This window comes from Desulfovibrio mangrovi (genome assembly GCF_026230175.1).
Taxonomy (GTDB): Bacteria; Desulfobacterota; Desulfovibrionia; order Desulfovibrionales; family Desulfovibrionaceae; genus Halodesulfovibrio; species Halodesulfovibrio mangrovi.
In genome coordinates, this window is sequence record NZ_CP104208.1 from 2,124,126 (window position 1) to 2,239,468 (window position 115,343).

Here is a 115,343-nt window from a genome sequence, read left to right on the forward strand (position 1 = left end):
TCCATGACCCTGTATCCCCTCATTGAAGGCAAGCGTCTCTCCGAAGAGGAATTTGAGCGTCTGGACGCAGAGCTGCGCCAGAGCCTGAAGACCAAGGGCGACAAACTGCTACAGGTGATGACCTCGCTGATGCGCAAGATGTCCACGGCGGAACAGGCCCTGCGCACGGACGAACGCTCCCTTGATCAGGACCTTGCCCGTGAAACGCTGCAGGAAATGCTCACCCCCGTAACGGACAAATTCCTCAAAGCGTGTGAAAGCGAGGAGCTGGAAGCATTCTTCACGGCCATACAGAACGACATTCTGGAAAGCGTCGACCAGTTCGTACAGCGCGACCCCGCCCCCTCGGGGGCTCCTGCCGGAACGCCGGAGAGCATTCTTGCAGCTTTGCCGCAGGAAGACATCACGGCCCGGTACGAGATCAACCTCTTCGTGGACCATTCGGAAACCAAGGGTGCCCCCATTGTGGTGGACGACCACCCCACTGTTTCCAACCTGCTGGGCTGCATTGAGCGCATTGCGGAAATGGGGGCTCTGATCACGGACTACACCCTCATCAAATCCGGCTCCATCCATCAGGCCAACGGCGGTTTTCTGGTCATGCACATTGAGGACCTGCTCTCGCAGTCCGGTGCATGGGAAGGCCTGATGCGCGCCCTGCGTTCCGGCATTGCCCGCATTGAAGACGCAGGCGACACGCAGGAGTCCACCAAGACCAAGGGCATAGAACCCGAACCGATGATGCTGGACATCAAGGTCATCCTCATCGGACCGGAAGATATTTACGAGCACCTGCTGCAAAGCGACGACCGCTTCCCCAAGCTGTTCAAGATCAAGGCGCACATGAGCGAAGCCATGCCCCGCAATGCGGACGGCGTGCGCGTCTATCTGCACCGTCTGGCGGGCATCATTGACGACTGCGACCTGCTGCCCTTCAGCAAGGATGCACTTGCCAGCATCATAGACTACAGCTCGCGCCTCATTGAGGACCAGAAAAAGCTCTCCCTGCGCTTCCCGCATATCCGCGAGCTCATGGTGGAGTCGGACGCCTTCGCGCGCATGAAGAAACGTACTGCCGTCGATGCGGAAACCGTGCACGACGCCCTTGTGGCCCGTTACTACCGCAACAACCTGTACGAAGAGCTGTACATGGAGGACTATGACCGCGAGCTGATCAAGGTTCAAACCTCCGGCATGGCCGTGGGCCGTGTGAACGGTCTGGCGGTGAGCTTCTACGGCGATTTCGAGTTCGGTCTGCCGCACCAGATTTCCTGCACCGTGGGCGTGGGACACGGCGGCATCATCGACCTTGAGCGCGAGGCGGAGCTTGGCGGCCCCATCCACACCAAGGCCATGATGATCCTGAAGAGCTATCTGCTCGGCATGTTCGCGCAGAACAAGCCCATCGTCATGACCGGCTCGCTCTACTTCGAGCAGAGCTATGCGGGTATTGAGGGCGACTCCGCCTCCGGGGCCGAACTTGCGACCCTGCTCTCCGCGCTGTCAGGCGTACCGCTTTCGCAATCGCTCGCCTTCACCGGCGCGGTATCGCAAACCGGCCAGATCATGGCCGTGGGCGGCGTGACCCGCAAGATCGAAGGCTTTTTCGATGTCTGTCAGCGCCGCGGTCTCACCGGCGAACAGGGCGTACTGCTGCCCTACGACAACGTGGACCAGCTGATGCTCAAGAAGGAAGTCATAGAGGCCGTGGACGAAGGCAAGTTCGCCATCTACCCCATCCGCCACATCACCGAGGCCATGGAACTGCTGACCGGCATGTCGGCAGGCAACCGCCGCAAGGATGGCACCTTCACCAAGGGCTCCATCTTCGACAAGGTGGACCGTCGCCTCATCGAACTGGGCAAGCTGGCGGAACGCGCCTACAAGTCAAAGCGCTAGGAACGACGAAGCAATTCAGGAGAAACGATGTTCGATTCAGGCACGCTCGTGGCCATAGGTGTGGCGGTTCTGGCCGTTGTCGCAGCGCGGTATCCGCTACGCTCGCTGCCCCCTGCGGTCACCTGTCCGCTGTGCACCCGCCCCATGGGTCCGGTGCGCCATCTGCAGGGAGGTCTTTTCATCATCGTGCTCACCACATACCTGTTCGTGCTTTCCGTACTGGATCTGCCCGAACTGGATTACGCTACGGCCGACGCGTGGCGGCACGTTTTCTCAAGACCGGATATCCTGACCTGCATCGTTCTCTTTTTCATAGGCTCACGCGAAGTGGTAACCCCGCATCACGACTTTGCCTGCAAGAAATGCCGCGCCACATGGCGCATGAAGGACGGCGAACTGCTGGGAACACAGAACAGCTTCACCACCTTCTACCACTTCTTCCCGTTCTAGAAGCACCAGTCACAGAATACAAAAGCCCCGCCACTCCTCAGAGTGGCGGGGCTTTTTGTCATCTTGGTCAGGGCGATTACTTCACCCCCAGCTCCACACGGTGCCTGGGCACGCCGGTCTTCTGCATGGGCTTCTTGCCCGCACCGGTCAGGAACACTCGCGGGGCAAGGGCGGGGTCGATATGCAGCACGGCATCCTGCACGGCCTTGGCGCGGGCAGCGGCGAGTTCCGTCAGGTCCTGCGGCGTCACGGTGGTCAATGACTTGAGAAAACTTTCCATCTCGTTCACCGGCACCTCCTTGAAGCCGAACACGCCGCTCGGACGGGGGTCGTTCTCCATCTTGGGCACGTCCTTGTAGGCGTCCGTCAGATACTCCGTATATTCTTCGGGAGTGATCTGCACATCCTCCACCGCAACGTCAGCCCGTTCACGGCGGGACATGTCCGCATGCTTGGCTGCCTGCACCCGGCGATGCATGCCAAGATCAATCATGCCCTTCGTATCCGTCTCCTGATCCACAAATCCGGCAATCTCCAGCTTGAGCGTGGGCTTCTTGTTCAAGAACTCCACCACGCTCTCAAGGCTCTTCATCTGTCCCTCGGTCAGCTGCGCCGAACCGGCCTCAAACACGGAGAACTGGGCGTCGTCGCCACCACCGCCCACGATGTTGCCGATAAGAGCAAAGGGGGACGTCACCACCTTGAAGATCAGGTTCACAAAGGCCTTCAGAACAATGCCGCCGGTCAGGAAATGCGGATCATCCAGCCTGCCCTTGATAGGCAGATCGACCTCAACGTTGCCGCTGGAATCCGAAAGCAGGGCCAGCCCCAGCTTGACGGGAATGTTTGGCGCATCCGGCCGCTTATCCTTCTCGCCCATGACAAGCTGTTCCAGGAAAAACTTGTTCTTGGCATCCAGCACCCAGTCTTCCGTTTTGAAGTGCACGTCCGCATACAGACGCCCCTTCTCTATGGGATAGGCCACGCTCCGCAACGAATAGGGCGAAAGAGGCACAAGGTCCACGCCGTTCAGGGTGAATGTCAGGTCGGAATACATGGGGTTGATGATGGGGTTGGCCACGCCCTTCAATGCCAGCGCCTGATTATCCAGCTTGGCGGTGATATCCAGCTCCGGACGCGCATCCGCTGCCAAAGAAACACCGTCCAGTCTGGCGTTCAGTTCCGTAAGCGCCGTGGAAAACGCCGGAGCCACGCTACGATCCGTAAACCGGAACGCGGCGTTATTCACCCGCACACGGTCTATACGCACATCATTGAAGGGCAGAATGGATGTATAGCTGTCCGCTCCAACCGTACCGTTGCCGCCAACCGCAGCAGCCTGCTGCTCACCGGCGGGCACGGCAGAAGCCTCCCCAGAAGTGGCCGCATCGGGGCCTGCCTTAGGCTCAGCGGAGGAAGCCGGTGCAGGTGTTACGTCGGCGGCTGCCGTCTGTTCCGTTCCGCCGGTCACCTCTTCCCCGGCGGACTTGGCCGCTGCTTCGCCATCAGCAGCATCTTTGCCGCCCCTGGCCGCTTGCGTACTTCCGCCGTGCATCAGACGGGACAGGTTGAGAACGCCTTCCTTGTCTACCAGAGCATCACCCTGCATGTTGTTCAGCGAAATCTCTTCCACATACAGACTGGATTCACTGCTGGAGACGTCAAAATTGAGTACCTCGAACCTATCAAAGCTGGCCACATGCGAGGAATCGGCAGCGTCCTTCAGGGAGAAACCGTCAATACGCACCGTCCCCTTGGAGGCAAACTGCAAGGGCTCTGCCGCAAGCCCCACAGCCCCTTCCGGAGCCTCGGCCTGCAGACGGGCCTGCTTGTGCATATCGGAGTTCAACACGCCGCCTGCCAGCAGCAGGCCGGTGTATTCGCCCACATAGGGGTCAAGCACGGCAAGCGGCACGTTGTTGTGCCGGACATGCACCTTCATATCAAAGGGCTGGGGCCGGATGGTACCATCAACACGCACCCGCCCGGGCTTGATGTTCGAATTACGCCCTCCTCCGCCCACATAGGCGGAATAGCTCACGGGCACAGGCTTGCCGAGGTCCGTGGAGGCGTCCTTTACAGTCAGCTCCATACCTGAAACGCGCAGGCCTCCCCTATTGGAGAGTGTGCGGTCAATAAAAAGCACCTTGCCCTCTTCCAGTCGGAATTCACCAACACCAGCGCTCCATGCCTTCTCCTCAACCGACTCCCCTTCTTCGGCAGGAGCAACTTCTTCAGGGGAACCGCCCTTGGTGCCTCCGGCAAACAGATTGACGAGATCAAGCCCATCCGCATAGCGGATAAGACGCACTTCAGGTGCTGTCAGCGCCACCTGCTCCACAAAGGCGGAACGCTGTGCCAGATCGACCGAGCCGCCCTGCACCTGCAGTTTCGCAAGCTCTATGGAAGGCCTCTTGTTCCCGTCCTTACGAAGCGCCAAACCGGACAACGATGCACCGAATTGCTCAACACGCACATCCGGTTCCGCGCCTTCAAGCGATACAAGCGCATGCAGCCCTGCCTCCAGAGAACCGGCATCCACCTTCAATGGCAATACGGATTCCAGATAAGCCGCATATGCGGGCAGTTCCACACCGGCCACAGAAACGTCCAGCGCAGCCTGCACCGGCACGATGGAAAGCTTGCCCTTTACGGCGACATGCTCCTTGTCGCCCATTCTGAATGCCAATGCCGCCTTGGCACCCTTGCGGGTGGACAGGTCGGTAACCGTCAGCGTCATGGGCGCAAACTGCCTTGCATACCCGCCCGAAACGCTTGCATCCTTCCAATCAATGCGACCGCCCGCTATGGCAATGCGTTTGGCTTCCACATCAAAAGGCAGCATTTTTTCAGACTTCTGCGCCGTCTCCGGCTTGGCGGCACCCTCTGCGCCATTGTTCTTGGCGGAGGCATGGTTCGCGGGGAAGTAGGAAGCCCAATTGAGAACGCCTTCGCTGTTACGCGACGCCTTCACATAAGGCCCGGTCAGAGTAATATCACGCAGAATTACTTCATTCTGGAACAGGGCGAAGCGCTCCACATCCACGGCAAGGGAGGCAAAACCGGCGACCTTGGGCGTATCAGGCGCGCTGACAGCAACATCTGTCACGGTGACAAGACCAGAAACATCCATTTTCATGGACGCCTCTTCGGGCCTGCTGAAGGCCAGCATGATCTTGGAGGAAAGCGTGCCTGATGTCAGGCGCAAGGGGGTTTTGGCCGGGACGTATTCCCAGTATCGGGCAAGGTCTATCTGCTCCGTCTCAAAGGTGAACTCCGTCACCAGGGTTTTATCAAAGGGCTTGGTCTTGCCGGACAGCGTTATGGGACGTCCGTTCACCTTGGCCTTGAGCGAAGGCTCCACATATTCCGTAGTATCCGACCCTAATGTGGAGGTCAGAGGGACGGAAAAGTCCAGCTCGCTGACCACGTGGGTGGCCTTATGCGGCATGTCCTGAAATGTCACGGTCCCGTTGCTGATCAGCAGGTTATTCACACGGAAGGGAATGATGGGCACATCCTCCCCGGCGGCCTCGCCTTCGGCGTCAGAAGCTGGAATGAGGTCGGAAATGGAGAACTTGCCGCCTCCGAAGAAGGTGATATCCACCGAGGGCTGAACAAGCCTGAGATGCGCCAGAACCGGGGCGAATCTGAAGACGGACAGGGGATGCACACGGACGTCCAGCCCCTTGAAGGAAGCGAGATTCCCTTCCCCTTCCTTCTTGGCAACGGCAAGGTCTTCCACGACCACCCTGAAGGTCACAGGGTTTACGCTCACCTTGCCCACGGTCGTGGGACGTTGCAGCACGGCAGTCAGGTTCTCCGCAATGACGGAACGCAGCACAGGCCCCGCCACGAAAAAACCCACCACCAGATACACAACCAAAAGCACGCCGCTTATCAATACTGCCAGCCGGGCACGCCTGCCAAGTTTTGCCCAATAGCTTTCCAGCCCTTTCATGCAAGCCCCCTTGAACTCCATGGTACCGTCACATTGTCGTCATCAGTCACTGGCCGCAGAAGTCGACCATATACGACACTCTTACCCTACCCCATCGGAATTTTCCACAAACCTTTCCCATTCCTCACACCTGCAGCACAACTAAATAATGGCGTGAAACCTGCATGAATACTCGAGAGAGATACTATTTTGCCGGGAGGCGAGCATGAAGAATGCCATACGCAAGACTGCAGCGCCGCTGCATATCGTTGTTGTCCATGACCGGGAACGGGAAGACGTGCGGACGACGCTGGCCTGCATCCGCGACAGGGCGGGCTACCCGCATACCGTTTCGGTGGTAGACCTTTCGGGAGATGTATCCTCGCGCGCCTACTTGAACACGCTGCATCAGACCGGCCTCATCCACAACCTCGTCACCGTGCTCACGCCGCAGGCTCCGGCTGTGCCTGTCATGCAAACACTGGCCATGGTAGAGGCTCCCTACGTGCTTGTGCTTCACTCCGGCACGAACTTTACCGACGCGGGCTGGCTGGCAGACATGCTTGGCAACATGGTGGCTGCCAAGGCGCCTGCCTTTGCATGCGCCAATGAGGAACAGCAAGAGGCGGGCACCCTGCGCCACTGCGTGCGACGAGAACGCATCGTGAATCCCAACACGCTCTCGGCCCTGCTCTGCGACTCCGGCCATACCGTACTTGCCACCCGGGCCGCGCTTGAGAGAATGGACATTTTCACCCATCGCGGACTTACCTTCCCTCCTGCGGATGCCCCACACAGCGCCGATATAGCGGCGCGGGAAACACGGCGGCACGCCGTGCAGAACCTGCAATGACAAAAAGCCCGAACCTTGCGGTTCGGGCTTTCATTATCTTTATCAGAAGACAGACGGCGCTATTTGTTGCCGTTGCCCACCATCTTTTCGCTGCTCTCCGCCACGGAGGAACGCGAAAGCACCAGTTTGGAACCGGGGGGAACATCGTGAGTAACCCACACGTTGCCACCGATGATGGAACCTGCGCCGATGGTGATACGGCCAAGCACGGTGGCACCCGCGTAGACACGCACGCTGTCCTCCAGAATGGGATGACGGGCAACGCCTTTGACCAGCTTGCCTTCGCTGTCCTTGGGGAAGGAAAGCGCGCCCAGCGTCACGCCCTGATACAGGCGGCAGGAGCGGCCGATGATGCAGGTCTCGCCCACAACCACACCGGTACCGTGATCAATGAAGAAGTCTTCGCCGATAGTCGCGCCGGGGTGGATGTCGATACCCGTCGTGGAATGCGCCATTTCGCTGATGATACGCGGAATGATAGGCACATCCAGCTTGTAGAGTTCGTGGGCGATACGATGATGGATCATGGCCGTGATGGAAGGATAGCAGAAGATGGTCTCGCCCGGGCTCTTGGCGGCAGGGTCGCCCTCAAAGGCGGCCTGCACGTCCGTGCTGAGCATCCGGCGAATCTCCGGCAGAGTCTTCAGAAAACGCATGGCGATGTCATGGGAATGCGTTTCGCACTGGGTACAATCGCTGGCAAACTCCGCGCAGATGAAGCATCCGCCACGACGAATCTGTTCCGCAAGCATGCGGTAGATGGAATCGAGGTTGGCGGAAAGGTGGTAGCGCATGGACTTGAGAACCACGCGTGCGGGGCCGTAGTACCCGGGGAAGAGCGCGGCCTTCAACCGTTCCATGATCTCGGCCAGCGCCTCTGCAGAGGGCATGGGCGCGCCATGCAGCGAGTGATGGTACACGGCTTCGTATGACGCCGGTGCGCAGAGCTTATCCACCACTTCTTCAAGTTCGGGCATGCCCTGCAGTTCTTCCGGTGCGAAACTGATCTTCTTCATTACTCTATCCTTGGTATGCATCTCCCTGTGGCGTTACGCCTCAGGTTCGGTGAACAACGCTGTGGAGAGGTAGCGCTCTCCCGTATCGCAAACAATGAAAACTATGCGCTTGCCCTTGTTCTCCGGCCTCTTGGCCAGCTCAACCGCGGCATGGGCAATGGCTCCGGAAGAAATGCCGCACAGAATGCCTTCTTCCTTCATCAGACGGCGGGCCATGACAAGTGCCTGATCGTTGGTCACGCGGAAAACCTCGTCAAAGGAATCCAGCTTGAGCACTTCTGGCACGAAACCGGCGCCGATCCCCTGAATGGCATGGGGACCGGGGGTACCACCGGAAAGGACCGGAGAGGCATCCGGTTCAACCGCCACGCGGTAGACGTTCGGATTCAGCTCCTTGAGCCTGCCGCCCACGCCGGTAATAGTGCCGCCGGAACCGACGCCTGCCACAAAAACGTCCACCTCGCCGTCCGTATCCTGCCAGATCTCCTCGGCAGTGGTCAGGCGGTGAATCTCGGGGTTGGCGGGATTCTTGAATTGCTGGGGCATATAGGCATTGGGCGTTTCCGCCACGATCCGCTCGGCTTCACGCACGGCACCGGACATGCCCTGCGCCGCAGGAGTGAGCACCAGCGTGGCGCCAAAGCCGCGCAAAAGAGCCTTGCGCTCATTGCTCATGGATTCCGGCATGGTCAGCACCAGCTTATAGCCCTTTACCGCGCAGGCAAAAGCGAGCCCGAGGCCCGTATTCCCACTGGTGGGCTCGACGATGAGCGTATCCCTGTTGATGCGTCCCGCCTTTTCACCGGCCACGATCATGCTCAGGCCGATGCGGTCCTTCACCGAGCTGCAGGGATTGAAATATTCCAGTTTGGCAACCACCTCTGCGGGGCAGCCTTCCGTAATACGGTTCAGCCGCACCAGCGGCGTACGTCCAATCAGGTCCAGCATTGAATGCGCAATGTTCATGGCAAACTCCTTGTCAAACGGACGTTGTCCGAAAAACCGTTACCAGGCGGATTATCCGCTCCGCACCGTATGCTCTTTCAGGCATAAAGAAAAGGGCCGGACATCCTTGCCCGGCCCCAACGCTTTCAATAATCGTGGCGGCCCTTACTTGCAGCCACACGCAAGCTTTTCGCCCTTGGGTTCCAGTCCTTCACGGAAAGGAGAGATTTCACGCAGGCGGTTGATGATGGGCGGCACTTCCTTGAGCACCAGATCCACATCCGCATCGGTGTTGAAGCGGCTCAGGCTGAAGCGGATGGAACCATGCGCATAGGTAAACGGCACGCCCATGGCGCGCAACACATGCGAAGGCTCAAGGCTACCGGAGGTGCAGGCGGACCCTGAACTTGCGCAAATGCCGTGGCCGTCCATGAGCAGCAGAATGGCTTCGCCCTCCACGTACTTGAACGCAATGGACGACGTGTTGGGCAGACGGTTCTCGACATCGCCGTTCACGATGGAATCCGGCACAGCGGCAAGCAGCCCCGCCTCAAGGCGGTCGCGCAGCGCCTTCACGCGGGTGCGCTCCTCTGCCATATTCACGGTGGCCAGTTCACAGGCCTTGCCCAGCGCCACGATGGACGCGGCGTTTTCCGTACCGGCACGACGTCCCCGTTCCTGATGTCCGCCTCGCATGAAGGGACGGAACGGAGTGCCCTTACGCACGTAGAGTGCGCCAATGCCCTTGGGGGCATGCAGCTTGTGGCCGGAAAGAGCCAGAAAATCCACAGGCAGACGGGATACGTCAATGGGCAGCTTGCCCACAACCTGCACGGCATCCGTATGAAGCTGTACGCCGCGTTCCTTCACGATGGCGGCGATCTCCTCCATGGGGAAGACAACGCCGGTCTCGTTATTGGCGTACATGATGGACACCAGTGCGGTATCCTTGCGGATGGCTTCGCGCAGTTCGTCAAGGTCAAGCTGGCCCTTGGAGTCCACGCCAAGATAGGTGGCCTCGTAGCCGCGCTTTTCCAGATGCTGCACCAGATTGAGCACGGCGGGGTGCTCAACACGGGTGGTAATGATATGCCGCTTGTCCTGCTGGGAGTTGAGCGCGGACCAGATGGCCGTGTTGTCGCTCTCGGTACCGCAGGCGGTGAAGAGAATCTCCTCCGGTCGCGCGCCGATGGAAGCGGCCACGCGTTCGCGAGCTTCCACCAGATACTTGCCCACCTGCCCACCGAAACGGTGCATACTGGAAGGGTTGCCGTAGAATTCCGTCAGGAACGGCATCATGGCTTCCAGAACAGCGGGATCTATCTGGGTGGTCGCGTTGTTGTCGAGGTAGACGGTTCTCATGAGTTTACCTCCACCACAGAAATTTCAGGCTCGACATATTCACGCAGCGTGGTCTCCACAAAGCCCTTCAAGGTCAGCTGACTGGAAGGGCAGCTGGTGCACATGCCGCGCAGCGCCACTTTGACGGTGTGGCCGTCAATGTCCACGAGTTCGATGTCGCCGCCGTCCTTCTGCAGACTGGGGCGTATCTCTTCCTCAAGGGTCTTCACCACAAGCTGCATACGCTGCACGTTGGTAAGCGCCTTGGGCTTGGCTTCGGGCACCTCGCAGGCGGCCACCTTGCCCAGCGCCTGATCAAGCAGCACCTGAATGGCGGGAATGCAGTCGCCGCAACCGCCACCGGCCTTGGTGAAGTTGGTCACTTCTTCCACGGTGGTGAGGTTGTTCTCGCGGATGGTGTGCAAAATAAGCTCGTCGGTCACGCCGAAGCACTTGCAGACCAGTTCGCCTTCGTGCTCGTGCTGATCAACCGCTTCACCACGCCAGTTCTTGATGGCCACCTCAAGAGCCTCCTGCCCCATGACGGAGCAGTGCATCTTCTGCTGGGGCAGGCCGCCCAGAAACTCGGCAATATCCTTATTGGTAATTTTTTCAGCCTCGGCGATGGTCTTGCCCTTGAGCATTTCCGTCAGTGCGGAAGAAGAAGCGATGGCGCTGGCACACCCGAAGGTCTGGAATTTGGCGTCAACGATGCGATCATCCGCGTCGATCTTGAGATAAAGCTTGAGGGCGTCGCCACAAGCAAGGCTGCCCACTTCACCGATGGCATCCGCGTTTTCGATTTCGCCCACGTTGCGGGGATTGAGAAAATGCTCGCGAACTTTGTCAGTATATTCCCACATGAGTATAAACCTCCGGCATATGCAATGCGCTCGACGGCCTCGCCGGCTTCTGCATGATATATTGCTTTGTTATGGTACAGATGGCTGACAATCCTGGTCGCCTAAACATCCGTACCGTACGCATATAACACCGCAACTCGGCATGGGGAAGGGGCAAGGCGTTTTTTTGGACCATTTTACTCCGAATTGCATGGTTCAAACACCCAAAAAACAGGCATTGGGCATAAAAAAAGGCCTGTTACGGCCCAACATTGCGTTTGTAAGGAAAAATTCGCAGCCTAAACGATGCCCGCGCCACTCAGAATGCGGACAAAACGTGCAAACACTTCCATATCCAGCCCGTGTCCCATTTCATCCTTCATGACGCGCAGCACCTGGAATGCATTCTTGGCCTTTGCGTAAGGACGGTTGGAACAGATGGCATCGTAGATATCCGCTATGGTCACGGCACGAACGGGCAAAGGAATTTCCTCGCCGCGCAGACCGCAGGGATAGCCGGAACCGTCAACCTTCTCATGGTGGAAGAGAATGCAGTTGAGGGCATCCTGCGAAAGCGGCATCAGCGTACACGCACCCGCCCCGAGAACGGGATGCTCATTGATGACCTCACGCTCTTCCCACGTAAGCGGACCGGGCTTGTTCAGTATGGCGTCATCAATGAAGGTCTTGCCGATATCGTGCAGCATGGCACCAAGCCCGAACTGCACAAGGCTCTTGTCGTCGAACCCGTAGGTCTGAAGAATGACCTGCGAGTATATGAAAACATGAATGGAGTGCGAAAAGGTGTGGTAGTCGTGCGCAATGAGCGAGGCCATGGTCTTGATGGAGTTTTCAAGCGTGAGAAAGCTCACACCCTTGGCCACGAACTCGAAAACGCGGTCGAACTGATTTCTGCGAATGGTGGGGGGAAGCTTGTTGGAAAAGATGTCTTCCACCACGTCCGACGAGGCATCATAGAACATCTGTGCACGGGTGGGCAGCGGAATATTCTCGTCACTGAGCACCGAGCCCAGATTCTTGACCACATGCTCCCGGTATTCCGGCCGTTCCTCTTCCTGCACGAACAGGCTCTTCACACCTGTGGCGTCCAGTACCTGCCTGTGCCGTTCCCGGAAGGTCTCCCCGGCTCTGGTATACAGGACGAACTCATCCCCCTGCTTGAGATACAGGCTGAACTCACCGCGCATGTCATTGATGATCATGGCGGGAGGAATGGCAAAGAACTCTGTAGTTCCCTGCTTTTCCTGCTTGCATGCGGCCTGTGTCATTCCCGGGTCCGAAGGTAAGAGGTTAACGTATCAGCGACCGATAATCGATGCGCCGGAAAGCACCATGATGAAACGCTTGAAGACATCCATATCCAGATCCTGTGCCATGGTGGCACGCATCAGTTCGAGCACCTCGAAGGGACGCCGAGCTTTGGCATAGGGACGGTCAGTAGTCAACGCATCATATATGTCCGCTATGGTCACGACCCGCACCGGCAAAGGAATCTCTTCCGCCCTGAGCCCGGCGGGATACCCGCTGCCATTCATCTTTTCATGATGGAACAGGATAATATTCATGGCCTCTTGCGAAAGAGGCATGAGCGTGCAGGAAGCCAGCCCGAATGTGGGGTGTCTGTTGATGATGCGCCGCTCGTCGGGGTCAAGCTTGCCCGACTTGTCCAGAATAAGACGGGGGATGCGGGTCTTGCCCACATCATGCAACATGGCCCCTATACCACAACGAAGCAGCGTTTCGTCATCCAGCCCATAGGTATGCAGGACCGAAGTGGTATATACGAAGACATTCACGCAATGCGTATACGTCTTGTAGTCATGGGCGATGAACTCGGCCACGGCCTTGAGAGAGTTCTCAAGACAGAGAAACTTCAGAGTCTGCTGTACAAATTCCAGAACACGCTTGTAATGCTCGCTATCCAGCCCCGTCGGCAGTTTGGCTTCAAACATCTCCTCCATGACTTCCGAGGAGACCGAATAGAAAAGCCCCGCACGTTCGCGCAGGGGCAGGGTATCGTCAAGCAATATTTTTCCGAGGTGTTCCTCTATGTAGCGAGAGTAGTGAGGACGGTGCATGGCCTTGACATACACTTCCCGTACCCCGTTGTCGTAGAGCACCCGTTTGTGCCGCTCGGTAAATACCTCGTCGGCACTGGTATACAGTACGTACTCTCCGTTTTGCCGTAGATATACGCTGAACTTTCCCATGATGGTGGGAAAGATCATCAACGGAGATACGCTGAAAAACTCACCTGAATTCTCGACAGGTGACATTTCCGCTGTATTGGACATGAAGCTCCCTGAAAACGTGTACGCGACCAGATAGCAATCAAGACCTGAAACATCCCCGACGGTCATGTTTCCTTTCTACCTGCGCTCTTGCGCTGTCCCCCCTCCCACAGAATACAGACTCTACAACGCACAAGACCTTAATATATCGTTCAGATTTAGCTCTAATCTTCAACAATGTCTAGACACTTTCTAATACGTCACGAATTCTTCACATATTTTCAGAGCATTACCCCTGCCAGTACACACATCACTCACCTCTTGCCAATTGTGCCACCGGGGCATAATTGGTACGTCCAATTTTCAGGACAACACATACAATCATTCCGAAAAAACAGACAACCAACAACCCTGCGAACAACAGCGCGCACTCAAGCATCCCGGAGAAAGTGAAGCACTAGCAGACGTTGCAGTAAAAAAAGCCGGTTTCCGGCGAGCACACAGGAAGTGGTGCGATACTTGCTTTTGTGAAACAGCGCCCTCTTCCCCCATGAGAACCATATGATTGTCTGAAATTTCTAACTGCACTTTCGACATTCCCCCCCTATTATTCGTGTGGAATGGTCGATAGATATATCGTATATGCAGAAACATGGACCCATTCCATGCCTGCCCACCAGCACAAGGAGAATCGCATGCTTAAAGGGCTTACCGTCAAAACCCTTATTTGGATCACATTGGGATTGCTGCTTGCAACCGGAGCCGGCGTTACCGGCCTGTTGCTGACCAGCGCAGAAAAGGGGGTAGTGCCCGAAGGCACGGTCACCACGGGCTGCGTGATCATGCTGGCAGTCAGTCTCCTGCTCATTCTCCCGCTTGCCCTGATCATCATGAATCGAATCACCGCCCCCATTGATGAGATCAAACGGGGGGTCGAGCGCATTCTGGACGGCGACTACACCGTCTGTTTCGCCTGCGGAGGCAGCGACGAACTGGCGGAGATGCGCCTTGCACTCGAATCCCTGGTTTCGCGCCTCAAGCACAATCTCGGCTTTGCGCAGGGCGTGCTGAAAGGGATTGATACGCCGTTCGTGGTGGTCGATACCAAGGAAATGCTCACCTATACCAACGCCGGTCTGCTCAAGATTCTGCAGCACGAAGGACGCCCCGAAGACTATTACGGGCAAAACGTCGCCCACTTTTTCTACGGTGACGCCTCCCGCCGCACTGTTCTGCGCGACAGCCTTGAAAAACACACGGTCACCAACCGCGAAGTTGAATTCACAGGACGCAAGGGCGGAAAGCGCAACCTGAACATCCACGCATCTCCCCTATTTGACCTGAACGGCGAACTGATGGGCGCCCTGTGCATCTATCAGGATCTCACCGAACTCCGCACCCGTGAGGCTGAAATTCTTGCCAAGAACGAAGCCGTCTCCAGAGCGGCGCAGGAATCCGAAGACATCTCTTCCGACGTGGCACGCCTTGCAAAGGATGTTGCCTCGCAGGTGGAACACACCAGCCGCGAAGTGGACCGCCAGACGGAGCGCGCCATAGACACGGCCACCGCCATGGAACAGATGAACGCCGCGGTCTATGAAGTGGCGCGCAACGCATCCTCCGCTGCCGAGCAGGCGTCAGAAGCACGCACCAAGGCACAGGAAGGCTCGAAAGTCGTTGAAGAAGCCATGGCCGCCATTGCCGAAGTAACCCGCCAATCCGAAGCGCTGCGCACCAGCATGGCGGAACTGGGCGAACGCGCCGAAGGCATCGGCCAGGTCATGAACGTGATTACGGACATTGCCGACCAGACAAACCTGCTGGCCCTGAACGCCGCCATTGAGGCCGCACGCGCCGGTGACGCAGGACGCGGGTTTGCCGTTGTTGCCGACGAGGTACGCAAACTGGCCGAAAAGACCATGCAAGCCACCAAGGAAGTGGGCAGCGCCATCAATGCCATTCAGGAAGGTGCGCGCCACAACTCGCAGAGCGTGGACAACGCCGTGAAGGCTGTTGACCGTTCCCGCACCCTGTCCGCAGCCTCCGGCGAGGCGCTCAAGGCCATCGTCTCGCTGGTGAACGACACCACGGATCAGGTACAGGCCATTGCCACGGCAGCGGAAGAACAGTCCGCCACCAGCGAGCACATCAATCAGGCAGTTGAAGAGGTGAAGGATATCTCCCAGCAGGCATCCGCCGAACTCGACAAGGCCACCCACGGCATACATGAACTGGCGGAGCTTTCAGCAAAGCTGAGAGCCATCATTGAAAGTATCGATTCTTAACGCATCGCATTCTCTGCCGCCTCCACAAGGCCGGTCTACCGGGGCGTATCCGAAAGGATGCGCCCCTTTTGCATACGTCCTCTTTTCCGGACAGGCATCCTGTGTTAAAACAGCCTGACAATCCGAACAGACACAAGGAGTCCGCATGCGATCCTACAGAAAGGAACTCTTCTACGAGATTCCCACCCGACGGGCCTTCATCAATATCACCCCCGACGTGGAGCACTGCCTTGCCGAAAGCGGTATACGTGAAGGCATGTGCCTCGTGAACGCCATGCACATAACGGCCTCGGTATTCATCAACGACGACGAATCCGGCCTGCACCATGACTACGAGATATGGCTTGAAAAGCTCGCCCCGCACGCCCCCGTTTCGCAGTATCGCCACAATGGCTATGAGGACAACGCCGATGCGCACATGAAGCGGCAGATCATGGGCCGCGAGGTGGTTGTCGCCATTACCGAAGGGCGCCTCGACTTCGGCACGTGGGAGCAGATTTTCTACGGTGAATTCGACGGACGCCGGAAAAAACGCGTGCTCGTCAAGATCATAGGAGAATAGCCTTGCCCGTTGATTTGCAGACCGAGTTCAAGGACATTTCCGCACTGGCACAGACCGAGGCCACGGTCATAAACCATGTGCAGCTCATCCTTGCAGAGAAGCGTACCTCACTCTCCCTGATGCGCACGGGAATTGCCGTGCTGGCCCTGCCCCTCACGGTAATGGGCCTGCTCATATCCACCTCCCGTTTCTACAGCGCCGCAGACATGTGGTTGCTGCTCACCGTGGTGCTGCTCATCTGCGCGGGACTCACCTGCCTGGGCGGTTTTCTCATCACTCGCGCCGTATACCGCATTCGCGCCTACGATCACATGGTTCGCGAGATCAAACGCCATTCCCCCACCGTGGCCCCGTATCTTGATTAACAAACGTAATGGCACCCCAACCGCATTATAATGATTATGCTGATGACGTGACAAAATCCTGAAAAGGCTTGGCGCGCGCTTCTGATCTATGTAATTTCACAGGATGAATACGAGACTTCGCAAGACACTCTATGCCATCAGGACGGAAAACCGCTCTCCCGCATGGGACATCGGCCAGTATCTTCTGGTCATGGCCGCCCTGCTGTGGTGCATGCTGCAGAGCACGGAAGGACTCGGCTACGACTGGCAGTGGTACCGCGTTCCCCGCTACCTGTTCACCCTGAACGAAGGCATCTTCAAGGCCGGCCCGCTGCTCATGGGCCTTCGGGTCACAGCGCAGATCACCCTGTGCGCCATGGCGCTTTCACTGGTCATAGGCCTTGTGGCCATGCTCATGCGGCAATCCTGCTCCTTCGTCGCACGCCACCTTGGCACCTTGTACATCGAAAGCATCCGCAACACGCCGCTGCTCATCCAGCTATACATTCTCTACTTCGTCTTCGCTCCGGTCCTCGGCATGGGGGCTTTCTGGTCTGCAGTGCTTGCACTCAGCCTGTTTGAAGGGGCCTACATGTCGGAGATATTCCGCGCAGGCATCCAGAGCGTTCCCAAAGGACAATGGGAGGCTGCCTACAGTCTGGGCATGACCACTCCCGCCACATACAGAAAGGTCATTCTGCCGCAGGCCATTCGCAACGTGCTGCCGCCGCTGACCAATCAGGCCATTTCGCTGGTGAAGGATTCCGCCCTTGTGGCGACCATTTCCGTCTTCGACATGACCATGCAGGGGCAGGCCATCATTGCCGAAACCTTCATGACCTTTGAGATCTGGTTCACCATCGCGGCCATTTATCTGGCAATCAACCTGAGCCTGTCCTTTGCCGTGCGCGGCATGGAGCGCAGGCTCAGGCATTACGCCTGAGTATATCGAACGGCACAACAAAAGGAGTAGCCGATGCATTCACGTTTCCGTTTTCTCTTCGTCATCCTGATCATGGGCCTTCTGCTCATGGCAGGAACGGCGCAGGCCAAGGACGCCACTCACGAGCTGCGCGATGCCAGTGTCATCTCCAAAGCCATTGAGCGCGGCACATTGCGTGTGGGTTTTTCCACCTTTGTTCCGTGGGCCATGAACGACAAAACCGGCAAGTTCATCGGCTTTGAGGTTGATGTGATGACGAAGCTGGCGGAAGACTTGGGGGTAAAGATCGAATTCGTGCCCACCAGTTGGTCCGGCATCATTCCCGCCCTGCTCTCCGACAAGTTCGACGTGATCATCGGCGGCATGAGCGTCACTACCGAGCGCAACCTCAAGGTGAACTTCACCATCCCTTACGACACTACAGGCATGGCCCTGGTGGCGAGCAAGTCCATGGCCAAGGGATTTGACTCGCTGGCAGACTTCAACAAGGAAGATGTCATCATCGTCGCACGCATCGGTTCCACGCCGGCCACCGCTGCCAAGGCCTTCTTCCCCAAGGCCACGTTGCGCCTTTTCGACAAGGAAACACAGTGCATGCAGGAACTGCTCTCCGGCCGCGTGCATGCCTTTGTGGCAAGCGCCCCCCTGCCCGCACACAGCGCTGTGGAACATGCTGACAAGCTGTTTCTGCCCGTTGAAGGCACCTTCACCAAGGAACCGGTCGCCTTTGCCGTACGCAAGGGAGACCCTGACACCCTGAACGTGCTGAACAACTGGATCCGACAGAAGGAAGCCCAAGGCTGGCTTGCCGAGCGCAAGCACTACTGGTTTGAAACACTGGATTGGGCCTCGCAACTCAAATAGCATACACTGCCCGCGGCTCTTTGCGCCGCGGGCTTTTCCTCTCATTTCGCATGAATAATCATCCCCGCGCACGCACATCCCACACGCTGGATGTACTGCTTCTCTTTTTGCTGGCTATGGCCGCCGGTCTCTTTTTCTGGCGGCTGCAGACCCGTTTTGACTACGACTGGAACTGGACGGCCGTGCCCCAGTTTCTCTTTCGTCTCGACCCCGAACATGGTTGGACGGCCAATGTGCTTGTACACGGCCTGCTCACCACGCTCAGGCTCAGCATTTGGACCACGGTACTGGCCCTTGGTATAGGCGTTGCCGCAGGGCTTGCCGCATCAAGCCGGAGCCTGTTCCGCAGACTGATCGCCCGCACCTATGTGGAAGCCGTGCGCAACCTGCCGCCGCTGGTGCTGGTGTTCATCTTCTATTTTTTCATTTACTCCGTACTTGCCCCTCTCATCGGACTGGATGACGCCATACGTGCCATGCCCGCATGGCTCGGCAACATCCTCGCCGTAGTCTGCGACGAGCCCAACCGGCTGCCCGGCTTCATCTCCGGCGTAATCACCCTCTCCATCTACGAAGGGGCCTATATTGCGGAAATCGTTCGCGGCGGCGTGGAGAGCGTGGACAAAGGCCAGTGGGAGGCTGCCGCCTCGCTGGGGCTGCCGCGTTCCGACCAGCTCAGGCTGGTCGTGCTGCCGCAGGCGCTGAAGGTGATCATTCCGCCTCTGACGGGCCAGTTCATCTCAACCATCAAGGACTCGGCCATCGTCTCGGTCATCTCCATTCCGGAACTGACCTTTCAGGGGCTGGAGCTCATGTCCGCCACCTATCTTACCTTCGAGGTCTGGATCACCATCACGCTCATGTATCTGGTATTGACGATGGGGTGCGCCATGCTGGCGCGCAAGCTGGAACGGTCATTGCGCTGGCGGTTCTGACCCGCCCTGCCGCACAAGAAAAAGGCCGGAAGATCCGGCCTAAAGATATCGTTCAAGAGCGGCTAGCTCCCGCTGGACATCAGGTCTTGTATTGTTGCTCCGATAGGAGTTGAGCAAGAGCAGCACGCTGTCAAAGGCTTCCAGCAAGGCGGTGATGCACTCGCTGTCCGGAACGAGCACGCCCGTGCGGATACGCTGCAGGATGTTCTCCGCCCTGTGTGCCACCTCGGCAATCTCGGAATACTTGAGCAGCCCGGCTCCGGCCTTGATGGAATGCGCCGCCCTGAAAATGGCGTGCACCTTGTCGCCATCAACGGCAAGCCGATTCTGTTCAAGGTCCAGCAGCCCCCTCTCAATCTCCGCCAGACGCTCGTAGGTTTCTTCTATAAAAGTCTCAATGACCTCGCTGTCCCGCTCAAACATCATGCCTCATCTCCGGTGCGTCTATGGTTCGGGCAGCAATCAGGCCCTGTTCTCGAGCAACTCCAGCGCCCGCTGCGCCATCATATCAAGATCCGGCTTGGAAATTTGATCATCCGCCCCGACAGACTCCCCCTTGTGCCGCAGTTCGGTCGTAATGAGCGAAGAATAGAGAATGACAGGCAACCCGCCCAGCACGTCATCCTCCTTGACGTTCTTTGTCAGCGTGAAGCCGTCCATGAGGGGCATTTCAATATCCGAAATCACGATATCCACAAAATCCGAGAGCGGCCTGCCCTCGTTCTCCGCCTGCATGCGGAATTCCCGCAACTGATTGAGTGCCTCCTGGCCGTTGTTTACCAGAATGGGCTCGAAATTCGCCGATTCAAGATTCTTGCGCAGCATCAGCCGGATGGTTGCGGAATCATCCGCCACCAATGCCCGATAGGTGCGCAAGGCCTTCGGCCCGCGGTGCACGGCTTTTTCAAAGGATAGCGGATCAAGATCGGCCAGCACGTTCTCAAGGTCGACCAATTGCACGAAATGGTCCCCCAGATCGACCATGCCGACAATGCAGTTGGTGCCTACTCTGGAGATATATCCGCTGGGCGGCTGCACTTCCTTCCAGCCCACGCGGTGGATCTCCGTCACGCCGGAAACAAGGAAGCCTGTCACGGAATGGCTGAACTCCGTCACCATGATCACGTCGTGCTCGGCATGCACCATGTCCATCTTGAGCCAGCGGCTGAGATCAAGCACGGGCACCATCATGTTACGGATGTCGATCATGCCCATGAAGCATGGATTGGATGCGGATTCGGGAGCGCAGAATTTGGGAGATTCTATCACCTGCATCACTTTGGCCACGTTCACGCCGAAATAGCACGGCGCCACTGAGCCGTCCGGCAATCGCTCGGAAATGAAGAGTTCCAGAACTTCAAGCTCGTTCGTGCCGGTTTCCAGAAGGATGTTATGGTCTAAGCTCATGGCCGCTCCTTTGGTATGCTGCGGTACGCACTATTCCCACCATTGCGGCATTCTAGGATAAATGTCTGCAAAAGCAATGATAGTTTTGCCCATATAGGCACCAGCCACTACTCAGCGCAAGGCATCTGCCACGGCCAGAATGGTATTGGCGTAGGTGGCGCTGTTATTGTAGTGCCGCAGCACCTTGGTCTGCTTGGCTCTGCTGAGCCCCGGTTTCCATCCATGATATTTCAGATAATTGGCCAGACTATGCATGGCGTCCTGCGCGTGAAACAGATTGACCTTGCCGTCACCGTCTCCATCCACGCCGAAGCGGATGATGTTGGAAGGCATGAACTGACAGATACCCACGGCACCATAGATGGACCCCGGCATGGACACGGGGTCCAGACCGCTCCGCTGTGAATAGGTGATAAGCGCCTTCAGCTCGGTATACGCCCACGATGACTTGTCTTCGATGCGCTTGGAAAGCCAGCTTGCACGCTCTCTGGTTATCTTGAGGCCATCAAGCTGCGGCCGGATACGGTCGAGCGAATCGGAAGCGGCAAGACAGGCCAGATTGCGAAAGGCCTGTTCCTTGCCCAGAAAATTGCCGAGCCTCGTCTCCACAAGCATGAGTCCCACAGCCACTTCCTTGGGCACCCCGAAGCGCTTTTCCATCAGCCGCAGACTTGTCCGGTGATCCTGCAGGAAGGTACGCGCCTTGCGCATGTTCTCCGGCACAATCACACCGGGATACACAGAGGGCGCTTGGGCCGTCACGGACTTCTTGGTGGCAGGCTTGCGCGGAGCGTACTTGGTTTTGAAAAGAGCCCGCATCTTATGCCCCATGGGACCCGCGGAATAGGGATTCTCCACACGTTGGAACAGGCTCTCAACGTAGGGCCTGTCAAAACCGTCCGCCTCCAGCCTGTCCACAAGAGCCTGCCAGCCTTCATCAACCCCTTTGTCCAGTACCTGCGTGGTTCCGGAGTAGTTCATGATGGGCTGTTCCAAGCCGGACTGCACGGAAACAGCCTGCACAGGCGATTGTTGCACGGCATCCGGTGGCACTACAGCGGCAGAGGCCTCTTGCGCTCGGGAAGAAGAAGCCGCAGCGCACCCGCATATGGTTAACAAGACTAACGAAAACACCAAAGCACGCAGCAGCACAACGCTACGACCAGCACCGGACACACAGTCGGTGCAGATCAATCGGCAAGGGTTGTCGTATGTCGGGGAGATCTGGTACTGGTTCATAATGTATTCTATCGCTTTTTACCTGACGGCGGCAAGCCCCCAACCTTCAACCGGTTCAGGAAAATCATGACGCAACCGACAAAACCTCAGGCCTCACTGAAAGAGCAGACAGGCAGAATTGTCCGCTTTGTCACCCGCGATATCTGGCTTGAAGACATTGATCCGCAGGACAGAAAGCAGCAAGGTCTGGCAGGCCTGCTCAAGTGGCTCTATCTGGTGGTGCACGGATTCATGAAAGATCAGTGCCTGCTCAGGGCTTCCGCCCTCACATACACCACGGTCCTTTCCATAGTTCCCTTTCTCGCGGTGGCCTTTTCCATCTCCAAGGGCATGGGGTTACAGAACTCGGAAGGCCTGCGAGCCATCCTGCTCAATTTCTCCGCAGGTAATGAACAGACCGTGGACCACATTCTGGGCTACGTGAACAACACCAATGTGGGCACACTCGGCACCATAGGCATGGCAACCCTGCTGCTGACCGTCGGCTCGGTCATGGGCACCATTGAAAAAGCCTTCAATTCCATATGGGGCGTAACGCAGGGGCGCACCATGTGGCGAAAATTCACGGACTTCTTTTCCGTGTCGCTCATCTGCCCCATCGTCTTCGGCGTCGCGTTCAGCGTCAGCGCCTCGCTGAAGAATGATACCGTGATGCAGACGCTGCTCTCATACAGCGCCTTCAGTTACGCCTACATCACCCTTCTCAAGTTCATCCCGCTGCTGATGGTTACCCTGATGCTGCTCTTTCTTTATGTGTTCATCCCCAACACCAAGGTACGCATTCCCTCCGGATTTGTCGGCGCCCTCATTGCCGCAACGCTGTGGAAGTCCGTGGAAAACCTCTACGTCACCTATCAGGTAGGCGCGGCCAAATACAACGCCATTTACGGCGGTTTCGCCCAGGTGCCCCTCTTCCTCGTATGGGTCTACATCAGCTGGGTTATCGTCCTGCTCGGCGTGGAGTTCAGCTTTGCCATGCAGAACGTACGCACCTTCGAAAACGAGATACGTTCGGACACCGCCACCCGCGAAGAGCGCGACAAACTGGCAGCCCTTTCCATGCTGCTGCTCACCCGCCGCTTTTATGAACACGGCGGCCCCGTATCCCTGGCCGACCTTTCGGAAACACTGCGCGCGCCAGTGCGCCTCATCCAGAATGTGATGAGCATCATGCAGAAGGCAGGCATGGTGGTGCAGACCTGCGGAGATGATCCCTCCTACGCGCTGTGCGCCCCGCCGGACAGCATCCGCTTCACGGACATCATCTTCGCGCTGGCATCGCACCGGCCCACCAGCAGCAAGCGTCCCATGACAGCACGCTTCGGCTTCATCAACCACACCTTCCGCACCATGTATGAAGACACCTTGCACAGTGAAGCGAACATGACACTCAAGGACTACTGCGAGCGCATGCTGCCCGAAGGATTCGGGGGAGCATCCGCCTGTCTGAACCAGCCATCGCAGCCCCCCCCCACTGCAGACGATGCAGCCGCCAGCTAAACACGATTGCCTGAAAACGAAGAAGGCCGTCCCCGGAGGACGGCCTTTTACGTTACATCAAAGCATCACACCGCCTACAAAGGCTTGAGAAATGCCTGCACTTCCGCAAGGCGACGGGCATAATGCGCCATATGCCCCCGCATGTGCTCATAATAATCAGCCACAAGAAATTCCAGTGTCAACGGACCGGATTCCCGCCGCCATTCACGGGGGCTGGCCTCCTCCGGCGTATTGGCGGCCAGATGCAGCAACAAGGCGTTGTAGCTGGCCCACAGGGTCTTGAGCATACCGAAGTCACAGCCGTCATATTGCTGCACCTGCACCCACGGCTCGGCATCGTAACCGGGAAATCCTTCAAGATCGCTGAAGCGCAGCCGCACGAAACGCTGATGGTTGTTGGCGGCGGAATCAATGAGATGCCCCACGATCTCGGCCAGAGTCCATGCATCCGGCCCCACGCGCACATGCGCTGTTTCCAGCGGAGTGCCGTCCAGCAACGCCTGAAACTCGGCAACGGCAGAGCGGGCCTTATCCATATCGATCATGCGGACCTCCTGACTGTTTCACGGGATGCTAACGGATGGCTTCCTGACCGGCAGCAGCGAGTGCTGCCCCCCCCGTCCCGAATACACACCAAGCGCCCGAAGATTACAACAGGCTCATCTCCCTCAGCACTGCCTCGTTGACCTTGTGCACATCAAAACGCTCTTCGGCATAGCGACGCGACTCCGCCCCCATGGAAACGATGCGTTCAGGCTGCCGGATGAAGCGCATCATGGCCTCTGCCAGCGCCTTGGCGTCGCCCACCGGAACCATGTAGCCGTTGCGCCCTTCCCGCACGGTCTCGCGGCATCCCACCGCGTCCGTAGTAACGATGGCGCGCTGCATGCTCATGGCCTCCAGCGTGGTGCGAGGCACACCTTCATGGTAGGAAGGCAGCACATAGACGGCACAGCCGGCAATATCCGGCCGCACGTCAGCCGATGGCCCGGGAATATCCATCCACTCCCGCCACGGGGCCACCTCTTCCTCGCTCACGCAATCCACGCCCCTGTCAAAGGGCCCCACCAGCCGGAACACGGCCTGTGGAAATTCCTGCTTTACCAGACGCGCCGCTTCCGCGAACTCGCGCACGCCTTTCTCGCGCAGCAGGCGGGCAATGCACAGAAAGACGGGAGCTTCGGCATACTTCTCCGGCAAGGGTGCCGGGCCGTAGTGGTCAAGATCAATGCCTGTGCCGTTTACCAGACAGGTGCGCCGCGATGCGGAGATGATGCGGCATTTGCGGAAGAAGCCCCTGTTGTCCTCATTCAGGAAGAAAATGGACCGGCACACGCTCATGCCTGCCGCATACAGCATGCCCGCGATAACCGCGAGCACCGTGCGTTTTAAGCCCTTGCCGTTGAAGGCATACCCCAGCCCTTCCACCATGGCGTAGATATTCGGCACACCCGCCAGACGTGCGGCAATGGAACCGTAGACCACGGGCTTGATGGTGTAGGAAAGCATCACGTCCGGCGCGATGCCCTTGATGGTCTTCACCAGCGACATCAATGCCGCAATATCGCGCAGGGGATTCAACCCTTTGCGGCTGAGCGGCACCTGTGCCGCCTCCACACCCATGGCGTGCAGGGTACGCACGGTGTCGGCGTCCAGATCGGGCGCAGCGGCAATGACGGTATGCCCCGCAGCCAGCATGGCACGCAGGAGCGGTCCACGAAAATTTATCAGGGAAGGGGCATAACTGCCGAACACGAGAATGCGCACATGTCCTCCGAGCGACCGGCTCAGAAATGCTATAAAAAAAACTCCGGCCAGTATGACGCTACACTCGGCCGAAGTCCATGGTAATCGGGGCATGCCGCTTCCGGCATGCCCCGCATCCTGTTCTATTTCAGGCGGCGTATGCGTACGGCTTTGAGCAGCGCGTACCGCAGGGCCGCAAACAACCTGCGGTTGAAAAGCACCCGGTGCGGCTGGGTCAGCAACGTGCGGCAAAGGCCGACAAGGGCTTCGCGCCGTTCTCCCAGCAGGAAGTGCATGTAGTGATGCCGCAGCATGGCAAGGGCCCGCGTATCCGCATCCGCCGTGCGCAGGTCGTAGATGCGCAGGGACAGCTGCAGGTTGTCCCGCAGCCTGCGGGTGCTGAGCGAGACATTGCGGGTTTCCTGTCCGGGATGCACGCGCAGCTTCAGCAGCACGTCCGGCAAGTTGGCAAGCCGGTATTTCTCCGCCAGCGCAATCCAGAGAGCAAGGTCCTGCGCGTAGGAGATTGTGCCGTCGTACCCACCCACGTCGCGCACCGCCGCAAGACGGAACATGACGGAAGGATGCACGATGGGGTTGGTGATGGGCATATAGCCCACAATATCCCCGTGCCCTTCGGGAAACTCGGTCACATGCCCCAGCAGGGCACTGTTGCGGTCAATGAACTGAGCCTGCGCGCCCACAAGTGCGATCTGCGGGTTTGCGTCCAGAAAGGCCACCTGACGTGCCAGCCGCTCGGGCATGCACACGTCGTCGGCATCCAGACGGGCCACATACTCGGATTCCGCACGGGCAAGCCCCAGATTCAGAGCACCCGTCTGGCCCATATCCTCGGGTAATGCCACGAGTTCGATACGCGGATCGCCAAATCCCTCAATTATGGCACGCGTATTGTCCTTCGAGGCGTTGTCGATGATCAGGAACCGGAAGTCCGCATAGGTCTGGGCCAATACGGACTGCACCGTCTCGCGAACGAACGGTTCCCCGTTCTTCACCGACATCAGCACGGTTAGTTTAGGTTGATTCATGTCCCTCTTCACTAGTTTTGTCGCTTCATAGAAAAAGGCCGCTGTAACGCGGCCTTGTATACAGAATTTCGGTGCTTATTGCACCAGAAGTTTCAGGAACCTCTTCTTGCCCAGCTTGATGATGTATTCACCCTTGGCAAGCGGGGTTTCCGCGTCTTCGCTCTTTTCGCCGTCCACGCTGAAAGCGCCCTGCTTGATCAGGCGGCGTGCTTCGCCGCGGGACTTGCTCAGACCGGCATCGGCAAGGAACGCTGCGGGAGCGGACGCTTCGCCTTCCTGACAGGTGTAGGTTTCGATATCATCCGGAATGCCGCCCTTGGCGAACACGGCGTTGAAGCCCTGACGCGCTTCTTCACCCTTCTCGTCACCATGGTACTGGCCCACGATATCCATGGCCAGCTGTTCCTTGGCAACCTTGGGATGCAGGGCACCGCTTTCCACGCCCTTCCTGAGCTCGGCGATTTCATCGAGGCTCTTGCGGGAAACCAGCTCATAGTAACGCCACATCAGTTCGTCGGAAATGGACATGACCTTGCCGAACATGTCGGCAGGCTCGTCATTCACGCCGATGTAGTTGCCGTAGGACTTGGACATCTTCTTCACGCCGTCCAGACCTTCCAGAATGGGCATGGTCATGATGCACTGGGGCTCCTGACCTTCCTGCGCCTGCAGATGGCGACCCATGAGCAGGTTGAACTTCTGGTCGGTGCCGCCGAGTTCGATGTCCGCCTTCAGCGCAACGGAGTCGTAGCCCTGTACCAGCGGATACAGGAACTCGTGCACGGAAATGGGGGTATTGCTCTTGTAGCGCTTTTCAAAGTCGTCACGCTCAAGCATGCGTGCCACGGTATAGCGGGATGCCAGACGAATGAAGTCGGCTGCGTCGAACTTGTCCATCCACTCGGAGTTGAAGCGCACCTCGGTCTTTTCAGGATCGAGGATCTTGAACACCTGCTCCTTGTAGGTATCTGCATTACGCAGCACATCTTCGCGGGTCAGGGGGGGACGAGTCTCGGAACGACCGGAGGGGTCGCCGATCATGCCGGTGAAGTCGCCGATCAGAAAGATGACGGTATGGCCAAGCTCCTGAAAATGACGGAGCTTGTGAATGGCGACACAGTGCCCGAGATGCAGGTCGGGCGCAGTGGGGTCGAAGCCCATCTTCACACGCAGCGGCTTACCGCGCTGCAGCTTCTTGCGAAGCTCCTCAACGTTGATCAGCTCAGCACAGCCGCGCTGGATGATCTCTAGCTGCTTATCAATATCCATGACACTCTCTTTCGCTGTATGAAATGTGTATGAGGGTCTTGCAGAGAATGGGGGTTATGTCAATGGCGCAGGGGGCCTGCCTACTCGCGCACCAGCTCGATATGCGTGGCCTTTCCCGTTTCGGGATCAACCTCGACAAGCACGCCGTTCACGGAGACCTCGCCCTTGGCAAGCACGAAGCGCTGGGGCAGCTTGGTCAGAAAACGCCTGACGATCACTTCCTTGTCCATACCAAGGCAGGAAGCCTCCACCCCGCACATGCCCGCATCGGTCAGATAGGCGGTGCCCTCCGGCAGAATCGTGGGATCGGCGGTCTGCACGTGGGTATGCGTGCCGATCATGGCGCTGATGCGCCCGTCCAGATACCAGCCCAGCGCCTTTTTCTCGCTGGTGGCTTCCGCATGAAAATCGATAAAGCGGATACGCACGTCATCGGGGAGGGTGTTCAGCAACGCAGAGGCCGTATGGAAGGGGCAATCCACATCATCCATGAACGTACGCCCCTGCAGGTTGAGCACGGCGACGCGGTGTCCCGAAGGAAGATCGCAGATGGTCATGCCCCTGCCGGGAGCGCCTGCGGGATAGTTGGCCGGACGCACCACCCGGGCTTCCTTGTCCAGCCCGCCATACATCTCGCGATGTTTCCAGATATGGTTGCCGGTGGTCACCACATCCACGCCGAAGCCGAGCATCTCGCGCAGCACATCGGTTGTCAGCCCCACGCCGCCGGAAGCATTCTCGCCGTTAGCAATGACCATGTCAGCGCCCAACCGTGCGCGCAGCTCAGGCAGTTTACGTTTCAGAACCACCCTGCCGGGCTTGCCCATGACGTCGCCAAAAAAAAGAATCCGCATGCGTTCTCCAGAATTCCAGTCTCAGAGCGGCTTCTCAGAAAAGAAGCACATCAACCTCGGCCCCTTCATACACCCCTTCGCTGTCGGAGGGAATGCGAATAACGCCCTGAGATAAAATCAAGGTCTTGAGCAAGCCGGATTTGCCCGTCACGGGGGTGGCGCGGACCTCGCCTTCCGCCACGTCGATCCGCACGCGTACATAATCCTCGCGCCCAGGCTTGGAAGCGACATTGCGGGTCAGCACAGCACGGCGTGCAGGCCACAAGGACTGATCGAAGGGATTACGCCAGCCTGCGAGGTGACGCAGGAACGGAACGCCCAATATGAACATGACCACCTGAGCAGAAGCCACCTGACCGGGCAGCCCCCACACCGCCTTGTTGCCGCAGCGGGCCAGAATGAGCGGTTTGCCGGGGCTGATGGCAACCCCGTGGTTCACAAGCTGCATGCCCTCTATGCGTTCAATGGCGGCCACGGTGAGATCGCGGGTACCCACGGAACTGCCGCCGGAAAGGAAGACCACGTCATTGGCTTCCAGCGCGGCACGAAGCGCCGCCTCAAGGCTTGCAATGTCATCCTTCACAAGACCATACTGCGTGGGCACGCCCCCCGCCCTTGCCACGCAGCAGGCAAGAGTGGAACTGTTCACATCGCGTACCTGCCCCACTTCCGGCTTCTGCGTCACAGGAACAAGCTCATCGCCCGTAGAGAGAATCCCCACGCGGGGCCGCGCATACACCTGCACATCCGTCACGCCAAGGGCGGCCATCAGGCCCACTTCCTGCGGGCGCAACAGGGTTCCGGCGGCAAGCGCCACCTTGCCCGCTTCGGCGTCCTCTCCCTTCAGCATCACGTTGTCGGCCGGTGCCAGCGACTTGCGCATCTCCACGGTGCCCGCGCCAAGCTCTTCCGTATGCTCGATCATGATCACGGCATCGGCCCCTTCCGGCAGAATGCCGCCCGTCACGATAGAAGCGCACTCGCCCGCACACAGGCCGAAAGAAGCAGGTTTCTCTATGTTCACCACGCCCGCGCTTTCCAGATAGGCCGGATTCATCTCGGACGCGCCAAACACGTCCTGCGCGCGCAGGGCATAGCCGTCCATGCAGGAACGCGCCGCCAGCGGCAGGTCTTCAGGCGACACCATATCCTGCGCCAGCACACGACCATCCGCCGTCATGCCGGAAACGCTTTCCTCCGGCAGCGGAGCAAAGGTCCGCAGCACATCCACAAACTCGGTCACGCTCAATACATTGAAAAAACCGTTCTTCATGCAACCCACTCTTCATGATGCCAGCCGCCCCGAAGATCAGGACGCGCCATTGCGATATAAAACACCGGACCGCTCCGGCCCGAAACCATACTTTTTCCGTAGCGCCCCATACTTGCGTCATCAAAGGCCATTAATCAAGCTGTGCTTTCAGCCTTGCGGTTTCGCATCAACGGGCAGCCAATTCACTCTCCGATTTTTTTCTCTGTTTTTTCATTCCCGCCGTTGACCTGTCTACAGCTTCACCCTTTAGGAACCAACTCGGAGGTACCCATGAACAACCATCTCAGAAAAGATCTTGTGGCAAGCATGCACGTATCGGCAACGCCGGAAACCGTGTTTCCCCTGCTGTGCCCCGTGCGTGAATATGACTGGATTGAACAATGGCAATGCACAATGATACATACCCGATCAGGCGTTGCGGAACTGGGCTGCGTGTTTCAGACCACCTTCAAGGACAATGTCCGCGTTGAAGGTGAGTTGATAGACACGTGGGTGGTATGCCGGTACGAACCGGCGCACGAAATCGCCTTTGTCCGCAACAACGGGCACAGAACCATACTCTACACCATCACGCTGACTCCCGAGGCCGAAGGCACCAGACTGGACTGGACCCAGCAGTTAACCGGCCTGACGACTGAAGGAAACAGCATGGTGGAGAACGCCACGCAGGCGGACTTCAGTGCGCTCATCCTGTCGCTGGAGCACCTGCTCAACCACTATTGCAGCACAGGAACGCGCCTGTCCGCAAGCGAGCTGCAAGCCCGCCTTGCCGACACCGGCGCAGAGTAGAAACCGGCAGCCCCAAAGGCTCCACAGGATCAGCCATGTACACCGTAGGCAGACTTGCCAGACGCTTCGGGCTTTCACGCAGCACCCTGCTCTATTACGACAAGATTGGGCTGCTGCGCCCTTCATCCCATGCGCACGGGGAATACCGCCATTATTCGGAGGCGGATGCCGAGCGCCTGCAGCGCATCTGCATGTTCCGCGATGCAGGACTCTCCCTTGCGGACATCGCCCGTGCGCTGGATGCGCCTAGGGACGGGGGCGGGAAGGGGAAGCCCGGAGACGGCGCTTCGCTCAGCGCCATCCTTGAAGAACGTCTGGAGGAGCTGCAACGCGAGATGGTGGCCCTGCGCAATCAGCGCACCATCATCACCGGCCTGCTGGGACTGGACATCCTGCCGGAGGCAACGCCCATCAACAAGGAATTGTGGACATCCCTGCTTTCCGATGCCGGATTCTCGGAAGCCGACATGCGCCGCTGGCATGTGGACTTCGAGCGCACGGCGCCGGAGCAGCACGCACGCTTCCTGAAGGTGCTGGGCATTCCGCCCACGGAAATAGGCCTCATCCGCGCATGGGCTGCCGCGCCGCAACGTCTGATGCAACTGCAAAAAATGACGGATAACTATATGAAAGCTTTGTACGATGCTTTTACCGGCCTGCCCCGCCTTGCGCCGGGCGGCGACGAATACACCCTGAAAGCGCTGGACATGGTCCCGGACCTGCCGGAATGCCCGCGCATCATCGACATAGGCTGCGGACAGGGCGCACAGACGCTGGCCATCGCCAAAGCCCGCGACTGCCGCATAACCGCCGTGGACAACCACCAGCCCTTTCTGGACATGCTGACCGACGCCGCCCGAACTCAGGGCGTTGCAGAACGCATAGACACGGTCTGCTCAGACATGGCAGACCTGCCGGAAGCACTGCGCAAGGGCGGATATGATCTGGTCTGGTCGGAAGGCGCGGCCTACATCATGGGCTTTGACGCCGCACTGGAATACTGGAAGCAATGCCTTGCGCCCAACGGACACATGGTGCTTTCGGAAATCTGCTGGTACAAGCGCGGCACCCCACCGCAGGAACTGGCCGATTTCTGGGCCACAGGCTATCCGGCCATGATGCACGCGGACGACTTTACCGGAGTCTGCGAAAAGGCCGGATATAGTGTGCTGGGCAGCTTTACCCTGCCCCCGTCCAGCTGGTGGGATGAACTCTACGGCCCGCTGGAAAAGCGCTTCCCGCTGCTGAAGGCCCAATATGCCGACGACGAGGAAGGACTGGCCTGCATCCTTTCCACCATTGAAGAAGTGGAACTGCACCGCAAGTATCCGGACTGGTACGGCTACAAATTCGTGGTGCTGCGCCGGAACAGCTAGTAACGCATGCAAGGCACGCGGCACATGCCTGCCGCGTGCCTTGTTCAGACAGAATAAATGCCTCTCCCCCGCACTCTCCCCCCCCTCTCCTACAGACGCACCGTACCCATAAACGCCTGCCGCTCTTCTCGACATTGACAGCAACCCGTGCATCCTCGTAGGCTTATGGGATGAACTTCCTCAAAGGACCCTGCCATGCGCGGTGACGTACTCGTCGTCGACAAGGATAACGACTCACTTTCCGGACTGCCCGCCGTGCTGCGGGAGGCTGGCCTGCAGGTCACGCACGTGAAGAATCACGACGAGACCCGTGCCACCCTCGCGCAGATGGACTTTTCCGTCGTGGTCGCCGCCCTTGAGGAACATCACGCCCACAAGCAGACCCTGCTCAAGGTGATCAAGGGCAACACGCCGGAAACGGAAGTCGTGCTGGTATCCCGCACGGCCACGGTCGATGCGGCCGTGCGCGCCATGCAGATGGGTGCCTACAACTACCTGTCCCTGCCCGAGAATCCCGCCGATCTCGTCATCGTCATCCAGAAGGCCTTTGAAAAGAGCCAGTTGCAGCAGGAGCTGCTGGAACTGCGGCACATGATCCGCGGCCAGCAAGCCATGCCCATGCTCATCGGCAAGAGCGCCAAGATGCAGGCGCTCAAACGAGAGATAGCCCGCGTGGCACCGCTGGACTGCACCGTGCTTATCCAGGGTGAAACCGGCACCGGCAAGGAAATGGTGGCCAAGATGGTGCACCGCCTGAGCTCGCGCTCGAACAAGCGCTTTCTTGCCGTGAACACGGGCGCGTTCAACGCGGAACTGCTGGCCAACGAACTCTTCGGCCATGAGCAGGGAGCCTACACCGGTGCCCAGCGCACCAAGGCCGGCGTGTTCGAAGCAACGCATCAGGGCACACTGCTGCTGGACGAAATCGGCGAAATGCCGCTGGGCATGCAGGTGCAGCTGTTGCGTGTTCTGCAGGAACGCACGGTTGTCCGCGTGGGCGGCACAGAGGAAATTCCCGTGGATGTGCGCCTCATGGCCGCCACCCACCGCGACATCGAAAAGGAAGTGGAACGCGGGCGCTTCCGGCAGGACCTTTTCTACCGCCTGAACGTGTTCACGCTGAAACTCCCGGCCCTGCGCGAACGCGTGGACGACATCCCCCTCTTCTGCCACTACTTCATCGAAAAGTTCGCCACGACCTTCAAGAAGGACGTGACCGGCATGGACGATGAAGTGCTCGGCATTCTCATGGCCCACTCCTTCCCCGGCAACGTACGCGAGCTGGAAAACCTCATCGAACGCGCCGTGGTACTCTGCGACGGCTCGACCATCGAACTGCGCCATCTGCCGCAGGAGTTCCACAAGGCAGCCGCCATGACCCAGCATGACGTGCAGACCGACGAAGGCCTGCTTCCCCTTGCCGAAATGGAACGCCGCCACATCCTCAAGGTGCTGGAACACGTGCACCACAGCAAAGGGCAGGCCGCCAAGATTCTCGGCATTGACCGGGCCACCCTTTGGCGCAAACTGCAACGCTACGGCATAGAAGCAGACTGACCCTTTCGGCCCGCTCCGGCCATTTTGCCAGATCATGGCGCATAGCCACCAATGCTCCCCCCGCAAAACAGTACTATTTTGCGGATAGATCTCGCTGGCATACACTCCGTCCCACAGAAGCATCACACAGGAACGCTTCACCTTGTTGCATCCTGCAACATGTTGCAACATGCAACGAAAATAAAAAATCCAATAAATTCAACTCGTGCAAATGAAAGTCGTTATCATAGCGTTGCACATTGCAACACAACTATTCCCCACCAAATTCATATAAAATTTTATATACTGCAATATCAGCACGTTAGATCAATACACAAATCTTGGCACGACTCTTGGATATACCCAAACGCAACCAGACAGGACAAAGGTCGCATGCCTGACGGAATGTCCATTAACCTCCTTGGGATATTCCGTTGGTCACAGCAAGTCGGCAACCTTACTGTGACCGGTACCGCAAGGTACCAGAACTCCTCCATACTCCTTCGTCGTGTCTACCGGGAACCTCAGCCAGTCTCCATACACGCTTGGCTATGAAAAACCCCACACAGCACCACCCCCGTTCCCGGTGGCACACGCAAAAAGGCCGTATCTGATTAAGATACGGCCTTTTTTACTGCCTCAGGCACGTTCCGGTAACCTACAGGCCCATCGCCGGACAAGGTCACACGCTACGGCATACGCTTCCTCCCTAGTCGGGCCTCTGGCATGCCTCCAGAAACGCCTCGCATGAACTTATCTGCGCATACCGCATTTGCAGGGCCGCCATGAACGCGGCATGCACCTGCGATGCAGACACCTCAACACCGTCAAACACAAGGGAGCGAGCTGCGCAGGCATCGTGCAGCACCGTGCAACAGTAGCCCAGATCAAATGCCGCACGCACCGTGGCGTCCACACACATGAGCGACATCATGCCCGCCACCACCAGATGTTGCACTCCCAGCTCCTGCAACAGGTCATGTAACCCCGTTTCGCGAAAGCTGTTGGGATAGTGTTTGGTCAGCACAGCCTCGCCCTGCACGGGCCTGACTGAGGAATGGATTTCCACCCCTTCTGTCTCCGGCAAAAAGAAGAAGCTGCCCGGAGCGACGGCCTCATGTTGAATGTGAATGACCGGCCTGCCCTGCTCCCTGAAGGCGGCAAGCACCTGTCCGGCCTTCTCTCCGGCCGCAGCTGCGCCGTCCAGCTCGAAAGCGCCGTTCGGAAAATAATCATTCTGAATGTCGATCAACAGCAACGCCGTAGTATTCTTCCCCTGCATACCCCACCTCCTGCGTATTTCTGTGTTGCATGATTTGGTGCAAACTCACTGCCGACCCCCTGCCGGACCTGCCGACTCAGGGCACGGGCCATTCCTCTTGTTTGAAAGAGTATAGGGCCGTGTCCGTTCCTTTCGAAGTGTCGCGTTTGACAAATCACGGGCGAGAAACGACAATCCGTACACCGGAGGATAATCATGCACATAGCCCTGCTTGCGGTAGAAAAGTGCCTTTATTCCTGCATAACAGGCATGCGGGACATGTTTGTGGTCGCGGGAGCCAGAGGAAGCGACGACCATGGAGCGCCCTCCTTCGCGGTGACCGTACGGACAATGGACGGAAAGCCCGTACAGGCCTTCGGCGGTTTTCCCCTCACACCGGACGGAAGCCTGAACGACAAAAACCTCCCCATACCGGACGTGCTCATTCTGCCCGCAGTTCTGGATGATCTGAACGCATTCTGTACCGATGCAGCCCTGCTGAACGCCATCCGCCACCTGCACCAAAGCGGCACGCTCATGGCTTCGGTCTGTGCCGGTTCCTTTCTGCTGGCTGCCGCAGGCATTCTGGACAGGCGGGAGGCCACCACCCACTGGAATCTTGCCGAAGACTTCCGCAACCGCTTCCCGAAAGTAATGCTTCGCGCCGAGCGCATGCTTGTGGACGGCGGCGACTACATCTGTGCGGGTGGCGTCACGGCGTATCTGGACCTCGCCCTCTATCTGGTCAGCCGCTTCCGCTCAACGGAAGAAGCGGCGAGCCTTGCACGACTCATGCTCATAGACCCACACCGGGAAACCCAGACCCCGTATTGCATGGCAGGCTTCCGCAAGAACCACGGCGACCGGGCCATACTGCCTGTACAGGAATGGCTTGAGGAGCATTATGCCGAACCGCTGACCGTTGCCGCACTCGCCAGCCGCGCCAGTCTGGGTGAGCGCACCTTTCTGCGGCGTTTTCGTGCCGCCACCGGAGAAACGCCCGTAGGCTACCTGCAACGTCTGCGCATGGACGCCGCACGCAGGCTTCTGGAATCGACTACCATGAACGTGGAAGAGATAACCGTTGCCGTGGGCTATGCAGACTCCGCCTCCTTCCGCAAATTGTTCCGCTCCGTAACAGGCATGCCGCCCGCCGCCTACCGGGAGCGATTCGCGATCAAGGCTCTCCCTGTCCGGCATGACAAAACTGTTCCGGCACACAGTCCTTCCCGTTAATTCAGCCATTTGCCTGACGCTTTGACGCGTCAACGCATTGCAACGAACGTCTGTTCGTGCGATACTGTAGGGCATTGCAGTCCATGAGTTCCGCACAGGTACCACCGTCTGCAACACAACAAAGAAGCTCCGATACCTTGCCGTTCCCGCCGCCCGGGGGACAGGCTACCCATCGCCAAGGAGAGAAAGCATGTTTTCCGCCGCAACCTATGCCGAACGTCGAACCACCCTGCTTGCCCGTCTCAAGGAAAGCGGAGCCACCGGCATCGCCTTTCTTCCCGGAAACGTGGAAGTCCCGCTCAACTACGAGGACAACACCTATCATTTCCGTCAGGACTCCACCTTTCTCTACTATTTCGGCCATGACCATTCCGGACTGAACGGCACCATCGATATTGATTCCGGCACTATGGCCCTGTGGGGCGACGATCTTTCCATGGACGACATCATCTGGTCCGGCCCCAAGCCGGACATCGCCGAACGGGCCGAACGTTGCGCCTGTTCCGCAGGTGGCAGCAACAACGCCCTCGTCTCCATGCTTCACGCGGCCAAGAAAAGTGGCAGAACCATCCACTTTCTGCCTCCCTATCGCATGGACAGCGCCCACTGGCTGGCCTACTGCATTGACGAACAGCTCAGCACCAAATCCGGCACGGACATCAGCGCCTTAAAGCAGGCGGCATCCCTGCCGCTTACCCGGGCCGTGGTAGCGCAGCGTTCCGTAAAGACCATTGATGAAGTGACCGAGATGGAAAAGGCGCTGGGCATCTCATACGCCATGTACTCCAAGGCCATGGAAATCGCCCGCGCGGGGCTGGGCGAACGCTGCATCGCCGCAGCCATCGACTCCACGGTTGCCCTTGGCGGATCGCGCAACAGCTTCACTACCATCTGCACCATACGCGGCGAGGTGCTGCACAACCACGACTACAGCAACATCATGCATCAGGGCGACCTGCTGCTCATCGACTCCGGTGCGGAATCCGACCTGCACTATGCCTCGGACATCACCCGCACCCTGCCTGTGGGCGGGCTGTTCTCCAGCCGTCAGAAAGATGTGTATGCACTGGTGCTCAAGGCCCAGCAGACAGCCATCGACATGGCGGCTCCCGGCGTGGCCTACCGCGACTGCCACCTTGCGGCCGTGACCTGCATCGCCTCCGGCCTCAAGGATATGGGCCTGTTGCGCGGCAACGTGGACGACATTGTCCGTGAAGGCGCGCATGCCTTGTTCATGCCGCACGGTCTCGGCCACATGATCGGACTGGACGTGCACGACATGGAACACCTTGGTGAGAACCACGTGGGGTACGACGAAAACCACACCCGTTCATCCCAGTTCGGACTGCGTTCCCTGCGTTTTGCCCGTGAGCTGAAGACAGGGTTCACCATCACCGTGGAACCGGGCTGCTACTTCATCCCCGCACTCATGGACAAATGGAAGGCAGAGGGGATCTGCAAAGACTTCATCAACCACGATGCACTGGTGCACTACCGTGACTTCGGGGGCATCCGCATTGAGGACGATATTCTCATCACGGACAACGGCTGCCGCATTCTGGGTCGCCCCATCCCCAAAACCCCGGAAGGAATCGAAGCGCGCATGCACGCCCGCAGCTGATTCAAACGCACACGACAATAACAAGCGGCGCAGGGAAGTTTCCTTGCGCCGCCTTCTCTACAGCAGCGTACCGGAACACACTCGCCCCATGGGGAGGCTCAGTGGATTACACAGCACGCCTTCGCGGTATCATACGGGATTTCGCCCTTACCAAGGGCGGCACCTTTGTTGTCCTGTCCGAGGACACCATCTTCGTAAAAATGCTGCAGTCCGCCCTGATAAAACAGCTGGCCATTCCCCAGTTCCACGTCAACTTCGTCAAGGGCATCGAGGCCCTAATGGGGCAACTCCCCATCTGCGATGTAAAAGGAGCTACGCCGTTCGTTATCATTGAGCAGATCCTGCACGGCAGGCGGCACGACCAGTACGTCAAAAAAATCAAGGAGCAGGCCCCGAACTGCAAGATCATCGTTCTGGCCAACGAGATCACCCGGGACAGTCTGGCACTGCTCTATGAACTGGGGGCCGACAATACCATTGTCAAACCTCTGTCCATAAACACGCTGGTTGAAAAAATCGCCAACGCCATTGAGCCGCCCGCCAGACTGGGCAAGCTCATGGATCAGGCCCGACAACTGTTGACAGACGGCAATGCGCACGCCGCGCTCAGTGTGACGGACAGCATTCTTGCCATCAAGCCCGACAGCGCCACGGGCCTCATGCTGCGTGGCGATGCCCTGCGAGATCTTGGTCAGCACAATGAAGCGATCCTGCAATATCAGCAGGCCATGGATACAGCCCAACTGTTCGTGGCTCCCGTGCAAAGGCTTGCCGAACATTACGCCACGCTCGGTGACACCAAGAGGGAATTGCACTACCTGCAAAAACTCGATGCCCTCAGCCCCCTGAATTACGAACGCAAGATCGACCTCGGCAAGGCAAGCCTTGTCATGGGACTACAGGATTCTGCGCACAAGTATCTGGACGACGCCGTACGTATTGCCGGACAAGGCGACTCCCGCCTGCTGTCTGACGCAGCCTCCAAACTGGCCCGCGCCTGCATGGAGCAGTACCCCGAAGCTTGCGAACGCCACCTGCGCACAATCGTGGATATGGGCGGAAACGCCCCTGTGGCGGCCATTGCCGACATATGGAACAGGCTGGGCATTTCCCTGCGCAGACAGGGAAGATGGGCAGACGCCGTTGCCGAATACGGCAAGGCCATCCAACGCGTACCCAACGACGAAAACTTGCATTTCAACAAGGCACTGGCGGAAGCCGACGGTCAACAGTATATCGCAGCCGCAGACTCGCTGGTGAATGCTATCCGTATCAATCCCGCATTCGGCAAACAGGATGCCGCCGTAGCCGCAAGAATCGGGCGCATATTCCAACTGGCGGGCGACAAAGACAAGGCCAAGGAATACACGGCATTATCTCACGAACTGGATATTCAGAGAATACAAGGCCCCAAGTAGAGTCCAAACGTCTCTCCCCCGCTTGCGCGCCAATCTCGCACCGCCTGCCCGACGCCACGGCAAACTCCCACCTCCCACGCCCCGTCGAAACGGGTAATGATTTCCTTGCTGCACTTTCCTGCTAGCCCGATGCTTTCTTCCTTCTTTTGTGCTATGGCGTAACGAATCCAAACCGTGCACTCCGGAGTACGGCGTATGCCTGCTTTCTTAAACGCACAGCGACAAAATGAAAGGAGCTCTCCCATGGCAGACCGGGAACAACGCAGGAAGAATGTCATCGAAGTGCTGAACAAGGCCCGCAGCATGGAACTGCAGGCCATTTCTCAGTACATGAACCAGCACTACAACCTGGACGACAAGGACTACGGCGAACTGGCCGCAAAGATGAAGCTGGTGGCCATTGACGAAATGCGGCACGCCGAAGCCTTTGCGGAGCGCATCAAGGAACTGGGCGGAGAACCCACGACCGAAGGCGCGGCACGCCCCGAAAAGGGCCAGAAAGTGGAGACGATGTTCCCCTTTGACGCCGAGCTTGAGGACGACACCATAGACCAGTACAACCAGTTCCTGCTGGTATGCCGCGATAACGGCGACAGCGTGAGCATGAAGATTTTCGAACAGATCATCGAAGACGAACAGGCGCACTTCAACTATTTTGATGCCGTTGCCAACCACATTAACGACCTTGGCGACACATTCCTTGCACGCATTGCGGGCACCTCATCCGCTACCGGCCTGCAACCGCAGGGGTTTGTCATCACCGGAAAAGGCGGTGCCGGAGCCTGATCTCCACTTCCTGCCCTATTGCAAAAGGCTGCTCCTGCATAAGGGGCAGCCTTTATCCGTCACGTCACGTACAGTGCTGAAAAGCAGCAAAGGACTCATCCAAAATCAACAGGACATGTACACCCCCCGCTGAACATGGTACCATTAAGCCGAACTGGCAATCGTTTATGAAAGGAAGGGGAAGCGTTCCATGCAGGAAAACTTCTATAAAGAGGTTCTCGATTCAATGGCTGACGGTGTCTACTTCGTAGATAAGGACCGCCGTATCACCTATTGGAACAAGGGAGCCGAACGCATAAGCGGTTACAGATCGGATGAGGTGGTCGGAAAAAGCTGTGCCGAAAACCTGCTGCTGCACATTGATGACATGGGAATCCAGCTTTGCCGCACGGGCTGCCCCTTGAACGGGGCCACCAGAAGAGGACAGAGCTGTGAGATGTCTGTATACATGCATCATAAACACGGGCACCGGATCCTCGTTTCCGTCCGTGCCTATCCCATGTGCGACAGGAACGGTTCCATCATCGGCGCGGTAGAGGTATTCTCGCCGCAAACCAGAGGCGATGACGTGCTCAAGGAACTGGAAGAACTGCGCAAGGAAGTTCTGAGAGACCCCCTTACCGGCATAGGCAACCGCCGCTATGCAGACATCACGCTCAAAACCTTTGAGGCCATTCAACGAGCCGACAAGGTGCGCTATTGCGTACTCATGGTGGACATTGATCACTTCAAAGAGGTGAATGACACCTGGGGCCATCATATCGGGGATGAAATTCTGAAGATGGTGGCTCAATCGCTGGCGGGGGGATTACGAATATTTGACGTAGCCTGCCGCTGGGGCGGTGAAGAGTTCATTGTCTTACTGCCGAACGAGACGAACGCAACCTTGTTCAGCGTAGCCGAACGGCTCAGAAAACTCATTGAAACAAGCTGGCTGGATCACGAAGGAAGTCATCTTCGGGTTACCGCGTCTTTTGGCGGAGCCATGGCAAAAGAGGACGAGCCGGCCGAATCCGTTGTCGCCAGAGCGGACTGCCTACTGTACCGCAGCAAGCAGTCTGGCAGAAACTGTGTGCACATCGAAACTGAGGACTACGGCGACTCGGCAGAGGACTGAGCCGCAATCACGATAACCACCCTTCGGTTGAGCTCCCTGTTCCCGGGAATGGGGGCGCCGTGTGCGTCCAGATTGGGCACGAGCGGTCGAACATGGGCATAGCCCCGCACTTCCACGCGGGAAGCGTCCACGCCGCCCTCAATGAGATACCGCGCCACTGAAGCCGCACGTCCTGCGGAAAGCTCCCAGTTGGAAGGAAACCGCTCGGAAAGAATGGGCAGATCGTCGGTATGCCCCTCCACGGTTACGCGAAAACGCGTCTGGCTCACTTCTTCTGCCACCCGCGTCAGGAACGGAAATGAAGCCTCGGTCAGGTCCGCACTGGCAAGGGCAAAGAAAACAGGGCCATGCAGCCGCACGGCCACAGAGTCTGCCCTGCGCTCCACCTGCACGGCCGAACCGGCATCACGCAGCCGTTCCTCCAGTCCCCCCATGAGCATATCAAGCGAGGGCCCGCCCGAAGAAGCATCCTGCACCGCGCCTCCGGCCTTGGCAGCGGATGATTCCGTTGCATTTGGCGCCACATCATCCTGCACCTTGGATGCAACGTCCGCCGCCGGAACACCTTCCGGAGCGGTTTGAGGTTGCTCAACCACGACAGGCGTCTCCGGCGGTCGGGGCACGGCCTGCCGCATTTCCTGCTGCATTTCAGGCTTATCCAGCGTTTCCGGTTCAACACGCCGCTCTGTCAGGGCCGCCTTTTCCGGCCGCGTCCTGTCCAGCGGGGTTTTCTTCATGGCAAGGCCAAGCGATTCCGCAACCTGCTCATAGCGGTCGATATCCACGGCGGAAATGGACACCATGAGAATGAAGAAGCACATAAGCAGGGTCATCATGTCCGCAAAGGACACGGCCCATTCTTCCCCTTCCTCATGGCGCTTGCGCAGCCGTTTCAGATGACTTGCCATACGCCCTCCGCTAATTGGCCCGCGCCTTGATGGAAGCCCAGCGACGCGGCGGCAGGTAGGCGCGCAGCTTGTCCAGCACGATGCCGGCCGGTGCACGGTCGTTGATGTAGAGGATGCCGTCGCGGATGACGGTCATAAGCAGAATGCGCTCCTCAATACGCTTTTCGACCTTGATGGCGATAGGCAGGAACAGCATGTTGGCAAAGAGCACGCCATAGAGCGTCGTGGTCAGGGCGGTGGCCATGGCGGGCCCGAGTTCCCGGATATCGCCCCCCATGGACTGCATCATGCCGATAAGGCCGATGAGCGTGCCGATGATGCCGAAGGCAGGAGCCAGCCGGGCCATGGTACGAAATATGCCCGCAGAAGACATCTCCTGCTCGTAATGCTGCTCAATCCGGGTATCCAGAATCTGGTTGATCTCTTCACGGCTGTAACCGTCCACCAGCATCTGCACCGCATGTTTCAGAAAAAAATTATCCATGCCCGGAAGCGAGGCTTCCAGCGACACGGCACCACGGGCCGAAGCCTGCTTGGCAAGGCGCACCAGCTCGTCGATGTACATGCCGATGGGCAGTTCCTCGCGGCTGAGCGCGAGCAGAAAGGCACTGAAGGTGCGCCCCACTTCCTTGACGGGATAGCAGATGAAGGTCGCTGCCGCAGTCCCACCGAAAACGATGGCAAGGCCCGCAGGGTTGAGGAACACCCATACATTGGAAGTGGAAAAGAAGGTTGCCACGGCAAGAATGATCAAACCGACCACAAAACCGAGCACGGTGGCTATGTTCATTTGGCGGCTCCCTTTATCTCACGGATAAGCGTAATAGCCTCGGCCTCCACGTCTGCCAGTTCCATATCGTCCACCACGCGGTCGGCAGACTCTTCCTTGACCATGGCGGCGATCTTTCCTGACATGCCGCCCAGCAACTTGGTGCGGGTCTCTTCCTGTGCTCCGGCATACAGGATAAGCACCTTGTGGAAGCCTATCTTCTGGAACACGTCACGCAGGGTGTTGTTGTCCACGAACACCAGATCATCCACGCTCTCAAGCTCGTCAATGTTCAGCCGCTTGCGCTTGACGCGCTGGAAGAAGTCTTCCCCTTTCACCTGCGCCCATTCACGCATGGCATCCTTGGGGAAGAAGAACATGTTCTCAGGAATCTCGTGCTGGGCCAGCTTCTTGTACAACAGCTCGGGGGTGCTCTTCACCATCTCGGCGAAGCCCTGCATGTCCACAAATTCCAGTTCACGGGTGTACGGAGGAAACTTTTCAGGCAGTTCCTGACTCAGGTTGCGGGCCACGGTCATGAAAGCGCCGGGATCCTTCAGGCTGAGCTGCTTGTCCTGCACATATTCGGAAGAGACATTCATGTTACCGAGCAGGTCCTTGCGGTATGTCGCGCCCTTGATTTCGGAAATGACAATCACGCCCAGGCGCTGCAACCGCTCCAGCACCTCGTCAATCTCCAGCTGTGTCACCAGCAGCACGTTGCGTACGTTGCGGCAGAAGTCCACATAACTGAAAGGCACCGGCGCGTTGGAGGATTCCGCCCCCTTGGCCGGAGCCGAAACCGGACGCGAGGCCTTATGGGTCAGTTCCAGAATCTGGCAGATGGAAAGAAAGGTATTGGGCGCGGGCTGCTCATGAACAGCTTTTTCCAGAACGGAAATACGGTCCATGAGGTAGCGTACGATGCGCTGCATGGGACCAGGACATTTGAGAAGCAGCGTTTTGAGCGTGGTCTGGTCTATGATCAGCAGTTCCACAAAGTCATCTGCCACGGCGTTGGCATGAAATGGCTCACCGGTAATGACGGCAGATTCACCGAAAATCTGCCCCGGCAGCATCTTTCCCACGACAACCTTGCGGTTGTTCACGACGCGGTAGATGGTGACCGTTCCCTTCTTGACCATATATGCCACGGGATTGAGCTGGCCCTCCCGGAATATCATCTGGCCCTTGTTGAAAGACTTGGTCTTCTCTTGCGTACTATCCCCCATAGGGTCTCCCTGACGTTGGTGTAGCATGTAACAGACAAAAACGAGCGGTTCGGCTGCTGGGTTACGGCGGATTCGGGCGTACTATACGCCTCGCGCACTACAGCGAGCATCACGCTTGAGACTACAGCAAATCAATACCCCGCGCAACGCCGCAAAGACATGTAGTTGCTGGAAAACATACTTTCTTCGTGACACACATTTATCTTTCGTGTAACTGAGTGCTACATTTTATTAATTCGTATCTGTTTTTAGCTGATTATTTTTAAAGGAGTTACCATGAAACGAGTCTTCCCGCGTTCCGTCCTGTCCTGTCTTGCCGCTGTCGTCATGCTGTGGGCGACTGCCGCCAACGCTCATTTCGGCATGATCATTCCCGGCAACAACGCCATCACTCCCGAGGCCAAATCCACCGAACTGCAGGTTTCCTTCTCGCATCCCTTTGAAATCATCGGCATGGACATGGAAAAGCCCAAGGCATTCTTTGTCTCCGCCGCCGGCAAGAAAACCGACCTGCTGCCCACGCTGACCGAAAACAAGGTCATGGACCACAAAGCATGGAAGACCTCATACTCCTTTGCCCGCCCCGGCGTATATCTCTTCGGGCTTGAGCCGGCACCCTACTGGGAACCGGAAGAAGATTGCTTCATCATCCATTACACCAAGACCATCATAGCCGCCTTCGGCGATGAAACCGGCTGGGACGAACCGCTGGGTCTGAAGACGGAAATCGTGCCCTTTACCCGCCCCTTCGGCAACTACGCGGGCAACAGCTTCACCGGCCAGGTGCTCAGAGACGGCAAGCCCCTGCCCTTTGCCGACGTGGAAGTGGAATACTACAACAAGGACAAGAAATTTGCGGCCCCCAGCGAGTATCACGTAACGCAGGTCGTCAAGGCCGACGCCAACGGCGTGTTCACCTTTGCCTGCCCGCTCGCCGGCTGGTGGGGATTTGCCGCTCTCAGCACCGCAGACTTCCAGATCAAGGCACCCGACGGAGCCATGAAGGATGTGGAAATCGGCGCAGTTCTCTGGATCAAGCTGGACGGCTGGACCAAGAAGTAACCGAACTCACCCCTGCCCGCCCCTGCAAGTCCCCCGCCCAAAGCGGGGGACTTTTTTGTCGCCCCGCAGCAAAACACTTACAAAATCCTCAGCCTCTCAAATATGCATTCATTATACTTTGACTAATCCCTGAAATCCTCTTGAAATGGATTGCCCTTATGCTAGACTTCAGCATCAGAACTCTAACCGGGAGCCTGCCATGCGCTTTCTCATAGTCGAAGATGATTTCACCAGCCGCAAGTTCATGCAGTCCATCCTTTCCCCATACGGGGAATGCGACATAGCCGTTAACGGCAGGGAAGCTGTCGAAGCTTTCATGGCCTCTCTGGAAGGGCCGGAATACGATCTTATCTGTCTGGACATCATGATGCCCGAAATGGACGGACAAGAGGCTTTGCGCCACATACGGGAAATCGAAAAGAGCAAGGGCATCCGCTCCGCGGACGAAGTGAAGGTGGTCATGACCACGGCGCTTGATGACCCCAAGAATGTCGTGGAAGCCTACTACAAGGGAGGAGCAACCTCATACGTGCCCAAACCCATAGACAGGCATCTGTTCATCCAACTCCTGAAGAACCTTGGCATCCTTTCCTGAGGAGCCAGACAATCCACGGAGGCTGCTACTGACTCAGCCAGATCCGCCCGCCGGTGTCTGATGCCCGGAACACTCCGGCAAGCTTGACTCGCCGGGCAATATGCGTACACAGTTTTCTCATGCAGCATCACACTACACTAGAATCCCGTCGCGTCCCGGGCATGCAGCTTCTGCGAATTCTCCTGCAGGCTGCTCTTCTGCTCATTCTTGCCACCACCTTGGCATGCGCCCAGATTCCTGCATCCGAGCAGTACGCGGGGGACCAGGTAACGCATGCCGAGTCGTTTGCCAGACTCGATCTGCCTCCGGCTGAACGGGGATTATTCTACGGCCTGCTGTCAGGTTCGCTTATAGGCTCCCTGCTGTACGACGAACCGTTCTCAGGTGTCGGTGTGGCAGACATGCTGGTCCTCATGGTGGTGGTGCTGGCCATTCTTCGTTTCGCCAGAAACAGGATCACCCTGCAGCCGCCGAATCAGGGGGACACGCGCGCCCCCGCAGACCTTGATGCCTTCCGGCGGCAACGCAATGCCGACAATACCTTTGCGCAGCAGGACGAGGAAGACTCTCCCCCCCGCCGCAAAGCCCCTCCCGTAGATATCCCTGATGATGAACCCAACCCGCATCTCTATGACCGGGCTGCGCAAATGTGGGGACACCTGCAGGGAGAAGAATCTCAGAAGCCCCAGCGCAAGCGTTCAGAAGGCTTCACCGACAACCAGCCCGCGAAACGCGGAGACGACCTGCTGACCGCCCGAGACGCATATCAAACCGGGGATCAGCCTGATATTCCGGCCTCCTTTGACAAGGAAGATTTTCTTAAGGGCGCTAAAATGGTCTTTGCACGCCTGCAGCACAGCTGGGATGCGCGAGACATGAACGACATAGCCCAGTTCACGACGCCGGAGGTACACGACGAGATCAAGCGGCAGGCGGCCCAGAGCCCCGAACCTTCCCGCTCGGAACTCCTGCTCGTGAATGCCCGCATTCTTGAAGTAAAGGAAGACGAGCACGGCCTGCTTGCCACCGTCTTCTTCGACGTGCTCATGCGAGAGGACAAGGATGGCGCTCAGACCGAGCAGGTGCGCGAAATCTGGCATTTCCTCAAGAGCGCCGAGTACGGGGGCATGTGGCGTCTGGACGGCATTGAACAGGTATCTGCATAACCTGTCGCCCTCTTTTTTCCACTTTGGGCTTTGCATTTCAAAAACAGTCATTACTATAGGGTGATGGAAGAAGGACGCATCCGGCGACACGGCCGGCAACGTCATGGCGCTTACCGGTAAGCCTGCGACAGACAGGCCGAAGACAGACGGAGGTATCCATGTCCGCCCCCAAGGCGACCAGTCTCTCCCACTCCCGCCCCACTTCCGGAACGCCGCCCCAGACGGCCGGAGCTGACAATGCGCCACGCGCAACACAGCAGCCCACCGCAGCCACGGATGAATGCCTGCCTGCACTTACCGCTGAAAGTGCCGACTTTCTGGAACGCATAGGCAGCACGTTCAAAACCGGTGCACTGTTCCGCCTGGTGATCTCGGAAAAGGGCGAAAGAACCTTCACCTTCCTCACTGACGGCTTCGAATCCCTGTTCGGGGTTCCTGCCGCTTCGGTTCTTGCCGATCCCAGCGCCGCTTATCGCCTTTTTCATCCTGAAGACGTGGCAGGACATATGTGGCGCGAGCTGCAAAGCGTGGAACATGATGAGCCTCTTGCTTCAGAGGTGCGTATGCAGTCCCTTGTCAGCGGCCTGCGCTGGGTACAGTTCCGCGCCCAACCCGGGCATGACACAGCCGGCAACAGATGCCTTGACGGCATTCTCTTTGACGTCACCCTGCACAAGCAGGTGGAAGACCAGTTGCGTGAAATGGCAACAACCGACAGCCTTACCGGGCTGGCCAACCGGCGTCATTTCATGCAGTCGGCAGAACACGAACTGCACAGGGCCAACCGTTACCATCGCCCCATAAGCATGCTGATGGTAGATGCGGACCATTTCAAAAAGGTGAATGACACCTACGGACACGACGTGGGGGACATTGTCCTTACGGCACTGGCAAGAGACCTGCGCCAGAGTGCCCGCAGGCAGGATATCGTTGCCAGACTCGGGGGCGAGGAATTTGCCTTGCTCCTGCCCGAAACCCCGCATGACAAGGCCATGGAAATGGCCGAAAGACTGCGCGAGAGAATAGCGGACAATCAGATCAGCACCGGTACGGAAAACCTGAGCATTACCGTCAGCATCGGGGTTGCCACCTACACGGGCGACGGAGACAGCATATCCCGCCTGATCAAACGGGCCGACGACGGCCTCTATGAAGCCAAGCAGTCAGGCCGCAACAAGGTCTGCTCCGTTTCCTGAATCATTTTTGCCAAACAACAAGGCCGCCCATGGGCGGCCTTGTCAATTGCTATACCTCGGAACACCTCTGCAAAGACTATCCTACTTCCTTGCGGCGCAGCACTATGCCGCGCTCCAGGGCAAGAGCCCGCAACTCTGCGGCGGAGTGCAGGTCAAGTTTCTGCATGAGATTTGAGCGATGCTTTTCCACCGTTTTCACGCTCACCACAAGCATTTCAGCAATCTCCCTGTTCTTGTAGCCCTCTGATATCAACTGGAAGATTTCCTGTTCGCGCGATGTCAGCTGCATCCAGTCAGAATTCCCCTGCGCCCCGCCACCGCTGAGATAGCCCCTGACGACATCTCCGGCGATTCCGGGAGAAAGATAGGATTTGCCTTCCAGCACGCTGTGTATGGCCAGCGAAAATTCCTCGTTCGAAGCGTCCTTGAGCATATAGCCGTCAGCTCCGGCCGCCAGCGCCGAATACACGTATTCGTTCGCCCCATGCACTGTCAGCACAAGCACCTTTACTTCAGGATGGTGCTTCTTGATCAGCTTGGTCGCCTTCAGCCCATCCAGTCTGGGCATGGACAGGTCCATCAAAACCATATCCGGGCGATACCGGTCACACATCTCCACAGCGACCTGACCATCGCTGGCTTCGCCCACTACAGCCACATTAGGCAGCGAGTGCAGCAAAGATTTAAGCCCCTCCCGGAGCAGCGCATGGTCTTCAGCGATAACTATTGAATATTGTTTACTCATAAGTAGCCATCACTCCAATGGTTCACCCCATCAATATCTCACCCCCCCAACAATCCCGCCTCCGGAGAATAGGGTACAGGCACAAACCCTACCATAAAAATACAGCGAGTCTCAATCCAAAAATACAGTCTTCACCCAATTTACGATTGTAAGCACATTATGTTTTATTCTCATCTAAGCTGGGGAGCCTCCCCCGCTGGTCAGGGTGCAACTAGAAACATATGGAGGAGGGAAACAACATGAGAGAAACCGTAACACGTATCACGCAAAACATGGTTCTCGGTGCCCGTCAATCCAAGTGGGTTGCAGAGCAAATCGGCAAACCCTATCCGACCATGATGCGCGAACTGAATCCTTACGATCAGTCGGCAAAACTGGGCGCTGATACTCTTCTGGAAATCATGCGCGTAACCAGGGACATCAGCGCTCTCGAATTCATGGCCAAAGAACTCGGCTATCAACTCGCCCCCGTGGAAAGCCGCAAAGCTTCGGGGCTAGGTGAAGAGTAGTCCTTCTTCCCCGCTCTTCACAGTGCTGCGCATAAGCCGCCCCGGGCCGTTACCCGAGGGCGGCTTGGAGCCCCCGCGTCCTTCAGCGGCTATCAACACTTCAACGGGAGCTGCGCATGAAGACGATCCTCATCACCGAAGACAAGCTGGAAGTCAGGGAACTGATCAAGGTCACCCTGCGTATCGGCGACTACAAGCTTCTGGAAGCCTCAAACGGCATGCAGGCCGTTGAGATGGCGCGAGAGCACACCCCCGACCTTATCCTCATGGATATCATGATGCCGGGCACCATTGATGGTCTTGAGGCTACCCGGCTCATCAAATCCGACCCTCAAACCCGGCGCTGCAAAATCATCATGCTGACTGCCAAAGGGCAACAGCAGGATGTAATTGCCGGAAAAGAGGCAGGAGCAGATGCTTACTTCATCAAGCCCTTCAGTCCTCTTGAACTCATCCAGCAGGTTGAGCTCCAGCTCCAGCAGGAGGCATCATGGGATACGGAGACATTGACAGCGCCGTAAGCCGCTCCCAGTTCCTCAAGTACGCTGAAGATCTTGCGGCTATCTACGGACTGGAACGGCAGCGTAGAGCAGAGTTGAAGAAGGCCTATCAGGGGCTCTCAGACCTTGTCCACGCAATGGGGGACGGCGCGTTCATAGCCAATACCGAACGGAAGATCATGGAGATCAACCAGTCGGCCTGCTCCCTGCTGGGTAAGACTCGCGCAGAAACCATCAGCCAGCATGTCAGCGAGCTGTTACGGCAGCCCACCACGGAGCGGGACTACAGCGTTCCTCCCGTTCCGCAACCGGTACTGCGGGGAGAAGTGCAGACCATCACCGGAGCCTCGGGCAAGATAATCCGCCTCATTCCCACCATGATGGAGAACGGCTGGCTGCTCTGCCTGCTGCGCGACGTGACGGAAGAGACGCGCATCATGAACCTCAAACAGGACTTTCTGGGACTGCTTTCACATGAACTGCGCACTCCGCTTACCGGCATTCTGGGATTCACCGAACTGCTCATGACCCGGAAGGAAACCATAACCGGTGATGATGCAGAGGCCATCCTGAACATTCATGAGTCCGGCATGCGCATGTTCAAGATCGTGGATGAACTGCTCCGGTTCGCCATGCTGCAAAACGAACGGCATGAAATGCAGCAGGAACCCATGCAGCTTTCGCTGCTCATTCACAGCATCTTCGAACAAATGGCAAGACAGGCGCAGGAAAAGGGAGTTTCACTGTATCTTGATCACGACCTCTACTCCCCCATAATTCTCCGGGGCAATTCCGCCATGCTTCGGGAACTGTTCAAGAATGTCATTCACAATGCCATCATCTTCGGCAAGCAGGACGGCAACGTTGTTGTCCGTATACTTTCGACCTCACCGACGGAGGTCGTCATAGAGGTTGAAGACGACGGCATAGGCATTCCGCAAAACATGCTTCACAAAGTTTTCGACAGTTTCTTCCAGGTGGAAGACACCATGAGCCGCAAGCATCAGGGGCTTGGCCTGGGACTCTCCATTGCCCAACTCATTGCCCGCATACATGGAGGCACCATATCTCTTAATAGCGAGCTGGATCACGGAACAACATGCACCATTACTCTCTCGCTCTCACATTGCACCCCGCAGTCTTCCTCCAAGGAGGTGAACGCATGACTCCTGCAACCATGATAACCAGAAAGGGAACGCACCTGACAGGCGACTGCCTCCCGCCGCAACACCTGACAACAAGGGTAGACAGCCTCGTGAAACTGCACAGGCTGGAACGCCAACATGCAAACGACCTGCACTCGGGGGCCCTGATGCAGCAGCGTTTTCTCACGCCGCCGTCAGAAGTCTGCCGGACGCTGCAATCGTATGGCTATAACATGGCAGTACACAACCAAAGCCCGCACAAGGTGGCCGGCAACTTCATCTGCGCCCGCCCGCTGAATGATGGTAACGCAGCCCTGCTTCTGGGAGCGACTGCGGGAAACGGCCTGTCTGCCGCCATGCTTTCCATCCGGGTGGCAACATTAGTACAGAGCCTTGCAATAACCCAACCCGGCAGTTTTCTGGAATTCCTGCACAGGGATTTGAGCGAGCTGTTGCACTCAGGTACCTTTGTCACGGCAAGCTTTGCCATTCTCTCAGGCAACCAGGTGAGAATCGCCAACGCAGGGCAACCTCTGCCTCTTCTGCTGCGCAACGGCGCAACCACAGAGATAATGGTCTCCGGCATCCCGCTGGGGCTGCCGCTGGGGGCAGGACAATACCGGGATGTTACTCTTGAGCTGCAGGCCGGAGACAGAATCATTTTCTATACCGACGGAATAACCACCTCCCGCGACGCTTTTGACGGACGCCTGACCCAGCGCACCTTGCGCAACTGGCTGGAGCAGTATCCGACCATCTGCACGGCAGACCTGCTTGCAGAAACCGTAGGGGAAATCAGCCGGTTCACGGCCGGAGCACAGCAGCACAACGACATGTCCCTCATCATCATGGAATATCTCGGGTAAAGCGCAAAGGCCATCGGGCGCCTTGCTGTCCGGCATGGCTACTTGATAATTCCGGGGAAATGGCTCAGTGTCGCCGCACAAAATACGGAACCGCGCCATGCCCCAGAACAGATACACTCCCCCTGCCGCGAACGGCCACACCCTTGACCTTCAGGACACTCAGGACACGTCCATGCAGCAACCGGTCCTGCCGGACGGCATACGCAGCGCCGTTGTTCCTGATGCCTTGCACGGCCAAAGGCTGGACGCGGCTCTGGCTCTCTTCCTGCCCGATTCAGGCATACGCCAGCGCAGAAGACTGTTCGACACCCACACGATTCTGGTCAACGGGGCCCCGAAATCCAAGGGCTACTGCGTCAGCAGAGGCGACAGCATCCTGCTGGTTCCTCTGACGGAGAGCACTGCCGACCGCGCCACGTCCGACGGAAATGCCGTGCCCCCCACCGGCTCTGATGAAGACTACAGGCGACATGCACTGCAAGTCCGCATCGTGCAGCGGCAGGACAGTTTTGCGGCCATCTTCAAACCCGGCGGCATGCACACCGCACATATTGCGGGCGGACCGGAAAATTCGCTGGAAACCATGCTTCCCGAACTTTTTCCGGGCAACGAAAGCACCGCAACGCCTATACTGGTCAACCGGCTGGACCGCCTGACCTCCGGCATGGTCATAGTGGCATTCGGACAGGACAATGCGAACACTTTCAAACAGCTGGAAGACGGCGGGGAAGTGGAAAAACTCTACCTTGCTGTTGTTCACGGCGAACTCACGACCCCGCTGAACGTCCAAGCCGCATTGGATATGGCAAAACGCAAAACGACACGCGTGCTGGCAACGCCTGCAGAGGATCCTTTACGCCACACCGCCGTGCTCCCACTCGGGCGTGTCAGCGTGGACAATGTGGATACCACATGCACACTGGTCCTCGCCTCCATCCGCAAAGGCGCGCGTCACCAGATCCGTGCCCACCTCGCCCATGCGGGGTACCCCATCGTAGGGGACCCTCTCTACGGCCACGCGGAGCAGTCATACGGAACAGCACATCCGCTGTATCTGCACCATTACCACATTGAATTTGGTGCGTTCAGCGCCACATGTCCTCCTCCTTCCGAATGGAGACAATGGGAGTCATGGCGCAATCAAGGCCTGCTTCTCCCGCAAAACACCAGTTCTTAGCCCGCACTCCGAATACGGAAAACATAATTGCCGCATACATCTTTCGAACTGTGCGACTTCGCACAGCTTAATGGATAGCCTTTTCTTCGTAATACCGCATGATTCCACATCTGCGCCCTCTGCGAAAGCATTGCAACTTGACCAGCAGCCCCCCGTCCAAAATAAAGCTTCAGATAATTTTATATTGATATTTTGTAGTGATTGTAAGAAAAGACCTTCTTTCATTGTATGAAATAATGTTCGTATACTGTTTACATTCTTACTAAGGGGGCGAAATGCACTCACTTCTCAAATACGCAGCAGCACTGCTGTCCATTATGGCACTGTGCTCTTGCGCAACGGTAAAAAAACCTGAAAAGATTGAAACCACTGCTCCCAAGCAGGTTGTCAGCCCCGCCGTAGCGGCTGAACAAAAGGAACAGTACAAGGGACTTAAAAGAAAAGTGGCCATTGCCCGCTTCTCCAACGAGACCAAGTACGGCCAGAGCTTTTTCCTGGATGACAACAATGATCGCATCGGCAAGCAGGCCGTGGACATTCTGTCCAACAAGCTGATGGAAACGGAAAAGTTCGTTCTGCTGGAGCGTGCCGACCTCGACAAGATTCAGAAGGAACTCGGCATCGGCGATGCAGCTCCCCTGAAGAATATGGCCGACTACCTCATTGTGGGTTCCATCACCGAATTCGGCCGCAAGGAAACCGGCGACGTGGGCCTCTTCAGCCGCACCAAGAAGCAGGTAGCCTACGCCAAAGTGCATATCCGCCTCATTGACGTTTATACCGGCGAGGTCATCTACTCCGAAGCGGGCGAAGGCGAGGCCTTCTCCGAAGCCGGCAGCATCATGGGGTTCGGTGCCCGCACCGGCTATGATTCCGCCATCAACGACAAAGCCATTGATGCCGCCATCACCGACCTTGCCTCGAATCTCATTGAAAACCTCATGAACAAGCCGTGGCGCAGTTACATCCTCAGTCACGAAGAAGGCATGTACATCATGGGCGGCGGCGCTTCGCAGGGCATCAAGGTTGGTGACCAGTTTGACGTGATTGCCGAAGGCAAGAAGGTCAAGAACCCGCAGACCAACACCATGATCACCCTGCCCGGCAAGAAGGTGGCCGCCATCAAGGTGCTGCAGACCTCCGGCTCCACCCCGGCAGATGAAATTTCGTTCTGCCAGCTTACCTCCGGCGACCTGAGCGCGTGGAACGCCAGCAAGGACTATTCCCCTCTCTTCATTCAGGCCACTGCGAGGTAAGCCATGAAACGTATTCTTTCCCTGCTCCTTGTCAGCCTCTTTCTTCTCGTTGCCGGTTGTGGCGCTCATGAAGGTGTTGTGCGCTCCCCTGAGGAGGCATGGATCAGCTTCGCCGGCGACACCCGCGGCGCCATACTCTCGCTTGACGGCGCAGAAGGCATCGAACTTCGTCCCGCAACCTATGCCAAGGATTCGTCCAGCAAGCGAAAGTGGTATCAGGTTGCCCCCGGCAAGCATTCCGTACGCATCATCCGCAACGGCAACGTTGTCGTAGACCGCGTCATTCTTGTGGATAAGGGCCAGACCAAGGAGATCTACATCCCATGAGAAAGATGATCATCCTGTTCTGCCTTGCCTCTCTCGCCCTTATGACTGGCTGCGGCGGCGGCAAGCAAAAGTATGATTGGTGCAACTATTCCGATACCTACTACGGTATCGCCAAGAATGACTGCGAAGCAACCCAGATCAAACACAAGGCTGAACTGGAGCGCATCATGGATGTGGCTGCCAAGAAGAACCTTGAAGTGCCCCCCGGCATTTACGCCGAATACGGATTCCTGCTCTTCAAGTCCGGCAAGGCTGCCGACTCCATGCAGTGGTATGCCAAGGAAAAGGCTCTCTATCCTGAATCTGCTGTGTTTGTTGAAATGCTGAGCCGTGCGGCGCAACGCCAGATAGACAAGGAAAAGCAGGCAGACGCCCAGCCGCAAGCTGAGCAGAACAGCCAGCCTGCAGCCGGAGTACAACCTGCACCGGAAAACGCCCCCGCTCAGGGACAGGCACAAAGCTAGCGGAGAAGAAAGAACATGCGCAAACTCATTCCGTTTCTCCTGCTTTTCTGCTTTGCCATGACAGGTTGCGCCAAGATGGTAACCAAGCAGGAATGTTTCCCCGGCATGTACGCAGAGCAGCCCAAAAGCATTCTGGTACTGCCGCCCATGAACGAAACCACGGCAACAGACGCCAAGGCCTATTACACCACCACCATCGCGGAACCGCTCTCGTTTAACGGATTCTACGTATTCCCTGTTCCCGTGGTAGCTGAAATCATGCAGCACGAGGGCATCTATGATACCGAACTGCTGTATGGTTCTCCCGTAAGTATGTTCAAGGAGAAGTTCGGCGCAGACTGCGTGCTCTTCACCAAAATCAAGAAATGGGATCTTGTGTATTACGTCGTCGGCGGAAATCTCACCGTCGGCTTTGAAAGTGAACTGCAGTCCACCACGACCAATGAAACTCTCTGGAAATACAGCGGTCAGGTCGTGGTCGACCTTGGCGGCGGCTCTGGCAATGTTTTCGTAGACATTGTTGCTACCGCCATCAAAGCCGTTGCCACGGACTACGTACCGTACGCCCGAATGGCCAACTACCAGACCTTCGGCACCATGCCGGTAGGACCGCACAACGCCCGCTACATGCAGGACGGTCAGGACCAGCTCTTTGACCAGCGGACTCCCGCCAAGGACACTGCTCCGGTCTCGGACGGCGCTGCAGCCCAATAACCCCGCATAACAAAGCCCCCGTCGCAAGACGGGGGCTTCTTCATTACAATACCCGACCAGCAGGACCGGACAGGCTATTTATCCCGATTCGAGGCAGACTCATCTGCCTGCCGGGAATCCTGAGACTCGGTGATCTCCGGAATGCCTGCCTTGTCAGCAAGCCAGCGAACCTGTCTGCACACGCCCATAAGCAGCGAAAACTCATGCCTCCGCAAGGCCATCTTTTGCAGGAAGCGCCGCACAGGCAACATGAAATAGTCAGGATTGTCCTTGCGCAGAAAGTCGATGCGCATGAGCGTATCACGCAGGGTTCGAATCACGGTCTCCTGCTCCTCATGGGTGCACAGGGGTGACTGAGCGCCGCTGGTGCCGGGAACAAGCGGTGTGCGCACGCCAGACTTGAAGCACTCGTACAGCACGATAAGCACAGCCTGCGCCAGATTGAGCGAGCTTGCCTGCGGGTTCACGGGAATGGTCAGGAGCTGGTTGCAGATTTCCGTCTCCTCGTTGGTCAGCCCCTTATCCTCAGGGCCGAACAGCACGGCTACCTTGGCACCTTCCGCGATCTGCCCGGTAATGAGCGGAGCCGCCTTTTCAGGCGACAGAATCTCACTGCGCCAGCCACCCGTGCGGGCTGTCGTGCCATACACGTGATGGTAGCCGGCAAGAGCCGTGGCGAGATCATCTTCCACGCGGATGGAGCGCACAAGCTCCGCTCCCTTGATGGTGGCAAGGGACAAAATCCTGTCCTCGTCCCAACGTTCGGGTTGCACCACCACCAGCTCACTCACGCCCATGTTCACGCAGGCGCGGGCGGCCATGCCAATATTCTCGGGAAAACGCGGCTTCACCAAAACCACGGCAAGATTGTCCAGCATTGCTTCCATCCGTTGCTAAGAAATAAAAAGGCGGGCCATGTGCTCACGGCCCGCCCGAAATCGTTTCACCTGTCAGATCGGCCTGTCGGCCCCCTTTCATTCTTCCATCTGCGCCATGCAGTCAAGTCGCGACTGTGGTCGTTCTACCGGAATCCCTATGCCCAGATATGCGAAGCACCGAGCATCACAAGGCAGACACCGATGCCGAACTTGATGCCAAGACCGAGGAACTTGCCGAAAAACGCCCCTTTGGCGGCGTGTCTGGCTACGTCAAAGGAACGCCCCTGCCCTATTTCCAGCAGCAGACACCCTGCATAAGCACCGGCCAACGCGCCCACGAGCGCGCCCAGCCCCAGAAAGAACGGAGCACCGAGAATGGCTCCGGCAATGGCGCCGATAATGCCGCCCACATTCCCCTTGTTGCTGCCGCCATAGCGCTTGGCTCCCAGCACCTGCACGCCGAATTCAAGTACCTCTCCCAGCAGAGCCAGCCCTCCGGCAATGAGGAAGAAGGTGGTATCCATGCCTTCGGCTTCGGGATGGATGAAGCGCCACAGACCGAGCAGGCCCAGCACCAGCCAGTTTCCCGGCAGCGAGAAGATGTGCAGCCCAAGCGACAGGGCCATGAACAGAATGAAAAGCGAACCTATGAATAATTCCACAATATGTCCTAAGCCTCGCGGTTATCCACCACGCGCTGCGCCTTGCCTTCCGCCTTGGGCAGGCTGTTGTGCTGCACAAGGTCAACGCGGGGCGTGATGAGCAGTTCGTCGCGCAGGCGGCCGACGATACGCTTCTGCAGGTCACGCAGCACGCGCATGTCTTCCACGAAATGTTCTTCGCGGATTTCCACCTTCACACGGATCTGATCGATGAAGTTCTCGCGCTCCAGCACGATGAGATAGTTCTCGCCCACTTCGGGGAAGCCCATGAGCACCTGCTCGATCTGCATGGGGTAGAGGTTCACACCCTTGATGATGAGCATGTCGTCCGCACGGCCCAGAATGCGGTCTATGCGGCGATGCGTACGACCGCAGGCGCACTCACCCGGAATGATGCGGGTCAGGTCCTTGGTGCGATAGCGCAGAATGGGCATACCCTGACGGCACAGGGTAGTCATGACCAGTTCGCCCACCTCGCCGTCCGGCAGGGGCTCGAAGGTCTCGGGATGCACGATCTCAGCAATGTAGGCATCTTCCCATACATGCATGCCGCACTGGTGAACGCACTCGAAGGCAACGCCGGGGCCGTTCATCTCGGAAAGGCCGTAAGAGTTGTAGGCCTTCACGTCCATCAACTCCTCGATGCGCCTGCGGGTTTCCTCGGTGTGCGGCTCCGCGCCGATAAGTGCTACGCGCAGTGCAAGGCGTGCAGGGTCTTCACCGCTGTCGCGCATGGCCGCGCCGAAATACAGCGCGTAGGAAGGAATGATGTGCGCCACGGTGGTATTGAAATCGCGCATGAACTTGAGCTGGCGCGCCGTGTTACCGGGCCCAGCCGGAATGGTCAGGCAGCCCAGACGCTCGGCGCCGTAGTGCAGACCGAGACCGCCCGTGAACAGACCGTAGCCGGTAATGTTCTGGAACACGTCTTCGCGGCGCACGCCCACCATATGCATGCTGCGGGCCATAAGGTCAGCCCATGAATTGATGTCGTTCTGCGTGTAATGGATAACGGTGGGGGAACCCGTGGTACCGCTTGAGGCATGCATACGCACCATCTCGCTCTGCGGCAGGGTGTTCAGTCCGTCGGGATACTGCGAGCGGAGGTCGTCCTTGGTCGTAAAGGGAATACGCCGCACGTCATCCAGCGTCTTGAAGGAATCCGGCGTAAGTCCCGCCTCTTTCAGACGCTTGCCGTAAAACGGGGAACGCATGGCCTGCGACACAGTATTACGCAAGCGCACCAACTGCACCTGTTCCAATTCTTCCCGACTCAACAGCTCCGCTCTATCAAAAACTTCCATGTCACCCTCTTGTTCTGGAACGTATCACTCCCGATCAATCCGCCACCGCAGCGCTCCGGTTCCGTCCTGCAACGCATCACGCGCGGCACAGGAGCGTAGCCTCAGCTTTCCGCCCATCGTAAACAACAGGGGAAAAGCCTGTTCCTGACGGTGCACACATCACGCGAATCAGGCGCACACCCATGAAACACGGCTACTTGGAGCGAGGGGCGATTGTATCCGCACGCACAAAAATGTCAAATTCGGATTACGGGAGTTCCGTGCCTGAAGTGAGGGCATATCCCTTGAGGAGTCCGAAGCATCCGGCCAGCATCATGTCCCCGCCGGGAGCGATGAACTGGCCCTGTCCACGCAGAATCTCGCGACGCGGTCCGAGAATGTACGCAGGGCGGAATCCTTCCGCCTCATCGGGCAGGGGCAGGTTCATGCAGCCGTGGCCGCCCGTGCTGCGCACCATTTCGTCGGTAAGCCAGCCACGACGGAACTCCACAAGGTCGTCGATGAGCTTTTCCTGCGGCAGCATGCCCGTGTGATGCTCGTACACGCCCAGCACACGTTCCTTGTAGACAAGGAAGGCCACCAGATGACTGTTGCCCACGTTAACCACCAGCACGCCTTCCCTGTGGCTGCGGGCGGCGATCTCCGGCATGAACAGCGCGCCGAGCAACGCAGCGGCAGCGGAATCCGCCACGGGGCCGAAACCGGTGGCACGCTGGATGGCGGCAAGGCGGGTCATGGGAGCGGGGGCCGTTGCATACAGCAGCGCGGCAAGATCGCCGTCATGCTCGGTCAGCAGATCGCGCCAGAGCTGGAAACGCCCCACGCGATTGCCGAAGCCGTCCGGTTCGGGATGGAAACCGTGGTCCTGCGCGGCCGCGATGACCAGATCAGGATAGGCAAGCCCGGCCATGCCGAGAAAGGCCCGCCACCATGCCGGATCATAGTCTGCCAGCGCCACGGGCGCATAACCTGCGGGGCAGCGTTCCTCTATGTCTATGCCCCAACTGCGCACCTTGTCCGCATTATCGTGCAGGGCAAAGGCCGCATCGGGATGCACGGCCACTTTCAGACCGGCTTCCATGTGCCGCTTCAGGGCACCGAAAAAACCGCCGCCCATATTGCTGCCGTGCAGATACACGGAAACGCCGTCACGGGTGTGCGCTTCCACCTGCTGCGCCACCATGCGGGCAGGGGCGGGCAACACGAACTTGGGGCAGTTTTCAAGTTCCCTGCCGGGAATGTAGTAGAGAACGTCCTGCGTTCCGCTGCCAATATCGAGCAACAGCATGGTACGGGGCATGGTCTTTCCTTATATGATATGAAGTGGTGTCTGATTGAAATGAATATACGGCCAAAGGTTCCGGACGCCATGTTCCGCGCCCTGCCGTATACCGGATGTGTAACGCGAACCCCCGTGATTTGGAAGGCCTTTACCCCGCCGGTGGCCGGGCAGTTTTATCCGGCGACAGAAATTTTCATTATTTCAAAAAAAGCGCTTGCCAAGGTCGGGCTGTTTTGCATATATATCGCCTCCGCGCTGACGAGGAAAAAGTCAGCGACAAATGGTAACTCGCCGGGGTGGTGGAATTGGTAGACACGCTATCTTGAGGGGGTAGTGGGAGAAATCCCGTAAGGGTTCGAGTCCCTTCTTCGGCACCATTGAGAACAAAGGCTTCAGTCGCAAGACTGGAGCCTTTTTCAGTTGTGCGCCCTCCCCAGCCCTGCCGCATCAACACAAAACCGCCCGCTCCCTTGTGGGAACAGGCGGTACATCGTCATCCAATAGCGGACGGCCTGCTAATGGGCGGCCTCATACAGCTTATTGATCATCTCCGTTGAATCCGGCGGAGAGCCCTTTGGGCCACGCCTGACATACTGCACGAACAACACGTTCTCCTTGTAGGGACGCAGCAGGCCCACCATGCTTTCAGACTGCTCCGCAGAAGCGGACACGGCGGGGCACTCAAAGGCCAGCAGGTACATCTTTTCCGCGTCCACGTGCTGCCCGCGGAGCTTGGCCCCTTCGCAGCTCGTCTGCAGTTCCTCGCCGAAATGCCTTGCCACGCTAAGATACTGTGAGGCCTGTGCCTTCTTGAACACAAGAAAGGTGTACATCTCCGACCACGCCTCATCCGTTTCGCCTTCGGGAATATACTGAACGATCTTCACCCCTTCCGTCTCATTGGCGTAGGCAGGCACAAAGCCTTCCGGCAGACCGGCACGGGCAGAGGTGGCGGACAACAAGGCCGACGCCCAGATCAACGTGAAACAGAGATAACAGAGAATTCGACGCATCGATTGCATGGCATACCCCGCTCGCAGCATGGTTGCCCGACAGCCTACATCAGGCAGTCTGCCGGACTGAAGCACGCTCAGACATATCCCAGCATGACCTGAGGAGCAACAGGAAGGGATGAGCCCCCCTACGCGTTCTGCACCTTCAGATAGAGCACCAGCCCAAGCAGAGTGAGGGAAATTCCTGTCCATCCCAAGGCGTGCGGCAATGCACCGCCGAGCAGAATGGCCTCTCCGGCGAGAGAAAAGACGACCTCCATGGCCTGCGTGCTGTCCGCCGCGGCCAGTTGCGAAGGACTGCGGGCCATATGGCGCGCGCTGAGAAACAGGCTGGTCGCGGCCACGCCGGAGAACGCGGCCACCAGAAGCGTCTTCATGATCTGCCCTTCGGACGGCAGCGAGGGAGCACAAAAAGCCACAAGCAGAACCCAGAAAGGCAGGGAGCCAAGCGTCAGCAGAAGCACCCTGCACATGGCGTCCTGCATGACAGACTCGTCCGTTCCGGATCCGCCCATGGCCGGTATGCGACGCCGCAGGGCAGCCAAAACGCCCGTCCTTTCTTCTGAAACAGCACTGTCCGACTGCGCGGCTTCGCGTGCCTCCCACACCATCTGGTTGCCGAAGGGATAGACAAAGGCGGCACCGAGAACGGGCAAGGCTCCCAGCAGCACCTCATGCAGCGGCAGCGCTCCAGCCTGCTCCAGATTGATGCACAACACGCCCGCAAACACGATAAGGGTGAACAGCAGGGCTCTGAGCGACACCTTTCTGCCGAAGAGCAGCAGGACCACGGGCGTTGCGAGAATGGTCATCTGCCATGTGGCCGCCACCACCCACCCCGGAGCATACGACGCACTGAAGCTGATCAACGCGTAAAACACGCCGAACCCCACACTGCCCGCCAGCATCCAGAAATAACAATGTCTGCGGAACAAGCGCAACGCATTTGCAGCAAGAGCGGTCTTGCCAGTAACAACGAACCACACGGCCAGCAAAACCAGCATCCACACATAGCGTAAAGCTGCGGTCCACACCCAGTGACCACCTTCAAGACTCATGGCCCTGTTAAGCACAAATGTAGAACTGAAAAACAGAGCAGCAAGAATACCGGTTACAACAATCCTGAGCATGGTTCACCTTCTGTGGCAACATTTACGGGCAACACCTTGAGCAGACAACCAGCACACTTGCACGCAGACTACGCCAAGTCAATGCGGCACGAGGCGTTAACTGGCAAAGCAACCTATACCGCCATGCCCGCTAAAAACTGAGCGTCTGATGCATTTCTCACTGCACACAAGAGAGCCACACTCTCCAATCACATGGTGACAACCACCAAAATTATACCTTATACTCCGGATGCTAAGCAGAGCTGTAACACTAATGACGGCCACGTTTCACACAACCGAAGCAAGACATGGGTTAAACCACCTGACTGGCGCCAACAGGCGCGACAACACACCAGAATACCATAACAAGTCCGCTTCCATCGCAAAAGTCAGATCGAGTACGGAATAGCGAGATGAGAGGTACCCCTTGGGTTTCATTCAATTCAAAAACGTAACAAAGTCTTTCGGCAAAACGGAAGTCATTCCGGACATTTCGCTCGATATCAGCAAAGGCGAACTCATCGTCTTCGTCGGCCCCAGCGGTTGCGGCAAGTCCACCCTGCTGCGATTGCTGGCAGGGCTTGAAGAAGTCACCGCCGGAACCGTCCACATAAACGGCGAAGACGTAACCCACCGACAGCCCAAAGAGCGCAATATCGCCATGGTGTTCCAGAACTACGCGCTCTATCCGCATATGACGGTGGAAGAAAACATCGCTTTCAGCATGAAACTCTCCGGTGTTCCCAAGGCGGAACGCCAGAAGCGCGTGAAGGAAGCCGCAGACCTGCTCGGCCTCGGCGAACTGCTCGCACGCAAACCCCGCGAGCTTTCAGGCGGCCAGCGTCAGCGTGTGGCCATGGGCCGGGCCATCGTCCGCGACCCGCAGGTGTTCCTGATGGACGAGCCGCTCTCCAACCTCGACGCGAAACTCCGCAACCATATGCGCGTGGAAATCCGCCAATTGCAGCGCAGGCTCGGCACCACGATGATTTACGTGACCCATGATCAGGTGGAAGCCATGACCATGGCGGACCGCATCGTCATTCTGGACAAGGGCAATGTGCGTCAGTTCGGCACTCCGCAGGAGGTGTATTGCCAGCCTGCAAACACCTTTGTGGCCGATTTTATCGGTTCGCCATCCATCAACCTGCTTCCGGCCGAGCGCATCTCGCACGCGACACTGCGGCTGGGCGGCGCGGTTGACCTGCCCCTTGCGCCGGAATGCGCCGAAGCATTGGGCTCTGCAAGCGCATTCATTGTGGGGATTCGTCCCGAACATATTTCGGTGAATTCCGGCTCTTCCGGCAATGGTGCTGCCGCATGGAAGACCGCAGTCACCCTGAACGAACTGCTGGGCGGAGAAAGCCTGCTGCACGCCACTCTGGGCACGGAGTCCGTGCGGGTCAAAATGACGGGCAGAGAAGCCTTCGCTCCCGGAGAAACAGTCAGCCTCTCCTTCAACGCAGAGCACGCGCACGTGTTCAGCGAAGACGGATCGGTCTGCCTGTGCCACTCCCAAGACGTGTAACCGGCGAGTAAAGAGACAAGGAAGCTGTACATGGGGGTCGTCCGGCATGGGTTGCCGGACGGGATTGATCCAGGCTCTACCGCCTGATGCGGCGTTGCCGGCATCCGGCGCATTTTGAACCCAATCTGGAGGTTGTACATGAAACGTTTTGTTGTTGCTCTGATCGCGGTCATGCTCATGGCCACTTCGGCCATGGCGGAAAAGACCAAGGTATCCTTCTGGCACGCCATGGGCGGCGACCGCACCACCCTGATCAAGGAGATGTGCGATGACTTCAACAAGGCCCATCCCGACATCGAGGTAACTCCCGAATACAAGGGCAGCTACCGCGACACCCTGAACGCGTCCATCCTCGCATTCAAGCAGGGAAAGGCGCCCAACATCGTGCACATTTTCGAAGTGGGCAGCCAGCTCGGCGTTGATGCCGGCATCTTCATGCCCTTTGAAGACACCATCAAGTCCGGCGACGATGCCAAGCTCGATGACTTCGTGGACGGCGTAGCCAACTACTACCGCATCGGCGGCAAGTTCTACTCCGTACCCTTCAACTCTTCCAACCCCGTTCTCTATTACAACAAGACCCTGTTCAAGAAGGCCGGTCTCGATCCCGAGAATCCGCCCAAGACCTACAACGAAGTGATGGCCGCCTCCGAAAAGCTCAAGGCTTCCGGCGCGGCCCCCTACGGCATCACCTGGCCCCTGCACTGCTGGTTCGTAGAACAGTGGATGGGCAATCAGGGCGCGCTGCTGGCCAACAACGAGAACGGCCGCGCCGCCCGCGCCACCGACATCCTGCTCGACTCCGAGCCCATGAACAAGATCATGACCTGGTGGAAGAAAATGTACGACGAAAAGCTCTTCGTCTACTCCGGCAAGGTTGAAGACTGGGACGGCGCGAACAACCTGTTCGTTTCCGGTCAGGCCGCCATGCTGATCACCTCCACCTCCGACATCACCTTCATGCAGAAGGCCGCTACGGAAAACAACTTTAAACTGGGCACCGGCTTCCTGCCCGTGGCCGACGGTTCCGAAAACTTCGGCACCATCGTGGGCGGCGCTTCCCTGTGGATGACCAAGGGCCATTCCGACAAGGTCAACGACGCCACCAAGACCTTCCTGCTGTGGTTCACCAACACCGACAACGAAGTGCGCTGGCACAAGGGCACCGGCTACTTCCCCGTGCGCAAGTCTGCCGTTACCGTCCTTGAAAAGGAAAACTGGTTCGAAAAGAACCCCGCTTATGCCGCCGCATTCAAGCAGCTGATGGCCACCAAGCCCGTACGCTCCACGCAGGGCGCAATGCTCGGCATGTTCCCCGAACTGCGCACCATCGTGACCGACGCCGTACAGAGCATTCTGAACGGTGCCGACATCAAGGCAACCATGAAGGACGCCGACGCTCGCGCCGACAAGGCGCTGGAACGCTACAACCGTTCCGTGAAGTAGACAACACACAGAAAACGCACAGACAGGGGGCGGGCTGCCTCCGGCTCCCGCCCCTGTCACCCGCATACAGGATCACACATGCAGCCAGTGTTCAAACGCCACGGAACAGCCTTTCTGCTGCTCCTGCCCACGTTGTTCATACTGACCTTCTTTCTGTATCTGCCCACGATACAGACCTTCATCATGTCCTTCTATCAGGTGGGCTTTCTCGGTCTTTCCAAGTTGTACGTGGGTCTGGAAAACTACCAGATCATTTTCACGGAACCGGAATACCGCGACATCATGGCCAACACGCTTACCTTTGTGCTGGGCAGCGTTACGCTGAGCATGGGACTGGGCCTCGCCTTTGCCGTGCTGGCCAATGAAAAGATCACGGGCGCGCGTTACTACCGGCTGCTGCTCATCTGGCCCTATGCCCTGCCTCCGGCGGTGGCGGGCGTCATCTTCCTGTTCCTTTTCTCGGCGCAGGTGGGCATCATCAACTATTTTCTGGGCCAGCTCTTCGGCATAACCCCCGACTGGCTTGCCGACCCCGAACTTGCCATGACTGTAGTCATTCTCGCTTCGGTCTGGAAAAACGTGGGCTACAACGTGGTCTTCTATCTGGCCGCCCTGCAGAACCTGCCCGGCGATGTGCTGGAAGCCGCCACCATAGACGGAGCCACAGGCTGGCAGCGCTTCTGGCGCATAACCTTCCCGCTGCTGTCGCCCATGACGTTCTTCCTGCTCATCATGAACACCATCGCCGCCTTCTTCGATGTTTTCGCCTTCATAGACCTGATCACCAAGGGCGGCCCCAACAGCAGCACCACGGTGTTCATCTATGCCATCTATCGCGACGGCTTCGAGTACTTCAAGTCAGGCCTTGCCTCGGCACAGTCCGTATTCCTGTTCCTGCTTGTGGTGGTTCTCACCGTCCTCAAGTTCAGACTGCAAAAGAAAGTGCATTACGCCAACTAGGATACCGGCATGCGCAATACCAAAACATTGTTCACACACATGGCCCTGATCCTTGTCGTCTCCATCGTGGCGTCGCCGGTCATCATGGCCATTCTGTTCTCCACGCAGACTCCGGCGCAGATATTCAGCTATCCGCCCAAGTTCACCTTCGGCACGGCGATGCTCGACAACTATACCACGGCGTGGACCCAGTTCCATCTCGGCAAGTACATGCTCAACTCGTTCATCATCGCCTTTGCCGTGACCACGGGAAAGACCATCCTCGCCTTCACATCGGCGCTGGCACTGGTCTACTTCCGCTTTCCGCTACGCAGCTGGGTGTTCGTCTTCATCCTGCTGACCCTGATGATGCCTACGGAGATCATGATCGTCTCCCTGTTCGAAATCGTCACCGGCCTCGGCTGGGGCGATTCCTACGCGGCCATCATCATTCCCTTCCTCGCATCGGCGACAGGTACCTTCCTCTTCCGCCAACATTTCCTGCAGATTCCTGTATCCCTACTGGATGCCGCCCGCATTGACGGCGCTGGGCCCGTGCGCTTTGCATGGTCCATTCTGCTGCCCATGTCGTCCAACGTCATCGCGGCGCTTGCCGTCATCCAGTTCGTATACATGTGGAACCAGTACCTGTGGCCGCTCATCGTCATCCATGACAGTTCCATGCAGGTGGTTCAGGTTGGTCTGCGGATGATCTTCAGCGGGCAGGACGCCACCAACTGGGGCATCGTCATGGCCGGAGCCATCATCACCCTGCTGCCTGCACTGGTTACCTTCATGCTGCTGCAGGAGCAGTTCAGCCGCGGCTTTGCCCTGAGTCAGGAAAAATAGATTATCGATCTTCTCGATAGCATCCAGAGAAAGTCATCAATATTAGCTATGCGACACCATGCTGAATAAGGGGTATGTTTCGTACATGCGTGACATGTCCCTTCTTTCATACCAGCCCTCCGCCATTCCGCCCCACGGCCATTCCGAAACTCAGGTGCAGCCTGTTTTCAATGTCGAGTCCGTGCTGGAACAAGGCTCCGGTGCCCTCAACGAAGACGCCCTGCTCGATCAAGGCCCGGTGTTCGCCGTGTTTGACGGCGCATCCAGCCTGTGCGGGTGTTCGTATGAAGGCGGCACAGGGGCCTGGTGGGCGTCGCAGCTTGCACGCGAAGCCTTTGCCTCCTGCACCCATGCGGAGCTTTCGCTGAAGGATGTGGCCCTGCTCGCCAACAGTGCCATTGAAGAAAGAATGCAGACCATGGGCGTTGATACGGACATTCCGCTGAACCGTTGGTCCGCAAGCATGGCGGCCTTCCGCATTGCGGGTGACTCGCTGGAATTCGTGCAGATCGGCGACAGCCTCATTCTGTGCATCACGGATGACGGCTTTTTCCTGCCAGCTCCCTATGTGAATCACGACAGGGAAACGCTTTGCCAGTGGAAGCGGCTCTGCGCGACTGGCGAACAGGATGTGCGCAGCGCCCTGCATGAACGCATCTGCTCGGTGCGCGCCGACATGAACCGCACCTACGGCGCTTTGAACGGAGAAGCCTGCGTTGAGCACTTTCTGCAACACGGCACCGTTCCCCTTGCAGGCGTGCGGCAGGTTGTAGCCTTTACGGACGGCCTGCACCTGCCTTCCGCACACCCTGAAAAGGAAGCCGACTTTACCCCTGCCGTGAACCTGCTCCGCACCGGCGGCCTGGAGCATCTACGCAGCCATATCCGCCAAATGGAAAGCGGAGACCAATGCTGCCGCATCTATCCCCGCTTCAAACAACATGACGACATCGCTGCCGTAGCCGTACAACTTTCACGCTAAGCCGGAGCAGGCTCTGCGCCCGCTATTCCGTACACTCTCCGCCTGATTCCTCTCCGCCTGATTCGTCTCCCCCTCTGTCCAGAACAGCCGTGGCCCATCGCAGGGCATCGTTGGAGAGTTCTGCCGCCCGTTTGAGCGGAATGCCCAGCCAGTTCGCACACTCCGAAGAGACGTCCCATCGGGCCTCCTCCAGAGCAGCGAGGAAATCCAGCATATCGCGCACAAAATTCTTCTTCCCGCAGTAGGCATCCTTGATGATGCCGTCGAGGGGCAACTCCGTCACCAACTCATTCATGGGACGACCGAGCAGGAAGTCCAGACGGGAAAAGAGCCCGATAAGGAACATGGTTTCGGAGCCGTAGGTGGTGAGCATGCCGTCTTGCGCCAGAAGATACAGAAACCGCGCCCGCTGCACCGACCAGAAGGACACTTCCTGCGCACCGGGAGAGGGGTTGAGGTCTGCCAGCAGCACCACCATGAGCCAGTGTCTGATGACACGCTCACCCAGCACCACCAAGGCCTGATCCAGCGCACGCACAGATTGGCGCAGCCCCACAGAAGGAGAGTTCACATACCTGAGCAACCGGTAGCTTAACGACACGTCCTGCTTGATGAGCTCTGCAAGCCGGTGCACATCGTAGTCGCCATGCAGCTCCTTCATGATGTCCAGCTTCACCATCTCCGCAGAAGACACCTTGCGCCCGGCAAACACCTCCGGCTTACCGAAGTAGTACCCCTGAAAAAGTGAAAATCCCATGGAACGACAGAGCGAGTAAATCTTTTTGCTCTCCACTTTCGTGGCAAGCATCATCACGGGCCACTTGCGCAGTTCGCTGACCAGCGGAAAAAGCTCACTGCTCTGCAGGCTTGAAACATCCACCTTCACCACATCCATAATGGCAAGCAGCGGTTCCAACTCGGGCTGTCCGGTGTAGTTGTCCAACGCGAGCAGATACCCCTGCTCCTTGAGGGTCTTCAAGGCATCCAGCAGTTCGGGGGAGACACTCGTCACCCCGACAAGCTCCGGCACGCACCGCTCCGCAGGCAGGGCCAGCATGAGATTGTCTTTAAGCAACCCTTCGGGGACATTGATAAAGATACGTGCATCCGGCGGAATCCAGTTACGCGCCATGCTGAAGCCGTCTGCAATGACCCGCGCCGAAGCCAGTGCAGGGTTGTCAAACTCGGCCTTTCCTGCCTCCGCACTATGTCTGAAAAAAAGTTCAATCCCCCAGATTGCGCCATCCCTGTCGAAAACTGGCTGACGAGCCGTAAAAATCGGCTCATAGCAAGGCGGCACAGCCGGTGTACAATCAATACTCATCAAGTCTCCCCATGACCTTATGATAGTTCTTTCAAGCCCCCTGAGCGGAACGCCTGTTCCACCGCAGCACCATAACACGACTCCACTCTTTTGAACACAGCCTGCCATGTATAGTGATCAAGCACCTCTGAAATGCGCTCGGATGCTGGCGGGTGTCCCTCCGCTATGACATCATGAGCCATGGCTGAAAGGCTTCCGGCCAATGCCTTTACGAACTGTCCCTCGTCTTCCGCGTAGGGTTTGTCCGCACCGTGCAGGCGGGGAAGTTCAACCAGCCTCAATACGTTTTCCGGCACACCGTCAAATGCCTCCACGACTCCGGGCAGGCGGGTGGATACCAGACGGCACCCGCAGGCAAGGGACTCCAGCATGACGAGAGGGAGTCCTTCAAAGAAAGAAGGCAGCACAAAAATATGGGCCTGCTGCATCACCTGCGCCAATGCGGTGTGACCAAGGCTGCCATGCACCAGCACCCTGTCGCCCAGCCGGTCCGCGTGCTCCAGAATGGCAGCCTGCTCAGCGCCCGTGCCCGAACCGCACAGATCAAGACGGACGTTCCCTTCAACCATTTCCATGGCACGCAACAGCCACGGCACCCCCTTGGCCGCGGAAAGCTTGCCCGCGTAGCAGATGCGGACCGGAGGTGATGCAGGCTTGACCGCGCAACTGAACAGCTCATCATCATACCCGACGCCGGTCACCTGCACCCGGTCTTGCGCAATGCCGTATAGTTCGCAGATTTCGTGCTTCTGTCCGGAGTGCAACGCGCACACGGCATCCAGCGAGCGGCAGCCGGAAAGCACTCTTGGACGCAGGTGGGCATTGGTGCGGAACTGACGCAAATCGGAACCGTGGCAGCTTGCCACCACGGGAAGGGAAGGGAAAAGACGTCGGGCAAGGGAGGCGGCCAGCCACAGATGATTCACGTGAATGACATCGGGCCGGAACACTGCCACAGCCTCCTGCATACGCTCTGCAAAACAGCTTTCGTAAGCATCCAGCTGGGCATCGGAAAAATCGCGGAATCTGACGGAAGGATACGGCATCACGTCGCTCATGCCCGCAACACCGAATGGCAGGTCATGCCCGAAACGGACAAAGAAGGTACGGCAGCAGGCCCCTTCCTGCGGATGGCAATAGTCAGCGGGGACGCCTGCGAGCATGGCGTTCTCATGTCCCGCGGCATACGCCTGACGCATCATCTGCGAGATATAAACGCCGCTGCCGGTCAGTTCAGGGCGTTGAGAGAGAATATGCAGTATTTTCACAGTGCCAGCTCCGGCGACACTGTGCCTCTTTTCAGGACAACAGGCAACGCCATACAGGGGCGCCCGCCATCCTTAAAGCTTCTATGAGCTACTTGAATGAGGTGGCGTCTATATCCAGGCGGGAAAGAATTTTCTGCAAGGCAACGCGGGAAAGCCCGGAGATACGGGCAGCTTCAGAAATGTTCCCCCCTGTGACGGTCAGCAGGTCCCGCACATAGCCCAGGGTGAACTCGTCCGTTACACGCCCTTTGGCTTCCTTGTATGGCTCGGGCATGCCGCCTGAAAGAACAGGAACTCCCGCAGTGGCGGAACCGACTTGCGTCCCGTGCTCCACGTGCGCCACAAGATTCATGTCCACGGTATCCTTCATGCAGAACACCACGAGACGACGGATATAACTCTGCAGTTCACGCACATTGCCGGGCCACTGTCTGGAAGCAAGATAGGCAATCACATCCGGAGAGATGTCCTTGTCTTCCAGAGACATGTCGCGGCAGGCCTGCCGCATGAAATGGTGGGCAAGCAGGGGAATGTCTTCAATCCTGTCCCGCAGGGGAGGCACCATGACGGACAGAACGTTCAGACGGTAATAGAGGTCCTCGCGGAACTGGCGCTCGGCAATACGGGCTTCCAGCTCCTGATTGGTAGAAGCCAGCACACGGGTGGATACGGCGACATTGGCATTGGCCCCCACAGGACGAACCTCGCCTTCCTGCAACACACGCAGCAATTTTGTCTGTATGTTGGCAGAAATATCACCTACTTCGTCCAGCAGCAGCGTGCCGCCGTCCGCAGCGGCAAAGAGCCCCTTTCTGTCCTGATCGGCTCCGGTGAAGGCTCCCTTCACATGCCCGAAAAGTTCGCTTTCCAGCAGATGCTCGGGAATGGCGGGACAGTTCACGGCCATGAACGGCTTACGCGCCCTGTTACTCATGCGATGAATGAGGCGTGCCACCACTTCCTTGCCTGTGCCGGACTCTCCGCGAATAAGCACCGTGTAATCGGAATTGGCCACAGCCTGCACAGCATAACGCAGCCTCTGCATGGCCGGTGATTCGCCGACCATCTCTCCGCCGGCGCTGGAATCCACCAGTGCACGCAACCGCTTGTTCTCGTTAAGCAGCGAAGCGCGCTCCAACCCCTTCTGCACGATATGGAAGAGTTGATCCGGCTCAACGGGCTTGGTCACGAAGTCATAGGCCCCCACCTTCAACGCCTCAACAGCGGTTTCGATGGTGCCGTGTGCCGTAAGCATGACCATGCAGAGGTCAGGCTGACGCTTGAAAGCTTCGTGCAGCAGCTCCATACCGGTCATATCCGGCATACGCAGGTCGGTCAGCATGAGATGAAAATCGCCTGAGATCAGTTTTTCAAGGGCTTCCGGACCGCTGTGCGCCATCTCAACGCGAACATCCTTGAAGCGCCCGGAGATCAGACGCATGAGACCACGCGCAAAATCCTTCTCATCGTCAACGATAAGAATACCCAGCCCGGCCACAGAACCGGCAATCCGTGCTTCCGCCATATTATCCTATACTTCCTGCTGCTGATTAGCGAATCGAACCGAGGGCAGGGTTATCGTGAATCTGGCTCCCTCGAGCAAAGGATCACGCATAACCTCTATGGTGCCGCCAGATTCAGTAACCATGCCGTACACAATGGCAAGCCCCAGACCGGTTCCGGCACCGGGGGCCTTGGTCGTGTAAAACGGATCAAAAATCATGCTTCTGTCAGACTCGGACACGCCCGGACCGTTATCCCTGACAATGATCTTCACCTCGCCTGCTTCCGACACCACGTCCACGAACACCTCGCCCTTCCGTTCGGGCACGGCGTCCAGCGCGTTCAGAACAAGGTTGGAGAGCACCTGTTCAAGTTCGTTTTCACCCATGCCCACGTATACACGTCCGGCCTTGGCGTTTGTGGAAAGCATCACGCCCTTCTTGGTGGCCTGCACAGTGAATATCTCGGCAATGGCCACGGCAACCCGGCCTGCATCGCACTCGCCGTATGACGAAGTCTTGGGACGGGCAAAGTTGAGAAGATCCTTGAGAACCCGCTGAGCCTGACGGGTGTGGCGCAAAATGACATCCAGGTCCTGCAGTTGCTGCTCGTCTCCCAGATTCTGGCGCAGCAGCTCGGCATAGCACAGGATCACCCCAAGAGGATTGTTGATCTCATGCGCCAGCCCTGCCGCAAGCTTGCCCACGGTAATCATCTTCTCGCTCTGCTGCATCTGGGAAAGCATGCGCTTTTCACGCGTGGTCTCCCGTGCGTAGACAACGATACGTCCCTGCGGTCTGCCTGTGGGGTTGCCGGCTTCAGCAACCGGCAACGGGGAAACGATGGGATACATATTCAGGGCAAAACTGCGTCCGCTTTCCAGAACCACCTCCTCCACGTGCGGCCTGCCGCTGGCCAGAGTAGCCGAGACATGACAATCGCCCTTGGGGGAGTTGCAGCCGAAGAGGCCCAGCAGAGCGCCATCCAGCACTCTGCCGCCGGAAAGCTCGCTGGCAAGATCACGGGCGGCCTGATTCGCCGTCACCAGTCCGTACACGGAATCCATGAGCACCAGCGGATCGGTAATGCCCTCAACGATGGACTGCAGTGTGCCCTTCTGGCGCATCAGGTTATCCAACGCAGTCATGTTCTCGGCCGCCATGCCCAGCTGCCTGCCTAGGGCCTGCAGCAGGTCATGGTCCTGCCGTTTGGCAACACGCGGGTCATCCCAGCGGATGCATAGCAGGCCCTCGGCCGTGCCTTCGCTGGATTCCACCGGAATAACGGCTGTATTATCGCCGAGATACGTACGACTTTCGGTCAGCAGGTCAACCCAGTTATGCGGCAGAGTCGGAAATGCCCCCTGCTCCGGCCACGAAAAATGTCTCTGGGACGCGAACGTGCAGACATAGGAAACGCTGGCCGCCCCGAAACGCCTGCCGATTTCCGGCAAGGTCAGCCGCCACAGGTCCGCCCGAGTGTTGCTGGAGCGCATATCTGCCAGCAGATGCACGAAAAGCTCCACGTCCGCACGACGCTCCTGCGCCTCCTGCAGCAGTTCGCCGGTCCGGTCCTCCACCATGCTGCGCAGATTCTCCGCATAGCCCTCAAGCTGTCGGCGCGCATCCAGCAAGTGGCTGTTCAGCTCCTGCATACCCGCCTCAAGCTCTTCAATCTCGTCGCGTTCCACCAGCTTGTTCAGGAGTTCGGTGCCGCCGGTGATTTCAAGATTATCACGGAACATGGCGGAAAGGCGCTTGATGTTGTTCATGACAAGCACCTTGAACAGCAGGTTGGTGATAGAGAAGAAGACCACCGCTCCAAGGGCGAAGAAGCCGAAATAGCCGAAGATGGTCCGCTGCAGTCTTGCCACGCTTTCCGTAACGGAAAGCCCCACAAGGTCAACGCCGCCGATGGTGTCCTGCTCATGGTCAAAGCCGCGATCTCCGTACAAGGCCAGCAGCTCCACAGGCGCTTCCTCACGGGCACCGTGGCAACGCATGCACTCTTCGTAGAACACGACAGGGCGTGCCATGATGTAGAACTCTTCGCCGTCCACATCGCGGTAGCCCTGCCAGAGAGATTCATCATTATGGGCACGGAAGTATCCCACAAGCTCCTGTTCCAGAGCATTCGCCTCAAACTTGGGGTTACGGGCCGAGATAGCGACACGCCGGTAGATATGACTGTTGTCTCCGCCCATGCCGTCCATGATTTCACGCGAAATGAAAGAGGAACTCATGGCCTCTATGACGAACTGATCAGGCAGAACTTCAAACATGCGGGGACGCAGGGTGGAACGAACATATCGCTGCACGGAGTCAACCTGCAGGAAAATGAGACGAGCCTTGTCGCGCACCTCGTCTTCAAGAACGGTCCGCATATGCAGGTAGAAGCCCACGGCAAAACACATGCCGAGGATCATGGTGGCAGCGGCAAGCCCGGACAGGAACTTCGCCTGCAATGTGGAAGGACGGGAAAAATGCATGAAAGACCTGTGCACCTATGCACTATGGATACGGGTGAACTTCTTTACGCCACCGCAGCAACGCCGGAACGCTTTCTAACCCGTACGAGAGGACAAGTATGCCGGAGCAGACACCCTGCATCAGGGTTTGGAAACAGGTCCCTGCCCATGAGGCATGAATCGCAGGGTATTGCTGATTTCATGGTTGGCGTCGCCAACGGCTTCAATGTCCGTATAGTAGTAACGGCTCGGGTCGATATTCTGCTCTTCCAGAGCCTGATTCATGTATTCAAGCTTGTCGCAAGAACGGGTCAGGGCCGGAAGAAACACATTGGAGAAAAAGAGAAGTGCCACGGCACCAATCACCAATCTACGAATCCTGATTGCCAGTGAAGGCTGAGTCATACTCCATCCCCTATCGCGGAAGCAGCGGTTCGGATTTATTCCTATCACCCCGCGTATAGATAATGAAGGGGGAGGCATTTGCCTCCCCCCGCTTTCTCAAAGAGAGGCGCTACTAGATCTGCGCGGTGATCTCGGGGAACACCAGGTAGAACATGATGTAGGCCATGGTCAAGGTCAGCACGAGGTTGAAGGACTGACCGCACACATACAGGATGAGCGGCTTGCCGCCCTTGAAGTAGTGGGCCAGTTCGCGGAAGTTCGTGGCCAGACCGATTGCGGCAAAGGACAGAGCAAAGAACCAGCCGCGGAACAGACGGGTAAAGCCGCGCACAACACCCTGGTCGATCATGGAGTAGCCCATGTCGCCGCCCAGGCTGCCGTCAATGACGGAGAACAGGATGGAGGCGGACAGGAAGCCCAGAACGAACTTGGGGAAGCGATGCCAGATTTCCATCCAGCCGACGGACTTGCCGGCTTCGCACTCAACCTTGGTGCACCAGTATACGGCAACGCCGAATGCGGTCACACCGATGAGCACGTTCTGGATCATCTTGATGGTTGCAGCTACGTACAGAGCCTTTTCACCGAGGAACGCACCGGCAGCAGCAACGGCACCGGTTGCGTCGATGGTGCCACCCATCCATGCGCCGCCGAGGATTTCAGGCATGCCCACAGACTTGATAACGGCAGGCATGACGATCATCATGATGGCGGTGAATACGAGGGAAAGACCAACGGAAAGGGTCAGCTCTTCCTTCTTGGCGCGGCAGGCGGCGGCGGTTGCGATGGCAGCAGAGGTACCGCACACGGACATGTCCGCGGAAATAACGATGTTCAGAGTCTTGGAAGGCATCTTCAGTACTTTCTGACCGAAGATGAAGGTGGTGATGAGAACGATGGGGGTAACAACCCACGCAACGAAGATACCGGGAACCCCGATGGCGACGATCTTGTTGAAGAGAACTTCAGCACCGAGCAGAACAAGACCGGTCTTGATGAAGTATTCTACTTCACAAGCCTTCTTTGCGATATTGGGAGTGCCCACGGTGTTGGCGATCAGCATACCGAGGAGAACGCCCCAGGCTTCAGCACCAATGCCATACTGCTTGGAGAAGGACTGGCCGCCAAGGGTGTATGCAACAACGGCTACACCGAATACCATGCCGAAGCCCTTGATAAAGCCCAGGGTATCCTTACCCATGAACTTGATGCCGATGGCAAAGAACAATGCCATGACGATGCCCAGAACCAGCAGAGTGGGAATATGGTTGTAGGGCTTGTGGCCTACCTTTTTCTTGGCATCGCTGGCCTTCTTGTGAAGAGCGCGCCAGTCGCCGATCTTTGCCTTGGCTTCTTCATTCAGGGTGGCATCCTGGAAGTTCACGGCAGCGGCAGCGGTTTCGGCAGCCTGAGCAAGAACCAGGGCATCAGCCGCCTTGGTCTTGGCTTCTTCGTACTTGGGCTTGGCCTTTTCGTTCAGCATGTCCGCGCGATCCTTGGACATGATGAAGGCGTCAATCGGATTATCCTTCCAGGAACCGGGCTTGTTGGTCCAGTGCTTGGCAAACTTGCCCACGGCAGTATCGGAAGCCTTCAGCTTCTTCTTGGCGTCAGCAGCCTTATGCCATGCAACGGTCTTGAAAGGCGCACGGGCAGCTTCGGTTTCCATGATCGCATTTTCCTTGGCAATCTTCTCCTTGTACTCCCCTACCGGAGCAAAGTTGAAATACAGGAAAAATGCAGTGGCGATGATGAAGAAACCAAGCCAAATGGCCCAGTAGTCTTCCTTGGTCCACAGGTCAGACAGGGAAGATTTGCCCTTGTCGACTACTACGTTGGAATCCTGAGACATAGACGAAAACTCCTCCTTTACAGGATCAATTGCCCGGTCGGCACAAATTCGCCCACATCCTCGCAGTGCGACGCCGACCAGTTCTCACGGTGTCATTTCGAACGATCCCCTTTTCTACAAAAGCCATGCCAAGCTCTGACATGAATACAACCTATCGAAATAACAACGCAAACCAATATGCCATTTTCTTTCTGCTGCAAACTTCACATATCACTGATAACTGATATTTGCACCCCTAAATGCAAAGAAAAGTTTGCTCTGAACAAAAAAAATTCAAAACACCAGAGCCAGCCACATCTGTTTCGACCATCAGTCGCTACTTCATCGCCCTCAAAAACGAGTGATCATGCCATCACAAACCTCGATACACGTATCCATCTGTCCACCACCACAGAGGCAAACAAAGAGAGGACAAAGACGGAAGATTACATGACGCCCCCGGTGCTCTCAATAATATCCGTATGCCACCGCACAACAACCAGGAGCATCCGCAACGAGGCACTACCAAAGCATAACGACAAAGAAACACGCAGCGACAGCACCAAGCAAAAACCAAAAAATAGTTTTTCAATGAATAGTGACACAGCAAACAGTGCAAGCATCAGAGCAGCAATCGCTTCATATTCAGAACCAGGCCCCAGGAGTTGAACCTTGCCATCACGTGAAGCGCCACCGACAACAGACCATCCAGAATTCCGACAAAGTATACGGCAACCTGCCTCAGGCCTTTCACTTCATACCCCACACCAATCAAGGCCAAGTTACTTACCGGAAAACAAGACGACGTTAGCAGTACCGGTTATCCCCCCCTACCGTTCCTCCCCCGTAGCGCAGCCGTCCCTGTTACGAACGAAACGTCGAAACACTTTTTTTCATTTCCCACGAAATTTCCCTTGCCAAGCACAGAGCATTTCGCTTAAGAATCCTCCTCGACGAAGCGATTCGTCTTTCCGTGCCCAAGTGGTGGAATTGGTAGACACGCTAGGTTCAGGGTCTAGTGAGGGTTCCCTCATGGAGGTTCGAGTCCTCTCTTGGGCACCACGGAAGCAACTAAAGGCTCCGGCAAACGCCGGGGCCTTTTTTGTTGCCTTTTTTCACCCTGAAACCACATCGCTGGAACGTTACCATGAAAAAAGGGACACCCCTTTTCGGGGCATCCCTCTCTGCTTGCTCTGATACACGTCCCAACTACATGGTGAACATGAGCATGTTGGGGCGTTCGGAAATCTGCGGCACCGTTGCGAATTCACGCTCCGCGTTCTCGCGCATCCTCTCCATGGTCTCTCCGGCGATAAGACGCCCGAAAAGGCGATTCCCGTAAGTGAAGTTTGCGGCATAGTACAGCACGAACTTCTTGTACATCTTGATGGCGCGACTGGGAATGTTCCACTTTTCGATGGCATCCAGAAAAGCGAACAACGTCTCCCTGTACACCTCTTCAGTGGGCTCAAAGCCACGGGTCCACTCGGCAAAAACCCACGGACGGGCTATGCCTATACGTCCCAGCGAAATACCGTCGCACCCGGTGGCATCAAGCACGCGCTGACAATCCCCCGGCGTGAACACGTTGCCGTTGCCGAACACGGGGACGGAAACAGCCTGCTTCACCAGCCTGATATGATCGGTACGCGGGGGCCTGCTGCGTCTGTCCGGAGCAACGCGGGGGTGGAACGTCAGTGCATCAGCTCCGGCCTGCTCCAGCATTTTCGCAAAAGCCACTGCGGGCTCAGGCTCCGTTTGCCAGCCGGTGCGGAACTTGACCATGACAGGAATATCCACGGCAGCGCGCACCTTCTCAACCATGCGGCAGGCCCGTTCAGGATCGCGCATGAGGTCCGCACCGCACCCCTTGTACACAATAGGGGCCACGGAACATCCCATGTTAATGTCCACGCCCCAGAACCCTTCTGCCTGAATACGCTCCGCCGCCAGCGCCATATCATCGGGGTCGGCCCCGAATATCTGACACACAAGCGTTGAGAGTTCCTCCTGTCGCCAGCTGAATACCGACGAAACGGCAGGGTTCTCCGTGGGAACGGCCCGGGCACTGCACATACCCGTCATCTGCAGGCCCCAGCCGCCGAAGCGAGCCGCAACCTCACGAAAGGCCACATGCCCGAGACCGGCCATGGGCGCAAGCCACAGGCGATTCTTCACGGCCCTGCCACGGATGGACAGGGGGGTGTTCAGGCGCTCGGCAAGCGCCGCAAGATCAGTTCCGCTCATACGTCTCCGTTACGCCTTGGCGCACAGTCCATACAGACAGCGTTCCAGCACGACTTCGCCATCCAGTGTCAGCACACGGAAAAAACCATCTTCATACAGCCCGTAAGAAGGCTCGTTCCCTTCCTTGGGCAGGGAACAGGAACCGGGATTCAATACGCCGATGCCGTTCACCACGTGCGCACGCGGAATATGCGTATGCCCGTAGGCAAACGCGTCTCCCGCAGCAAGAGGAGGCAGATTGGATTCATTCCAGAGGTGCCCGTGGGTCAGGAATATGCGCATCCCGTCGAGAAACAGCCAGGAGTAGTCCGTGCGGATGGGAAATTCCAGCAGGGTCTGATCCACCTCTGAATCGCAGTTGCCGCGAACGGCGATAATGCGCCCCTTGTAGCCATTGAGAAAACCCGCAGTCGCACGAGGGTCATACCCCTCCGGAAGGGGATTGCGGGGCCCGTGATAGAGGATGTCGCCCAATATCACGATAGCGTCCAGCGAGTCGGGATCAGCTGCGGCAAACACGGTCTGCGCTCGGGGCAGCGAACCATGGATATCCGAAATAAAAAGAATCTTCATAATCTGTTACAACTTCTTTACGAGATTTGGCGGACGGATGGCCGCACGATGCAGCAGCCACGGCCCAAAAACGGACAAACCCGCCACCCAACGGAGGCGGGTCTATACCCGTTAAGACATCAAGGCAACCCGAAATACCCAACCCCATGACCGGCTGATGCCAACAGACACGCGTCGCCACCTGCTCATGCCCGGAGCGGGACAGAACTGTCCCCGGAGGATCGGATCGTCCCCTACAAAACTTCTATCTTGATGCGCCTTGGCACCTGCTCTTCGCGGCGGGGAATGAATATGCTCAACACCCCGTTCACGAGCTGCGCCCCTATGCGCTGCTTCTCCATAGTATCGGTCAGCGAAAACTGCGCATGATACTCGACGTCGCCGAACTCCATGGCATGAACCCGCTCGCCGTTGCAGAGCTTGTGGCTGGTGGGCGCCTGAATGGTCAGCTCATCGTCCTCGATATGCACCACAAGGTTTTCACGACGCACACCGGGCATGTCCAGATACAGGTAGAAACCGTCCTCACGCTCCACAAAATCTGCCGCGGGACGAATTCTGGGAGCCTTGCCGCAACGATCCGGAGTCTGATTATGATGCATGGCTTGCCCTCTACCGCGATTCGATATGAATGGTCTGGGGACGCACGCACGCCGCCTTGGGCAGCACCACCTCAAGCACTCCGTCGCGCATGGTGGCGCGGACGTGATCGCCGCTGACGGGGACATTAAGCCGCACAACCCGCTGAAAAGGCCCCGTAGGTCTCTCCTGCCGGTAATACTTGCCCTGCACATGCTTGAGCTCACCCTTGAGCACAAGAGTCTTGTCGGTCAGGGTCAGCTCCACATCCTCCAATCCTGCGCCGGGAATCAGCGCGCGGACGAACAGGGTGTCATCATCCTCTCCGATATACAGCGGGGGGAAAGCCGTCTGCCTGCTGCCCGCAGCGTAGGGCTGAGCCATCTCACCCATCATGCGATCCAGCAAGTGCGGGAAATCATAAAACGAACCGAAGTCCATGACCATGCATCTTCTCCTGCTACGTTTCAGTCGGTGTTCTACCCAGCATGTCCCCGATGCGAAGACAAGGAAACACGTCAGGTCACAATTTCCCGACACATGGTAAACAGCACTCGATACCTGTCAACCGACGAGAATCCACGAATCAAACGACGGCTTGCCGCTTAATCCTTGGCGTTGCGAATACCTTTGGCCCACTTTTCCGCAGGCACAGCTTCTTCTATGAGCATAACGGGAATGTCCTCGCGCACGGGATAGACCACTTCACAGGCGGCACAGGCAAGGCCGTCCTTCTCGGCAACCATGGCAACAGCGCCCTTGCACTTGGGGCAGGCGAGTATATTCAGCAATTCCTGATTAATGGGCACAGGGATTCTCCTAGAAATGTGAAATGTCCGCCCGAATGGAACCATCACGAACGGCGGTCATGAGCATACCCGCATGCCCCACTTTGCTCAAGCGGTGTATTCTTCACCACAGATTATAGAGTTCGGGCGAGAACCGTCCCAATTTGACATTCATGCACTCCAGCACGTACATCTCTGAAGCAGAACAATATAACAACCACGGGTGCTCCATGACACGCACATATATCGACCTGCACACCCACTCCACCGCCTCAGACGGCAGCGACACCCCGGAAGAACTCATCGTCCTTGCACACAAGGCCGGCGTCACCACCCTCGCCCTCACCGACCATGACACGACCGACGGACTTGAAGAGGCCATGGACGCAGGCAGGAAGCTTGGGGTCAACGTCATCCCCGGATGCGAACTGAGCGTACGCACGGAATACGGCGAATTACACATCGTCGGCCTGTGGCTGAATCCTGAAGCCCCCAAGCTGCGGCGCGCCATGCAGGAACTGCAGGACCACAGAACGACCCGCAACGTCCGTATCGTGGAAAAATTGCAGGAACTGAATATCCCCATCACGTACGACGAGGTGCTGCAGGTAGCCGGAACAGGTTCGGTAGGCAGACCGCACATAGCGCACGTGCTGATTCAGAAAGGCTTTGCGCACTCCATGTACAACGCCTTTGAAGTCTACCTCGGCGACAAGGGGCTGGCGCACGTTCCCAAGAAAGTTCTTTCCCCGAAAGAGGGCGTGGAACTGCTCAAGGAAGAAGGAGCCACCGTCTCACTCGCCCACATGTTTCTGCACGGTTATCCGCGGGAATGGCTTGAGGACATGATCGCAACGCTTTCCGGATTCGGCATGGATGCCATAGAGGCCTACCACAGCGAGCACGACGACCGCTCCACCCGCAAGGCCGTTGATCTGGCCGCGCGACACGGGCTTGCCCTTACGGGCGGTTCGGACTATCACGGCGCCATCAAGCCGGACATCCGGCTCGGCCGTGGCAAGGGCGGACTCTACGTCCCGCCGTTCGTACTGGCCGACCTCATCGAACTGCGTAAAAGCCAGGGTCTGCCGGTATAAACGGCCCCGGGTTTCCTCGCAGAACCAACGGGATACCCTGAACATGCCAATTTCATTACCGGAACTGCTCTGTCCCGCAGGGGACATGGATCGTCTCGACGCAGCCCTGACCTACGGGGCCAACGCCTGCTATCTTGGCGGCACCTCTCTCAGCCTGCGTGCAGGCACCGGCGGTTTCGACAAGGACGCCCTCGCCGTAGCCTGCAACAAGGCACACGCACGCGGTGCATCCATCTATTACACCCTGAACGTCCTGCCGCATGAGACGCATCTTTCCGGCATCGCCGCCTCGCTGGAAGCGCTGGCGGAATCAGCCGTGGACGGCCTGATCATTGCCGACCCGGGCGTGCTGCGCATGGCCCGCCGCTATGCCCCCGACAAACCCGTGCACCTGAGCACGCAGGCCAACACCGCCAACAGCGAGGCCGTGGGCTTCTGGTACGATCTGGGCATCCGCCGCGTGAACCTTGCCCGCGAACTCGGCGCGCGCGCCATGCGCGAACTGGTGCGCAACTTCCCCGACATGGAGTTCGAAGTCTTCGTGCACGGGGCCATGTGCCTTGCCCTGTCTGGCCGCTGCCTGCTCTCCGCATGGCTGAACAGACGCCCCGCCAATCTCGGGGAATGCACCCATCCCTGCCGTTTCGAGTATCGCGCCACCGATCTTTCCGGCCGCTGTCAGGACTGCGCGGACGACGGCCATGCCCATATGGGAGAATCCCGCCTCGGCGTGGAAGAAAAGACCCGCGACACCGGCACAATGTGGGAGGTTACCCGTGAAGAACCCTACAGCGCCTTCTGGGCCCCTGAAGACCTGTGCCTTGTCAAATACATGCCGTGGTTCGTTCGCACCGGCATTGCCTCGCTCAAGATCGAAGGCCGCATGAAAACCCCGAGCTACGTGGCCCATGTGACCGACGCCTATCGAACCGCGCTTGATGACGTGGCCGCTGGGTGCTTCCGCCCTGAAAAGTATCTTTACGAACTGCGCAACACCGCCTCGCGCAACCTGAACACCGGTTTTTTCCTGCCGGACGGCAACCGCATTTCGCTCCCGCCCCTGCCGGACAAAGAACGCCTGCCCATCGTCGCGCAAGTGCGCGAACGCCTCGGCGAGGATGCATGGAAAGTTGCCGTGCGCTCTCCATGGCGGAGCGAACGCAACATTCAGATCATGCAGACCGGGCTGCGTCGCCCCGAGCTGCCCGCCGGAGCCTATGCGCTGGAAAACCACAAGGGCGAAGCCACCGACCAGCTCCACCCCGGCATGGACGGCGTGCTGCGTTGCGATCCTGCAGCCTTGCCCTCAGGCCCCGACACGCTGGAGCCGGGGCTGTTCCTGCGATAGCACGAACTTTCCCACACATCTGCTACCCACACAAAAAACACGGGGCGGCCTGAGCCGCCCCGTTTTTTTTGTAATCATCGCTGGCTGCCCCCCCTCGCCACCTCAACGCTCCACTCCGGAGACACCAATGGCAAAACCATTTCTCCTTGCCGATTCCCACCGGTCAACCTATAGTGACAGAGGCTAACCTACATGCAGCAAAGGAGAAACATTCATGAAAAAACTGCTCATCCTTGTGGGCGTTCTTGGCGTCATTGTTGTGGGACTCGTTATCGCCACGTTCATGTCCATCAACCCCATCATCGAGAAAGCCGTTAATACGGCAGGGCCGAAAATCCTGCTCACCAACGTGCATCTGGACAAGGCTGACGTCTCGTTCATGTCCGGTTCCGGCAAACTGCAGGGACTCGTTGTGGGCAGCCCCAAGGGCTTTTCCGCACCACAGACCATGAAGCTGGGGGCCATGGAAGTGCAACTGGACACCGGCTCGCTGACCAAGGACGTGATCATCATCGAAAAGGTGCTCATCGCCAATCCCGAGCTTACCTATGAAAAATCCGGCAAGCTGGACAACTTCACCGCGCTGCTCAACAACGTGAAACAGACCGTTGGCGGCAACGGCGGCGCTGCCGCACCTGCCAAGGAAGAAGCCCCTGCCGAATCCGGCACAGGCCCCAAGGTTGTCATCCGCGACCTGCTCATCACCGGTGCAAAAGTAAACATGGCTCTCACTGCGCTGGGCGGTCAGGGCATGACCCTCACCCTGCCTGACATCCACCTCACCAACATAGGTGAAGAATCCGGCGGCGCAACGCCTGCCGAGGCAATGCAGAAGGTTCTGGGTACCCTGAACGGTGAAATGACCACGGCCGTGACCGGTGCTCTGGGCGAATCCGTCAAGAAGCTGCAAGAATCCGTGAAAGGAGCTACCGACGCCCTGAAGGAAGGCGATGCCTCCGGCCTGCAGAAGCTGGGCGAAGGCCTCAAAGGCATCATGCAGTAGCTGCCTGCACATCCCGATCAAAGAAAAGCAGACGGGCCGGAAGGCATAAACCCTCCGGCCCGTCGCAACCACAACAACAAACCACTCGGGAGTGGAATACGTTTCACTTGCGAGAACGCACCCTACTCTATGTTCACCGCGCACGGCGCGGATGAAATCCAATCAGCCTCACTGACAGGGCATGCCTGCCCGGATCTTATCGAACCAAAACGGAACGTAGCTGGCGAGCACCGCAAAGAACGCGTAAACAACACGCAACCTTGCGACAGAATCGCGATTGGAGATTTCCTGCAGTGGAAGCACGAAGGGCGGGATCAGAGGATGGAATGCGGGCGCAATGCGCCTGCATAATGGGTCACTCTGTCCGGGTACCTGAGAGTTTCACCGCTACTGGGATGCGGCTTGCTCCTTCGGTGCTCCCCACTGGGAAGGGAGACTCTCCAGAGGCTCGTCCGTACAACAGTCCTTTTGCCTGAAAGAGTTACATCTTCGGCGCCTTCTGCCCCGCTTGCGCGGGCGAAGGTCTCTCCTGCTGCCGTCATTCGAGATCCATATGTTGAGGCAAGACCCGTCTACCTTTCCCTTGCGGAAATAGCAACTAAAAAAACGATGTGGTCAATCAACAAGCCGAATTCTGCTGCAGCCCCGGATGACTACAAACAAAAAATCGGCGTTTACCGCCGATTTGATGTCTGCCTCAATGCAGAACGCCGTCTCCTCCGGCACTGCAGAAATCCGCAGTTCCGGCTTCGGAACATGTTCAGCCAGCCTGAGCGCCGGCCCCGTCCTGAGACCTGAAGCCACCGCCAAGCATGTAGTAAAGAGTCTTCATGAACTCAAGCACCACCTCGCGGGCAGCGGCCTGAGATGTCCACCAGCGTTCGGGGAAAGGCTGATTCGTCGCGCCGCTCATCATGACGGTCCACCCCGGCAGGGCATGCCTGAAGATGATACCCGCGCGCCGCACGTGCGTGGGCGACGTGACCACGATAAGCCTGCCGGGCCCCTTGCCCAGCTTTTCGGCAATGGACTCCGCCTCCTGCAGGGTGCTGAGCAGGCTGCTCCCGTGCAGACGGATGGCTTCCGGCGGAACGCCTTCGGCAATCAGGATGCGCTGATAAATGGACTCCTGCAACGGTGGAACCACACCGTAGCGTTCCAGAAGCTCCTCGTTCGCGGAACGATTCACTCGACTGACATAAATCACACGGGCATAGCCCTTGCGGTACAACTCCGCAGCGTAAACCGGACGATGGTAATCCCCGCCCAGCACAACAATGGCATCCGCCACGGATGGGATATCGTCAGAGGTCAGCCAATGCCCTGCAAACAGAAGCCCGGTACCGAGCAGCAGCATACCAACCAACGCAAACGCGCCGAGCAACCGTAAAAAGGCATTCAGCCAGCGCATTACACCACTTCCTGAGGATAGATCTCTTCGTACTGCTTCTTGTAGGCCGCAAACGTTCCGTCCGTGATAGCCTTTCGGGCTCCCCTGACAGTATCAAGGAAGTAGGTAAGGTTATGGATGGAGTTCAGGCGGAAGGAAAGGATCTCCTTGGCATGGTACAAATGCCGCAGATAGGCTCGGCTGAACGTGCGGCAGGTGTAGCAGGAGCAGTTGGGATCAAGCGGGCCGTCGTCTTCGGCATATTCCTGCCGCTTGATGTTGATCTTGCCCACGGAGGTATAGAGCGTGCCGTTACGTGCGTTACGGGTCGGCAACACGCAGTCGAACATGTCGATACCCGCGTTGATGCCGTTGATGATATCAAGCGGCGTTCCCACGCCCATCAGATAGCGCGGCTTGGCAGCAGGCAGCAGCGGAGCGCAGTGATAGAGCATCTCCATCATCTCCTGCTTGCTCTCGCCCACGGAGAGACCGCCGAGCGCAAAGCCGTCGAAATCATCCATGCCGGTCAGCTGGGCTATGGAGCGCTCGCGCAGGTCCTTGAAGAAACCGCCCTGCGTGATGGCAAAAAGCAGGTTGCCCGCCGTACCCTGAGGATACGCATCGCGGCAGCGTCTTGCCCAGCGGGTGGTAAGCTCCAACGAGCGGGCCGTGTATGCCTTATCCGCTCCGTAAGGTACGCACTCGTCCAGCACCATCATGATGTCCGAATTCAGATTGCGCTGAATGGACACAACCTTTTCAGGCGTAAAGAGATGCTTGGAACCATCAAGATGCGACCGGAAGGTGACGCCCTCTTCCTGAATCTTGCGCAGTTCGTTCAGGCTGAACACCTGAAACCCGCCGCTATCCGTCAGGATGGGCTTGCGCCACGCGTTGAATTCGTGCAACCCGCCACGCCGCGCCACAAGCTCGTCGCCGGGTCGCAGGTACAGATGGTAGGTATTGCCGAGAATAATCTCGGCTCCAATAGCCTCTAAATCGTCAGGAGCAATGGCCTTTACGCTTCCCACCGTGCCCACGGGCATGAAAATGGGAGTCTGTACAGGGCCGTGCGCAGTATGCAGCACGCCAGTGCGGGCCGCTCCGTCCGTTGCATGTATTGTAAATTCACCAATGTTTGCCATAAGCGCACCATACCTTCGGGGCAGATATTTGAAAAGGGGGCATACGGCTTCATGCCCTGCAAGGCAAGTGATTCCTTGCCCACTTTTCCAGCTGCAACCGTGCGACACGGAACTGGAAGAAAAATTTTCACTTCCTGCAAAATATACTTGCCCTTCCCGATGAAAAAATGCAGTACAATAAAACTAGAACTATCACTCTCGCGCATGCGAGGATTACGACAGATACTGCCACATCGGCCTTGCACCCCCAACAAGACGGAGGGACCACATGAGAGAATATTCAGTGAAGCGCAACGGCAAGGAAGAACTGGTTTTTACGGGCGATCTTCTGGTTTCTCTGGATGACCGCGAGTTGATGGGAGTAACCCCGAACTGGTGGGAACTCACCCTCTACAAGACCAGCGTAGGCAAATATATTCTGGCGTCTACCTTCCATATCAATTACCCCAGCCGTCGCAAAATGCACGGGGCCATCTGCTTTTCTTCCGCAGAAGCCGTGCGCGAATATCTTCTCCATGACTGCAATGGCCCTTCCATGATCGCAGAAGCGCTCCTTGCCCGGGCCGCCCGCAGGGACGACGCGTTCCGCACCAAGCCTGTAGCCTCCAGCCCGCTGCCCGTAATCCCGCCCGCACCCCATACAGGCATGGGCATGGCAGGCACTGCCTGATATCCGCCACGATACGATTGCTTCAGCAACAAAAAAAAGCCGGACACATGGTCCGGCTTTTTTCATGTTCATCAGTCAGGCAACATCATTTGCTGCCGCGCATTTCTTCAATAATGGCATTCAGTTCCTGCGCAAGGCGGGCCAGATCGGCAACGGCCTTTGCAGATTCCAGCATGGCCTGTGCCGTTTCGGTGGAGATAGTGTTGATCTCTTCAACGGAACGGCTGATTTCTTCACTGGCCGCGGACTGTTGTTCGCTGGCCGTGGCGATGGCGCGTACCTGATCGGCAGTGCTTTCAACCATGCCTACGATGGTATGCAGAGCCTGACCGGACTGGCTGGCCAGATCCGTGGATTCCGCCACAAGCGTAACCGCCTTGTCTGTGGCGGCAACGTTCCGCTTGGCGCAATCCTGAATGGCACCGACAAAGTCTACAACTTCGCGCGTGGCGGACATGGTCTTTTCCGCCAGTTTGCGCACTTCGTCAGCCACCACGGCAAAGCCGCGACCGGCCTCGCCCGCTCTGGCAGCCTCAATGGCGGCGTTCAGAGCCAGCAGGTTCGTCTGGTCGGCAATATCTTCAATAACGGTGATGATCTGGCCGATACCCTGCGCCTGCCTGCCAAGCTCGCCCATTTCATCCTTGAGCATGTTGGCCTGATCGGCAACGCTGTTGATCTTCTGTACGGCCATATCGACAACCTTTGCACCTTCAATGGCCTGATGCTGCGCTTCGCTGGCCGATTCAGCCGCGAGCGATGCGTTCTGGGCCACCTCCAGCACGGATGCGTTCATTTCAGTCATGGCGGTCGCAGATTCGCCGGTCAGCTTGCGCTGCTCATCAGCACCGGCGCTGGACTGCTGAATCTGAGCAGACAGCTCCTCGGAAGCCGAAGAGACCTGCTCGGAAACCTGCCCTGCTGCATGCGCCGCGTGCGTGATCGTCTCGTTCTGGGCCTCAACCAGCGCCTGTTGCCTGCGTACTTCGGTCATATCCGTACAGATCGTAAAAGCACCGATAAGCTTTCCATCCAAGTCATAGATGGGAGAAGAGTCCACAACCATGGTCACCTGATCGCCGAGCCTGTTGGTGAACGAACTTTCGTGCCCGATGATGGGTGAACGACTACGCAGCACCTTGTGTGAAATGGTTTCACGACCGGGATCACTGTACATGAACTCGCCCACCAACTGCCCGATAAAGTCCGAAGGTTTGCCAGTGCGCCCAACAAGCTTGAGCAATGCGGGGTTGGTAAAGGAGATACGACCGTCATTGTCAACAACCAGCGCAGGGGTGGTCATACCGTCGAGAATCCCCTTGGAGAAACCGAGCTCTGTCTTCAGCTTGGCAACCATGTCACCAAGGTTGCGGGAAAGAGAACCGAGTTCATCCTGCGAATCCACCACAAGATCTGCGTTAAGGTTGCCCTTGCTGACCTCTTCACTGCCGTGGGCGATGTGCAGCAAGGGACGAACTACGCTGCGACGAATAAAGAAGACCACCGCGCCGATAAGCGTCAGCAGGCCGCCGAAGGAAATGGCAAGATTCTCATAGAGCTGAAAATCGATCGCCGCAATGGTGGGGGAGATATCCTGCATCACCACCATCTGGCCGAGGATAGGCTGTGAGCCGCCATGACAATGGTGGCAGGCCTGCTCATTGGGGATACTGGTGACACGAACAAAGTGCGTGCCGCCTTCGTATTCCATGATCGTGCTTTCGCGAATCTCGGACTTCAGGGCTTTGGAAGCAAGCGCAGAAAAGGCATCATGCTTGACTATGGAATCAAGGGCCTTACGCTCGGATGCCTTGTTGGTACTATACGTAATGTTGCCCTTGTAGTTGGTGAGATAAATCACCATGTCCCTGTATGTTTCGGAAAGAAACTTGAACTCCTCGCGAGTGGCCTTGTCGTTACCTACCACCATGGGTTTTTCAATGGAAAGCTGGACCAACTCGGAAGTGGTGGTCATGGCCTTGTCCAGTTCCTTCATCATGCTTTCACGCTGCATATAGCTGCTTATGCCCACAAGTCCGGCAAAAATGATGAAAGAGATGAGAGAAACCAGCAGAGACGTTTTGGCTCCTATGGAATTACGGATAAATTCTGGCATCGCCACCTCCTTAGTGAGCCCCGCTATGGATCAGCGGCCTGAAGTCGAACGCACCAATGCGGCTCTCATTATGACAGGATTCGCAGTCAGCCAGTTCCGGAGTCTTGCGGATCGTTTCGGGATCGCCGCCCGATTCAACATGTTCGCCGCCCGGGCCGTGACATGTCTCGCACCCCACATCAGCAAGATGCGGCGTCTTTTCGTAGCTGATAAAGCCACCTTTGCCATATCCGGTGGTATGACACTCGTAACAGCCTTCCTTTTCCTCGGCTGTCAGGTCGCTGGCCATCACGCTGATACTCTTCCAGGAGTGCGCCTTCTTGGAGTGCTCCATAAAGCGGGCATACTGCCCTTCATGACAGTCTGCGCAAGCCTTGGTTCCAACATACTCCTGTGCCAACGCCAGAGAGTTTGCAGCGCACAGTACCCCGGAACACAAAAAAAGAACCAACAACAGCCTACCAACTCTCATTCTTCCCTCTTGCATTAGCACCTCACGAAACAGTCAGCTCATTCTTCGCCTTGCAGGATCAACCCCCAAGCACAATGCCGCTTTGACACCCACACCCTTTGACAATTGTTACAGCCAAGTTACACCATTGCACTTCGCATTAACGCGAAAACATGCCTGCGTCCAGCACGCACACTAGATTGAATGCTCACACACCCTCAAGACTGCATTACACAGGCACACTTCCGCAATCATGCGCACTAAAAGCATTCAAAAACGCAAAAAATCGTCAAGTTAACAGTCATCACAGCATTCAACTCTATTTCTCCCGCCCTTCTTTGCCTTGTACAACTGTTGATCTGCACAATTCAAAGCACATTCCAGCGCTGTTACACCACACACACCACCATCTTGCAGTCCGCAAATTCCGACACTCATCGTACACGAAAAGTCTACTCCTCCGGATGAAAACTGCAGGGATGCCACGGAAGATCGTATACGTTCAGCCAGCAACGCACCCTGTTGCTTATCCGAATTCGGTGCAATGATGGCGAATTCTTCACCTCCATACCGCGCAACGATGTCTGTTGTGCGCACGGCCTGCATTATGGCAGCAGCCACTTTGGCGAGAACTTCATCACCCGTCACGTGTCCATAGGTATCGTTCACTGTCTTGAAGTGGTCTATGTCCATCATGAGAAATGCACAGGGAACGTTACCGCGGATACACTGTTCGACAACTCTTCCGCCTTCCTTCATGAGGTTTCTTCTGTTGTACACTCCCGTCAGCAGGTCGGTATGTGACGCGTGTTCCAACTCCTCAATAGTCGTCGCAACTCTCTCACTCATCTCACAAAACGTATCGTACAAAACGCGCACTTCAATAGGGGCGTTTTTCACATCGGGCAGCGCGCACTGCTTTTCATACTCGCCACGGGATATGCCTTTTGCAAAATCCGCAAGCCCCTTGAGAGGCTCTTCTATGGAACGGGAGAAACGAATAAGGACGGGCAGAAGCAAAATGAAAGTGCCGATACATATGGCAGCAAACAGCCATTTCAGCGTATAAAAGTCTCTCAATACATCATCAAGAGGCTCCTCCGCCACCAAAAGCCAACGATTTCCGTTCACCCAGGCGTAAGCGCCGATGACCTCCATTCCATGATAACCCGTATAAACATCCTGCAGCACCTCCCCCCTCTGGGCGGCCATGAGCAACGGCGTATCAATCTTGAGATTTTTCACGACCGATTCACCGGCGAAGCCACGTTTCTTCAGTAGCCCAAGGTAGCTGGATTCAGTCAGCATTTCACCGCTTCGCCCCACAAGATAACTCTCGCCCCTGTCCATCTCTGAAAAGGTGTTGAGGAAAGTCTGCACGGTAGACATCTCAACCGGCAAAAGAACCGCCCCGCCAAAGCGGCGATCCATGGATGTGACGGGATGGGAAAAAACCATGATGGGCCTGCCGTGAGGACGCCCGATCAACACATCAGACACCCACCGATCTCCTTCTTTCGCGGCGTTGAAATATGCCCTGTCCCCCAAATCGAGACCGGATGGAGAGGAAGTATCTATCGTTGTGTGCCCGTCACCTGCTACCCGCACCACGGAGAACACGTCGTCATGCTGCGAAAGATACCGGCCGAAAAGGTCGCGCATCCCTACCTCATCGTTACCTCGCACGTCCGGATCGCGAGCTATGACAGTCACATCCCGCTGAAGACTCTGCAGCCAGTTTTCAATAAACCGCTTCTGATAGGCCACATGCTGCTCAAGTCTGCCGCGCTCGCGATCCAGCACCATCCCTCTCAGAAGAAAAATGGAAAACAACACGACAATCGCAATGGGTATTAATTCAAGAAGGAGAGAGTACAACCGGATATGCATCCGGATACTGGGCCCCCCAGCATTATCGCGCCTGAAAAAGTGTAACATCAGCCCACCGGTTAGCCTTTTGTTTGTAACCACCCAAGCACATCCCCACCGGGGCAGGGGGCAAAATCCATCAAGCCTATTTATACTCCTCGTCAGGGGCGCTAACAACAACAAACTCTGCAATCACTTCAACACGCTGATTCAATGGCAGTCGTCTTGCCAAGACATGTAAACACCCACCACACCGTGTCGGGCAACTTTACAGAAACCACATCCACAATAACATTTTTATCAAACAATAAAAGCCGGTTACAATAGGACTGCTTCTTGCAACATTACTGGCGTATAATTGTTTCGAGTTAGCTTTAGCCGTTGGAGGCAGCCATGAAACGTATACTGATAATTCTCAGCTTGCTAGGTGTGCTGTCAGCCGCTTGGATACCTGCTTCGCAGGCAGCAGTGCTACTGCCCCCCGATGTGTTCGGGTTGCAATATGACCAGTTCCGTTCATTCTCCATTGCCCAAATGCTGTATGACGGCATTGTGAGTGGAGACCCATGGGACACCGCAGCCGGAACAGGCGGGCTGGATGTGCTGGCATACACCGGGGCCACAGGCCAGAATAACGTGAACGTAGGGATCGCTCCCAACCTGTATTCCTTCCCGGATCCGCTTGCAGCCCCGTCCGGGAGCACAAGCACTTTCTCGGGAATATGGGGGCTTGGCGGTACCATTTCAGTCGACTCGCTGTATGGCTATTTGCAGGACACGTTCGCCTCATCCATTCCTGTCTTCCTGTTCGACATGAACGAACCTGGAACGGCAGCCAAAAGGGACCTGCAGATAACAGCTGAAATCCGCATCATGGATGGCACAACAGTTGTGGACAGTTGGTCTTTTGACGGAATCAATGACGGCGTATACCAGTCCACCGCATGGGCAACCGCATACGGGCTGATCCCCTCTTTCTTTGACCCGACAACGCTCATCTCATCAAACCGCGGTAACGGTAAAGTCGACTTCGTTGCTTACGCCATGGGTCTCGACCTGGCAGACTTCCAGGGAATGGGCTACACCTTTGAGGGTGAATTCAACATGCAGGGTCTGGACGGTTCCTTTGAAGAGCTGTACCTCACCGGTGCCTTTGCGCCCCCCACCACCATCCCCGAACCGGCAACCCTTCTGCTGATGGGGGCTGGCCTGCTGATAGCCACACTCGGCGCAGCGCTCAGGAAGCAGTAACATTGTTGCAACTCAAAACGCCCTGCCGCCAGTTGGCCGCAGGGCGTTTTCTATTACGCGTACAATGGAATCCAAAAAGAAAAGCCCCTGCAAAGCAGGGGCTTTGTCATCGTGGCGGAAGGGGTGAAATTGGGAAGCAACCACACGCCACAAGGCAAAAACCTCGTGATCACATCACATTATAAAAACAACTAAGACAACAACTCATTGTATTCATCGTTAGCTACCTAGCGGCTCCGAGATCAATGTTTATTTAGCTGGTCCTATAAATCGTTGTATTGTAGAGTGGCAAGATCCATATTGTCTTTAGGAGAGCTAATATGAAAAGCAAGCTACTCGTTATGGTTATATCTTTATTCATTTGCACCGGAATAAACATACCTTCTTCGTACAGCCAAGAGCCTGACAAGCTTCACGTTATGGTAGATGACAATCCTCCATATAACTACGCAGAAGGAGGCGAACTGCGTGGAATCTCGACAGATTTACTCAGCCTGATCTTTAAGAAAATGGGCTTCCGTTTGCGCAAGGAAGACATTGAGTTCATACCTTGGGCGAGAGGCTACGAAGAGGCACAGCGTAAGGCTGGCACATTGCTTTGTACTACAGCCCGCATTCCAGAACGAGAGAATCTTTTCAAGTGGGTTGGCCCCATTGGCGTAAGCCGTATTGCATTGCTTGCCCGCAAGGGGAGCGGAATTACAATTTCCAGCTTGAATGATGTTGCTCGATATGGTGTTGAAGTCGTCAAGAATGACACTGGTGAGATCATAGTGCTTCGTTCAAACATTCCAAAGAACCTTGTAGGACAATCACTTACAGTCTGGAGTTCTTTGTACAAGCTTCTTCATGGCGACGTTAAACTTGTAGCTTTCGATGAAACTATTGCCAAGAGCGTTGTTGCCAGAATGGGACACGACATTGATGTCTTGGAGGTTGTCTACATACTTGGTGAAGAGAATTTGTATTACGCATTAAATCAACGATTCCAAGACAACTTCATCACAGAAATGCAGCAAACACTGGACGCCTTAAAACAACCAACCGCTAACAACCAAAGCGAGTACGAGCGCATCATGAAAAAATACGGAATCAGCAGAGAGGATTAGAACAAGACATACATGCCTACGACGCATTGAACCTGCAAATAAGCTCTATTCAATTACACCAATAATAGAAACACACAGACTCCATCCATGAGTCATGTAACATTACTAGCAGATACCTGTGATTCATCTGTCGCAACTGCTGTGCATCCAATAATTATTGCCCCCTCTCCCGACAACATGAAGGGCATTATCAGACAAGCGAAGCTTAAAACATAGCTAGTTGCTAGCCGCAGAAGGCAATAGAAAATAAAAAAAGCCCGCCATGAGGCGAGCCTTCGAATCATAAGTCGAATCCGTTTAGTAGCGGAGACGGAAACCACGGGGCTGCGATTCATTAACCTTAATATTACGCCCCTGATAACTAGAGCCGTTGAGCGAGTTCATGGCATCTGCCGAACCTGCGGTTCCCATTTCAACATAACCAAACCCACGGGACTGACCAGTTTCACGATCCTGAACTACACGCGCGGAGACAACTGCCCCATATTTAGAAAAAAGAGCGTGAAGGTCGTTATTAGTACATTTCCAAGACAGGTTCCCGACATAAAAATTCTTATTCAAAAAAACTCCAAAAAATTAAGATACCCCGACTAACTACAGGGAATTCATGCAAACAAAATCTGCATACATATTCAAACAATTACACAATAAATACACAAAACATTCACGGCTGTCAACAGCTATTTTCAATTTAATTTAACTCAAACTACAACTCAGCAAAAAACACAATACATTTCTTATAAAACCACATCATTGTTCGCATATTACGAAACATTTTTCGCAATACGCCACCCCTTACACCAAAATATCCATCTAACCATATAATTTTGCAAAATGCATGAGCACATTATGTTACCTTATGCCACACATACTATTACACAATATATAATCGGCACAGCATCCACGTGACACCCAAAGAAAACAATGATGGCATTACCCATCATCTTCCAGAACTGCAAACACATCCCTGCACAGCCCCAGATGTAAGCACGAACGGACTCCAGAACAGACAGGACTTCACACCGATCTCGAAGCCCACAACCTGCCCCTGGGCAACCTATAGATGGTACACCCTCCAGGCAGACAGAACTCGATCATGGGCCAGCTGAACACTGAAACAGGTATGGGAGAGCTAAAAATGACAAGGCTTGCACCTCACATTGCGTACCACCCAGATGTTCCAAGGCGGTCCAATTGACGTACAAGCCTGAAAAAGATTGCCATTAAAGGCAGTTATGAGCGATGGCGGAAGGGGTGAGATTCGAACATCACCCTTGTACCACACTCGAAAATACCATGGAATCTCAGCCCTGTACGAAATTAAGGGGATGGGTTCCAGTCGATGTGTTCCACACGCTTGTACCATACCTTCTGGGCAATTTGGAAGCCTGTTTAACGCACCTCGTCCCCCAGCTAACAACCCCCTGATACTGCTTTATTTGTTTGCCTGTATGCTGTAGGTTCCTTAAGGCTTCGTTCAACCAGCCGAGGAGTGACTATGCACGAGGCAGCCGAGACCATAACGTCCCCGAATTTCTGGTTCCTTGCTGAACACGACGAACTGCTCCTGAAGTGCGCCGCACAAGCAGAGCGCCTTGTATTCAGTGATGCTAACGCCGCACTCTTCAAAATCCGGCTCTTCAGCGAGTTGCTCGCCCAGCAAATTGCCGCCCGTTCCGGCATAGCCATTTACGAGGAAGACACCGCCGTAAAGGTACTTCGCAAGCTGGATGACGAAGGCGTACTCAGCCCAAAGATAAACCAGATTTTCCACATCCTCAGAAAAGCTGGCAACATCGCCGTTCATGGCCTCGAAGGCGAAGAACAGAATGCGTTGGATGCCCTTCGTTTTTCCAGGATTCTTGCAACTTGGTTCCATAAGGTTTTCGGGAAGGATAAGGAGTTTGAACCTGGCCCCTTCCTTCCTCCCCCAAAGCCGACTCAGGCTGATGCTGCTCTTGCAGCCGAACTGGAACGACTCAAGCAGAAGCTTGCCGAAACGGAAGAGGCACAACAGGCCGCCCTCAAAAAGGCGGAAGTAGCATACCTGCACCTCGCTGAGAAAGAGTCTCTGCTTCAGGAAAGCAAGCAACAGCAGGACGAAGCAAAGCGCTCGTTTGCCCTTCGCGTTGAAGAACTTCGCATTCAGGCAACCAAAAAATCCAAGACCGAGATCGACAGCACAAAGCAAGCCCTGAATCAGGTTGGCGAAGCCTCTGTTGACCTAGACGAAGCAGACACCCGGAAGATCATCGATGCACAACTCCGTGATGCCGGATGGGAAGCAGACTCTACCCACCTCACATACCAGGCCGGAGTTCGCCCGCAAAAGGGAAAAAACCTCGCCATTGCCGAATGGCCTACCAAGTCTGGCCCAGCGGACTACGTGCTTTTTGTCGGCCTTACACCTGTAGCCACTGTCGAAGCCAAACGCCGGAACAAAGATGTTTCGTCAGCCCTGAAACAGGCACAACGCTACAGCAAAGACTACACCGTGCGAGGAGAAGAAACCCTCCCGGAAGGCAGCGCCTGGGACGGGCATGTCCTTCCCTTCCTGTTTTCCGCCAATGGCCGCCCATTCCTCAAACAGCTCCGCACCAAGAGCGGCATATGGTTCAGAGATGCTAGGGTTACAACCAACATCTCTCGTCCTCTTGTAGGCTGGCCTACGCCGGAAGGCCTCATGGAACTATTGGGGCAGGACATTCCCGCTGCGGATGCAAGCCTGGAAACGAATTCCTCAGACTATCTGGATCTTCGCTATTACCAGCACGATGCCATCCGGGCAGTCGAAGCTGCCATTGCCGAAGGGCAACGGAACATACTCACGGCCATGGCAACAGGCACAGGGAAAACCCGAACCTGTATCGGCCTGGTGTACCGATTCTGCAAAGCGAAGAGATTCCGCCGTGTGCTCTTTCTGGTCGACAGAACATCACTGGGCGAACAGACCGCAGACGCATTCAAGGACTTCCGGCTTGAGAGCCACCAGACCTTCAACGAAATATACGACGTGAAGGAAATCGGAGACGTAAAGCCGGACAAGGATACGAGACTCCAAATTGCCACCATCCAGGGGATGGTCAAGCGTCTGCTCTTCCCTGCGGACGGTGACACTCCCTTGCCCGTTGACCAGTATGACTGCATCATCGTGGACGAATGCCATCGGGGCTACAATCTCGACAAGGATATGAGCGATACGGAACTCACCTTCCGCAGTGAAAGCGACTACATTTCCAAATACAGCCGCGTCCTCGACCATTTCGATGCTGTCCGTATCGGCCTCACGGCCACACCAGCGCTGCACACGACCGACCTCTTCGGCAAGCCTGTATACACGTACTCCTACCGCCAGGCTGTCATTGACGGCTACCTTGTGGATCATGAACCGCCCATTCGCATCGTTACCGAACTGGCGGAGGATGGCATCACATGGAAGGCCGGGCAGGACATTGACATTTTCGACGCACACAGCGGCGAAGTGGATACATGGAACCTGGCGGATGAAGTCTCCGTTGAAATTGACGAGTTCAACAAACGCGTCATCACAGAACCGTTCAACAAAGTTGTCTGCGGCCAGCTTGCAAAGCACCTAGACCCGACACTGGATGGAAAGACCCTCATCTTCTGCGCTACGGACAGCCATGCCGACATGGTTGTTGACCTGCTTAAGCAGGCCTTTGCATCCGAGTATGGCGAGGTGGAAGATGATGCTGTGATCAAGATAACGGGCAATTCGGATAAGCCGTTGCAGCTCATCCGCTGCTTTAAAAATGAACGACTTCCGAATGTCGTCGTCACGGTTGACCTCTTGACCACAGGCATAGACGTACCGGAAATTTGCAACCTTGTTTTCCTGCGGAGAGTCAGAAGCCGCATTCTGTATGAGCAGATGCTGGGCAGAGCAACACGCCTGTGCGACGACATCGGCAAGGAGTGGTTCCGCATCTTCGACGCCGTAGACCTATACTCTGCTTTGCAGGACTACACCGAGATGAAACCTGTTGTGCAGACTGTATCCGTCACCTTCCAGCAGCTTATTTCCGAATTGGAAGGAACCACGGATGATAACGTGCGGCAAACCATCGTCAACCAGTTCCGCGCCAAGTTCCAGCGCAAGAAGCGCCTGATTAAGGATGATGCCCTTGAGAAGTTCCAGACGCTCACAGGGCATGCACCGCAGGCCTTTGCTGACCAACTTGGGGGCAAGGATATTTCCAGCACCACAGCCATGCTTCTCGGCCCTCAAGGCCTTGGTGCGTTCCTGGATGGTATCCGATCCGACATGAGAGGCAAGCAACTCATCTCCCATCATGAGGATAAACTCCGGCGTGAGGAACGCGGCTACGGTACGGCTAACAAACCGGAAGACTACCTGGAATCCTTCCGGCAATTCATTCTGAACAATCAAAACGATATTGCCGCCCTCAAGGTTGTTCTGCAACGCCCAGGCGAACTCACCCGCCAGCAACTGAAGGAGCTTAAGCAACTCCTTGACGAGCACCAGTATTCTGAGGTCAAACTGCGCACCGCGTGGCGCGAGTCTAAGAATCAGGACATCGCTGCTTCCATCATAGGATTCATCCGCCAGTTAGCCCTTGGCTCACCGCTCATGTCATATGAAGAACGTGTGGACAGGGCTATGAAGCGCATCCTTTCAAGCCGCCAGTGGACAGCCCCACAACGACAATGGCTGAACCGAATTGGTGAGCAGATGCGCAAAGAGATCATCGTGGATCGCGAAGCCCTCAACAGCGGACAATTCCAGGCCAACGGTGGCTTCCCAAGATTAAACAAGGTGTTTGATGGCAGAATGGAAGAAGTTTTAAACGAGATCAATAAAGCCCTATGGGCTGAAGCTGGATAGTGCATGATGTGTAAGAAGTCACTTAATAGAATTCTATGCACTGTTGTGATAGGCATTATACCAATATTTGCATATTTATCCTTTCTTCACTACTTCGGAACCTCCATCGAGAACAAACTTATTAATGAGTGTGCCCTCATATATATTGGAGTAGTGACAGGACTATGCTGCAACTTTTTATTCTACATATTCACTCAAGAGTTTGCAATAAAGATACACAAATCTAATAACATGATGCATATAGAATTCGGCAAAGACTTTTCTTGCGTGCACAAAGCAAGAATAATGATACACTACAAGAACGATAACGGCTCAGCAGAGTGCTTTGACTACATCGTTCGAGACAATACAAAATCGTAATCATATCATGAACACTACAACCGACATAGTCCAGCAACTCTGGAAGCTCTGCAACACCCTTTGGGGTGACGGCGTTACTTACCATCAGTACGTAAACGAACTGACCTACCTCCTCTTCCTCAAAATGGCGGAGGAGACTCAGACTGAACACCAAATTCCAGAAGAATACCGCTGGAAGAAGCTCGTCAAACAGGACGGGGTTGAGCAACTTGTCTTTTACAAGAAGATGCTCATTGACCTTGGCACCAGTGGTTCAAAGCTTGTGCAGGATATTTTCGCCAACGCAACCAGCTTCATCCAGCAGCCGAAGAATCTGCGTAGGCTTGTGGACGCCATCGACAAGCTTGATTGGTACAGTGCAAGAGAAGAAGGCCTTGGCGACCTGTATGAAGGCCTTCTGGAAAAGAACGCCACGGAATCGAAGCGCGGAGCTGGTCAGTACTTCACACCTCGACGACTGATTGAATCCATGGTGGACCTGATGCAGCCGAAGCCCGGCGAAATCATCCAAGACCCGGCAGTAGGTACGGGAGGCTTCCTGATCAATGCTGACAGGTACATCAAGGAACGCACGGACGACCTCTTCACCCTGAAAGAGCGTGAGCAGAACTTCCAACGCCGCGAAGCCTTCCAGGGCATCGAGCTGGTGCAGGACGTGCATCGCCTCTGCCTGATGAACCTCATGCTGCATGGCTTGGAAACGCCTGTTTTCCCTGGCGACACGCTCGGCCCGCAGGGCGCATCCATGGCAAAAGCAGACCTTATCCTCACCAACCCGCCCTTCGGCACTGCAACAGGCGGAGGCCATACCCGCCGGGATGACTTCACTTACCCCACCAACAACCGCCAGCTTGCCTTTTTGCAGCACATCTACCGAGGCCTGAAGCCCGGTGGTCGTGCGGCAGTGGTGCTGCCCGACAACGTATTGTTTGAAGACAACACAGGCCGCAGCATCCGCATCGACCTGATGGAGAAGTGCAACCTGCACACGATCCTCCGCTTGCCCACAGGCATTTTCTACGCCCAGGGGGTGAAGACCAACGTGCTCTTCTTCCAGCGAGGAGAAACCGACAAGGGCAACACCAAGGCAACATGGTTCTACGATCTGCGAACCAACATGCCCAGCTTCGGCAAGCGCACCCCGCTTACCCGCGCCCACTTTGCCGAGTTTGAAGCCTGCTACGGTGGTGACCCTAACGGCAACGCCAAGCGTGTTGACCAAGGCGAAGAAGGGCGTTTCCGCTGCTTCACTCGCGAAGATCTTGCCAAGCGCAATGACAATCTGGACATCACCTGGCTGCGCGATGAAAACGCCGACCACGCCGACGACCTGCCTGAACCGGAAATATTGGCTGCCGAGATCATGGATCAGCTTGGGATTGCCATGCAGGAAATGGTAGAGTTGAAGGCTATGCTGGAGAATTGCGGGGAATTGAATGACTAAACAAGCTGACAAAGGCACCTGGAGTTGCAACCAGCTACCTCCCACATGGGTATGGGCAAGCTTTAACGCGTTATTTAGTGATACAACTTCTTCTCACAAAAAGTTAAAGCAAAAGGACTACGACGAAGACGGCAGCCTACCAGTTATTGACCAAGGGGCGTCCCTGATTGGGGGAACCACCCACAGATCGGAACTTCAATACGATGAAGAACTGCCTGTAATAATATTTGGTGACCACACCCGCTGCGTAAAATTCGTTGATTTTAACTTCGCCCAGGGAGCTGACGGGGTCAAGGTACTTAGACTATTTCAAAAGCTTTATTCTAAATTTTTCTACCATGCATTAAAAACAGTCACCTTGCCAGACAAGGGCTACAGCAGACACTTTAAATTTTTAAGGGCCACAGAATTCCCCCTCCCGCCCCTCAACGAGCAACGGCGCATTGCGGACAAAATCGACGCACTGCAAGCCAAAAGCCGTCGCGCTCGAGAGGCTCTGGAAACCGTAAAGCCGCTGCTGGAAAAGTTCCGGCAGTCTGTGCTTGCGGCTGCCTTTCGTGGTGATCTGACTGCTGAGTGGCGCAAGCAGAACCCAAATGTGGAGCCTGCTTCCAAACTCCTTGAGCGCATTCGTGCTGAACGCCGCGCCCGCTGGGAAGAAGCCGAACTTGCCAAGATGCAGGCCAAGGGCGTGAAGCCCAAGAACGACAAGTGGAAGGAGAAGTACGAGGAGCCTGCGCCTGTTGACACAGAAGGTTTGCCGGAACTGCCTGAGGGGTGGTGTTGGGCAAGCACATCAGAATCTTGCGCTATTGTTGTTGATTGTCATAACAAGACAGCCCCTTATAAGGAAGATGGAATCCCTTTGATCCGCACTACAAATGTGCGAAACGGAAAAATCAACTTGTCAGCAACAATGTTCGTTGATGAACCAACTTACCAGTATTGGTCACGGCGATGCATTCCCCTGCCAGGGGACATCATTTTCACTCGCGAAGCCCCTATGTGTGAAGTCGGTATGATTCCAGAAGAAGTAATGTTGTGTATGGGGCAGCGAATGATGCTATTGCGAGCTGATGATAACAACTTACGCAAGAACTTCCTCCTTTATGCACTCCAGGCTCCACATATCATTGAGTTTGCTCAACGAGTTGGAGTCGGAATGGGCGTAAAGCACCTCAGAGTAAGGGATGTTGAAAATTTACCAATCCCGCTCGCCCCAATTGCAGAACAGAAGCAACTCGAAATCATCCTCACCCGTACAATTGAACTGCATGAAAAACTCCTAGAGATAGTCGAAGGAACGTCTTCTCCACTTAACGACCTAGACCAGTCTATCCTCGCCAAGGCCTTCCGAGGCGAACTCGTTCCACAAGATCCGAATGATGAACCTGCATCCGTTCTGCTGGAGCGCATAAAAGCGGAACGGGAAGCCGCCCCCGGAAAGAAGAAACGAGGCCGAAGAGCCAGCTAGGCACTGCAAACACAACAACAAAACAGCCCTCCCGTACATCCAGTTAAGGACATGCAGGAGGGCTATTCGTTAGGCAGCTTTTCGCCCGAACTCAGACTTTACAGAGGGCAACCTTATCTCGCAATTGAACGCATCATACAGCGCAGCCAGCCCCGCCGGGGTGATGCGGCCCTGAGGTTCCACCAAGCCTCTCGCCAACCGCCGCTTTATCACCTTCATATACCCATTCCTTACAGCGTAGACTCTGGGGCGGACATATCGGTCTTTCGCGTAAAGCCAGCCAAAACGGCGAAGTGCATTGCTCAACTCGAATACAGACAAACCTAACGCCAGCGCGGCATCTGTCAGAGTAAAGGTGCCTTTGGCGTCAAGAAAGCTGTCGTACTTCTCTGCCTTTGGGGCAAGCTCTGCCAACCTGGCTTCGACAGCTTCAACCTGGATCTTCAACCGCTCTGCTTCCCGCGCCTTCTGCGCTGCCAATTCAAGAGCCTTGGCGAGGCTATCCGGTGTGACAACCGCAGACCGAACAGCTGGATTGCTCCGCAGTCCCTGGCGGAACCATGCGTCCAGCGCAAGAAAGCACTCCGTGCGGTACAGGTTCAACTTTGCCTGCTTGCCTGCGGACACTTTCTTGATGGTGAAAAGCCAAGCGCTGGCATACTCGATGGGGAGCATGACGGTCTTCTGGCTGCCACCCGTGGAAGGGATGTCGATTATCGACACACCTTCTAACAGCACTGGGTCAGCCATAATTTTCACACGCTGACTTGCCCACGCGATCCCAAGCGCATCGCACACATGGCGGGGCGAGAAGTACGCCTTGCCTTCTTCGGTTACGGCAGCCAGTACGGTGGAGCCAGCAATGGTCACTTCTTCGTGACGGACAGGGACGATAGCGGAAATTTCATGTACGTTTTTCATTGTATTTTTCTCCTTAATGAAAACAGGCAGGCCAACCCTATGACCCGCCTGCTTCCGTTTGTTTTGTTCTTGTATTTGTTGTTGATGGTGAAAAATGCGCCCGAAGGCGAACGCCATAGCCACAAAGCCGGACAATGTTTTGAATCACTTCTTCTTTGCTCTTCCTCCATGGAGACGCAGTGCAATGGCCTCCCTTTCTTCCTGGGACAAATCCCGCTTCTTCCTGAAAGGACTCTTGCCGAACCGATACGGGTACAGCGAACATTCAGGCATGCAGCAAAGGCTTACTTCCTTAAGGCTCCAGCCAGAACAGTCGATGCACTTCTCACGGATCGCCTTGAGTGGCGTGGTGTGGTTTTGAACCTGATTTTCCATTGTTACTCCTTTGAAATTGAACGCGCTTTCACCAGAAATGAAAAATGCGACTCAATGGTCGCATGTCGCTGTCTCCTGATGAGACGCGTTGATTATTGTTGGTTAATGCACTGTGCCGGATAACGCCGTCATTGTGCGGCATGAATCTGCCTGTTCTTCTGCGCACTCAGCTACATCAGCGTCTGTCACTCCGAGTTCCTCTTTCACACTGTCTGCGTTGAAATAGAAATTGCCATCTGCATCGTGATGAGATGGTGTCAGGCCAGGAAAACACTCAAGTGCCTTCTCAAACATCCTGTCTTTCACCTCTCTCGGCGCCAACGCAAGGAACGCCTCCAGCGCCCGTGAAAAGAGAGGGCGATCAGACCAGCCAGCTTCATGGAGACACATGACTATTGCCGCCGCCTCCTTCTCCGATTTGAATAACAAGGTGCCATTAAGTCGGCATTTTTCAGCAACAACCACGGACTCCCAATCGGCGAGGGTGGCTTTTATTTCATCCAAATCCGCAGTAGCCATGTTGACACGCTCGACTTCACTAGCGTTCAACATTCGGTTTGGACGTCCCTTACGCAGCTCTTTTGCAAGCTCCTTTATAGCCTCATCCTGATCAGGTTCAGCAACTTCATCCATAATCAGCCCATACCTAGAGCTGGCAAGCTGAAGCTCTTCAACAGAACAGCCGATAATCTCTGCGGCTTGCTCAGCGAACGATTCAAGAACCTCTTCGTAGCCATCATAAACAAAATTGTACTCCTTGAAATAAAGGTCCAAATCCGTTTCGAACATGTGTTCAGCATACTCACGATTCATTTCCATTTCCTCGACATTTTTCATTGTTTTCTCCTTGTGTTTGTTGATTTCATTGAACAGATACATGCAGAATATTCTGCGTCCTTTGCCAATAGGGTATCGCTCTGAACGCCGTCAGCATCTGTCAGCATTGCCATGTTGACTCACCAGCAATACAAAACGACACCATAGAAAAATGAAAGGGCAGACACCGACAGCAATAACCGCTGTCCACATGTCTGCCCTTGTATATTGTCCGGCTCTGGCGGAGTGCGTCCGCTTCCCGGTTGGCGATGTGAAATTTGAACTGGAAGTGATGAGGAAGTGAACTTATGCTTTACGACTCTGCCCACAATCCCAGCGAATCAGTCTTCCTTGATGACTCTGTACAGCGTCTGCCTGCTGATCCCGTATTCCATGGCAAGCTGCTTCTTCTCTTCTCCGGCCATCGCCCGCGCCTTGAGTTCCCGTACCTGCTCCGCATCCAGCTTGGCTGATCTGCCGCAGTGCTTGCCCTTGGCCTTTGCCTTGGCGATGCCCTCACGCTGACGCTCTTTGATGATCTCGCGTTCAAACTGCGCCACTGCACCAATGATCTGTAGTTGCAGAGTCTGCATGGGATTGTTCTGTTCGCCTGTGAACGAAAGTCCTTCTTTATGGAAGCGAACCGAGACACCCCGCGAAGTCATATCCTGAAGGAGGCCGAGCAGGTCGGAAAGGTTCCGCGCAAGACGATCTATGCTGTGAACGTGGAGCGTATCTCCTTTGCGAAGATACCTGAGACACTCCTTCAACTTCGGGCGCTTGGTTGTCGCTGCGCTCACCTTCTCTTCAAAAACCTCATCAAGCCGGATGCTATCAAGCTGGCGGTCTGTATTCTGATCCACACTGCTTACGCGAACATACCCTATATCAGCCATCTGGTGTCCTCCTTGGTTCATGCGATGTCACACAAAACATCTAGACCTTATGAGAATGTGTGTCAACTTTTCTGATCACAAGGTTTTGTTACACGAAACATCAGGGCTTGCCAGGCAGCTTGAAGACGTATTGAAAGGTGTACCTTCTGAGACACCGCCAACGAGCACATGAACATGGCTGAGCAAAGCGCCCAGGGCAATGTAGCTGAAGCTCATGTGCTGAGCGGCACAGAAGAAGGATAGGGTATGGGGGAAATTTCAATGCACCTATAGCGTTTAAGGCGCTCAGATTTTTGCACCAAAACCAGGCGGAGAGAGATGCCTACAAGCGGACATCTTGAAGACTCTTAATGATAACTCAAAGAGTTACTCTTTCTTCTACTCTTTCACTAACCCAACTTAGCGAATCACTAAGTGACTCTTAATGTGCCCCCTACCCCCAGATCTCCGAAGTGCTATGCCCCCTATCATAGCACCAGGGACTGCCAAGCAGTCATAAAATCTGAGAAAAATGAACAAAATTCGGCAATGACCAAACGATACGATGCTATGGGCACCTAGCCACATCGCCGCCGTATCTATACCTTTAGTGTCGGCTAATTATTTTCACATATGAATTCAGCCAATTACATGAGTAGAGAACACTCACGTAAAACCACATCCCCCAGCTTGAAAGACATACACACGACATCGGCCTACTTTTGCAAATCGACTCGGCAAGGCGTTTGTTATACCTTTAGTGTCGGTTAATTATTCGTCTGTAAAATCGACAAGTTGGAGACATGCTTCATCCTACTTCAAGACTGCCACCGCTAGGTCGTCTTGTTTGGGAGCAAACCCGCCCAACCGCACCGACCTTGCGCTTCTATACCTTTAGTGTCGGCTAATTATTCTCACGCAAAATCAGAAGGTTGTGGATGACTCACTGATCCATCCCTCGCACGCGCAGGTCGATCACGCACACCTGTAACCAAGAATTCCAGCCCTGTGCGTTACTATACCTTTAGTGGCGGTTAATTATTTTCCTGCAATATCAAGACATTATAGCGATCACCAGAATCCAGCCCCAAAAGGCGCAGGAAGGAGTCCTCATATCCAGCAAGTCCAAAGGACGACTTCCTACGCCCCCTCAGTTCTCCAAGCGCGTCCTTATACCTTTAGTGTCGGCTAATTACCCAAAAAAACACCAACACACCAATATAACTACACTTTCACTTTATCTACTCAAACTTCCTTACCCACTCATGCGACTTCAAGAAGTCCAGCCCAAGCTTCGTATGGAAGTCCACAGGCTCAATCACGTCTTTCATGAGCATGGAAACAGGATAGCGCCCTTCATATATGGATGTAACGTCGCTCAGATCAGCTTCATGCCCGACAACTTCCTTGAGCTTCATACGGTCAATGTCGTGCAGCTTAGCCCATGTAATGAATGTGTGCCGGAATGAATGGAAGGTAACATCGCTCACATCAGCTGACCCAGCTCCGACGCCACAACCTCGACGGTAACGGGTAAACCACTGCGTTACGTTGGCGGAGACATTCACATGCCTCTGGCTGAGAGTAGCGCGAGAAAACAAATGCTCCTCGCCCATTTCGCGCCTGACTTTTACCCGGTCAAGGAATCCCAGTTCGACGAGGAATGGATGGATTGGAACACGCCGCTTACCAGCCTCTGTCTTAACGTCCTTGTCGCCTTCGGCATTTATGTCGATATACGGTACTCCATCCTCTTCACGGATGTCATCAAGATGGAGCTGACATATCTCCTCCAACCTCGCCCCGGTGAAAAGTCCTAAAATTGGTGCCCAGAACTGCCAAGCGGTTGTTAGCCCCTTCCTGCCCTTCGCTGTTCCGTAGAATTGAGGAGTGTGAAAGAGTGCCTTCAGCTCTTCGTCTGTAAATCCTCGGCGGACGGCAGCCTTTGCCTTCATATTCAATTTCTTGAGTGACAAGGCCGCATTGAGCTTCTTGGCCGACACCACATACCCTTCCAGCTCAGCCCAGTTGATAAACGACCGAACATTATCCACACGGGATTTCAAGCTCTTCGTCTTTAAAAGATGACGTGGATCAATCTGCATCTCCAGCAGCTCCTTTGTCGTCTTTCCCTCGTAATACGACTTGTAGCGAGCTGAAGGCAGCTTATTGAGCAACGCATAATACTGGCGCATATGATCGTTTGTTAACGCATCCATCCGCATTTCTTCGCCAACCAACTCGGCAAAACGACGCAACTGTGGAGCCATATCTCTGGCGCTGGTGGCCTTCCATTCGTCATTGTCCATTTTAATTGCAATGTATTTTTCAACGGCCTCTGCAACCGAAGGGCAAACGGTGGCAGAGAGCTGCTCAGGAACGGAAGTCGTTGAATTTAGAATAGGAGCTTGCTGAGACTTCAAAGGATTGAAGTGCGGAGAACTGGCCTTTCTGTGAAATGAGGCAACAGCGTGGAGGAGAGAGGCACACAACCTATTATAGTCGGTTGACCCAGCATCGACAGGCAAGCCATGCTCTTTGATCAACCCATCGGCAATCACTTTTACTGAGCGATAGTTGGATGTCTCAATATCGGCCAACGCCTCATGGAAAAAAGCATCATGCTGCGCGAGGTGCTCTTTCAAAGCATCTTTGTTCCATGGAGTCTTTCGATCAACACGCATCAGGTATTCATCCGAAAGAGCCTCCTGAAGCCATTTGTGTACCACCTCTTGCAATTTGGATTCAGAAATCCTACCCGACATAGACGTTCTTAACCTCCTGATTTCATCTATGATTTCGACAAAGGTTGCGGCAAGACGTATCGCTTTTGGACGCGCCTGTCGCAAGTACTGTGTACCAAGCGACTTTCGCACCTCTTTTCGCCCAAAGTACGGGACGACATCTTCGGGCAAACGAATCCTGAAATATAGACCACTTGGACGCTGAAGCAAGTAGGAGGGAGCAGAAAATGACACAGGCTTGCACCTCGCATTGTGTACCACCAAGGTGTCCCAAGGTAGTCCAGCTGCCGTACAAGCCTGAAAAAGATTGCCATTTAAGGCATTTAAGAGCGATGGCGGAAGGGGTGAGATTCGAACTCACGGACGTCGTAAAACGTCGGCAGTTTTCAAGACTGCTGCAATAAACCGGGCTCTGCCACCCTTCCACATATAAAGAACCGGTGCGGCCATGCCGCGCGGGAAGGGAGATATATATGCTTCCCGCAAAAAGTGCAAGGCCGGAAGCTGCATCCTTCCTGCCCTGCCTGAATATTACGCTAGCCCTGATTCTGCAGCAGATACTTCAAAATCAGACTGAGCAGGTTATCTGAATTGATGGGCTTGCCGATGTAGTCATTCATGCCCGCCGCAAGGAACTGTTCACGGTCCCCCTTCATGGCATGGGCGGTCATGGCAATAATCGGAACGCCCGACGGCGTCTTGAGCCCTTCGGCAGCACGCACGGCCTTGGTGGCGTCCATGCCGTCCATTTCAGGCATAGCTATGTCCATCAGTATAAGATCAAATTCCTTTTCCCGGAGAGCCGGAATCACCTCGGTGCCATCAGAAACAACCTGCACCTCAAAGCCCTGTTTCTTCAGGAATTTTTCGATATACATCAGGTTGACCGGATGATCCTCGGCAACAAGTATCCTGCCACGGCAGACTGCTGCGGGGCGTTTCTCAGTACCCCCAGCCTTTCTGGCAACAGGCTTCTCTTCCAGATAGGCAAGCTGGAAGGGAATAATGAAGCTGAAACGGGCACCTTGTCCGGGCAAGCTGCTCAGTTTGATTCTGCCGCCCATGAGATCCACGAGACGCTTGCATATGGCAAGCCCGAGACCTGTTCCCTGATGCCTGCGCGAAAAAGAGCCGTCCGCCTGAGCGAAGCTGTCGAAAATGCGTTCCTGATGCGCCTCCAGAATCCCCGGCCCCGTGTCCGTCACGGAGAACTCGATCTCTACGGTGTTGTCGGGAAACTCCTGAATAAGCTCCACTCCCAGTTGCACCTGACCGGATTCGGTAAACTTCAACGCGTTGTCCAGCAGGTTCACAAGCACCTGACGCAGACGAAGCGGATCTCCCATCAATCCATCCGGCACGGAATCCGGCACGGAAAAACGGAAGTCCAATCCACGTTCTTCAGCACGGTGCACAAACATGGTGTGCAGGGCCGAAAGGCGCTTGCGCAGACGGAAGGCTTGATTATCCAGTTCAATGACACCGGCTTCGATCTTGGAGAAATCAAGAATGTCGTTAATGAGGGCCAGCAGGGATTCGGCCGAGTTCTGTACAGATTCAAGATACTCGCGCTGCTCCTCGTCCAGCTCGGTGTCCATGGCAAGATCAAGCATGCCCAGCACGCCGTTCATAGGCGTGCGTATCTCATGGCTCATGGAAGCAAGAAACTCGCTCTTGGCCTTGTTGGCAGCGTCTGCAGCCTCTTTGGCCACGCGCAGTTCCCGCTCCATTTTGCGGGTGGCGGTCACATCACGCACATACTCCGCCACCATGGAAAAATCTTCTCCGGTCCGGACAACCGGAAACACGGTTATGGAACGGTATTCACGCGTCTGGGGGTTATAAAGCTCAATGACTTTCTGCTTGCGCGTTTCAAAGACTTCTTCAACCTGACACTGGTCGCAGTATTTCTCTCCCCTGAAAAAACAGCCGAAGCAGACGGTTCCGTCTCTGTCGCCGCCGCGGTTTTCCCAGTAGGTGTCTTCCTCGCTCCAGTTGCTGAACACCACGTTTTCCGCCCGGTCATGCACCGTCAGCTTGTCAGGAATGGCATTCAGAATATCCTCAAGAAGCTGCCTTTCACGCTGCAGGCTTTCCACCTGCTCTTCCAGCCGGACGTGAGACGCACGCAACGCCGCCAACTCGACGCGCAACGCATCCAAGTCTGACGAATCCTCACCCACGGGGGACACAACTCCTGCGCCCGCCGCTCCGGCAATGTCACCTTTAACAACACTCATCGTTTCTAGTCCAATCCCTTGCCACAGTATGCGGGCGAGACTACCCCGTACCCCTTTTCGCCATCACGCCCCCCGACGTTCCGTTGCATACGAAGCGCATCCATGCGTACACGACGCGATATTCGGCAATCCTTATACCTATGCACACCACTCTTGGGAAGAGGGGAAACCATTTTTTTGCAGACCTATTACGCGCCACCGCCTCTTTTCAACAGAAGGTGGTTCATGTACAATCTACACAGCTATTCATTCTGGCACGTTACCCGTGCATTTCACCATACACCACTTGCCAAGGAGACGGGCTTGCAGATTGTACAAACCGGCATTCCCGGACTGGTTATTCTGGAACCCAAAGTTCACGGAGACCACCGCGGATTCTTCATCGAAACGTTCCGTCGGGATACACTCCAGAATGCGGGGCTGCCCTTCGACTTCGTGCAGGACAATCATGCCCGCTCCGAACAGGCCGGGGTTCTGCGAGGGTTGCACTTCCAACTGCCTCCGGCCACGCAGGCCAAACTGGTCTGGGTTACCAGCGGATCAGTCTTTGATGTGGTCGTGGACCTGCGCGCCGGTTCCCCCACCTTCCGGCAGTGGTACTCGGTGACCCTTTCCGCACAGAATTTCAAACGCCTGCTCGTTCCAAGGGGATTTGCACACGGCTACATGACGCTGGAGCCGGGAACCGAGTTCCAATACAAAGTGGATGCTTATTACGCCCCGCAGATGGAATCGGGTATCGTATGGAATGATCCGGACCTTGCCATTCCCTGGCCGGACATCACCCCGATTCTTTCTGAAAAGGACAACCTCCTGCCGAAGCTGGCTGAGTTCAACACGCCGTTCACGTTCTGATGACGTGATCCTCGCATGGTGGACAGACGCCCGACCCGCAACAACGCGTTAAGCCATGCCCCCCCACTGCGGCATATCTCTTTGCGCGCACAAAAGCTGGCCACTATATCATATTAATAGATACAAATGCGCAGCCACGCGCCATCGCAAGCGATGCAGGCGACATTTATCCTTGTCCTGACAGGGTGTTAGAAACAGGTTTGAGATTGTATCAAACAAGGACAAGAATCCACTTATTCCCGAAACCCCACGACCTGCCCCTCGGCAGACAATTCTCAGGCGCACCGGCATCCGGATGAAAATCTCTTGGAGATTATCTGGATAGGTGCGCTGTATTTTTACGCGGGAAACGCGCCCCTCCTCCAAAACGGTTTTCCGGAAGAATGGCTTCCAATTTTCTACTTTCAATACATACAGCCAGTTACCACGGCAGGCCCTGAGTTCGTGAATTATTTCACCTTGACACAGCAATTGGCTTCCGCTTAGGTAATGGGCGTGGCAATTGTGGGCATTTTTTTTAATTTTTCAAACCAGCTATGAGGCGAAGGGTTATGGCGGACAGGCATTTACATCCTGCCAACGGGAACAGCGCGTCCAGCCAGTTTGGCGGCGCAGCCCCGTTCTTCGTAGGTCTGGTAGTGGCACTCATCTTGGGCTGGTGGGCGTTCCCGCAGATGCTTTATTCTCAGAAGCATCAGCCGGTACGATTCAGCCATAAGGTGCATATGGAGGGCGCAGGCATGGAATGTTCATCCTGCCACTTCCTCCGTGAAGACGGCTCTTTTGCAGGTCTCCCCACCACGGAAAGCTGTGCTGAATGTCACAGCGAACCTCTGGGCAGCGACCCTGAAGAAGCTCGTTTCATTGAAGAATACGTAAACACCGGCAAGGAAGTTGAGTGGCTTGTCTACCAGAAGCAGCCGGACAACGTATTCTTCAGCCATGCGGCTCACTCGATGAATTCGTGCAATACGTGTCACGACTTTACCGAGACCGAGCTTTGTTCTACGTGTCACCCCAATGTGGCCGAAACGGACGAAGCCCCGGTTTACTATGAAAACAAGCTGACCAAGTACAGCAAGCAGACCATGAAGATGTGGCGCTGCGAGGAATGCCATGCTCACCCTGAGCATTACGGCACCACTCGTTCCAGCAACGCATGTTATGTCTGCCATAAGTAAAAGGGGTGGTTTCAATGGCAGTTGATAGAAGAGGTTTTCTCAAGTTCGTCGCCGGTGTCAGCGCAGGCGTTATGGTAACTCCCATTCCGTGGAAACTGCTCGACGACGCTAGTATTTGGACCCAGAACTGGCCTTGGATTCCCTCCAACGTCGACGGCGCGACCAGCTACGTCTCCACCGTGAGCAAGCTGTGTCCCTCCTGCGTCGGCATGAAGGTCCGTCTGGTGGGCGATCGTCCCGTACGCATCCTCCCCGACGAGAATCATCCGCTTTCCAAGGGCGGTATCTCCCCCCTGGCTGTTGCTGAAGCACAGATGCTCTACAGCCCCGCACGCGTTAAGCGTCCTTTGAAGCGGGCTGCAGACGGCGCATATGTTGCCATCAGCTGGGAAGAAGCCGATGCGCTGCTGGCTGAAAAGCTCGGCGCCGCAAAGGGCAGCATCGCATGTGTGTCCGGTGACGAAACCGGCAGCATCAACGAAGTGCTTTCTTCCCTCGCCGTTCAGGCGGGTTCCGGCAACTTCTACCTGATGCCCACCGAGGCACAGCCCGCAGCCAAGGCTCTTGCAGCCATGGGCGGCAAGGGTCAGCTCGGTTACGACATCGAAAACAGCGACTACGTTCTCGCCATCGGCGCCAACGTACTCGAAACCTGGGGCCCGGTTATCAGCACCCGTGCAGCTTACAAGGCAGCACGTCCCCATGGTGAAGATCCCGCTGTCCAGTTCGTGTTTGCAGGTCCGGTGCAGAACAGCACCGCCGCAGGCGCTGACCAGTGGGTTCCCATCAAGGCCGGCACCGAAGGCGTTTTCGCCCTCGGTATTGCGCATCTGCTCATCAAGGCCGGGGCAACGGCCGATGCAGCTGATTTCAGCGCATTCAAGAGCCTTGCTGAAGCCTACACCCCCGCCAAGGTTGCGGAAATCACCGGCACCAACGCCGACCAGCTCAAGGCCGTAGCCGCAGCACTGCTGAAGGCACGCACCCCGCTGGTTGTATGCGGCTCCGACTTCGGTCAGGGCACCGGCGCCGGCACCGTCATGGCAGGCATCGCAGTCAACATGCTGCTCGGCGGTCTGAACCGCAAGGGTGGCCTTAAACTGCTGCCCGTTGCCGAGCCGGTAGTTTCCTCCGCCATGTCCCGCGCAGAGATGATGGACAAGGACTTCGTTTCCTACATGTCCCGCATCAACGCAGGCAAGGAAAAGGCCCCCAAGGCCATGGTCTTCTACGAAGCCAACCCTGCCTACGCTCTGCCTCAGGCAACCAAGATGTCCGAAGTGCTGGGACAGGTATCCTTCAAGGTTACCTTCACCACCTTCCTTGACGAAACCGCAATGCTCTGTGACCTCGTGCTGCCCGTTCCCATGGGCCTCGAGCGTCTGGATGACGTGGCGACCCCCTACGGTTACGGTCAGGCGCTGTACTGTCTCGCACGTCCCGTGGCTCCCATGCCCGCAAGCGTCAAGCCCGCAGGCGACTACATCGTCGCTCTTGCCGGCAAGCTTGGCTGCTCGCTCGGCGTCAGCTCCTGGGAAGAAGTGCTGCAGGCCAAGGCCAAGGCCATGGATGCAGATTGGGACAGCCTGATGGACGGCAACGTCTTCACCAGCGATGCAACCGTAAGTGCCAACCTCTCCTTTGCCGCAGACCTTCTCGCCAAGAGCGTGAACGTCAAGGCACAGGAAGGCAACTTTGCTGTTGCACCTGTTTTCAAGCTCGGCATCGGCACCGCAAAGACTGCCATCCCGCCGTACAACAACAAGCTCATCCGCCGCTGGGAACTCCAGGGCAATGAGCTGTACGTTGCGATGAATGGAGCAACCGCCCGCAAGCTCGGCGTGATGATGCACGACAAGATCGTCATCAGCAACAAGAGCGGCAGCATCAATGCCCGCGTGAACATCTTCGAAGGCATCATGAACGATACCATTACCGTTCTGATGGGCCTCGGCCACACCGCCTTCGACCAGTTCAGCAAGGGCAAGGGCGAGAACGTCATGCAACTGCTGACCGTCGGTTTCGAAGCAGGAACGGGCCTTTCCGTCTGGAACATGGCCGGCGTCACTATCAGCAAGGCATAAGGGACGATCGTCATGCAAGCAAAAGAATTCAAAGTAAAATGGGGGATGGCAATCGACATCGATAAGTGTACCGGTTGCGGTGCCTGCATGGTTGCATGCCAGGCCGAAAACAACCTGTCGCCCATCGAAGATGCCTCCAACAAGATCAAGGTGATGAACTGGCTGGTGGTTTACGAGCTCAGCAACAAGAAGCCTTTCCCTGAGCACGATGTTGCCTACCTGCCCCGCCCCTGCCAACAGTGCGGTACCCCGCCCTGCGTATCGGTCTGCCCCGTTATCGCAACGGACAAGAACGAAGAAGGCGGCATTGTCAGCCAAATCTACCCCCGCTGCATCGGCTGCCGGTACTGCATGGCTGCGTGCCCCTACCATGCACGCTACTTCAACTGGCTTGACCCCGTGTGGCCCGAAGGCATGGAAAAGGCCCTCACCCCCGACGTATCCGTACGTCCCCGTGGTGTGGTCGAGAAGTGCTCCTTCTGTCACCACCGTTTCATGATGGCCAAGGACAAGGCTATTGTAGAAGGTCGCGATCCCGAGGCTCTGGCCGACGGCGAATACGTGACTTCCTGCACCGAAGCCTGTCCCAACGGTGCCATCGTGTTCGGCGATCTGAACAATCCCGATCATCAGGTATATGAACTGGCACGCTCCAAGTATGCCAGCCGTCTGCTTGAGCGCCTCCATGCCGACACTCAGGTGTACTACATCAGCCGCCGTGAGTGGGTACGTCGCCAGCTCGACAACTACCTGGATAACGAAAAGGTCAAGGGGTAGAACACCATGGAAAAGAACTACTCTCTTCCCGCGGATCATGATCTCTTCCCGGAAGGCGCGCAGCGCTGTTCCCTGATGAAGTTCACGGTCTGGATGGGCTTGGTCGGCGTTGTCGCTGTCTGGGGTCTCTATGCCGCGTATAAGGTGCTCAGCACCGGTCTTGGCGTAACCGCTCTGGACGACTACTTCGGCTTCGGTCTCTGGATCACCTTCGACCTTGCCGTCATCGCCCTTGGCGCTGGTGCCTTCTTCACCGGTCTGCTCAGATACATCCTGAACATCGACCCGTTGAAGAACATCATCAACCTGACGGTTATCGTAG

At 56.4% G+C, this 115,343-nt stretch carries 100 protein-coding genes, 3 tRNA genes, 1 pseudogene and 1 riboswitch (2 of these 105 cut by a window edge); of the genes and pseudogenes, 52 read left to right on the forward strand and 52 right to left on the reverse strand.

What is annotated here, in order from left to right:
- Positions 1 to 1,899 carry the 3' portion of a Lon protease family protein gene (locus N1030_RS09800; protein WP_265825299.1) on the forward strand. It extends 534 nt beyond the left edge of the window, so 1,899 of the gene's 2,433 nt are visible here — the last part of the coding sequence; the start codon falls outside the window, past its left edge; the stop codon is at positions 1,897 to 1,899.
- Between the two features lie 27 nt (positions 1,900 to 1,926).
- Complete coding sequence (locus N1030_RS09805) at positions 1,927 to 2,349, forward strand: hypothetical protein (RefSeq protein ID WP_265825300.1); 423 nt, start codon at positions 1,927 to 1,929, stop codon at positions 2,347 to 2,349.
- 76 nt (positions 2,350 to 2,425) lie between these two features.
- Here N1030_RS09805 and N1030_RS09810 read toward each other — a convergent pair whose 3' ends face one another.
- The gene (locus tag N1030_RS09810) at positions 2,426 to 6,310 is read right to left on the reverse strand and encodes a DUF748 domain-containing protein (protein WP_265825301.1); all 3,885 of its coding nucleotides are present in this window, start codon (positions 6,308 to 6,310) and stop codon (positions 2,426 to 2,428) included.
- A 205-nt stretch (positions 6,311 to 6,515) separates the two neighbouring features.
- Between N1030_RS09810 and N1030_RS09815 the strand changes: the two genes are divergently transcribed.
- Positions 6,516 to 7,142: a glycosyltransferase family 2 protein gene (locus N1030_RS09815; RefSeq protein ID WP_265825302.1), complete on the forward strand. Its 627-nt coding sequence runs from the start codon at positions 6,516 to 6,518 to the stop codon at positions 7,140 to 7,142.
- Positions 7,143 to 7,201: 59 nt separating this feature from the next.
- On the opposite strand, the gene epsC is transcribed toward N1030_RS09815, so the two are convergent.
- From epsC to N1030_RS09845, 6 genes are all read right to left on the reverse strand, one after another.
- Positions 7,202 to 8,158 (reverse strand): serine O-acetyltransferase EpsC, encoded by a 957-nt coding sequence (gene epsC, locus N1030_RS09820; protein ID WP_265825303.1) that lies wholly within the window; start codon positions 8,156 to 8,158, stop codon positions 7,202 to 7,204.
- Between the two features lie 33 nt (positions 8,159 to 8,191).
- On the reverse strand, positions 8,192 to 9,124 hold the full coding sequence (gene cysK / locus N1030_RS09825) for a cysteine synthase A (RefSeq protein WP_265825304.1): 933 nt from the start codon (positions 9,122 to 9,124) through the stop codon (positions 8,192 to 8,194).
- A 144-nt stretch (positions 9,125 to 9,268) separates the two neighbouring features.
- The gene (gene nifS, locus N1030_RS09830; protein ID WP_265825305.1) at positions 9,269 to 10,465 is read right to left on the reverse strand and encodes a cysteine desulfurase NifS; all 1,197 of its coding nucleotides are present in this window, start codon (positions 10,463 to 10,465) and stop codon (positions 9,269 to 9,271) included.
- Positions 10,462 to 11,307, reverse strand: coding sequence for a Fe-S cluster assembly protein NifU (nifU, locus tag N1030_RS09835; protein ID WP_265825306.1), 846 nt, complete (start codon positions 11,305 to 11,307; stop codon positions 10,462 to 10,464). The genes nifS and nifU overlap by 4 nt, the downstream gene beginning before the upstream one ends.
- A gap of 278 nt (positions 11,308 to 11,585) precedes the next feature.
- A complete protein-coding gene (locus N1030_RS09840) occupies positions 11,586 to 12,575 on the reverse strand; it encodes an HD-GYP domain-containing protein (RefSeq protein ID WP_265825307.1) in 990 nt (329 codons plus the stop codon).
- 30 nt (positions 12,576 to 12,605) lie between these two features.
- Positions 12,606 to 13,601, reverse strand: a complete 996-nt coding sequence (locus N1030_RS09845; RefSeq protein ID WP_265825308.1) for an HD-GYP domain-containing protein — start codon at positions 13,599 to 13,601, stop codon at positions 12,606 to 12,608.
- Positions 13,602 to 14,233: 632 nt separating this feature from the next.
- Between N1030_RS09845 and N1030_RS09850 the strand changes: the two genes are divergently transcribed.
- The 6 genes from N1030_RS09850 to N1030_RS09875 all read left to right on the forward strand — a co-directional run bounded on the left by N1030_RS09850 (position 14,234) and on the right by N1030_RS09875 (position 19,471).
- Positions 14,234 to 15,823: a methyl-accepting chemotaxis protein gene (locus tag N1030_RS09850; protein WP_265825309.1), complete on the forward strand. Its 1,590-nt coding sequence runs from the start codon at positions 14,234 to 14,236 to the stop codon at positions 15,821 to 15,823.
- A gap of 145 nt (positions 15,824 to 15,968) precedes the next feature.
- Entirely contained in the window at positions 15,969 to 16,385 is a 417-nt protein-coding gene (locus tag N1030_RS09855; RefSeq protein WP_265825310.1) for a secondary thiamine-phosphate synthase enzyme YjbQ, read from the forward strand.
- Positions 16,386 to 16,387: 2 nt separating this feature from the next.
- Positions 16,388 to 16,750, forward strand: a complete 363-nt coding sequence (locus tag N1030_RS09860) for a hypothetical protein (protein ID WP_265825311.1) — start codon at positions 16,388 to 16,390, stop codon at positions 16,748 to 16,750.
- Positions 16,751 to 16,853: 103 nt separating this feature from the next.
- Positions 16,854 to 17,672 (forward strand): amino acid ABC transporter permease, encoded by an 819-nt coding sequence (locus tag N1030_RS09865; protein ID WP_265825312.1) that lies wholly within the window; start codon positions 16,854 to 16,856, stop codon positions 17,670 to 17,672.
- A 33-nt stretch (positions 17,673 to 17,705) separates the two neighbouring features.
- Complete coding sequence (locus N1030_RS09870; protein ID WP_420842810.1) at positions 17,706 to 18,536, forward strand: transporter substrate-binding domain-containing protein; 831 nt, start codon at positions 17,706 to 17,708, stop codon at positions 18,534 to 18,536.
- Between the two features lie 50 nt (positions 18,537 to 18,586).
- A complete protein-coding gene (locus N1030_RS09875) occupies positions 18,587 to 19,471 on the forward strand; it encodes an amino acid ABC transporter permease (protein ID WP_265825313.1) in 885 nt (294 codons plus the stop codon).
- Between the two features lie 39 nt (positions 19,472 to 19,510).
- Here the strand turns inward: N1030_RS09875 and N1030_RS09880 are convergent, their stop codons facing one another.
- The 3 genes from N1030_RS09880 to N1030_RS09890 form a co-directional block, all read right to left on the reverse strand.
- Entirely contained in the window at positions 19,511 to 19,897 is a 387-nt protein-coding gene (locus tag N1030_RS09880) for an Hpt domain-containing protein (RefSeq protein WP_265825314.1), read from the reverse strand.
- A gap of 36 nt (positions 19,898 to 19,933) precedes the next feature.
- Positions 19,934 to 20,878 carry a chemotaxis protein gene (locus N1030_RS09885; RefSeq protein ID WP_265825315.1) on the reverse strand — a complete coding sequence of 315 codons (945 nt, stop codon included), beginning with the start codon at positions 20,876 to 20,878 and terminating at the stop codon, positions 19,934 to 19,936.
- Positions 20,879 to 20,989: 111 nt separating this feature from the next.
- A complete protein-coding gene (locus N1030_RS09890) occupies positions 20,990 to 21,916 on the reverse strand; it encodes a lytic murein transglycosylase (RefSeq protein WP_265825316.1) in 927 nt (308 codons plus the stop codon).
- Between the two features lie 267 nt (positions 21,917 to 22,183).
- On the opposite strand from N1030_RS09890, the gene N1030_RS09895 reads away from it, so the two are divergent.
- A complete protein-coding gene (locus N1030_RS09895) occupies positions 22,184 to 23,617 on the forward strand; it encodes a YhjD/YihY/BrkB family envelope integrity protein (RefSeq protein ID WP_265825317.1) in 1,434 nt (477 codons plus the stop codon).
- A gap of 74 nt (positions 23,618 to 23,691) precedes the next feature.
- Here N1030_RS09895 and N1030_RS09900 read toward each other — a convergent pair whose 3' ends face one another.
- The 6 genes from N1030_RS09900 to N1030_RS09925 all read right to left on the reverse strand — a co-directional run bounded on the left by N1030_RS09900 (position 23,692) and on the right by N1030_RS09925 (position 29,808).
- Positions 23,692 to 24,162: a DinB family protein gene (locus tag N1030_RS09900; protein WP_265825318.1), complete on the reverse strand. Its 471-nt coding sequence runs from the start codon at positions 24,160 to 24,162 to the stop codon at positions 23,692 to 23,694.
- 103 nt (positions 24,163 to 24,265) lie between these two features.
- Positions 24,266 to 25,384: a glycosyltransferase family 4 protein gene (locus tag N1030_RS09905; protein WP_265825319.1), complete on the reverse strand. Its 1,119-nt coding sequence runs from the start codon at positions 25,382 to 25,384 to the stop codon at positions 24,266 to 24,268.
- 122 nt (positions 25,385 to 25,506) lie between these two features.
- Positions 25,507 to 26,412 (reverse strand): glycosyltransferase, encoded by a 906-nt coding sequence (locus N1030_RS09910; RefSeq protein WP_265825320.1) that lies wholly within the window; start codon positions 26,410 to 26,412, stop codon positions 25,507 to 25,509.
- Between the two features lie 75 nt (positions 26,413 to 26,487).
- Positions 26,488 to 27,681 carry a tyrosine--tRNA ligase gene (gene tyrS / locus N1030_RS09915; RefSeq protein ID WP_265825321.1) on the reverse strand — a complete coding sequence of 398 codons (1,194 nt, stop codon included), beginning with the start codon at positions 27,679 to 27,681 and terminating at the stop codon, positions 26,488 to 26,490.
- A gap of 80 nt (positions 27,682 to 27,761) precedes the next feature.
- Positions 27,762 to 28,535 (reverse strand): TIGR00282 family metallophosphoesterase, encoded by a 774-nt coding sequence (locus N1030_RS09920; RefSeq protein ID WP_265825322.1) that lies wholly within the window; start codon positions 28,533 to 28,535, stop codon positions 27,762 to 27,764.
- Positions 28,536 to 28,569: 34 nt separating this feature from the next.
- A complete protein-coding gene (locus tag N1030_RS09925; protein WP_265825323.1) occupies positions 28,570 to 29,808 on the reverse strand; it encodes a molybdopterin molybdotransferase MoeA in 1,239 nt (412 codons plus the stop codon).
- 270 nt (positions 29,809 to 30,078) lie between these two features.
- On the opposite strand from N1030_RS09925, the gene N1030_RS09930 reads away from it, so the two are divergent.
- The 3 genes from N1030_RS09930 to N1030_RS09940 all read left to right on the forward strand — a co-directional run bounded on the left by N1030_RS09930 (position 30,079) and on the right by N1030_RS09940 (position 33,530).
- Complete coding sequence (locus tag N1030_RS09930; protein ID WP_265825324.1) at positions 30,079 to 30,597, forward strand: SRPBCC family protein; 519 nt, start codon at positions 30,079 to 30,081, stop codon at positions 30,595 to 30,597.
- Positions 30,598 to 30,632: 35 nt separating this feature from the next.
- Positions 30,633 to 31,973, forward strand: a complete 1,341-nt coding sequence (locus tag N1030_RS09935; RefSeq protein ID WP_265825325.1) for a MerR family transcriptional regulator — start codon at positions 30,633 to 30,635, stop codon at positions 31,971 to 31,973.
- 195 nt (positions 31,974 to 32,168) lie between these two features.
- Positions 32,169 to 33,530, forward strand: coding sequence for a sigma-54-dependent transcriptional regulator (locus tag N1030_RS09940; protein WP_265825326.1), 1,362 nt, complete (start codon positions 32,169 to 32,171; stop codon positions 33,528 to 33,530).
- A gap of 688 nt (positions 33,531 to 34,218) precedes the next feature.
- Here N1030_RS09940 and N1030_RS09945 read toward each other — a convergent pair.
- Complete coding sequence (locus N1030_RS09945; RefSeq protein WP_265825327.1) at positions 34,219 to 34,791, reverse strand: cysteine hydrolase family protein; 573 nt, start codon at positions 34,789 to 34,791, stop codon at positions 34,219 to 34,221.
- 195 nt (positions 34,792 to 34,986) lie between these two features.
- Here N1030_RS09945 and N1030_RS09950 point away from each other — a divergent pair, with 195 nt between their 5' ends.
- From N1030_RS09950 to N1030_RS09970, 5 genes are all read left to right on the forward strand, one after another.
- A complete protein-coding gene (locus N1030_RS09950) occupies positions 34,987 to 36,006 on the forward strand; it encodes a GlxA family transcriptional regulator (protein WP_265825328.1) in 1,020 nt (339 codons plus the stop codon).
- Between the two features lie 190 nt (positions 36,007 to 36,196).
- Positions 36,197 to 37,627: an aminopeptidase P family protein gene (locus N1030_RS09955; protein WP_265825329.1), complete on the forward strand. Its 1,431-nt coding sequence runs from the start codon at positions 36,197 to 36,199 to the stop codon at positions 37,625 to 37,627.
- A gap of 101 nt (positions 37,628 to 37,728) precedes the next feature.
- On the forward strand, positions 37,729 to 39,045 hold the full coding sequence (locus N1030_RS09960) for a tetratricopeptide repeat protein (protein ID WP_265825330.1): 1,317 nt from the start codon (positions 37,729 to 37,731) through the stop codon (positions 39,043 to 39,045).
- 243 nt (positions 39,046 to 39,288) lie between these two features.
- Positions 39,289 to 39,831, forward strand: a complete 543-nt coding sequence (locus N1030_RS09965; protein WP_265825331.1) for a bacterioferritin — start codon at positions 39,289 to 39,291, stop codon at positions 39,829 to 39,831.
- Between the two features lie 190 nt (positions 39,832 to 40,021).
- Positions 40,022 to 40,948: a GGDEF domain-containing protein gene (locus N1030_RS09970; RefSeq protein ID WP_265825332.1), complete on the forward strand. Its 927-nt coding sequence runs from the start codon at positions 40,022 to 40,024 to the stop codon at positions 40,946 to 40,948.
- Here the strand turns inward: N1030_RS09970 and N1030_RS09975 are convergent.
- The 3 genes from N1030_RS09975 to N1030_RS09985 are packed head-to-tail and all read right to left on the reverse strand — an operon-like array spanning position 40,924 to position 43,857.
- Entirely contained in the window at positions 40,924 to 41,856 is a 933-nt protein-coding gene (locus N1030_RS09975; protein WP_265825333.1) for a flagellar motor protein MotB, read from the reverse strand. The genes N1030_RS09970 and N1030_RS09975 overlap by 25 nt on opposite strands.
- Positions 41,857 to 41,866: 10 nt before the next feature.
- Entirely contained in the window at positions 41,867 to 42,646 is a 780-nt protein-coding gene (locus N1030_RS09980; protein WP_265825334.1) for a motility protein A, read from the reverse strand.
- Positions 42,643 to 43,857, reverse strand: coding sequence for a cyclic nucleotide-binding domain-containing protein (locus N1030_RS09985; protein ID WP_265825335.1), 1,215 nt, complete (start codon positions 43,855 to 43,857; stop codon positions 42,643 to 42,645). Before N1030_RS09985 ends, N1030_RS09980 begins: the two co-directional genes overlap by 4 nt.
- Positions 43,858 to 44,133: 276 nt before the next feature.
- Between N1030_RS09985 and N1030_RS09990 the strand changes: the two genes are divergently transcribed.
- From N1030_RS09990 to N1030_RS10005, 4 genes are all read left to right on the forward strand, one after another.
- The gene (locus N1030_RS09990) at positions 44,134 to 44,919 is read left to right on the forward strand and encodes a DUF4198 domain-containing protein (protein WP_265825336.1); all 786 of its coding nucleotides are present in this window, start codon (positions 44,134 to 44,136) and stop codon (positions 44,917 to 44,919) included.
- Between the two features lie 199 nt (positions 44,920 to 45,118).
- Positions 45,119 to 45,514, forward strand: coding sequence for a response regulator (locus N1030_RS09995; protein WP_265825337.1), 396 nt, complete (start codon positions 45,119 to 45,121; stop codon positions 45,512 to 45,514).
- Positions 45,515 to 45,675: 161 nt separating this feature from the next.
- Positions 45,676 to 46,680: a Tim44 domain-containing protein gene (locus N1030_RS10000; RefSeq protein ID WP_265825338.1), complete on the forward strand. Its 1,005-nt coding sequence runs from the start codon at positions 45,676 to 45,678 to the stop codon at positions 46,678 to 46,680.
- A 158-nt stretch (positions 46,681 to 46,838) separates the two neighbouring features.
- Positions 46,839 to 47,876 (forward strand): GGDEF domain-containing protein, encoded by a 1,038-nt coding sequence (locus N1030_RS10005; protein ID WP_265825339.1) that lies wholly within the window; start codon positions 46,839 to 46,841, stop codon positions 47,874 to 47,876.
- 76 nt (positions 47,877 to 47,952) lie between these two features.
- On the opposite strand, the gene N1030_RS10010 is transcribed toward N1030_RS10005, so the two are convergent.
- Positions 47,953 to 48,621: a response regulator gene (locus N1030_RS10010; protein WP_265825340.1), complete on the reverse strand. Its 669-nt coding sequence runs from the start codon at positions 48,619 to 48,621 to the stop codon at positions 47,953 to 47,955.
- A 239-nt stretch (positions 48,622 to 48,860) separates the two neighbouring features.
- On the opposite strand from N1030_RS10010, the gene N1030_RS10015 reads away from it, so the two are divergent.
- The 9 genes from N1030_RS10015 to N1030_RS10055 all read left to right on the forward strand — a co-directional run bounded on the left by N1030_RS10015 (position 48,861) and on the right by N1030_RS10055 (position 55,579).
- Positions 48,861 to 49,130, forward strand: a complete 270-nt coding sequence (locus N1030_RS10015) for a phage regulatory CII family protein (RefSeq protein ID WP_265825341.1) — start codon at positions 48,861 to 48,863, stop codon at positions 49,128 to 49,130.
- Positions 49,131 to 49,246: 116 nt separating this feature from the next.
- Positions 49,247 to 49,651 carry a response regulator transcription factor gene (locus tag N1030_RS10020; protein ID WP_265825342.1) on the forward strand — a complete coding sequence of 135 codons (405 nt, stop codon included), beginning with the start codon at positions 49,247 to 49,249 and terminating at the stop codon, positions 49,649 to 49,651.
- Entirely contained in the window at positions 49,621 to 50,796 is a 1,176-nt protein-coding gene (locus tag N1030_RS10025) for a sensor histidine kinase (protein ID WP_265825343.1), read from the forward strand. The genes N1030_RS10020 and N1030_RS10025 overlap by 31 nt, the downstream gene beginning before the upstream one ends.
- A complete protein-coding gene (locus N1030_RS10030) occupies positions 50,793 to 51,641 on the forward strand; it encodes a PP2C family protein-serine/threonine phosphatase (protein WP_265825344.1) in 849 nt (282 codons plus the stop codon). The genes N1030_RS10025 and N1030_RS10030 overlap by 4 nt, the downstream gene beginning before the upstream one ends.
- Positions 51,642 to 51,738: 97 nt before the next feature.
- The gene (locus N1030_RS10035; protein ID WP_265825345.1) at positions 51,739 to 52,818 is read left to right on the forward strand and encodes a pseudouridine synthase family protein; all 1,080 of its coding nucleotides are present in this window, start codon (positions 51,739 to 51,741) and stop codon (positions 52,816 to 52,818) included.
- A gap of 275 nt (positions 52,819 to 53,093) precedes the next feature.
- On the forward strand, positions 53,094 to 54,074 hold the full coding sequence (locus tag N1030_RS10040; RefSeq protein WP_265825346.1) for a CsgG/HfaB family protein: 981 nt from the start codon (positions 53,094 to 53,096) through the stop codon (positions 54,072 to 54,074).
- Between the two features lie 3 nt (positions 54,075 to 54,077).
- The gene (locus N1030_RS10045) at positions 54,078 to 54,401 is read left to right on the forward strand and encodes a hypothetical protein (RefSeq protein ID WP_265825347.1); all 324 of its coding nucleotides are present in this window, start codon (positions 54,078 to 54,080) and stop codon (positions 54,399 to 54,401) included.
- Positions 54,398 to 54,865 carry a DUF4810 domain-containing protein gene (locus tag N1030_RS10050; protein WP_265825348.1) on the forward strand — a complete coding sequence of 156 codons (468 nt, stop codon included), beginning with the start codon at positions 54,398 to 54,400 and terminating at the stop codon, positions 54,863 to 54,865. The genes N1030_RS10045 and N1030_RS10050 overlap by 4 nt, the downstream gene beginning before the upstream one ends.
- A gap of 15 nt (positions 54,866 to 54,880) precedes the next feature.
- Complete coding sequence (locus N1030_RS10055) at positions 54,881 to 55,579, forward strand: GNA1162 family protein (RefSeq protein WP_265825349.1); 699 nt, start codon at positions 54,881 to 54,883, stop codon at positions 55,577 to 55,579.
- A gap of 74 nt (positions 55,580 to 55,653) precedes the next feature.
- Here the strand turns inward: N1030_RS10055 and N1030_RS10060 are convergent, their stop codons facing one another.
- The 4 genes from N1030_RS10060 to N1030_RS10075 form a co-directional block, all read right to left on the reverse strand.
- Positions 55,654 to 56,457 (reverse strand): RNA methyltransferase, encoded by an 804-nt coding sequence (locus N1030_RS10060; protein ID WP_265825350.1) that lies wholly within the window; start codon positions 56,455 to 56,457, stop codon positions 55,654 to 55,656.
- A 155-nt stretch (positions 56,458 to 56,612) separates the two neighbouring features.
- The gene (locus N1030_RS10065; RefSeq protein WP_265825351.1) at positions 56,613 to 57,119 is read right to left on the reverse strand and encodes a DUF456 domain-containing protein; all 507 of its coding nucleotides are present in this window, start codon (positions 57,117 to 57,119) and stop codon (positions 56,613 to 56,615) included.
- An 8-nt stretch (positions 57,120 to 57,127) separates the two neighbouring features.
- Entirely contained in the window at positions 57,128 to 58,423 is a 1,296-nt protein-coding gene (locus N1030_RS10070) for a phenylacetate--CoA ligase family protein (RefSeq protein ID WP_265825352.1), read from the reverse strand.
- 247 nt (positions 58,424 to 58,670) lie between these two features.
- Positions 58,671 to 59,723, reverse strand: coding sequence for a DUF1786 family protein (locus tag N1030_RS10075; protein ID WP_265825353.1), 1,053 nt, complete (start codon positions 59,721 to 59,723; stop codon positions 58,671 to 58,673).
- A gap of 272 nt (positions 59,724 to 59,995) precedes the next feature.
- Here N1030_RS10075 and N1030_RS10080 point away from each other — a divergent pair.
- Positions 59,996 to 60,082: transfer RNA gene (locus tag N1030_RS10080), tRNA-Leu, on the forward strand.
- Positions 60,083 to 60,220: 138 nt separating this feature from the next.
- On the opposite strand, the gene N1030_RS10085 is transcribed toward N1030_RS10080, so the two are convergent.
- Both N1030_RS10085 and N1030_RS10090 read right to left on the reverse strand, forming a co-directional pair.
- Positions 60,221 to 60,727 (reverse strand): hypothetical protein, encoded by a 507-nt coding sequence (locus N1030_RS10085; RefSeq protein WP_265825354.1) that lies wholly within the window; start codon positions 60,725 to 60,727, stop codon positions 60,221 to 60,223.
- 119 nt (positions 60,728 to 60,846) lie between these two features.
- Positions 60,847 to 61,848 (reverse strand): DMT family transporter, encoded by a 1,002-nt coding sequence (locus tag N1030_RS10090; RefSeq protein ID WP_265825355.1) that lies wholly within the window; start codon positions 61,846 to 61,848, stop codon positions 60,847 to 60,849.
- A gap of 406 nt (positions 61,849 to 62,254) precedes the next feature.
- Between N1030_RS10090 and N1030_RS10095 the strand changes: the two genes are divergently transcribed.
- The 5 genes from N1030_RS10095 (at position 62,255) to N1030_RS10115 (ending at position 67,571) form a co-directional block, all read left to right on the forward strand.
- Positions 62,255 to 63,355, forward strand: coding sequence for an ABC transporter ATP-binding protein (locus tag N1030_RS10095; protein WP_265825356.1), 1,101 nt, complete (start codon positions 62,255 to 62,257; stop codon positions 63,353 to 63,355).
- A gap of 138 nt (positions 63,356 to 63,493) precedes the next feature.
- On the forward strand, positions 63,494 to 64,801 hold the full coding sequence (locus tag N1030_RS10100) for an ABC transporter substrate-binding protein (protein ID WP_265825357.1): 1,308 nt from the start codon (positions 63,494 to 63,496) through the stop codon (positions 64,799 to 64,801).
- 78 nt (positions 64,802 to 64,879) lie between these two features.
- Positions 64,880 to 65,761, forward strand: coding sequence for a carbohydrate ABC transporter permease (locus tag N1030_RS10105; protein ID WP_265825358.1), 882 nt, complete (start codon positions 64,880 to 64,882; stop codon positions 65,759 to 65,761).
- 9 nt (positions 65,762 to 65,770) lie between these two features.
- Complete coding sequence (locus N1030_RS10110) at positions 65,771 to 66,589, forward strand: carbohydrate ABC transporter permease (protein ID WP_265825359.1); 819 nt, start codon at positions 65,771 to 65,773, stop codon at positions 66,587 to 66,589.
- Between the two features lie 85 nt (positions 66,590 to 66,674).
- A complete protein-coding gene (locus tag N1030_RS10115) occupies positions 66,675 to 67,571 on the forward strand; it encodes a protein phosphatase 2C domain-containing protein (protein ID WP_265825360.1) in 897 nt (298 codons plus the stop codon).
- A 22-nt stretch (positions 67,572 to 67,593) separates the two neighbouring features.
- Here N1030_RS10115 and N1030_RS10120 read toward each other — a convergent pair whose 3' ends face one another.
- The 6 genes from N1030_RS10120 to N1030_RS10145 form a co-directional block, all read right to left on the reverse strand.
- A complete protein-coding gene (locus tag N1030_RS10120) occupies positions 67,594 to 68,895 on the reverse strand; it encodes an EAL and HDOD domain-containing protein (protein WP_265825361.1) in 1,302 nt (433 codons plus the stop codon).
- A gap of 17 nt (positions 68,896 to 68,912) precedes the next feature.
- Entirely contained in the window at positions 68,913 to 70,163 is a 1,251-nt protein-coding gene (locus tag N1030_RS10125) for a glycosyltransferase family 4 protein (RefSeq protein ID WP_265825362.1), read from the reverse strand.
- Between the two features lie 88 nt (positions 70,164 to 70,251).
- Entirely contained in the window at positions 70,252 to 71,688 is a 1,437-nt protein-coding gene (locus N1030_RS10130; protein ID WP_265825363.1) for a sigma-54-dependent transcriptional regulator, read from the reverse strand.
- A 6-nt stretch (positions 71,689 to 71,694) separates the two neighbouring features.
- On the reverse strand, positions 71,695 to 74,154 hold the full coding sequence (locus tag N1030_RS10135) for an ATP-binding protein (RefSeq protein ID WP_265825364.1): 2,460 nt from the start codon (positions 74,152 to 74,154) through the stop codon (positions 71,695 to 71,697).
- A gap of 120 nt (positions 74,155 to 74,274) precedes the next feature.
- A complete protein-coding gene (locus tag N1030_RS10140) occupies positions 74,275 to 74,538 on the reverse strand; it encodes a hypothetical protein (RefSeq protein ID WP_265825365.1) in 264 nt (87 codons plus the stop codon).
- Positions 74,539 to 74,650: 112 nt separating this feature from the next.
- A complete protein-coding gene (locus tag N1030_RS10145) occupies positions 74,651 to 76,390 on the reverse strand; it encodes a YeiH family protein (protein ID WP_265825366.1) in 1,740 nt (579 codons plus the stop codon).
- Positions 76,391 to 77,344: 954 nt separating this feature from the next.
- On the opposite strand from N1030_RS10145, the gene N1030_RS10150 reads away from it, so the two are divergent.
- A tRNA-Leu gene (locus tag N1030_RS10150) sits at positions 77,345 to 77,431 on the forward strand.
- A gap of 147 nt (positions 77,432 to 77,578) precedes the next feature.
- Here the strand turns inward: N1030_RS10150 and N1030_RS10155 are convergent.
- The 5 genes from N1030_RS10155 to N1030_RS10175 all read right to left on the reverse strand — a co-directional run bounded on the left by N1030_RS10155 (position 77,579) and on the right by N1030_RS10175 (position 80,577).
- Positions 77,579 to 78,616 (reverse strand): tRNA dihydrouridine synthase, encoded by a 1,038-nt coding sequence (locus N1030_RS10155; RefSeq protein ID WP_265825367.1) that lies wholly within the window; start codon positions 78,614 to 78,616, stop codon positions 77,579 to 77,581.
- A gap of 9 nt (positions 78,617 to 78,625) precedes the next feature.
- Positions 78,626 to 79,189, reverse strand: a complete 564-nt coding sequence (yfcE, locus tag N1030_RS10160) for a phosphodiesterase (protein ID WP_265825368.1) — start codon at positions 79,187 to 79,189, stop codon at positions 78,626 to 78,628.
- Between the two features lie 233 nt (positions 79,190 to 79,422).
- Positions 79,423 to 79,791, reverse strand: a complete 369-nt coding sequence (locus N1030_RS10165) for an Hsp20/alpha crystallin family protein (protein ID WP_265825369.1) — start codon at positions 79,789 to 79,791, stop codon at positions 79,423 to 79,425.
- 10 nt (positions 79,792 to 79,801) lie between these two features.
- On the reverse strand, positions 79,802 to 80,215 hold the full coding sequence (locus N1030_RS10170) for an Hsp20/alpha crystallin family protein (RefSeq protein WP_265825370.1): 414 nt from the start codon (positions 80,213 to 80,215) through the stop codon (positions 79,802 to 79,804).
- Between the two features lie 158 nt (positions 80,216 to 80,373).
- Complete coding sequence (locus tag N1030_RS10175) at positions 80,374 to 80,577, reverse strand: Trm112 family protein (RefSeq protein ID WP_265825371.1); 204 nt, start codon at positions 80,575 to 80,577, stop codon at positions 80,374 to 80,376.
- A gap of 209 nt (positions 80,578 to 80,786) precedes the next feature.
- Between N1030_RS10175 and N1030_RS10180 the strand changes: the two genes are divergently transcribed.
- From N1030_RS10180 to N1030_RS10190, 3 genes are all read left to right on the forward strand, one after another.
- A complete protein-coding gene (locus N1030_RS10180; RefSeq protein ID WP_265825372.1) occupies positions 80,787 to 81,653 on the forward strand; it encodes a PHP domain-containing protein in 867 nt (288 codons plus the stop codon).
- A gap of 43 nt (positions 81,654 to 81,696) precedes the next feature.
- Positions 81,697 to 83,001 (forward strand): peptidase U32 family protein, encoded by a 1,305-nt coding sequence (locus tag N1030_RS10185; RefSeq protein ID WP_265825373.1) that lies wholly within the window; start codon positions 81,697 to 81,699, stop codon positions 82,999 to 83,001.
- Between the two features lie 214 nt (positions 83,002 to 83,215).
- The gene (locus N1030_RS10190; RefSeq protein WP_265825374.1) at positions 83,216 to 84,004 is read left to right on the forward strand and encodes a hypothetical protein; all 789 of its coding nucleotides are present in this window, start codon (positions 83,216 to 83,218) and stop codon (positions 84,002 to 84,004) included.
- A 350-nt stretch (positions 84,005 to 84,354) separates the two neighbouring features.
- Positions 84,355 to 84,458, reverse strand: a riboswitch (glycine riboswitch).
- 306 nt (positions 84,459 to 84,764) lie between these two features.
- Here N1030_RS10190 and N1030_RS10195 read toward each other — a convergent pair.
- Together N1030_RS10195 and tgt are read right to left on the reverse strand one after the other, a co-directional pair.
- Positions 84,765 to 85,415 carry a YdcF family protein gene (locus tag N1030_RS10195; RefSeq protein WP_265825375.1) on the reverse strand — a complete coding sequence of 217 codons (651 nt, stop codon included), beginning with the start codon at positions 85,413 to 85,415 and terminating at the stop codon, positions 84,765 to 84,767.
- Entirely contained in the window at positions 85,415 to 86,542 is a 1,128-nt protein-coding gene (gene tgt, locus N1030_RS10200; RefSeq protein ID WP_265825376.1) for a tRNA guanosine(34) transglycosylase Tgt, read from the reverse strand. Before tgt ends, N1030_RS10195 begins: the two co-directional genes overlap by 1 nt.
- Before the next feature lie 268 nt (positions 86,543 to 86,810).
- On the opposite strand from tgt, the gene N1030_RS10205 reads away from it, so the two are divergent.
- Positions 86,811 to 87,212, forward strand: coding sequence for a hypothetical protein (locus N1030_RS10205; protein ID WP_265825377.1), 402 nt, complete (start codon positions 86,811 to 86,813; stop codon positions 87,210 to 87,212).
- An 85-nt stretch (positions 87,213 to 87,297) separates the two neighbouring features.
- Here N1030_RS10205 and N1030_RS10210 read toward each other — a convergent pair whose 3' ends face one another.
- From N1030_RS10210 to N1030_RS10220, 3 genes are all read right to left on the reverse strand, one after another.
- Positions 87,298 to 89,328: a methyl-accepting chemotaxis protein gene (locus tag N1030_RS10210; protein ID WP_265825378.1), complete on the reverse strand. Its 2,031-nt coding sequence runs from the start codon at positions 89,326 to 89,328 to the stop codon at positions 87,298 to 87,300.
- Between the two features lie 10 nt (positions 89,329 to 89,338).
- Complete coding sequence (locus tag N1030_RS10215; protein WP_265825379.1) at positions 89,339 to 89,800, reverse strand: cytochrome c family protein; 462 nt, start codon at positions 89,798 to 89,800, stop codon at positions 89,339 to 89,341.
- A gap of 273 nt (positions 89,801 to 90,073) precedes the next feature.
- The gene (locus N1030_RS10220; RefSeq protein WP_265825380.1) at positions 90,074 to 91,717 is read right to left on the reverse strand and encodes a sensor domain-containing diguanylate cyclase; all 1,644 of its coding nucleotides are present in this window, start codon (positions 91,715 to 91,717) and stop codon (positions 90,074 to 90,076) included.
- Between the two features lie 324 nt (positions 91,718 to 92,041).
- Here N1030_RS10220 and N1030_RS10225 point away from each other — a divergent pair, with 324 nt between their 5' ends.
- Both N1030_RS10225 and N1030_RS10230 read left to right on the forward strand, forming a co-directional pair.
- The gene (locus N1030_RS10225; RefSeq protein WP_265825381.1) at positions 92,042 to 92,899 is read left to right on the forward strand and encodes a PEP-CTERM sorting domain-containing protein; all 858 of its coding nucleotides are present in this window, start codon (positions 92,042 to 92,044) and stop codon (positions 92,897 to 92,899) included.
- Positions 92,900 to 93,219: 320 nt separating this feature from the next.
- Positions 93,220 to 94,008, forward strand: coding sequence for a substrate-binding periplasmic protein (locus tag N1030_RS10230; protein ID WP_265825382.1), 789 nt, complete (start codon positions 93,220 to 93,222; stop codon positions 94,006 to 94,008).
- A gap of 297 nt (positions 94,009 to 94,305) precedes the next feature.
- On the opposite strand, the gene N1030_RS10235 is transcribed toward N1030_RS10230, so the two are convergent.
- Positions 94,306 to 94,569: an RNA recognition motif domain-containing protein gene (locus tag N1030_RS10235; RefSeq protein WP_265825383.1), complete on the reverse strand. Its 264-nt coding sequence runs from the start codon at positions 94,567 to 94,569 to the stop codon at positions 94,306 to 94,308.
- Positions 94,570 to 95,506: 937 nt separating this feature from the next.
- Between N1030_RS10235 and hsdR the strand changes: the two genes are divergently transcribed.
- The 3 genes from hsdR (at position 95,507) to N1030_RS10250 (ending at position 102,153) form a co-directional block, all read left to right on the forward strand.
- Positions 95,507 to 98,875, forward strand: coding sequence for a type I restriction-modification system endonuclease (hsdR, locus tag N1030_RS10240; RefSeq protein ID WP_265825384.1), 3,369 nt, complete (start codon positions 95,507 to 95,509; stop codon positions 98,873 to 98,875).
- A gap of 367 nt (positions 98,876 to 99,242) precedes the next feature.
- Entirely contained in the window at positions 99,243 to 100,679 is a 1,437-nt protein-coding gene (locus N1030_RS10245; RefSeq protein ID WP_265825385.1) for a type I restriction-modification system subunit M, read from the forward strand.
- Complete coding sequence (locus N1030_RS10250) at positions 100,672 to 102,153, forward strand: restriction endonuclease subunit S (protein WP_265825386.1); 1,482 nt, start codon at positions 100,672 to 100,674, stop codon at positions 102,151 to 102,153. Before N1030_RS10245 ends, N1030_RS10250 begins: the two co-directional genes overlap by 8 nt.
- 69 nt (positions 102,154 to 102,222) lie before the next feature.
- Here the strand turns inward: N1030_RS10250 and N1030_RS10255 are convergent, their stop codons facing one another.
- From N1030_RS10255 to N1030_RS10285, 8 genes and pseudogenes are all read right to left on the reverse strand, one after another.
- Entirely contained in the window at positions 102,223 to 103,191 is a 969-nt protein-coding gene (locus N1030_RS10255; RefSeq protein ID WP_265825387.1) for a phage antirepressor N-terminal domain-containing protein, read from the reverse strand.
- Positions 103,192 to 103,218: 27 nt separating this feature from the next.
- A complete protein-coding gene (locus N1030_RS10260) occupies positions 103,219 to 103,449 on the reverse strand; it encodes a hypothetical protein (RefSeq protein ID WP_265825388.1) in 231 nt (76 codons plus the stop codon).
- 102 nt (positions 103,450 to 103,551) lie between these two features.
- Positions 103,552 to 104,328, reverse strand: coding sequence for a hypothetical protein (locus tag N1030_RS10265; RefSeq protein WP_265825389.1), 777 nt, complete (start codon positions 104,326 to 104,328; stop codon positions 103,552 to 103,554).
- A gap of 278 nt (positions 104,329 to 104,606) precedes the next feature.
- Entirely contained in the window at positions 104,607 to 105,161 is a 555-nt protein-coding gene (locus tag N1030_RS10270; protein ID WP_265825390.1) for a recombinase family protein, read from the reverse strand.
- 1,220 nt (positions 105,162 to 106,381) lie between these two features.
- Complete coding sequence (locus N1030_RS10275) at positions 106,382 to 107,905, reverse strand: site-specific integrase (RefSeq protein WP_265825391.1); 1,524 nt, start codon at positions 107,903 to 107,905, stop codon at positions 106,382 to 106,384.
- 24 nt (positions 107,906 to 107,929) lie between these two features.
- Positions 107,930 to 108,145, reverse strand: a pseudogene (locus N1030_RS17715) (DUF6538 domain-containing protein); the annotation flags it as partial.
- 72 nt (positions 108,146 to 108,217) lie between these two features.
- A tRNA-Ser gene (locus N1030_RS10280) sits at positions 108,218 to 108,309 on the reverse strand.
- Between the two features lie 111 nt (positions 108,310 to 108,420).
- A complete protein-coding gene (locus N1030_RS10285; RefSeq protein WP_265825392.1) occupies positions 108,421 to 110,124 on the reverse strand; it encodes an ATP-binding protein in 1,704 nt (567 codons plus the stop codon).
- Positions 110,125 to 110,427: 303 nt separating this feature from the next.
- Between N1030_RS10285 and rfbC the strand changes: the two genes are divergently transcribed.
- The 5 genes from rfbC to qrcD form a co-directional block, all read left to right on the forward strand.
- Entirely contained in the window at positions 110,428 to 110,979 is a 552-nt protein-coding gene (gene rfbC, locus N1030_RS10290; RefSeq protein WP_265825393.1) for a dTDP-4-dehydrorhamnose 3,5-epimerase, read from the forward strand.
- A gap of 551 nt (positions 110,980 to 111,530) precedes the next feature.
- Entirely contained in the window at positions 111,531 to 112,160 is a 630-nt protein-coding gene (gene qrcA / locus N1030_RS10295) for a menaquinone reductase multiheme cytochrome c subunit QrcA (protein ID WP_265825394.1), read from the forward strand.
- 14 nt (positions 112,161 to 112,174) lie between these two features.
- On the forward strand, positions 112,175 to 114,244 hold the full coding sequence (gene qrcB / locus N1030_RS10300; RefSeq protein ID WP_265825395.1) for a menaquinone reductase molybdopterin-binding-like subunit QrcB: 2,070 nt from the start codon (positions 112,175 to 112,177) through the stop codon (positions 114,242 to 114,244).
- Positions 114,245 to 114,256: 12 nt separating this feature from the next.
- Complete coding sequence (qrcC, locus tag N1030_RS10305; RefSeq protein WP_265825396.1) at positions 114,257 to 115,021, forward strand: menaquinone reductase iron-sulfur cluster-binding subunit QrcC; 765 nt, start codon at positions 114,257 to 114,259, stop codon at positions 115,019 to 115,021.
- Positions 115,022 to 115,027: 6 nt separating this feature from the next.
- A protein-coding gene (qrcD, locus tag N1030_RS10310; protein ID WP_265825397.1) for a menaquinone reductase integral membrane subunit QrcD crosses the window boundary here: on the forward strand, positions 115,028 to 115,343 show its 5' end (the start). It continues 947 nt past the right edge of the window; 316 of the gene's 1,263 nt are visible here — the first part of the coding sequence; the start codon lies at positions 115,028 to 115,030; its stop codon lies beyond the right edge, outside the window.

Coding starts and splice junctions, on each gene's coding strand:
- N1030_RS09805 (WP_265825300.1), top strand. CDS start 1,927: ATGTTCGATTCAGGCACGCTCGTGGCCATAGGTGTGGCGGTTCTGGCC.
- N1030_RS09810 (WP_265825301.1), bottom strand. CDS start 6,310: ATGAAAGGGCTGGAAAGCTATTGGGCAAAACTTGGCAGGCGTGCCCGG.
- N1030_RS09815 (WP_265825302.1), top strand. CDS start 6,516: ATGAAGAATGCCATACGCAAGACTGCAGCGCCGCTGCATATCGTTGTT.
- epsC (WP_265825303.1), bottom strand. CDS start 8,158: ATGAAGAAGATCAGTTTCGCACCGGAAGAACTGCAGGGCATGCCCGAA.
- cysK (WP_265825304.1), bottom strand. CDS start 9,124: ATGAACATTGCGCATTCAATGCTGGACCTGATTGGACGTACGCCGCTG.
- nifS (WP_265825305.1), bottom strand. CDS start 10,465: ATGAGAACCGTCTACCTCGACAACAACGCGACCACCCAGATAGATCCC.
- nifU (WP_265825306.1), bottom strand. CDS start 11,307: ATGTGGGAATATACTGACAAAGTTCGCGAGCATTTTCTCAATCCCCGC.
- N1030_RS09840 (WP_265825307.1), bottom strand. CDS start 12,575: ATGACACAGGCCGCATGCAAGCAGGAAAAGCAGGGAACTACAGAGTTC.
- N1030_RS09845 (WP_265825308.1), bottom strand. CDS start 13,601: ATGTCCAATACAGCGGAAATGTCACCTGTCGAGAATTCAGGTGAGTTT.
- N1030_RS09850 (WP_265825309.1), top strand. CDS start 14,234: ATGCTTAAAGGGCTTACCGTCAAAACCCTTATTTGGATCACATTGGGA.
- N1030_RS09855 (WP_265825310.1), top strand. CDS start 15,969: ATGCGATCCTACAGAAAGGAACTCTTCTACGAGATTCCCACCCGACGG.
- N1030_RS09865 (WP_265825312.1), top strand. CDS start 16,854: ATGAATACGAGACTTCGCAAGACACTCTATGCCATCAGGACGGAAAAC.
- N1030_RS09870 (WP_420842810.1), top strand. CDS start 17,706: ATGCATTCACGTTTCCGTTTTCTCTTCGTCATCCTGATCATGGGCCTT.
- N1030_RS09875 (WP_265825313.1), top strand. CDS start 18,587: ATGAATAATCATCCCCGCGCACGCACATCCCACACGCTGGATGTACTG.
- N1030_RS09880 (WP_265825314.1), bottom strand. CDS start 19,897: ATGATGTTTGAGCGGGACAGCGAGGTCATTGAGACTTTTATAGAAGAA.
- N1030_RS09885 (WP_265825315.1), bottom strand. CDS start 20,878: ATGAGCTTAGACCATAACATCCTTCTGGAAACCGGCACGAACGAGCTT.
- N1030_RS09895 (WP_265825317.1), top strand. CDS start 22,184: ATGACGCAACCGACAAAACCTCAGGCCTCACTGAAAGAGCAGACAGGC.
- N1030_RS09900 (WP_265825318.1), bottom strand. CDS start 24,162: ATGATCGATATGGATAAGGCCCGCTCTGCCGTTGCCGAGTTTCAGGCG.
- N1030_RS09910 (WP_265825320.1), bottom strand. CDS start 26,412: ATGAATCAACCTAAACTAACCGTGCTGATGTCGGTGAAGAACGGGGAA.
- tyrS (WP_265825321.1), bottom strand. CDS start 27,681: ATGGATATTGATAAGCAGCTAGAGATCATCCAGCGCGGCTGTGCTGAG.
- N1030_RS09920 (WP_265825322.1), bottom strand. CDS start 28,535: ATGCGGATTCTTTTTTTTGGCGACGTCATGGGCAAGCCCGGCAGGGTG.
- N1030_RS09925 (WP_265825323.1), bottom strand. CDS start 29,808: ATGAAGAACGGTTTTTTCAATGTATTGAGCGTGACCGAGTTTGTGGAT.
- N1030_RS09930 (WP_265825324.1), top strand. CDS start 30,079: ATGAACAACCATCTCAGAAAAGATCTTGTGGCAAGCATGCACGTATCG.
- N1030_RS09935 (WP_265825325.1), top strand. CDS start 30,633: ATGTACACCGTAGGCAGACTTGCCAGACGCTTCGGGCTTTCACGCAGC.
- N1030_RS09940 (WP_265825326.1), top strand. CDS start 32,169: ATGCGCGGTGACGTACTCGTCGTCGACAAGGATAACGACTCACTTTCC.
- N1030_RS09945 (WP_265825327.1), bottom strand. CDS start 34,791: ATGCAGGGGAAGAATACTACGGCGTTGCTGTTGATCGACATTCAGAAT.
- N1030_RS09950 (WP_265825328.1), top strand. CDS start 34,987: ATGCACATAGCCCTGCTTGCGGTAGAAAAGTGCCTTTATTCCTGCATA.
- N1030_RS09955 (WP_265825329.1), top strand. CDS start 36,197: ATGTTTTCCGCCGCAACCTATGCCGAACGTCGAACCACCCTGCTTGCC.
- N1030_RS09965 (WP_265825331.1), top strand. CDS start 39,289: ATGGCAGACCGGGAACAACGCAGGAAGAATGTCATCGAAGTGCTGAAC.
- N1030_RS09970 (WP_265825332.1), top strand. CDS start 40,022: ATGCAGGAAAACTTCTATAAAGAGGTTCTCGATTCAATGGCTGACGGT.
- N1030_RS09975 (WP_265825333.1), bottom strand. CDS start 41,856: ATGGCAAGTCATCTGAAACGGCTGCGCAAGCGCCATGAGGAAGGGGAA.
- N1030_RS09980 (WP_265825334.1), bottom strand. CDS start 42,646: ATGAACATAGCCACCGTGCTCGGTTTTGTGGTCGGTTTGATCATTCTT.
- N1030_RS09985 (WP_265825335.1), bottom strand. CDS start 43,857: ATGGGGGATAGTACGCAAGAGAAGACCAAGTCTTTCAACAAGGGCCAG.
- N1030_RS09990 (WP_265825336.1), top strand. CDS start 44,134: ATGAAACGAGTCTTCCCGCGTTCCGTCCTGTCCTGTCTTGCCGCTGTC.
- N1030_RS09995 (WP_265825337.1), top strand. CDS start 45,119: ATGCGCTTTCTCATAGTCGAAGATGATTTCACCAGCCGCAAGTTCATG.
- N1030_RS10000 (WP_265825338.1), top strand. CDS start 45,676: ATGCAGCTTCTGCGAATTCTCCTGCAGGCTGCTCTTCTGCTCATTCTT.
- N1030_RS10005 (WP_265825339.1), top strand. CDS start 46,839: ATGTCCGCCCCCAAGGCGACCAGTCTCTCCCACTCCCGCCCCACTTCC.
- N1030_RS10010 (WP_265825340.1), bottom strand. CDS start 48,621: ATGAGTAAACAATATTCAATAGTTATCGCTGAAGACCATGCGCTGCTC.
- N1030_RS10015 (WP_265825341.1), top strand. CDS start 48,861: ATGAGAGAAACCGTAACACGTATCACGCAAAACATGGTTCTCGGTGCC.
- N1030_RS10020 (WP_265825342.1), top strand. CDS start 49,247: ATGAAGACGATCCTCATCACCGAAGACAAGCTGGAAGTCAGGGAACTG.
- N1030_RS10025 (WP_265825343.1), top strand. CDS start 49,621: ATGGGATACGGAGACATTGACAGCGCCGTAAGCCGCTCCCAGTTCCTC.
- N1030_RS10030 (WP_265825344.1), top strand. CDS start 50,793: ATGACTCCTGCAACCATGATAACCAGAAAGGGAACGCACCTGACAGGC.
- N1030_RS10035 (WP_265825345.1), top strand. CDS start 51,739: ATGCCCCAGAACAGATACACTCCCCCTGCCGCGAACGGCCACACCCTT.
- N1030_RS10040 (WP_265825346.1), top strand. CDS start 53,094: ATGCACTCACTTCTCAAATACGCAGCAGCACTGCTGTCCATTATGGCA.
- N1030_RS10045 (WP_265825347.1), top strand. CDS start 54,078: ATGAAACGTATTCTTTCCCTGCTCCTTGTCAGCCTCTTTCTTCTCGTT.
- N1030_RS10050 (WP_265825348.1), top strand. CDS start 54,398: ATGAGAAAGATGATCATCCTGTTCTGCCTTGCCTCTCTCGCCCTTATG.
- N1030_RS10055 (WP_265825349.1), top strand. CDS start 54,881: ATGCGCAAACTCATTCCGTTTCTCCTGCTTTTCTGCTTTGCCATGACA.
- N1030_RS10060 (WP_265825350.1), bottom strand. CDS start 56,457: ATGCTGGACAATCTTGCCGTGGTTTTGGTGAAGCCGCGTTTTCCCGAG.
- N1030_RS10070 (WP_265825352.1), bottom strand. CDS start 58,423: ATGGAAGTTTTTGATAGAGCGGAGCTGTTGAGTCGGGAAGAATTGGAA.
- N1030_RS10075 (WP_265825353.1), bottom strand. CDS start 59,723: ATGCCCCGTACCATGCTGTTGCTCGATATTGGCAGCGGAACGCAGGAC.
- N1030_RS10085 (WP_265825354.1), bottom strand. CDS start 60,727: ATGCAATCGATGCGTCGAATTCTCTGTTATCTCTGTTTCACGTTGATC.
- N1030_RS10090 (WP_265825355.1), bottom strand. CDS start 61,848: ATGCTCAGGATTGTTGTAACCGGTATTCTTGCTGCTCTGTTTTTCAGT.
- N1030_RS10100 (WP_265825357.1), top strand. CDS start 63,494: ATGAAACGTTTTGTTGTTGCTCTGATCGCGGTCATGCTCATGGCCACT.
- N1030_RS10105 (WP_265825358.1), top strand. CDS start 64,880: ATGCAGCCAGTGTTCAAACGCCACGGAACAGCCTTTCTGCTGCTCCTG.
- N1030_RS10110 (WP_265825359.1), top strand. CDS start 65,771: ATGCGCAATACCAAAACATTGTTCACACACATGGCCCTGATCCTTGTC.
- N1030_RS10115 (WP_265825360.1), top strand. CDS start 66,675: ATGCGTGACATGTCCCTTCTTTCATACCAGCCCTCCGCCATTCCGCCC.
- N1030_RS10120 (WP_265825361.1), bottom strand. CDS start 68,895: ATGAGTATTGATTGTACACCGGCTGTGCCGCCTTGCTATGAGCCGATT.
- N1030_RS10130 (WP_265825363.1), bottom strand. CDS start 71,688: ATGGCGGAAGCACGGATTGCCGGTTCTGTGGCCGGGCTGGGTATTCTT.
- N1030_RS10135 (WP_265825364.1), bottom strand. CDS start 74,154: ATGCATTTTTCCCGTCCTTCCACATTGCAGGCGAAGTTCCTGTCCGGG.
- N1030_RS10140 (WP_265825365.1), bottom strand. CDS start 74,538: ATGACTCAGCCTTCACTGGCAATCAGGATTCGTAGATTGGTGATTGGT.
- N1030_RS10145 (WP_265825366.1), bottom strand. CDS start 76,390: ATGTCTCAGGATTCCAACGTAGTAGTCGACAAGGGCAAATCTTCCCTG.
- N1030_RS10155 (WP_265825367.1), bottom strand. CDS start 78,616: ATGAGCGGAACTGATCTTGCGGCGCTTGCCGAGCGCCTGAACACCCCC.
- yfcE (WP_265825368.1), bottom strand. CDS start 79,189: ATGAAGATTCTTTTTATTTCGGATATCCATGGTTCGCTGCCCCGAGCG.
- N1030_RS10165 (WP_265825369.1), bottom strand. CDS start 79,791: ATGCATCATAATCAGACTCCGGATCGTTGCGGCAAGGCTCCCAGAATT.
- N1030_RS10170 (WP_265825370.1), bottom strand. CDS start 80,215: ATGGTCATGGACTTCGGTTCGTTTTATGATTTCCCGCACTTGCTGGAT.
- N1030_RS10180 (WP_265825372.1), top strand. CDS start 80,787: ATGACACGCACATATATCGACCTGCACACCCACTCCACCGCCTCAGAC.
- N1030_RS10185 (WP_265825373.1), top strand. CDS start 81,697: ATGCCAATTTCATTACCGGAACTGCTCTGTCCCGCAGGGGACATGGAT.
- N1030_RS10190 (WP_265825374.1), top strand. CDS start 83,216: ATGAAAAAACTGCTCATCCTTGTGGGCGTTCTTGGCGTCATTGTTGTG.
- N1030_RS10195 (WP_265825375.1), bottom strand. CDS start 85,415: ATGCGCTGGCTGAATGCCTTTTTACGGTTGCTCGGCGCGTTTGCGTTG.
- tgt (WP_265825376.1), bottom strand. CDS start 86,542: ATGGCAAACATTGGTGAATTTACAATACATGCAACGGACGGAGCGGCC.
- N1030_RS10205 (WP_265825377.1), top strand. CDS start 86,811: ATGAGAGAATATTCAGTGAAGCGCAACGGCAAGGAAGAACTGGTTTTT.
- N1030_RS10210 (WP_265825378.1), bottom strand. CDS start 89,328: ATGCCAGAATTTATCCGTAATTCCATAGGAGCCAAAACGTCTCTGCTG.
- N1030_RS10215 (WP_265825379.1), bottom strand. CDS start 89,800: ATGAGAGTTGGTAGGCTGTTGTTGGTTCTTTTTTTGTGTTCCGGGGTA.
- N1030_RS10220 (WP_265825380.1), bottom strand. CDS start 91,717: ATGTTACACTTTTTCAGGCGCGATAATGCTGGGGGGCCCAGTATCCGG.
- N1030_RS10225 (WP_265825381.1), top strand. CDS start 92,042: ATGAAACGTATACTGATAATTCTCAGCTTGCTAGGTGTGCTGTCAGCC.
- N1030_RS10230 (WP_265825382.1), top strand. CDS start 93,220: ATGAAAAGCAAGCTACTCGTTATGGTTATATCTTTATTCATTTGCACC.
- hsdR (WP_265825384.1), top strand. CDS start 95,507: ATGCACGAGGCAGCCGAGACCATAACGTCCCCGAATTTCTGGTTCCTT.
- N1030_RS10245 (WP_265825385.1), top strand. CDS start 99,243: ATGAACACTACAACCGACATAGTCCAGCAACTCTGGAAGCTCTGCAAC.
- N1030_RS10250 (WP_265825386.1), top strand. CDS start 100,672: ATGACTAAACAAGCTGACAAAGGCACCTGGAGTTGCAACCAGCTACCT.
- N1030_RS10255 (WP_265825387.1), bottom strand. CDS start 103,191: ATGGCGTTCGCCTTCGGGCGCATTTTTCACCATCAACAACAAATACAA.
- N1030_RS10260 (WP_265825388.1), bottom strand. CDS start 103,449: ATGGAAAATCAGGTTCAAAACCACACCACGCCACTCAAGGCGATCCGT.
- N1030_RS10265 (WP_265825389.1), bottom strand. CDS start 104,328: ATGTATCTGTTCAATGAAATCAACAAACACAAGGAGAAAACAATGAAA.
- N1030_RS10270 (WP_265825390.1), bottom strand. CDS start 105,161: ATGGCTGATATAGGGTATGTTCGCGTAAGCAGTGTGGATCAGAATACA.
- N1030_RS10275 (WP_265825391.1), bottom strand. CDS start 107,905: ATGTCGGGTAGGATTTCTGAATCCAAATTGCAAGAGGTGGTACACAAA.
- N1030_RS10285 (WP_265825392.1), bottom strand. CDS start 110,124: ATGAGTGTTGTTAAAGGTGACATTGCCGGAGCGGCGGGCGCAGGAGTT.
- qrcA (WP_265825394.1), top strand. CDS start 111,531: ATGGCGGACAGGCATTTACATCCTGCCAACGGGAACAGCGCGTCCAGC.
- qrcB (WP_265825395.1), top strand. CDS start 112,175: ATGGCAGTTGATAGAAGAGGTTTTCTCAAGTTCGTCGCCGGTGTCAGC.
- qrcC (WP_265825396.1), top strand. CDS start 114,257: ATGCAAGCAAAAGAATTCAAAGTAAAATGGGGGATGGCAATCGACATC.